The following is a 91702-nucleotide window of genomic DNA, read 5'->3' on the forward strand; positions in this document are numbered from 1 at the left end:
GAACAAACCATGCGCGTAACAGTGACACTGCAGTGCACGGAGACGGGAGACCGCAACTACATCACGACGAAAAACAAGCGAAACACCCCGGAGCGGCTGGAGCTGATGAAGTATTCGCCGCGGCTGAAGCGGCGGACGGTGCATCGGGAAACGAAGTAGAACGAATCGCGTCATTGACCAAAAAAATTGGCCGGGACTGCTGTCCCGGCTTTCGGCGGCGGATTACGCTTCTCGTCTCAACACGGGGCGTTCCGCCGCCAGCTTTTGTTGGGTGAAAAACAGCTTCATCAGCGGCGGCGTCACCAATGTCGTCACGAGAACGACGACGATGACGGCGGCAAACATGTCTTCGGCCAGCAACCCGGTTTCCAGTCCGATGGAGGCGATGATCAGCGCCACTTCCCCGCGGGACACCATCGCCGCGCCGATGCCCAGGGAGCTGCCCCAGGTAAAACCGGACAGCTTCGCGCCGAGCGCGCCGCCGACCAGTTTGGTCAGGATTGCAAGGATGCTGAGGCCGGCAATCAGGCCGAGATGTTCGCCAATGCCCGCAAATGACGCCGTGACCCCGATGGAGGTGAAGAACACCGGGACAAACACCGAATAGCTGAGCGTTTCCACTTTTTCACACATCTTCTGCTTGTACGGGGTCATGCTGATGGCCACGCCGGCGATATAGGAGCCGATGATGGCGGCGACTCCCGCATAGTCGGCCAGGAAGGCGAACGTGAAGCAAATGATCAGTCCGGCGGATACGACAGACTCGGTTACCTGCAGCGGAGCAAACCGCTTCAGCACCCAAGGCACCACTTTCCAGGAGAGCAGCAGGGCGACGGCAAAAAACACCGCTTTTTTCACAACCACCATGCCGAGATTGACATCGCCGCCGGTAAAGCTCATCACAAACGCCAGGGCGAGAATGACCAGTACGTCGTCAATGACTGCGGCACCCAGGATGGTTGCTCCTTCTCTTGACTTCAGCCTGCCCAGCTCTTTAAGCGCCTGCACGGAAATGCTGACGCTGGTGGCGGAAAGCAGCAGGCCGAGGAAGACCGCTTCCAGCGGAGACATGCCGACGGCGGTGCCCGCCAGATACCCCATTGTCAACGGCGCCAGGATGCCGGCCACGCCGACGAATGTGGAGGCTTTTCCCGTCCGCTTGAACTCGTCGAGATCGGTTTCCAGCCCCGCGATGAACATCAGCAGAATGACACCAATCTGGCTGATTTCCTTGAGAATTTCCGAATCGTTGACCACCCCGAGCACCGTAGGCCCGAGCACGATGCCAATCAGCAGCTTGCCCAGTACGGAGGGCTGCCCCAAGCGGACGCTAATGTCCCCCGCAATCTTGGAAGCAAGCAGAATCATCGCCAGTTCAAAGACAATCATGGACACTCCCCCTTTGATGTGTTGCAACGGATGCGAATGAAAAAAGAGCCTGCCACCTCGATTTCCCCGCCTTTTTCGTAAAAAAGGCAATAGGAAACCCAGGTGACAGGCTCCTCCATTCAAATCGCATATTCACGTTTACGCATATCCATCATAACCGTTAATTCCTGAAAAGTCAATAAAGAATGACTCCGGCCTGTTCTGACTCGGCAGCCGGACGGGCAGCCTGTGCCGCAGGGGAAGAACCGGGGGGCGTTTGAGAGGTTTGTCTTTTTCCGGGATTTTCCGGATAATGGATTCGGAATGGTTTTTCCTTTTTGGGAAAATGGCGGAAATGATCACACAGTCCGGGAGGTTGGTGGCATGCACGCCAAAACAGTCCCCCGTTGATGCCGCGGCCCTCCTGTCTGTTTGTGTACGGCTTTTTCGAAACGCTTCGTACCAAACAAAAGGAGTGAACCCACATGAATGGACCAATGCCAATGACGAGAGAAGAGCGTGCGCGCCTGGCGCACGAGATCGCCGAACGGGCGCTGTCCGTCCACGGAGAGAACATCAAGGCGATCGGCATCTACGGCTCAGCGGCACGGGAAACGGACGGCCCGTTTTCCGATCTGGAGATGTTCTGCGTTCTGCGCTCTTCGGGTCAGGACGATGACTGCGAATGGGCCGTCGGGGCGTGGAAAGCGGAGGTGAACTTTCTGAGCGAGGACGTGATGCTGCGGGATGCGGCGTCCGTCGATGGCCTGTGGCCGCTCACGCACGGAAAGTATTTCGCTGTGCGGAGCCTTTATGATCCGGAAGCGTTTTTCGCCGAACTGCGCAGCGTGGCGGAATCGCCTGACAGGGATGATTTTCGCCGTGCGGTTTGCGGCGTGATCACAGGCGAACTGTACTAATTGGCCGGCAAGTGGAGAAATGTCAGGGTCCAGGGGCCCTGCACGTTTTTGCCGACGCTGGCAATCGAAACGGCCACGTACGGCGCCATGCTTGTCGGCCTGCATCATCGCCGGTGCTTTTCCACCAGGGCGCTCGTCCTGACCGAAGCGCTGGGGATGTCTGACCGCCCTGCCGGTTTCGACGCGCTGTGCCGGTTGGTGATGGCCGGGGATTTATCGAAGCCCGACGCGATCCTGAGCACCTGCGAAAGCTTCTGGGACGGGGTCATTGAGTGGGCCGTCCGAAACGGGTATGACTGCATGGAGAACAGGCGGATTCCCTTCTGAATCGCGGGAAAGATCGAAACATTTTTTTCCTCCTGGCGTATAACAGGGTAGCGTGATGGACAGGAGGGTGGAGCGTGTTTTTCGATGCGAGTTTTTCCATGCCGGGAGAACCCTTGTGGTTTACGCTGGCGCCCGGTTTGATCTTTGGGGTAATCATCGTGCTGATCGGGACGGCTCTGGTCAGAGGCGTGGTCACGTGGATGTCCAACAACACCGCGCCGGTCCGCAGCGTTCCGGCCAGGGTGTTGGGGAAGCGGACAAATACGTGGGGAGGAGCCGGCGATTCAAGCGTTCATACGTCGTATTACGTGGCGTTTGAGCTGGACAGCGGGGAACGGCTGGAGTTTCGCGTAAACGGGCCGGAGTACGGGCTGATAGCCGATAACGAAGAAGGCATTCTCACGTATCAGGGCACGCGGTTCAAAGGGTTTCAACCCCAGCCCCGTGCGAAGTCGACCCCTCGCCAATCCGGGCAGTCAGGCGGTATGCCATTGAAAAAAATATCCAAGAGGAGCGCGGAGCACTACGTCTGGGGGGAGCGCTGTGACGGCTGGCATCTGGTCAAGGGGAGCGACCTGAGTGTCATCCACGAGCGGATGCCGGCGGGAACGGCGGAAGTCCGTCATTACCATGAGCGGTCGCGGCAGTTTTTCTTTGTGCTGTCCGGGACAGCGGTGCTGGAAGTGGACGGCGTCTCGTGGGAGCTGCATCCCCACGAAGGCATGGAAGTGCCGCCGGGCGTGCCGCACCAGATGAAAAATGAAAGCGGGGCGGAGACGGAATTTCTCGTCATCTCCCAGCCGACGTCGCGGGGAGATCGCGTGCCGGCGGATTGACGGCGAGGGGGAACAAGGGAACCGGCCGGCATTGATCACACGCGCCGCCAGCGCACGGGAGACCTGCGCCCGGCTGTCGCGACAGTTAGAAAAACCCTGGCCGTTTGCCGTTCGGCCAGGGTTTTGTCATACATGCTGCGGTTGTCATTTCCACGGCAGGTACTCGGACATCTGCGCAAACGCGTCCGCCAGCGCGTGGAGGCTCTCCGCGGTCTGATAGGCTAACAGCGGCAGACTGAAGCAAACCAACAGAGCTTCTCCGATGTACTTGGCGATCATGCACCGTCACGCTCCTTTTTCGATTCTGATTCTTCTGATCAGAGCGAAAAGCGGAGTGCGGATGCATCCGAGTCGCCGTCTTCGCACCGTACGCGCCGATGCAGCCGGATGCGCTGCGTCTGCCTTACCGCCATCGGATACGTCTCGACCAAGCAAAGATTAATGGAAGGTTCGTAGCTGTCGTTTTTACGCCAGCCAATGGTCACGCTCTGCGAGCGCTGCAACCGCCGTATGTATATTACGGACGGGAAGCAGCCCGCAAACAGGGCAAGCAAGGCGAAGAAATCATCCAGCGAAAGCAGCAAAAGCGCTTCTTCCATCGGCGATTTCCCCCCTTTCTTGACGTCTGCAAGAACCTGGGTTCCTGGCATCCCTCATTGTAAACCCGTTGGGCGGAAGCGGGCAACCGGAAAAAATTCTCGAAGTGCAATTCCGGTACAAAGCTGGAGGAGAGGCTCAGGCCGAACCGGATCGATGGCGCCATCGCCATAAGGATGATCGGTCAGTTCAGAAATGGTCGGATGATGGGCGGGACGTGCCTATTTCAGCCGGCCGATCGACAGACTCAGCCGGTAGTTGCCGTACGCCAGGATGTCGTCCAACAGCGCGTTGAGGGCCGTCTGATCGGGGACGCGGACGAGCAGCGAATAACAGCCTTCCCCGCTGACGCGATGAGCTTCGACGATCTCGGGGCGGCCCCTGACGAAGCGTTCGAACTGTCCGTGATCCGTCGTTTTCATCAGGATCGTGACGATCGCGGTGAGGGAGGGGCCCAGTTTGGCAGGATCGACAACGGCCGTATATCCGCGGATGACGCCCATGTCCTCCATCCGCCGAATGCGGTTGCCCACGGCTTGGCCGGTCAGATGCACCTGTTCGCCGATTTCTTTCCACGACAAGCGGGCGTTTTCGCGCAGCAGGGCGAGGATGTGCAAGTCGGTTTGATCGAGCATGAGGCAGTCTCCTTTCAACCTGAAAGCGCAGAAGGATGAATCTTTTCACAGCGTTAACGATAACCCGATTATAATGGACTCACCTGTATCCATTATAATGGTAAAGGAGCGAACCTGTATGGAAATCCAGCTTGTCCGACACGCCACGCTGCGCGTGACATACGCCAACCGGACGCTGCTTGTCGATCCGATGCTGAGCCGGGCGGGCGAACTCGCGGCCACTCCCAACACGCCCAACCAGCGGCCCAATCCGCTTGTAGAGCTGCCCGTACCGGCGGAAAGCGTGATTGCCGGGATTGATGCCGTCCTGGTGACACACATCCATCGCGATCATTTTGACCAAGCGGCTGCCGACTTGCTGCCCAAGGAGATTCCGGTTTTTTGCCAGCCGCAGGATCGGGAGCGGCTGACGGAGTGCGGATTTTTAAATGTTACGCCGGTGGCGGATGAGATCGTCTGGGAAGGAATCCGCCTCGGGCGGACGGGCGGCCGGCACGGCACCGGGGACATCGGTGAGAAGATGGGGCCTGTCTCCGGATTTGTGCTGCGTGCGGAGGGGGAACCGTGCCTCTACCTGGCCGGCGACACGATCTGGTGTGAAGAGGTGGAGCGGGCCGCCGCCGACCATCGGCCGGAAGTGGCGGTGGTCTTTGCCGGAGCTGCCCAATTCGTAACCGGCGGTCCCATCACGATGACCGCTGAGGACGTCGTTTGCCTGGCCGGCGCCTGCCCGTCCGCTCGGATCGTCGTCGCCCATATGGAAGCGTGGAATCACTGTCTGCTGAGCCGCTCCGAACTGCGCGCTCACCTGCGGGAGCGAGAGCTGGACGGCCGGGTGCTGGTGCCGGAAGACGGCGAAGTGATGCGGTTTGACAAAACACTCCCTTGAAGAGGGGAGTGTCAGCGTGTAGACAAAGTCCGTGGCGCATGGGTGATCGGGCCCGCTCGCTCTCTTGACGACCAGCAAAGTAGTGGATATTGTTCGCTACAAAACGCGACGCGGGCAGGGGACAAACATCTGGGCATTTCGACGAAGTGAGACTTGTGTCCCCTGTATTCCCCGCGTCTAGCGTTTTTCCGCTGTGCAGGTCGTCAAAGGAGCTCGCTTGGCCCATCACTCCATGCCGTGTACTTTTTCTCCACCTTCGGTTTGATTAATCTGCAGGCCTTTCGGCCTGACAACGATGAAAGATGGTTTTACATTCGGAACTTCGATCAAAAAAATACAGTTTGTCATCAGTCTGACACTCCCTTGAAGAGGGGAGTGTTTTTGTTTTTGGATGACGGTTTTTCGAGGGGGAGAAAATTTAGAAGAAATTGCAAAAATAACTAAAATTGGTAATTGATATAAATTTCGGAATTATGTATAATTGAGCCACAGATACCAATTATAACCAAATTTAGGAGGGCGATTGTATGAGGAGGCAAAGGAAAAAGCTGTTGGGAGGCATGGTGTTGTCAGCAGCATTGGTACTGTCCGCGTTTTCAGGAGGTGCAGGGGCTGTTGATGAAAGCACAAACACAAGTTCAAGTTCGGACAAGCTTCGGGTGCTGATTCAGCCGGATAAAAGCGTGAGGTCGCTGAAGGCAAGCCTGAAGAGACAGCTTGGAGAGCGGCACGACTTTGACGACCTGGGCTTTACCACCGAAGTGACGGAAGAAGAACTGAAGAAATTGACGTCGGACAAGTCCTTGAAAGTTACGCTGGTCAACACGCTGTCGATTGCCGAGTTCCAGGAGGAGGGGCGCGTCGAGGCAATGGCGACTCCTTCCGACCGAACGCCTTGGGGGATCGAAGCAATTTATCGGAATTCGTCGATCCAATCCACCAGCGGCGGCAAAGGGATTCGCGTAGCCGTCCTGGATACCGGCGCCTATACCGCGCATCCTGACCTGTCGGCCAATGTGGAGCAGTGCTACAACTTCACTACGAGTTCGCCTGTCGTGAATGGTTGCGCAGATGGCAACGGACATGGGACCCACGTTGCGGGTACCATCCTCGCCAACGGAGGAGGAGGCAGCGGCATTTACGGCGTCGCTCCGGAGGCCAAGCTGTGGGCGTATAAAGTGCTGAGTGACGGGGGCAGCGGGTATGCGGATGATATCGCCTACGCGATCCGCTACGCCGCTGATCAAGGCGTCAGCAAAGGGGTAAAAGTGGTGATTTCCATGTCGCTTGGCTCCTCCGCGAAGGATTCGTTGATTGCCAATGCCGTGACCTATGCCCAGCAGCGAGGAGCGCTGGTGGTAGCGGCAGCCGGTAATTCCGGTCCTTCCGCCAATACGATCGGCTATCCGGGAGGGTTGAAGGATGCCGTAGCAGTAGCCGCTCTGGAAAATGTACAGCAAAACGGCACGTATCGTGTGGCTGACTTCTCTTCCCGGGGTAATCCGTCAACGGCCGGCGATTACGTGATTCAGGAGCGGGATGTGGAAGTATCCGCGCCGGGACGGTCGGTCGAATCGACGTGGCCCAATGGCGGATACAACACCATCAGCGGTACGTCCATGGCAACGCCGCATATCTCCGGATTGGCAGCCAAAATCTGGGCGTCGAATCCGACATGGAGCAATAACGATGTCCGTGCGGAGCTGCAAAAACGCGCGAAAGCAAATGACATCAAGGGAGGCATCAGCGCGGGGACAGGCGATGACATTGCTTCCGGCTTCGGATTCCCGACCGTCCAGGCTGGTGATCAATAAGCAAAGAAAATCAGCTGCCTGATCTGATGCGAAAAAAAGCCTGCACAACATGGGTCAACAGGCAGGACTCCCCGGCACAGTATAAGTCTGTGCCGGGGTTTTTTGTTCAGCAGCCGATGTCTTCCGAGTTCCGATACAGCTGATGCCGCACGCTGCAGCGCCCGACAACGGGCTTTTTTGTTTGGGTGCAATTCCACCATTTGACAATGGGGCGCTTACGTAATAAAATGTTTTTACGTGAATGAATCCTTTTCTGAGGTGTTCAATGTGGAACAGGAAGTGTTGGAAACATACGTGGTCGAGACGCCGGAGCAGGCGATGGCCCTGCTCAACCCGCTTCGCGCAGAAATCCTGAGCCGGCTTGTCGAGCCTGCCTCCGCCGCCGAGGTGGCCCGCGGCATCAACGAAATCCCGCAGCGGGTCAACTACCATCTCAAGGCGCTGGAAAAAGTGGGCCTGGTGCGCCGGGTCGGCACCCGGAATGTCCGCAATCTGGTCGAAGTCCTGTACCAGGCGATCGCGCGGACGTACGTCCTGTCAGAGACGCTGAACTGGCCGAAGGAAACCGTTCAGCGCATCAAAGACCAAGGCTCCTTGTCGCACCTGGTCACCATGGCGGAGCGGATCAAGCGGGACTCGCTGCTCTTGATGGAGCGGTCCGACCGGGATGACGAGATTCCCAGCGCCACGCTGGACACCAGTATCCGGCTGGCCGGCCCGGAACAGCGAAGCGCCTTTGTCCGTGAATACGTGGAACTGGTCAACCGACTGGTGGAGAAGTACCAGTCAGCAGACGGGGAGGACAGCTATAAGGTGGTGCTGGCCGTCTACCCGCAGCTTTCACAAGGAGGAGAAGAATGATGAGACCGCAGGCAAAACCGCAATCTGTCGTCGTGTGGGAAACGGGCGCCGAACGGAACGGCAGTGTCGTTTCCCTGCCCGCGCACAAAGTCGGGGAGACAGGCAGGACACAGGAGGCCACGGTCACCCGATGGACGGTGGGGCCGGAAGAACGGCCGGCCACCGTGACCGTTGTCTCATCCGGCTTTGGCGAGGAAAAAGCAGCCGCGCCGCAAGCTGTGCTCATGCGTTTGGCGGCATAGCGGAGGCTTGCCCGGGCCGGCTGGGGAAAGTGCATCTGCCGTCTGTCGCCGCAGCCCATCGCCATCCATTCAAGTCCGTAAAGGGGGCATTCTGATGAATCTCGTACCGGTTGTCGTGGAACAGACGAATTACGGAGAGAGATCGTATGACATTTACTCCCGCCTGTTGAAAGACCGGATTGTTTTTCTCGGCAGCGCCATTGACGATCAAGTGGCGAACACCGTCGTCGCCCAGTTGCTGTTTCTCGCAGCGGAGGACCCGGACAAGGACATCCACCTCTACATCAACTCTCCGGGCGGTTCGGTCACGGCCGGGATGGCCATCTTCGACACGATGCAGTTCATCAAGCCGGACGTTTCCACCATCTGCGTCGGTCTGGCCGCGTCCATGGGCGCTGTGCTGCTGGTGGCCGGTGCCCCGGGCAAACGCTACGCCCTGCCCAACGCGGAGATGATGATTCACCAGCCGTGGGGCGGCAGCCAGGGGCAGGCGAGCGACATCAAGATCCAGGCGGAGCGCATTTTGCAGCAGCGCCGCATGCTGTACCGCATCATTTCCGAACGCACCGGACAGCCGCTGGAAAAGATCGAGCGCGACGCAGACCGCGACTTTTTCCTGTCTGCCGAAGAGGCCAAGGCGTACGGCCTGATCGACAAGGTCATCGAACGGCTGTAACGGAGGGGGAACCGGAATAAACCTGCTGGTGTTGGGCGGAACGCTGGAGGGAATGGGAGCACTGCGGCCCGGATCAGAGGGGTGTCGCGAGAGGGCGATCCAGCTGCACTTTCACGTTGCTTCCGTTCACTTCCACGTATCCGTTCGGGAGGGGAATCCGGCGGTTTACCTTTTGCCGGATCAGCTCCTGGATGGCCGAGACCGCTTGGGCGGACGGGGCGAATGCATTCACGGCCTCGCAGACGGTCTGCACGCTTTGGGGATAGCTGATCTCGGCGGTCAAAAACACGGTGGCGCGCTGCTCTTCAAACTGAACATACCCCGAGATCGCCTTGTCTTTGGAAAAGAGAATGCGGTTATCCTTTACGTCCAGGTCAAAATCGGAAGCGAGCATGAATTGCTGGAAGGGAGACGGGGTGTGACGCAGCAGGGTCTGCACGTCATCTCCGCCCCCGAGCAAGAGCGTCCCGATCAGCAGCGCTTTTCCGCTGATCAGGCCGGCGAAATACCGTTTTGAGAGCGCCCGTTTCGCCTTTTTGTACATGGCGCGCAGCATGGCGCGGACGGAGAAGACGATCAAGCCGAGTGCGATCAACAGCAGGATCATGGATGTAGTGTCTTGCGGCAGCAGAAACATGAACGACCTCTCCCTGTTGATGGATTCAGCGAAACATACGTTCCTATTGTACCGGGTTTGCCCTGTCATGGGAATACAATCAAGCGCGGCATGTGAAAATGAAAACAGGGACCGCCTCTTCCTCCCGTGGGAGAAAGGGCTGTCCCTGTTTGCTTATGGACGTGGAAGGCAGGGGATTACTCCTGCCCCTTCAATGTGACTTTGACCTTCACCGTTTCCTGCTCGTCCGGATTTTCTTTGGAGGAAATGGTGATGTAGAGCGTGACCGTTTCGCTGTCCGTTTCCGGAAGGGCCACGAGAATGCCATCGTTATCAATCAGCTCTGGCTTGGAGCTTTTGGTGACTGCGTAGGTGACGTCCTCGGATTCAGTCGGCAGCGCCAGGACTGCTTCCCCGATCGTCTCCGTGTTGACGATGTCCGCCTGGAACGCAGCTGCGGTCTCTTTCAGGCTGCTGCGCGCCTCTGACGCTGCAAACTCGTCGAACACCGGCTCTTTTACCCGCAGGGCTTTCCACAGCTCGTAGATGTCCAGCACTTGTCCGGTTTCCGGATCGATGACGTAGGCGACGAGGCGCAGCTTGTACTTGCCAGGCGGCAGCATCCTCGGCACCAGCGAACCGGTGACGTACGTGCCGTCAATGTTGGAGATGGTAAACGGCCCCGGTTCAAATGGTTCGAAGTCGTTGAAGCGGACAGCCATCGTACCGATGTACGTGTCGTCCAGGCTCCACGCCTCCAGTTCGATCAGGTTGACTCCGGTCGCCTGGAGCTCTGCCTCTACGGTAATGGTGTCATCCTTGCCGTCCCCGTCGGGAGAGAGGATGGAGCTGGAGAGTTTCATGTCGGCCAGACCGAAGTGGGTGTCCTCCGGTTTTTCGCCGACGTGGACGACGAACGGCACATGCAGGTCCGGGTACCTCTCGTCCCTGCTCCTCAGCACCACTTCCCCTTCGTACACGCCTTCCTCGGCGTCTTTGTCGGGTGCGAGGCTGAGCGTAAACTTGGTCCGTTTCTTCGCTTTGGCGGAAATCGTATCGCTCGACAGCTTCACCTTGATGTCGCGGACGTCAGGTGTTTCTTTCGGATGCCACGGGTCGGTGGTAACGGCGGTGTGCATGATCACTTCGGCATCGTAGGTGACGTCCACTCTTGACGTGTTTTTCAGCTGCAGGGTCTTGGTGACCGGTGCGCTGCCCGGTTTCATCAGGCCAAAGCTGGTATTGGCGGTGTAATTGTTGATCGTCTCCGGCTCATAGTCTTCGTTGAGGATGGTCACCGGCTCCACGACTTGCAGCACGGCCGGGGTCTTCATTGCAGCCAGACCGTTAACGCGCCCGGCTCCCTGGGAGTAAACATCATACAGGGTGCCCTCCTCGTCGTAGAGGCGTTCCGCCGTATTGGCGAGCGCTGCTTTGACCTCAAACGGGGTCCACTCCGGATGGGCCTGCTTCAACAGCAGCGCCAGGCCGGCCACGTGCGGCGTCGCCATGCTGGTGCCGTTGAAGCGGGCGTACGCCTTGTCGTACTGGGCGCCTTCAATCAGCTTGCCCCAGGCGGGTACGCTGGAGAGGATGGAGACGCCAGGAGCGGTGACGTCCGGCTTGATGGCGTAGTTGTCGCCCATGACCGGACCGCGCGAACTGAATCCGGCCACCTTGTCGCCGGGATCGTTGGTGGTCGGGTAGTCGCCGGAGAAGGTAAACGTCAGGGTCTGGGCCTTTTCCGGATCGCTCAGCAGTTCCTTGGCCAGCGCTCGGCCTTCCACCCCTCTCATGTCAAAGGTGGGAATCCCCTCTATTTGATCGCCCAGGATGGTGTCGATGTAATCCCCGCGTTCCTGGGGCGGGAGATCCAGGTCGGCCAGTCCGTCGCCGTCCTTGTCGTTGCCGTTGAAGATGACGATGGCGGCTGCGCCGGCTTTCTTGGCGTTGAGAATCTTGTCCGTAAACGCAAGCGTGCCGCGGGAGACAAGCGCTACCTTGCCCTTTACGTCTACATTGGCAAAGTCCTGAGCGGAACCCAGGTTGGCGTACACGACCGGCAGCGGATCGGTGCCGATCAGATCACGGAAGTTGTTTTGATTAATCTGCCATGCCATCACGTGGAAGTTGTAGGTGTCGCCAAAAGACGACGTGGCAGAGGCGTCGTACAGCACGCTTGGCGGTGTCACTGCGCCTACCGTGATGGGCAGTTTGGCTCCGGCCGGCGAACCAGCCGTATAGTAGTAGCGGCCCGGCTCGTCTTGTGCCGAGTTGCCGTTGGCGATGACGGTGATCACGCCTGCCCGCATGGCGTTGTTCACCGCGATCGAATCGGGGGAGTCGGCGTTCTTTTCCATGGCGGCGCCGAGCGACAGGTTGATGACGTCCATGCCGTCTCTCACTGCTTTTTCGATGCCGTCGATTACCTGCGCGGAACTGCCGCCGTCACGGCCCAATACGCGGTACACATAGAGGTCGGCTGCGTAGGCAACCCCTTTTACCTGTACGTCGGAATCCTTGTTTTTGGCCCGGCCGACGATGGTGCCGGCGACGTGCGTGCCGTGGGAAGAGCCTTCGTATCCCGTTCCCCTGCGGTCGTCATCCGGGGAGATGGGCGCTTCCTCGTAGGGGTCCTTGTCGTTGTCAAACGAATCGTAGCCGCCTTTGTAGGCATCCTTCAGGTCTGGATGCAGGTAGTCGACACCGGTGTCGATCACCCCGACCTTCAATCCTCTGCCGTCCAGCCCCTCTTTCCACATGTCGAGGACACCGATCTGCTTCAGCGGAGCGATGTCGTATTTGTACGAACCGCTATCGGCCGTTTCCACATCGGGGACGGAGTAGGTGGTGTTTTCATAGACAGCCTGGACCTGGGGCAGTTCAGCCAGCTTGGGAATCTGGTTGGCCGGCAGGGTCAGCTCCATGCCGTTGAATACGAGGGAAAACTGGCGCTCTACATCAAGGTCGATGTTCTTTTTTCGCGCTTCTTTCAGGAAAGAAGACTGTTCCCGTGCGACCCGGCTCTCCTGTGAACTGGTCGAGCGGGAGCCGCGGCGGTATTCCTGCGATACGGCCGCCGGTTCCGATTTGAACTGGACGATGACGCTCACCTTTTTGTCGGATTTCGTGTTGAGACGGGGAGAGATTTTGGCTGTCCGGGTCCCTTCGGTGACGACTGCGTTGGTGACGCTGTTCAGCTTGGACAGTTCCTGTCTGCTCAGCTTCTCTGAGGCGTACACGTTGTACGGCAGGGACGTGAGCAGCAGGACAGCTGCGAGAGAGAGCGAGGCAACGGTTTTGCTCGTTTTTTTCACACTTTCTCCTCCTACCAAAAAATAAAAATTCATAAAGTCGCTATTGGTTTTCGGTATTGTGGAAGAGATTTCCTTGTTAAAAAAATTCTTTTTTTTCGCCATATTTCGATAAAAATTTTCCTATTTTTACAGGGGGACAGAGACAAAAAAACATCCCCCTTCCGCGGGGAAAGGGGGACTCGCATCCAAGCGTCATGGCATCAGCATGGCCGGCATCAATTCCTGGAACAAATCCTGGTGCTTCATCATGAGGGACTGCGCGGCCGTGCCCGCTTCCTGCTGGATGGACATGATTTCTTCGTCGGTCACTGTTGCGATGTTGACGGCATTTTCCGGGGTCATGGCCGGAATGTTGAGCGGCTTTCCAAACGCTTCCTTCACTTTTACGTTCAGGCTGATGCCCTTCGGCATGTCGGGCGCTGCATTGTCGAAATTCAGCTTGATCGTGCCTTCGGAATCGCGTCCGCTGTCGGTTTTTGTCGTCGAGAAGCGGCCGGAGAGGGCAATGTCTTCCGGATGATCCTCGCTCTTCAGGTTCAGCGTGAAGTCGTAGGTGCCCGTCTCTTTTTTGTCCTGCTTGCTGATTTCGAACGTGGTGGACAGATCCAGTTTCGCTTCCCGTTCGACGTTTACCAGGACGCCGATGGTGCCGGTCGTTTTGTCGCTGTGCGTGGTGCCTTTGTAGCGGAACGTCATCTCGCCTTTTTCGCCGTGGTCGTCGACATACAGGGAGTAGCGGCGGTACTTGTCGGCTCCGTTGGCAAAGGCGACGCTTTGCCAGAGGTTTTGCTCTTCCTTGCCCTGTTTGCCGGTGATCATCAGCTTGCGGGAGAGGATTTCATCGTCGCTGTTGATGAGCATCACCATTTTGAGCTGGTCGTTCGTGCCAGTGGTCCTTTTCAAATCGGCCAACATGTCGTCAAACACCTTGACGTATTCTTTCTTGAACTCCTCTTTGGACAGTTCCTCCACGTCCTGATACCCGCTGTCTTTCAGCAGCGAGGCGACGTTGTGGTAGCGGCCATAGACCAGGTCGAACAGCTTGTCGTCGGATTTGGCCTTTTCCGCTATTTTCGTCATAAGTGCTTTTGCTTCCTCGTCGGTGAAGGTGACGGTCACCTCGCGGACGCTCGTCTGGTAGCCTTCCTCGGAGAAGGAGGCGTTCTTGTTCATCGTCACCTGGCTGTCTTTCAGGCTTTCCGCGTACAGGAGCGCATACGGCTTGATCACGTCGGCCACTTCATCGCGGGGGACTTTCACTGCCTCGTACAGGTCGCGGGGCGTGATCAGGCGCTTGGGCAGCTCTTCGCCAAATCGCTCCTTGATCGTGTCGCGGTCTTTCAGGTCCACGTAACCGTATTTGGGGTAAAAGTCCGGGAGCCGGAAGCCTATTTTGGTGTCATCGATGAAATAGTCCAGCGTAAGGAGCTTGCGGTCTTTCAGATGCACCTCCACACCGCCGGACTGCTGCCGCTTGGACTCGTCCACGTTGGACTGGATTACCAGTTTGGCGCTTTTCAAGAGGTCCAGGATTTTTTCGGCCTGCGGGTTGGGAGGAGTGCCGTCGACGGTGATTTGACTCAGTTCGGTCGTGGAGTGAACCGGTTTTTCCAGGTACGGCTTGATGTACTCTTCGTATTCGTTAAAAGATTGGGAAATATCGTCGGACAACTGGGCAAAGTTGTTTGCCTCCGCCTCCAGATAGACCGTTTTGGCGCTTTTGAACAAATCCAGCTTGGCGTACGCTGTGCCCAGTCCGCCCAGCACCGCGATCCCGGCCGCCCCGATCACGAGCAGAGTCTTCTTGAAGCGTTTGCGCGGCGGAATCACGTTTGTAGTGGTTTCCATAATGTTCCTCCTTGTATGGTTTCTCTTCACTATATGGGGCGCTGTGGATAGGATTTTTCCCCCGACACCGTATTGTACCACAAGCAAGTGGAAATAATGCCCATATTTTTGAAAAAATTTATTAATAAAAGGAAAATCATACAGGGAATATGAGGAGGAACAACCATGTTTCGGATTGGGCAGCTGGCGTACCTGCAGCGGGAAAACAGGACGTACTGCCGATTGGGCAGAATGATATAACGCATGGTTATCATGAAGGAGGGAGCGCCGTGGATATTCGGGTGCTGCAAACATTTGTCATGGCGGCTGCCACGGAGAATTTTCACCAGGCGGCTGAAGCGTTGTATATCGCCCAGCCGACAGTCAGTCAGCACATCCGGACGTTGGAGCGGGAATTGGGAATCAATCTGTTTGAGCGGGTGGGCAAACGCGTCCGGCTGACACCGGCCGGGAAGCGGTTTCTGCCGCATGCCAAAGCGCTTCTGGAACAATGGCACCACGGCCTGGAGGACCTTCTGGCGTGGCGGCAGGGGTACCGGGAGAAGCTGCAGATTGCGGTTTCTCCGATTATTGCCCGCACGCGGTTGTCCCATTTGATTCACCGCTATACCAAGCTGTATCCGGACGTGGACCTCTCCATTAAAATCGCTGACTCCGTGGAGATCGGTCCCATGGTGCAGAGCGGGCAGGCCGATCTCGGGCTGACGCGAATGGTCCCGGGCGAACTTACGCTGCATACATACAGGCTGTACGAAGATCCGGTCGTGTTTGCCGTTCCCCACAGCGGCGGAGATATGGAGGCCCCGCTGCCCGACTGGGAGCAGGAACTGCAAACCAAACGGCTGCTGACGCACAATCACCCCGGCTACTGGGACGATCTGCTGCTGTTGCTGAGGCAGCGCGGACTGTCGCTGAGGACGATGGCTGTTTCCCAGGTGGACATTACCAAGGCGTTTATTGAGGAAGGGTTGGGCGTCTCTTTTCTGCCCCGCTCGGCCATCAGCAGGGAGTTGTTTGAAAACCGTTTTATGGAACTGCCCACGCCAGGCCTGACCATTCCGAAGGTGGCGACCTACCTGGTGCTGCCGAAGAGAAAAGGAAGCGAACCGGTCCAGCGCTTTGTCGACATCCTGGCCGCCTTGTATCCGCCGCTGCCAGAGGTGCACGGGGCGGGCCGGGCGTGAAGGGACAAATCAACGACCTGCCGGGGAGTGAAATTGATTACGGTTTTTAATTGATATACCTGGATTATTCTATTTCCCTTATCGTTTTTGTATCGATATACTGATTACAAAGAGAATGGACACGAACAGACTGGAGAAGAAGGAGTGGTGTGGATGAGTCAACAGCATACATTAGCCATTGGGTTGGAAGGCATTGCGGTCGCTGAAACCGACCTCAGCCTGGTGGACGGCCTTAATGGCCTGCTCGTCTACCGCGGCCATTGGGCGCGCGACCTGGCGATCACCCATACGTTTGAGGAAGTGGCCCATCTGCTGTGGTACGGCCATCTGCCCAACGAACAGGAGTTGGCCGAGCTGAAGGGCAAACTGAAGGAAAACCGGGAACTGCCGGACCACGTCAAGCGCATTCTCGACCTGATCCCGGCCGAGGTGGACATGATGAGCGTGCTGCGCACCGGCGTATCCGCACTGGGCAGCGCCGATTACAGCTGGCCGCCGACGCTGGACCAGGTCATTTCCCTGACGGCGAAGATGCCGACAATCGTGGCGTACCGCTACGCCCGCCTCAACGGCCGCGAGCCGCTGGAACCCAATCCCGCTCTGGATCACACGGCCAACTACCTGTACATGCTGAAAGGACAGGAGCCCAACCCGGCTCATGTGCGAGCACTGGACGCCTACCTGATTCTGACGCAGGAGCACGGCATGAACGCCTCCACGTTCTCGGGACGCGTTGTCAGCTCCACCCAGTCCGACCTGATTTCGTCGATCACGGCCGCCATCGGCGCGCTGAAAGGACCGCTGCACGGCGGCGCACCGTCCGAAGTGACCGAGATGATCGAAGCGATCGGCACCAAGGAAAACGCCGAACCGTGGATGCGCGCCAAGCTGGAAAAGGGAGAACGCCTGATGGGCTTCGGCCACCGCGTGTACAAGACCGTCGATCCGCGCGCGACCGCGCTGCGCGTCGTGGCGTCGCAGCTCTCTGGCGACGACCCGTGGTTTGACCTGGCGACGCACGTGGAACAGGTAGGGTTGAAGCTGCTGGAGGAATACAAGCCGGGCCGCAAGCTGAACACCAACGTGGAGTTTTTCGCCGCTGCAGTCATGCGGGCAGTGGGCCTGGACGATACCCTGTTCACGCCGACCTTTGCCGTCAGCCGTGTCGTCGGCTGGAGCGCTCACATTCTGGAGCAGGCCAAAAACAATCGAATCATTCGTCCGCAGTCGAATTACACCGGTCCGATGCCGAAATAACATCGGGCCCGGCTGTTGATACAGTTTGCGCTTTTGACGGGAGCAGCCCTGTGGGGGGCTGCTCCTTTCATTTTGGGCAGCCGCTCAATGTTTCGATTGATCGTTTTTGAACGAAAAATGATTGTTAATGATCGTTTGTGGTTGTTTATGACGGAAAAGTGGGGTATAATGACGGTACGATTCAACATGTATTTTTCCCGTTCCGGAAAGGAGGGTGCAATTGCTAACGCCTGAACGTCATCACATCATCTTGTCCCTGCTCAAAGAAAAGGATGTTGTCCGCATCCACGAGCTGGTGGAAGCGACAGGGGCATCCGAGTCGACCATCCGGCGCGACCTGAGCGAATTGGAAGAACAGCGGCTGCTCAAGCGCGTTCACGGCGGGGCGTCTTCCTTGCAGAACAAGATTGAAGAGCCTACGGTTTTGGAAAAAGCGGTCAAACGCGAGAAGGAGAAAACGGCAATCGCCCGGTATGCTGCCAGTCTGGTGCAGGAACGGGACTCGATTTTCATCGATGCCGGCACGACCACGTACCAGATGCTGCCGTTCCTTCCCTACGACAACATCGTCGTGGTGACCAACAGTCCCGACATGGCCCTGCAGCTCAGCAAGCGGAACATCAAGACAATTTTAATTGGCGGTGAATTGAAAGCGGCAACATTGTCGCTGGTGGGACGCGATGCCCTCAAAACCATCAGCCAGTACCGCTTCGACAAATGCTTCCTGGGCATGAACGGGGTCGACAAGCACCACGGCTTGACCACGCCGGACCCTGACGAAGCGTACGTGAAGCAGTTGGCCCTGCAATTTTCCGACGAGCGGTTCGTGCTGTGCGACTCCGACAAGTTCTCCCGCGTCACGTTTGCCAAAGTGGCCGACTTGCGCGAGGTGACGGTGATTACCGACGACGGCTTGTCGCAAGAAGAGCAGCAGGCGTACAGTCGATTAACAAATCTCAAAGTGGTGAAAGCATGATTTACACAGTAACCTTGAATCCTTCTATTGACTACCATGTATGGGTTCCTGCCTTGGACAAAGGGACCATACACGAAGCGCACAAAGAGTGGAAGGATGCGGGGGGAAAAGGCATCAACGTCTCCAAAGTCCTGCGGCTGTTGGGAGTGGACAGCACGGCCCTGGGATTTGTCGGCGGATTTACGGGCGCGTTTATCCGGCAGCAAGTCGAGCGGGCCGGCATTGCGCATCAGTTTCTTTCCATCGAACAGGATTCTCGAATCAACATCAAGATCAAGGCCGACACCGAGACTGACATCAGCGGCGTCTCCCCGGAAATCCCGGCGGAAGCGCTTCAGCAGCTGTTTGCGCAGATCGACCTGTTGGGGCCGGACGACTACCTGGTGCTGGCGGGAAGCGTGCCGAAGAGCTTGCCGCTCGACATCTATCCGACGATCATGAAACGGCTTCAGGGCAAAGGTGTCCGCGTGTTTTTGGACGCGAAGGGAGAAGCGCTGAAAAGCGGATTGTCGGAACAACCGTTTTTGATCAAGCCCAACCATCACGAGTTGGGGGAACTGTTCGGGGTGGAGATCACCACGCACGACGAGGCGATCGCCTGCGGGCGAAAGGCGCTGGAACTGGGTGCGCAAAACGTGATTGTCTCCATGGCCGAGCAGGGTGCCGTATTCGTCAACCGTGAAGTGGCATTCGCCGCGCGGATTCCCAAGCGAAAACCGGTCAATTCGATCGGGGCGGGAGACTCCATGGTTGCCGGTTTCCTGTATGCGCATACAAAAGGGTGGCGTGCGGAAGAGGCGTTTCGCTTCGCTGTTGCGGCGGGGACCACGACCGCACTGTCGGAAGGGTTTTGTACGCATGAAACAATCCGCACGTATTTACCCGAGATCAGCGTGATCACAGTGGAATAAACACAGGGCAATAAAAAAAGGGGGCAATACCATGCAGCATCACATTCGCATTGCCGATTTGCTGAAGGCCGACACGATTGTGCTTCACCTGGCAGCGAAGACAAAAGAGGAAGTGCTGGACGAACTGATCGCCACGCTGGATGAAGCCGGTCGTCTGCACAGTCGGGAAGAGATGAAACAGGCGATTCTGGCCCGCGAGGCACTGGGTTCGACCGGGATCGGGGACGGGATCGCCATCCCGCACGCCAAAACGGCAGCGGTCAAAACGCCCAGCATCGCTTTTGGATTGTCCAAAGAAGGGATCGATTTTGACTCGCTCGACAAGCAAAAAGCGCATCTGTTCTTCATGATCGCGGCGACGGAGGATGCCAACCAGGCGCATTTGGAGACGCTGGCGCTGCTCTCCCAGATGCTGATGGACGAATCGTTCCGGCAGCAGTTGATGCAGGCGGAAACCAAACAGCAGGTCGTGGACATCATCTGCCGGAAAGAGCAGGACATTCACGGTGAAAGTGAAAGCGTTTCCGACGCACAATCCGGCGGCGGAGTGAAAATTGTCGCCGTAACCGCGTGCCCAACCGGAATCGCCCACACCTACATGGCCGCCGATGCGTTGAAGAAGAAAGCCGACGAGCTGGGCATTTCCCTCAAGGTGGAGACAAACGGCTCCGGCGGCGTGAAAAACAGGCTGACGGAGGAAGACATCGCCGAAGCGGCAGCCGTCATTGTGGCCGCTGACAAACAGGTGGACATGGAGCGCTTTGCCGGCAAAGTGGTGATCGAGGTGCCGGTGGCGGAAGGCATTCGCAATGCGGAAACGCTGTTGAAACGCGCGGTGAACCGGGACGGGTACGTTTACAGCGGCGAAGCGAAGGTCGGTTACAAGGAAAAGATTGATCAGGCGAAGGCCGAAAACAAACAGAAGCAGCCCGCTGTGTACAAGCATCTGATGAACGGGGTATCCAACATGCTGCCGTTTGTCGTGGGCGGCGGCATTATCATCGCGCTTAGCTTCATGTTCGGGATTAAGGCGTCCGATCCAAACGACCCGTCTTTCCACCCGCTGGCCAAGGCGCTGATGGATATCGGCGGTGGCACAGCCTTTGGCCTGATGATCCCCGTGCTGGCCGGGTTTATTGCCAAGAGCATTGCCGACCGCCCGGCTTTTGCGCCCGGCATGGTCGGCGGGATGCTGGCGGCTTCGTCCGGCGCCGGATTCCTGGGCGGGCTCATTGCCGGGTTTCTGGCTGGCTACACGGTAGCCGGATTGAAAAAGCTGTTTGCCGGACTGCCGCAGTCCCTGGAAGGCATCAAGCCGATGCTGCTCTACCCGCTGTTCGGGATTTTGATTACCGGATTTGTTATGATGTACGTGGTGTCAGAGCCGGTAGCGGCCGCCAACGCGGCGCTGGGTGACTGGCTGAAAAACATGAACCAGGGCAACGCCGTACTCCTGGGCATGGTGCTTGGGGCCATGATGGCGTTCGATATGGGCGGTCCGGTGAACAAAGCGGCCTTTACGTTCGGGATCGCGATGATTGCCGAAGGAAACTACGCTCCTCACGCGGCGATCATGGCGGCAGGGATGACCCCGCCGTTGGGCCTGGCGCTGGCAACGCTGCTGTTCAAGAAGAAGTTTACGGATGAGGAACGGCAGGCAGGCAAAACCGCCTGGGTACTGGGTGCGTCATTTATTACCGAAGGGGCCATTCCGTTTGCCGCGGCTGATCCGACGCGCGTCATTCCTTCGATCATGGTGGGCTCCGCAGTTGCGGGCGGTCTGTCGATGCTCTTTGGTTGTACGCTGCCTGCGCCGCACGGAGGGGTGTTTGTTCTGCCGGTCGTGGGCAACGCTGTCCTGTACCTGGTTTCGATTCTGGCCGGTACGGTCGTGACGGCACTGATGATCAATCTGCTCAAGCGAGCAGCAAAAGAAGGAACAGAGTAAACACAGAAAAAACAAGGAGTGGATGAAACATGCTGACCAAAACATTCGTCATTCAAAACCCGACAGGGATGCACGCACGTCCCGCTTCGCTGTTTGTGCAAAAGGCGACATCGTTTAACTGCGAGATCAACCTCATCAAAGGCACGAAAAAAGTGAACGGCAAAAGCATTATGGGAGTGATGACCCTGGGCTTGGCCAAAGGCGACGAAATCACGCTGGAAGTAAGCGGCGAACAGGAACAGGCGGCCATGGAGGAACTGGGCAAAATCCTCAAAATGGTGCACGAATAGAAAACGCACATGGGACTCTCCGGATGGGGAGGGTTCCTCAGACCGCCAAAAAACTCCCTCTTCTGCAAGCGCAAAGAGGGAGTTTTGACGTATATGCGCAATAAAAGAAGCGGCTTGTAACAGCACGAAGCCCTTTTCCCCCTCGTTTCTCCACAGCCGGTTCGCTAGTTTTTGAGGCTTACGCAGGCATAAACAAGCATCGCTTGCATTGTAACTTCCCCAATCCTTTTAATGAACCCCATTTCAGTTATATAATTTCCAATATGGAGTAAAAATGGAAATTTTATTGAGAGGACAAGGTGATGTCATTGCGTAGAATGTATCGCACGCTTTTTTGTGTGGGGCTTCTTTGTTCAATGGTGTTAATCGGGTGTTCGACAAGTTCTGAAACAGCAGACGGGGGCCCCGTTCATTCTGAAAAATCTGACACTGCAAAGAAGCTGGATTCTGAAACAGTGGCGGGCCATTCAACGAATCCTGTTACATCTGACGTGTTAGAGAAGGCGAAAAATGGACAATTACATGGTGTGTCAATTGGACTCGGAGCAACGAAAAAGGAAGTAATCGAGAAGTTGGGAAAACCGGCTCGCACTGGAAATGATGAATTTGGGTTTGCCATGTATTACGATGGTTTTAGTCTGGGATTTGAGGATTATGCCAATTCCATTGATGAGCTCAGCGAGAATAGCAAAGTTATCGTTATATTTGCTGACCCCAAAATCGTGAATCTTACCGGCAAACCTTTTGATATTAAGGAAAAGCTGGGAACCCCTTCTCGTGAGGTGCTGAATGATTCGGGTGATGACACATTCATTCTGGAGTATGCAGGAAATGACCATTTGCTAAAAGTCGTTTTTGATACCAATCCGGTCAAATATATAACGCTTCAGGAAAAATAAACAGACTGTACGACTGTCTTGCTCAGCGTGCAGACAAGGTCCGTGGCGCATGGGTGATAGTGTCCGCTCGCGCTCGTGACGACCAGCAAACTGGAACTCTCCCGTATAGGGAGAGTTCCTTGCTTTTTTGGGGATGTTGTTGGGCAAAAGGTGCTCGTTTGGCGTCCAGGGGGGCAAAGTGTAGCAAAGTGCAGCCAGATGTTGCAAAATGAGGCGGTCTTTTGCGAAGATGAAAAAAAAGGAAGGAGTGGTAGTCATGGCTCTCTTGTCTGCCCCTTTTCAATGGAAAGGGCTCGCATTGAAAAACCGGGTGGTTATGCCGCCCATGTGTCAATACTCGGTTGAGGCCAAGGATGGGAAACCAAACGACTGGCACTTTGTCCACTACGTCTCGCGTGCTGTCGGTGGAGCTGGCTTGATCATCATGGAGATGACCGACGTCGAACCGGACGGCCGCATCTCCGACTACGACCTGGGATTGTGGTCGGATGAACAGATCCCGGCGTTTGCTCGGATCGTGTCGAAGGTGCACGAGTACGGAGCGAAAATCGGTGTGCAGATCGCGCATGCCGGTCGCAAGGCGGAGGATGCCGAGGTGCCGGTCGCGCCGTCTGCGATCGCCTTCAGCGAAAAATACAAGACGCCCCGCGCTCTCACCACGGAAGAAGTGCAGGCGATGGTCGTCAAGTTCCGGGAAGCGGCCAGACGGGCGGTCGAAGCCGGTATGGACACCATCGAAATCCACGGCGCCCACGGCTATTTGATTCACCAGTTCCACTCGCCGCTCACCAACAAGCGTGACGACCAATACGGCAAGGACCTCGCGCTGTTTGGCGTGGAGGTGATCAAAGCAGTCAAGAGCGTAATGCCGGAGGATATGCCGCTGATCATGAGGATCTCTGCGGTGGAATACGTGGAAGGCGGCTACGGCCTGGAGTACAGCACGGAATTGTGCCGCCGCTACAAGGAAGCGGGCGTTGACATCTTCCACATCTCCAGCGGAGGCGAAGGTCCGATCGGTTCAGGGGGACGGCCTGGCATCCACCCCGGTTATCAGGTGCCGATGGCTCGGGCGATCAAGCAAGCGCTGGATGTGCCGGTGATCGCCGTGGGCAATCTGGACAATCCTCATTTGGCCGAGGCGACACTGGGCAACGGCGACGCCGACCTGGTGGCGGTGGGCCGGGGTATGCTGCGCGACCCGTACTGGGCGCTGCACGCGATCCGTACCGTCTCCGGCGAGGTTGTTCCGCCCAAACAGTACGAACGTGCTTTTTAAACGGGCAGTTCTGCCGGGCGGGAAATGGTAATGGACAGATGACAAGCGCGGTTTCGCGGCCGTGATAAGATGGAAGCGGTTGACAACCGAGAAGTTGGCACCGTATAATTATCAAAAACCGATATGTTTAATCGGAATTTAACGGCCGCGGTAAAACCGACTAGACCACTAGAGGTTTTTCCCCAAAGGGAGAAATCTCTTTTTTTTCAGCCGGGCTTATACCGGTTAGCATCAGTAGAAGGGAGGAAAACAATGTCTGCAGTGCTGGTCATCGGAGGAGACCGCTTGGGGAATATTACCGAGCTGCTTCACGGCAGGGGATACCGGCAGATTTATCACGTAACGGGTCGAAAACACTCCCAATACAAGGTACATATTCCTGTCGACACCAAACTGATCGTCGTGTTTACCGACTTTGTGAATCACAATCTGTCGTGGCACGTAAAACATCAGGCAAAGGCGAAAAACGTCCCCATCCTGTTTTGCAAGCGCTCGTGTTCGTCCATCGGAAAGCGGCTGTAACCTTTATGTTCACCTAATTCCGACTTGACACATAAGATTAATAAGAATTATGCTTTCTTCAAACCACTCCCGCTTCCGGCAAATCAACCGTGCCCTGCATCGCTGGAGTGACAGGCAGCGGTTGAACGGACCGGGAAGGAAAAACGGCTGGACAGGAGTGAATCACATGGCGAACCGGAATCGCGAAGAGCTCGCCGATTTTCGCATCGAGATGATCCTGCGCGCACTGGAAGGTCTGGAGTACGGTACCCTGCACATCGTCGTGCACGAGTCGCAAATTACGCAAATCGAACGAACCGAAAAGACGCGTTTTCCCCTGGAACGCGCAGCCGCCCTCAAATCCAGCACGAGGCAGGCAGGGCGGGGCAGTTAGACGTCAGGATGACGCATGGGTGAGCGAATCTTCATGGGGCACGGGACAGAAACCCGTGTCTTTTTTCATTTTCTTGGTGTACATAGAGGATTTGCGCTGTTTTGACAGGGGGCTCACTCCGATTTATAATGTTTTGGAAATTTATTCATTTTGTTCAAGGCGACCAAACACCTGAGGTGACAAGATTGAAGCACATGGTGCTGCTTTTTCTCTTCATGTGCCTGTTAGCTGCAGGTTGTTCCCCTGCCCAGACGTACGGAGACGATACCTCTGCCGCATCCACAAACGCAGAACAAGAAACGACCATCCCCCTTTCATTTGAAGAAGTAAAGGTGGAACAACAGGTGACGTTACTGGATAGGGGGAAAATCAAGCAGATCGTAAAGGAGGAACAGCTTGATACCGTCAAACTGTTTTCGTTCTTGAAGGTTGATGAGGATGATCCACTCCGTTTGATTGGAGGCATTCAAATTGGAGATGACTTGTATGAATTTGGAGATGTAGGTGCATTACATTATGTTGACAGGCTGGATATTCAGACATCGTCCCTGTTCCATAAATCTGTAATTAAAGTGGAAGGGTTATGCGGAGCAAACTGTCCGTTCCGCTATTATATAACCATCGAGGAAGAGAAGCCGTCCATTTTTCTGGTTTTATCTGAACCTGTTGCAGATATAGCAGATCTGGATGAGGATGGCGTGGAGGAAATTGTAACATCCTACGGGAGCCCTGATGTGTTTCATACCCGGATTTACACATGGAGGGACAATCGGATTGTCAGTGCAGATGTAAACAAGCTGACAAAGGCATGGAGTGTCTTGTATACTCGTCCATTCTTTCACGTTCAAGAACAGTCAGGGATTGATTCTGCAAGAAAAACATACAGATATACCGCAAAGGGATTGGCGTTGGTTACAGAAAAATAGGCGCACACCCAACCTTTTTCGCTTGTTTTGGCTAAAAACAACCGAAATGTTTCAGGAAAAATAGAAAAGCACGGCAAAATGCCGTGCCAGACTGAAGACAAACGGTTCATTGAGTTAGCGTCCACAAAAAATGATTTCCAGGCCGAAAGGCCTGCCCATTCATCAACCGAAGCAAAAGACAATGGGCATCGCATGGAGGGATGGGCCAAGCGAGCTCCTTTGACGACCGACTCAGCGGAAAAACGCTAGACGCGGGAATCAACAGGGGACACAAGTCTCACTTCCTCGAAATACCCAGATGTTTGTCCCCTGCCCGCGTCTCGTTTTGGAGCGGACATCATTCGCTTCTGTGCTGGGCGTCAAGCGAGCGAGCCCGCTCTCCCATGCGCCGCGGACCTTGTCTACACGCTGGCACGGCAAAATGCCGTGCAGAAAGCGAAACGGTATGGCAGGAAGGTACATGATCGTGATCGCCTACCACCACCACCGCGACTGCGGGAGCAGCGTCACATTTACGGAAAAGCGCTCTTCCAGCCAGGGTTTCACCTGGGTTTTCATCACGAGGTATTCCGAGGCGGCGTGTGAAACGCCAATCAGCGACATGGACGTTTCGGCGGCGTACGCCATGACTGCGGCGTAATTGGTGCGCCCGTATTCGTTGTCGATGTGGCAGTGGATCTCTCCCGTCACGTACGCGTCGGCTCCGCCGGCTTCCGCCTCCCGCATCATCGCGGCCACGTCACCGCAGCCGGGGAGGATGGCGATCCGTTCGATGCGCGCCCGTTCCTTCCCCTCAAAATCGACGTAGGGAATGTCAAACAAGGTGATTAAACGATCGATTAAGGAGCGGGTATCCGTCGCCGTTACCCGGCAAATCATGCCGACATGTCCGTTTCCTGCCGGACAAAACGGCTTGATCGGTTCGGCCTGCAGCGCTTCCATGATGGCGCCGCCAGTGCCGAGCGGCCAACTGGTGTCCATCGGGAGGTGACAGGTGAAGACGGAGAGCTCTTTCTCCTTTAGCGCCAGCAGCAAGTCCTGCCCGATCGGCACGAACCCCCTGCCCCAGCGGCCGCGCGGGTCGCCGCATTCCATCAGCAGCGGGTGGTGCATGAACAACAGGTCGCCCGGCGCTGACTCGTCCAGGAAGCGCTTCAGCACCTCTTCGGTCGGGAAGACGGCCAAAAAGACGGTGTGTACCTGTTCGCGTCCTTTGAGCATCAGGCCGTTGAAGCGGCGGACGAACTCCGCCTCGAAAAACCGCCGCCAGTCAAACCCGATCGGATCGTACACCATGGGAATGAAACGGCTGAAGCCGGGATCGGATTCCCACTCGTCCATGCGAAACAGTCGGGTAAACGCTTGCTCAAGATGCATCAGGCTTTCCATGGAATCCCTCCTTGTACGGGTATTTAATGCCGGATTTGCCGGACGGCCGCTAGCGGGGAGTTTCAATCCCGCTGTTTTTCCGGGAAAACGCTCGAATGAACGGCAGCTTTCCTCTATTTCAACACCATGCTGCCCGTCTGATCATATGCCGTTTCCACAAAAAAGACGGAGGTGCTCACGGTACAAGCAGCACGCCGGGGAAGGGCGCGGTTGTGCCAATCCATCATTTGCATTTGCGCTTGGTTGCGTCCCGCAGCTTGCGCACGCACTGCTCCAGATGGTTCCGTTCTTCCAGCGAAAGAGGCAGTTGGCGGTAGCGGTACCGTTCGTAGTAACTGGTGATCTGTTCGGCCAGTTCTACTGCGTCGGCGTTGGCCCACTGCGAGCGGATGCGCCGCAAGTATTCGTGGCTGGTCTCGTGCCGTTCGATCCGCAGCCCCGCTTTGGCCATGTGCTGAAGAAACCGGTAGTACGCGTACCGCACCGGATCGTCGATGGGACCGGCCGGGCTGCGCACCAACGCATCCTGCTCCCAGAGGGGATCGTCGTCACTTGATGCGTCTTCGTCGACCGGACGCAAGATGGTATCAGCCGAAGCAGGGGAGACAGCCGTGCCGCCGACGTGCCGGTAGCGCCGTTCCCAGATGTACTGTGCCAGCTTGGCGAGGGCCAGCGCCGAGCCGAATGCAATCAGGTAAGGCGCCACCTGCGAAAACAGCGTCTCGTCACCGGTCGGAGCAAACTCCTCCTGAGGCAGTTCGGGGACATCCATTTCGTTGTTGAACGGCTCGTTGACGCGGCCGTTTCCATTCAGGACGTCCGCCAGCTTGCCAAACAGCGCAGCCGTTCCCTGCAGGAGCGGACTGGTCAACTGGTACAGACCGTCTCCCAGCGGTCCTTTGACCAGCCCCCAGAGCCATGCCAGGAGCCAGAGCAGGCCGCTGCCTGCGAGGATGTATCCCGCCACCAGCAGCAGCCGAGTTGCCAGCAGTTGACCGCCTATGGCGGCCGCCAGGGAGATTGGCGCGGCACTGCCGCCTGGCTGTTCACGGGTCAGGTGCTCTCCCCAGCAGGTGAAGAGGTAGCTGGCGAGCACGAAGGCCAGGATTGCGTAATACGCCCGAACGTCATACGTCTGCGGGGCGGTCAGAGCGCCGAACAGACCGGCCACTACCAGCTGGAACAAGCAGATGATCAGCGCCAGCACAAAGTGGTTGCGCAGGTGGACAGGCGTACACGGATTTGATGCTGCTGTATGGATGCGCGAGTAAAAGAGGGCGGCCAAAAGCAGGGCGAGCAGCCAGGAGCCGAACGCGGCAAAACACAAACCGCCGACGGAAGCCACCAGCGGATACAGCAGCAGGTGGAGCAGGAGATGGCGTCCTCCTCCCTGGTGCAGCCAGCTTCCCAGAGAGAGCAGGAGCACGGCGGCCAGGACAAAGCCGATCATGCTTTCCGGCTGGGCCGGCAGCCACTGGAACAGCATCAGCACGGAGGCCGTCAGCAGCGCTTCCATCCAGAACACCAGCATCCTGCGTCCCAACATGGACCACGTCATGAAAAGACCTCCTTCCTCGCCTGGGCGCGGGCGGACTCGTGCCGGCGCAGGACCGGCTGCTCCTGCGACACGTCCAGCACCATGACGTTGTGACCGCGCCGCACCAGCCGTTTGACTGCTTCTACTGCTGGCTCGTCCAGACGCGGGGTGACGATCAGGATCGTGTCACGGGTGACGCCGTGTTCCAACCGCGCAATGCGGCCGCCAGCGAAGTCGGCAGGTACTGATGCAGGCGGGCGAGTTGGGTCATGACCTGGATGTGGTGCGCCTTGCCGCTGCCGGGAGGGAGGTGGAACTGCTCCCGGCCGCGCTGTTTCACGGTCAGGAACATGTCGCAGGACAGCGATTGGCGGCGGCAGAGAACCGAGAGCGCGGCAAGAGCGGAGATGACCCGCTCGTTCGCCGGTTCATTGTTCCGCTGCAGCAGCGGTTCGTAGGACGGCAGAATGTGTCCCACCACCTTCCAGCTGGGGCGGGCGGTCGGCTCAAACAGCCGCGTCTGCAGCGCACCGGTTTTCGCGCTGGCTTTCCAGTGGATGTGCTTTAACCGGTCTCCCGGCACATAACCGCGCACGCCGCGAAAAAACGTGACATCCTCCTCCCGGCGTCTGCGCGTGAGCTTGCCGCCGTCAGGCTCGATTGCCGCCGCCAACAGCGGAGGCAGCGCCAAGGGCAGCGGATAGACCAGGAGGGAAAACGACAGCGGGAGCGAAATCGGGTCCTGTTCCTCGCCAAACACAGAGAGCGTGTCCGCCTGGGCTTCCGTCAGCCACACCAGGCCGCGCTTGTGCGGGGTGATCGTAAACGTGCGTTCCGCGCTTGTCCTCAGCGGCAGGTCCAAACGGAAGCGAGCTGTACAGCGCTGTCTGTTTGCTGTCACCTCGTCCGCTCCCTCGACTGTCACGTGTTCGGGAAAGGACAGAGAGATCACCGTGCCGGGCAGCGGCAGCCAGGAGCGGTTGTGCAGCGTGAAACGGATGGTGACGGGCATCCCCTGCATCACCCGGCGCAGGTCAGCATTCCACTCCAGCCGAACCCAGCGCGGCAGATTGGCCCGCCACCAGCGGTGAACCAGCGTCATGAAAAAGTAGAAGCCGCCAAACAGCCAGAGAAAGCGGCTGCCCGAAAACAGGGCAAACAGCAGGCAGAGAAACCCCAAGACGTGATACACCTGTCTCGTGCTCATGTGTGGATCACACGCCTTCTTCGACCGGAGCCGCCACGCTTTTGAGGATGTCGTCGATCACTTCCTGCTCCGTCACGTGCAGTTCCGCTTCCATTGACAGGCGGATGCGGTGGACGGCCAAAGCGGGAAACACGGCTTTGACATCGTCAGGCAGGACGTAGGTGCGCCCGTCCAGGTAAGCGGACGCCTGCGCCGAGCGCAGCAGGGCGATCATGGCGCGGGGGCTGAGACCCGTTTCCACGGAGCGGTGGTGACGGGTGGCTGCCGTCAGATCGATGATGTACTCCTCCACGGCGGGGCTGACGTGCACCGCTGTCACGTCCCGCTGCATGGCAGCGATCTCGTCGACGGTGATCACCGGCTTCACCTGCTCCAGCGGTGAGCCTGTCCGGAACCGCCGCAGGATCTCCCGGGCGTCTTCCCTGCTGCCGTAGCCAAGCGACAGGCGGAACAAGAAGCGGTCCAGCTGCGCTTCCGGAAGCGGATAGGTTCCCTCTGATTCGATCGGGTTTTGCGTGGCGATCACCAACAGCGTCGGCGGCAGGGGGAGTGTCACCCCTTCGATGGTTACCTGCCGTTCTTCCATGCATTCCAACAGGCCGGATTGCGTTCGCGGCGTGGCCCGGTTGATCTCGTCAGCCAGAAGCACGTCGGCGAATACCGGTCCCCGACGCAGCTCGAACTAGCCGGTCCGCTGGTTGAACACGTGCAGCCCGACCACGTCTGAAGGCAGCAGGTCAGCGGTAAACTGCACCCGGTTGTAGGTACCGCCGATCGCCTGGGCGAGCGTTTTGGCCAACACGGTCTTGCCCATGCCGGGCAGGTCCTCCAGGAGCACGTGGCCGCGGGCCAATAGAGCCGTCACAAGCAGCCGGATTTGCGGCGCCTTGCCGACAATGACGCGGTTGATGCTTTCCAGCAATGTGTCCAAAGGACGATGGATCATGCGGACGTCTCCTTTATCGGAAAATAGGGCACCGGTAGTTCCAGTATGGAAGGTATTATACAGCGCGACACCTTATTTTGCCAAATCTTCATAAAATTTTTGGGGTTTGATAAAATCGCAGGGAAACGAGCGAGCCGCAAATCCCGACAAAACGTAATTCAATAAATAATAGGTAAAGGGGCTGGTGCTTTGCGGATAAAGAAAGTGCTTTTCGTGGCTTTGGGTGTCCTGATTTTGATTGCTGCTCTTGTTGGCATCGTCGTGTACCATTTCTTTTTCTCGATGTCCAATCTTCCAGAAGGGACATTCATCAAGGAATCGGCTTCGCCTTCAAATGAATACGTCATCAAACTATACCTTGTTGACGGCGGCGCTACTTTTTCTACAGCGATCAGGGGTGAACTGGTAACAAGTACAGGGGAAAAACGCAATATCTATTGGGAGTATCGCGTTGATACAGCATCTATTGAATGGAAGGACGATCACACTGTTGTTATTAACGGTCATTCGTTAAATCTTTTAAACAATGACGTGTATGACTGGCGAAGGCAATAGAGAGAAGGAGAATCCCGATATCACCATGATGTAATCTTGCGCCCGAATGTGGAAAATCCGGCGTCCTGCAATAGAAAAACAGCGAAGGGGAACTCCCTTCGCTGTTTGATGCAAACGAACGCGGACGCTCGCCATCCTTGGACGCTTTGCGCGCGACGGGCGCCCGTGCGTTGACCTGTCTCGTACCTTAGCCAACCTGCTGGGGTACCGCCTGCTTCAGCGCCTGCTCCAGATCGGCGATGATGTCGTCGATCGCCTCCGTCCCGATGGAGAGGCGAATCAGGCCTGGGGTGACGCCGGCGGCGAGCTGTTCCGCTTCCGTCAACTGCTGGTGGGTGGTGCTGGCCGGATGGATGATGAGCGACTTGGAATCGCCGACGTTGGCCAGATGGGAGAACAGCTTGACCGACTCGATCAGCTTTTTCCCTTCGGCGACGCCGCCGCGCACGCCAAACGTGAGGATGGCTCCGGCACCTTTTGGCAGGTACTTTTGCGCCAGGCGGTAGTGCGGATCGCTCTCCAATCCCGGATAGCTGACCCACTCCACGGCGGGATGTGCCTGCAGATAACGGGCGACGGCCAGAGCGTTTTCACTGTGCCGCTCCATGCGCAGATGCAGCGTTTCCAGCCCCTGCAGGAACAAAAAGGCGTTGAACGGCGCGACAGCTGCCCCGATATCCCGCTGCAGTTGAACCCGGGCCTTGACGATGTACGCCAGCGGGCCGAACGCTTCCGTGTAGACGATGCCGTGGTAGCTCGGGTCGGGCGTGGTCAGGCCGGGAAACTTGCCGCTGCTCCAGTCGAACTTGCCGGAGTCAACGATGATGCCGCCGATGGCCGTGCCGTGTCCGCCAATGAACTTGGTGGTGGAGTGCACGACGATATCGGCCCCGTGGTCAAACGGACGGCAGAGGATCGGGGTGGCAAAGGTGTTGTCTACGATCAGCGGAATTCCGTATTCGTGAGCGACCGCGGCAATCGCCTCGATGTCGGCTACGTCTATGCGCGGGTTGCCGATCGTTTCGACGAACAGCGCTTTTGTCTTTTCGTTGATTTTGGATCGGAAATTGTCCGGATTGGACTGGTCCACGAAGTGAACGGTGACGCCGAACCGCGGCAGCGTGTGGTAGAACAGGTTGTAGGTGCCGCCGTACAGGCTGGTGGAGGCGACGATTTCGTCTCCGGCCTGGGCGATGTTGAGGATGGCAAAGGTAATCGCCGCCTGCCCGGAGGAAGTGGCCAGCGCCCCGACACCGCCTTCCAGCAGGGCGACCCGCTGTTCAAACACGTCCTGGGTCGGGTTCATGATACGCGTGTAGATGTTGCCCGCCTCTTTCAACCCGAACAGGTTGGCGGCGTGCTCCGTATCGCGAAACACGTACGAGGTCGTCTGATAAATCGGCACCGCGCGCGAGCCCGTCACCGGGTCAGGCGACTGTCCACCGTGCAGCGCAATGGTTTCCGGCTTCCACTGACGTTGATCCGACATGGTCATCTCTCCTTTTTCCTGCATGAAAATGAATGGATAAAAAGCGAAGCCTTCTTCCGGAGAGAAAGAAGGCTTCGGTCATTCCGAATCAAGCGGCCGTTTCATCTCTCAGAATCCGGGATTCTGCAGGAATTGGCACCATGCAAGCAGGATGCTTGCCGGTTGCCGGGCTTCATTGGGCCTGTCCCTCCGCCGCTCTTGATGAAATCGAAAGATTTTGCAAATTGTGCTTACTTGGTATTATAGGGGGGCCGCCGGGTTTGGTCAATAAGAATTTCCGGGTAAGTCAAGGGGATTTGTTGTGATTGCGTTTCGTGTGATGGTGCCCGCCCAAAAAATTCCTTCTATATTTTTCCTGATTCTGACGAATTATTGAACACACGTCCGTGCAGGGAGGGTCATATACGAAAACAGCCGCCGGTATGGTATGATGGGTGACGGTATGGAATCCATATTTATGAAGATACAGGAGGCTTGTACATATGGCGGAACAAGGGGTAAAGGAAATCACGCCGCAGGAGCTGATGGAGAAGCTGGCTGCGGGAGAGAAGGTGCAGGTTATCGATGTGCGCGAGTTGGAGGAGTGGAATGCGGGCCACATCAAGCAAGCCAAACTGATTCCGCTTGGCTTTTTGCCGCATCGCGTCGATGAGCTGGACAAGGAGACACCGGTCGTGCTGGTCTGCCGAAGCGGCGCCCGCAGTCACATGGCCACCCAGTATTTGCAGGAATTGGGCTTCGATGCGGCCAACATGGTGGGCGGTATGCTCGCTTGGCCGGGGGAAACGGAAGCGTAACGTATCGGTGCAGAGATAAACGCGCGTGATCGCCGTTTGGCAACAGCGCGATCAGGAAGAGGAGGCACGTGATATGAGCGAAGGCAAAGTGTCGTTCTGGCAGCGCTACTGGTTTGCCGTGCTGGCCGCCGTGCTGGGAATGCTCGTCGTCGGTGTATTCGGCTACCAGTACTGGCAAAAAAGTCAGATCCCCGTCATGAAGCAGATAAACGACTTTGCGCTGGATAACATCGACGGGTCCACATTTACCCTGTCCGGAACCAACGGCAAGGTTCGGCTGGTGGAGTTCATCTTTACCCACTGTCCGGATATCTGCCCGGCCACGACGTTTAACATGGCCAAGATGCAGGAACAGCTGAAGGCCAAAGGGCTGTTCAAAGACAAGGTGGCGTTTGTGACGATCACCTTTGACCCGGAGCGGGATACGCCGGACGTGCTCAAGGAGTACGCCGACAAGTTTGGTGCCGATCTGAGCGGCTGGTACTTCCTGCGCGGCGATCAAGCCACCGTGGAAAAAGTGACCAAGGACTTTGGCATCGCCGTGCTGAAACAGCCAGACGGTTCGTTTGCGCACACCGCCGTCATGTTCCTCGTCGACAAGGACGGCAACATGCGCCGCGTGTACGGGATGGCGTCCAAAATGGATATGGACAGCATGTTGAAAGACATTGAGCTGTTGGCTGATTAGTCAGCCTTTCGGGAGTACTTCTGCCGGAAATCAATATTCGACAAAACCCGCCCAAGCCGGACCTGACGTGTTCAGTCCCGGGGCGGGTTCATCTGTTTCATGGACGGTTCCATTCAAACATCACGGGTCTCTTCGTCACATTGGCTGTTCAGCCGGTCTCTTCCAAACGGATGGCGATGACCTTCTCCGTCTGCTTGTCAAACTCGATCCGCACGATAACGGCCCACATGCGTCTGCCCTCCCGGAGCAGCAGCTTGAACGTTTCTTCCCACGTAGCAGGCGTTTTGCTCGTCCGCCCGACATGCAGGTAGTCGACAATTTCCGCTTGCGGGTACGTTTTCATCGTGTGTTCGATCGCGAGCCGCCCCCATTTGGCGTAGGGAGGCTGCGCAGAGGCCGGCAGGGCGTGGAGGAGCAGCAGCACCGCCGCACATGCAGCTATCCAGCCCCGTCGGTGCAATCGGTCACGCATCAGGGCGCACCTGCCTCTCCGTAGTAAATGTCCGCAGAAAATATCGCTTGAGCGGTAGTGTGCCCGATTACCGGCATCATACTCGCTGCAGCCAGGACCACCAAAGATAATAGATAGACCCTGCGCCCTTCCGGCAGATGGCGGTTCATGAGGGCTCTTTTTTTGCTGCCGGATTCTTTTCATGATCCGGTTGCAGAATGCGGGAAAATGGCAAGACTGGATGAAACGAAGGCGATCCGATGTGATACAATAAAAGGTGGCATGCATTGGTCGGGTTTCCAATAACACATGCACGAAATCTATTGGGAGGAACGAGTATTGAGCGACGTAAAGATTTTCGCGATGGGCGGTCTCGGCGAAATCGGCAAAAACATGTACTGTGTCGAGTACGAAGACGAGATCATCATCATCGACTGCGGGGTCAAATTTCCCGAGAACGAGATGTTCGGCATTGACCTGGTCATCCCGGACATCACCTATCTGATCGAGAATCAGCATAAGATCAAGGCGCTGCTGTTGACGCACGGACACGAGGACCATATCGGTGCCATTCCGTATGTGTTGAAGCAGATCAAGGTGCCGATCTACGGCGGCCGCCTCACCCTGGGCCTGGTCAAGGCCAAGCTGGAAGAACACCGGATGCAGAACGAGGTAAAGCTGATCCCGATTTCGGAGGACACGGAGATTCCGTTCAAAAAGCTGAAAGCCACCTTTTTCCGCACCAACCACAGCATTCCCGATTCGTTCGGTATCGTTATCCACACGCCGGAGGGCATGGTTATTCACACGGGCGACTTCAAGTTTGACCTGACGCCCGTCGGCCCCACTACGGAGTTCGGCAAAATCGCACGGATCGGCAGCAGCGGCGACGTGCTGGCACTGCTGTCGGACAGCACCAACAGCGAACGGTACGGATTTACCATGTCGGAGCGCACGGTGGGCGAAGGCATTCTCGACGTGGTGAAAAAGGCGCGCGGCCGGATTATCCTGGCCACATTCGCGTCAAACGTGCACCGTCTGCAGCAGGTGGTGGACGCGGCCATGGAGTGCGACCGGAAAGTGGCGGTCATCGGCCGCAGCATGGAAAAAGTGTTTCAGATCGGACAAGAACTGGGTTACATCCAGATGCCGGAGGGCATGCTGATTGACGTCAAGCACATCGACAACTACGCGGACAACCAGGTGTTGATCATCTGCACGGGCAGCCAGGGCGAGCCGATGGCAGCACTGACCCGCATCGCCTCCGGGTCCCACCGCTCGGTGCAGATTTATCCCGAGGACACGGTGATCATCTCCGCTTCGCCGATCCCGGGCAACACGGTAAACGTCAGCCGGACGATTGACAAGCTGTACCGGGCGGGAGCCAACGTGGTGCTGAGCCACGTATTTGACATCCACGCGTCCGGCCACGGCAGCAGCGAGGAACTGAAGCTGATGCTTAACTTTATCCGCCCCCGCTACTTTGTGCCGATCCACGGCGAGTACCGCATGCTGAAAATGCACGCCAGACTGGCGCAGCAGGTGGGCATCGAGGAGAGCAACATCTTCATCATGGACAACGGCGACGTGCTCAACTGCACGCGGGAAAAAGCGTGGCTGAGCAAAGTGCCCGCCGGAATTGTCCTGATCGACGGCAGCGGCGTGGGCGACGTCGGCAACATCGTGCTGCGCGACCGCAAGCACCTGGCGGAAGACGGCCTGATGGTGGTCGTGGTAAGCCTGGACATGAAAAACTTCAAGATCCTGACCGGCCCGGACATCGTCAGCCGCGGCTTTGTCTACGTGCGCGGATCGGAATCGCTGATCCAGGAGGCCACTGTGCTCGTCCGCCAGAAGCTGCAGGAGGCGCTGGACAAGAAGATCAAGGAATGGTCCGAGCTGAAGTCGCAGATCAACGAAGTGATCAAGCCGTTCATTTATGAAAAAACCGGCCGCAATCCGATGATTTTGACCATCCTGATGGAAGTGTAGGCGCGGCCAAACCGGTGAAAGTGTCGGAACCCATTCTCCAATGGGCTTTCACGGGATATAATTGATAACGAGCAAATGTACCGGAAAAAAGGAGAGAATGCCCCATGATGTCCTACGAGGCATACATGAATCAAGTGATTCAACCGATGCGCGACGAGCTGACCCGCGTCGGCTTTACCGAGCTGCGCACGGCGGAGGAAGTGGAAAAAACGCTGCCGAACCTGAAAGGCACCGCACTGATTGTGGTCAACTCCGTCTGCGGCTGCGCGGCCGGTCTGGCCCGTCCGGCCGTGGCTCACTCGCTCAACCATCCGAAAAAGCCGGATCACCTCTACACCGTCTTCGCCGGTCAGGACAAAGAGGCGACCGCCAAGGCGCGTGAGTACTTTGAAGGCTATCCGCCGTCGTCGCCGTCGTTTGCCCTGATGAAGGACGGCAAACTGGTGACGATGATCGAGCGCCATCAGATCGAAAACAACGACCTGGTGACCATTTCCAAGCTGTTGACCGACGCGTACGATAAATATTGCGACTAACATCGAACATGAGGCAAGACGCTCCGCTGCGGGCGTCTTGTTCTGCGTGGTTGTAAAAACGAATTGCCACAGCCCGGCACCCCCATGGACCCGCCGCCAGGCTGCTTGCAAGCCGCTGCGGTGGGATGCGGTTCGCGGGGGAACACCCGGGCGCATGTTGCGAAAGGATGACCAAGCATGATTACCCGTTCATTTGGACGAGACCCTCATCAGGTCTCCCTGCTGGGCTTTGGCGCCCAGCGCATTGTGGATGAACACGGCTGCAGCGAGGAAAATGCGATTGCCATTGTCCGCCGCGCCGTGGAATTAGGCGTCAACTACTTTGATACGGCGCCCAGTTACAGCGACGGCCAGTCGGAGACGCGGCTGGGCAAGGGACTGAAAGGGCTGCGCGACAAGGTGTGGATCGCCACCAAAACCGGCGGTCGGACGCGTGATTTGGCCTGGCGCGATCTGGAAGCCAGCTTGAAGCGGCTCCAGACCGATTACGTCGACGAGTGGCGGGTGCACAACGTCATGCAGCCGCACGACTTTGAAGCCATTTTTGCCAAGGGCGGCGCCCTGGAAGCACTCGTCGAGGCTCGGGAACAGGGGCTGGTGCGCAAGCTGAGCATCAGCGGCCATACCGATCCCCGTTTGCTGGCGGAAGCCATTCGCCGCTTCCCGTTTGACAGCGCACTGGTCGCCCTGTCGGCGCTGGATCACTTTATCTACAGCTTTGCCCACGAATTCGTTCCGCTGGCGGTGGAAAAAGGCGTGGCTGTCATCGGGATGAAGGTGATGGCGCTGGGCCAACTGGCGCCGTGGACGGAACAGGCTCTGCGCTACACCTGGAGTCTGCCCGTGTCCACCGCGATCCTCGGGGTCAGCAAGATGAGCGAACTGGAGGCGGATGTGGAGGCGGCAAACCGCTTTGTCCCAATGACCGACATCGAGCGGGTCGCCTTTTTCCAGGAGATCATTTCGCTCGTCCGTCCCGACGTGCTGCGCTGGAAGGCAAGCGAATGGATGTCCGGCGAGTGGTACCAGCTGCCGGAGCTGAAGTTTTAACTGTGGAGATAACCGCGGAGACAAACGCTCTTTTCCAAAATGGAAAAGAGCGTTATTATTTGAATGAACTGGAATTTTATTGTACGTGCCTGAATACCCTTGGCAGTGAGACAAAATCCATAGAGCGGGGGAGACAGGATGCAAAACGAGAAGAAGTCACAGTTACAACAGGCGTTAGCCGATCGGGTCATGGAATGGATCACCGGGGGATGGGTGCAGCAGGCCATCTATGTTGCCGCCAAGCTGGGAATTGCTGATCTGCTGGCGGATGGGCCGAAGAACGTCGGCGAGCTTGCCGAGGCGACCGAGACGCATGCCCCGTCGCTCCATCGCATTTTGAGGGCGCTGTGCGGCATCGGGCTGTTTCGGGAGGAAGGTGAGCAGCGGTTTGCACTGGGGCCGCTCGGTTCGTATCTGCAGTCAGGAGCGAACAGCCTGCGCGGCATGGCGATCATGATGGGGGAAAAATGGCATCGGGACGCGTGGAGCAACATCATGTATACGGTGAAAACGGGCAAATCGGCATTTCAGGACGTGCACGGCATGGGCGTTTTTGCGTACCTGGAGCGTCATCCCGATGCGGGTGAGCAGTTCAACCAGGCCATGTCGGACATGTCCAACCGGATGGCGTCGGCGCTGGTGCGGGCGTACGACTTTTCCCCATATGACAAGGTGATCGACGTGGGAGGCGGTCACGGCCGATTAATGACCGCCATCCTGAATGCTTATCCGGGGCTGAAAGGGGCGATCTATGACGTTCCCGCCGTAATTGAGGGCACCCGGCGGCACATTGCCGAGGCCGGGCTTGCGGATCGGTGCGCGTGTATCGGCGGCAGCTTTTTTGAATCGGTTCCGGCAGGCGGCGATCTGTACATGATGAAGAACATTATCCACGACTGGAACGACGAGGAAGCCGTTGCCATTTTCCGCAACTGCCGACGGGCCATCCGGGAAGACGGAAAGCTCCTGGTGATCGAGATGGTCGTTCCGGCCAATAATCAACCGCATCCGTCCATGTTGATTGATCTGGAAATGATGATCATGGCTACGGGAAAGGAACGGACCGAGGCGGAGTTCCGGACGCTTTTCCGGAAAGCGGGCTTTGAACTGCAGCGGATCATTCCGACGTCTGCAGCCGTCTCAATGCTGGAGGCTGTCCCTGTGTGACAGGATGGCCCAGTCAATCTGTTTAACAATAGCATAGCCCAATGTTTGTGATGACACCTCATCCGCGTGTAGCAGGGAGGTGTCATTTTTTATTCAAGCATCGCCAGGTCACATGCGCACCTACATAACAAGATTCCAGCCAAATATAGGGTGCCCGCCTTCGACCGGATTCGAGTATACTAGACAAAGTGGGGAGTATATTATCTGAAAGAGACAAAGGTGGCGTTTTCCATATGCGCTTTTTGAAACGAATGCTGCTCCTCCTGATCGTGGCAGTCGCTGCGGCAGGGGGGTACTACGGATATTCGCTGTATCAATTTGCCGAGGACATTCAACAGCCAAACGTAATCGACCATCCCGCCGGCGGCGCGACCAAGGCGGCGGAGATTCCCACGTGGGACGGCAAGGAGCGCGTCAACATCCTGTTGATGGGCGTTGACCGGCGCGGCATGCGCAGCAACGCGCTGCCCCGTTCCGATTCGATGATGCTGCTCAGCATTGATCCGGTTGCGAAACGATATGACTTGTTTTCGATTTTGCGCGATACCTACGTAGAGATTCCCGACCACGGACATGCGCGAATCAATGCGGCAATTGTCGAAGGCGGGCCGGAATTGGCGATGGAAACCGTGAGCCAGTTTACCGGGCTGCCGGTGAACCGGTATGTGATCACCGACTTCGAGGGCTTCAAGCATCTGATTGACGCTGTCGGCGGCGTGGAGCTGTACGTGGAGAAAAACATGCGGTACCGCGACCCTACGGACAAGGGCATGTACGATATTGATCTGAAAAAAGGGCTGCAGCGGCTTGACGGCTCCAAGGCGCTGCAATACGTCCGCTTCCGTCACGACGCGACGTCCGACTACACGCGGACGGAGCGGCAGCGGAAGCTGATGGCCGCGCTGGCCGACCAGATGAAGAGCGGCACCACGCTGATCCAACTGCCGTCCATTTTGAAAGAAATTACCCCGTACGTGCAGACCAACATCAGCTCTCTGGACATGTTGAAGCTGGCCTCGCTCGGATTGACGCTGAACACCGAACAGCCCGGTCAGTATCAGCTTCCGCCAATGGGGATGTTCAGCGAATCCAATCGCGCCGGTGCTGTCCTTATTCCTGATGTGGAACGTGTTCAGGCTTTTGTTCAGGAAAAACTGCAAGCCCAACCGGAAGCCAATTCCGCGGGGGAAACGGACGGGAAGCAGAGCTGAGGCTCTCTTCAAGCGGGCAGATCGCCCTGCACTTTTCCTTTAATTTTCCATTGACATCGTTTTTTTAAATGGAATATAATCCGATTTGTATCAACGAAAATACAAACAAACAGCATATACGGAGAAATTCTTCTTATCAAGAGAGGCGGAGGGACAGGCCCAATGAAGCCCGGCAACCGGCTCATCGCACAGATGGGTGTCGCGGTGCCAATTCCTACAAGATCGGAGAATCTTGAGAGATGAGAAGGGTGGATGTGATCGGATATCGATGCAAACCCCTTTTTCATGCCGAAAAAGGGGTTTGTTCCGTATAGGGAGGTGAACCGGATGATTCGCTTGCAAAACTTGCGCAAAAACTACACGGTACAGGGCAAGACGGTCCCCGCACTGCTGGGGATTGACCTGACCATAGAAAAAGGAGAAATCTTCGGCATCATCGGACATTCCGGTGCCGGGAAAAGTACACTGATTCGCTGCATCAACATGCTGGAGCGTCCGACATCCGGTCACGTAATCGTAGACGGCGTCGACCTGACTACACTGGATGACCGCAAGCTGCAGGAGCAGCGGCGCCAAATCGGCATGATCTTTCAGCACTTCAATCTGCTCTCTTCGGCCACGGTGGCGGAGAACGTGGCCTTTCCGCTGAAGCTGGCCAAGCGGCCCAAGGCGGAGATTGACAAAAAGGTAAACGAACTGCTCACACTGGTCGGCCTGGAAGCACACCGCGACAAGTATCCGAGCCAGCTCTCCGGCGGGCAGAAGCAGCGTGTCGGGATCGCCCGCGCGTTGGCCAGCGATCCGAAAGTATTGCTGTGTGACGAGGCGACGTCCGCGCTCGACCCGCAGACGACCAATTCGATCCTCGCCCTGCTGCTCGACATCAATCGCAAGCTGGGCCTGACCATCGTCCTGATTACGCACGAGATGCACGTCATCCGCTCCATCTGCGACCGTGTCGGCGTTATCGACGGAGGTGTCATCGTCGAGGAAGGCAAGGTGCTGGACGTGTTCCTCAAACCGCAGCATCCGACGACGCGGGAGTTCGTGGAGCAGGTGGCCGATTCCGCCGAGCTGCGGGAAGTGGTGGCTCACGAAAAGGCGGCCGGCGACCAGACGATTGTGCGCATCACGTTCCTGGGCGAAAAGACGTACCAGCCGATCCTGTTCCAGACCATGCAGGAGACCGGCACGATGTTCAGCATCCTGCAGGGTACGATTTCGCGGATGAAAGATACACCTTACGGCCAGCTGGTCGTCGAATTGAGCGGCAATCCGGAGCAGAACAGCCGCGCGATCGAAACCCTGCGCCAGCGCGGTCTTGAAGTGGAGGTGATGTAACATGGGACTGACGTTTGAAAACGTCGATGTGGCGGAAATCGGCAAGGCCACATTGGATACACTGACGATGCTGGGCTTTTCGACGCTGTTTACCGTCCTGATCGGACTGCCGCTGGGCGTCCTGCTGTTTCTCACCTCCAAGGGACAGCTTTTGGAAAACCGCGTCTTTTACACGATTGCTTCCTTTGTCGTAAACGTGCTGCGTTCGGTGCCGTTTATCATCCTGATGATCATGTTGATTCCGCTGACGAAAATCCTGGTCGGCACCTCGCTGGGGGTCAAGGGAGCGATTCCGCCGTTGGTGATCGGGGCGGCTCCGTTTTTCGCCAGACTGGTGGAGACGTCGCTTCGGGAAGTGGACCGCGGTGTGATCGAAGCGGCCCAGTCGATGGGAGCGTCCAAGTGGCAGATTATTTGGAACGTGCTGCTGCCTGAATCCCGTCCGGGGTTGATTGCCGGCATTACGATTACCACCGTGGCGCTTGTTTCCTACACGGCGATGTCTGGCGTGATCGGCGGCGGCGGACTGGGCGACCTGGCCATCCGCTACGGTTACCAGCGGTTCCAGACCGATGTGATGATTGTTACTGTCGTGATTTTGCTGGTGTTGGTTCAGATCTTGCAAACGCTGGGAGACAAATTGGTAATCCGTTTCAGCCGCAAGTAAGATCTTTACCATAAAGACAACAATATGAAAGAGAAAGGGGTAATCATCTGTGAAAAAATGGGCTGTTTCCATTCTGTCGACTGTACTGGCACTGTCTCTGGCGGCATGCGGCACGAAAACCGAAACCGCTCCGAATGCGTCTGGCGGTTCGGACGGGGGCGAACAAAAAGAAATCACCCTGAAAGTGGGCGCTACGCCTGTACCTCATGCTGAAATTCTGAAATTCATCCAGCCGAAACTGAAAGAACAGGGCATTAACCTGGAAGTTAAGGAATTTACCGACTATGTACAGCCAAACGTGCAGTTGAACGAACAACAGTTGGACGCCAACTTCTACCAGCACATTCCGTACCTGGAGCAGTTCAATAAAGACCAAAACATGAACCTGGTGCCGGTGGTGGCAGTGCACATCGAGCCGTTTGGTGCTTACTCCAAGAAAATCAAAAAGATTGACGAACTGGCCGACGGTGCAACCATCGCTCTGCCGAACGACCCGACCAACAACGGCCGTGCGCTGGCCCTGCTGGAGAAAAACGGCCTGATCAAGCTGAAAGACGGTGTTGGCATCAAAGGCACCGTAAAAGATATCGTCGAAAACAAGAAAAACCTGCAGTTCAAAGAAGTAGAAGCAGCCATGCTGCCGCGCGTTCTGGAAGAAGTGGATCTGGCGATGATCAATACCAACTACGCGCTGGAAGCCAAACTGGTGCCGACCGAAGACGCACTGATCATTGAAGACAAGGACTCTCCGTACGCCAACTATCTGGTAGCACGTCTGGATAACAAGGACTCCGAGGCCATCCAAAAGCTGGCGAAAGAGCTGAACTCGCCGGATGTGAAAAAGTTCATCGAGGATACGTATAAAGGAGCGGTTGTGCCGGCATTCTAAGGCCGTCCCTCCTCTGACGCCCGAATCGGCTGATTCGGGCGTTTTTTATGTTTGCCGTCCACTTTTGCATGAATGTTTATCATTCCAACGAATTTTTTTATAAATAAATAAAATTTTATTAAATCAACGTAAAACTTGTTTAAAAACAACATATATAGAGGTATATTTGAGGAAAGATTTAGACAAGGGGGATAAGTGGCATGAAAAAGAATATTTTCATTGCAATGAGTTCACTCCTCGTGCTCGGTGCCGCTCTTGCAGGGTGTGGAGGCAATTCCGACAACCCAAGCCAGGGGTCCCAGGCAGAGGAAGCGAAGAAAACCGGCTCGCAGGTGCTGAGGTTGAACCTGCACTCCGAACCGCCTACGGCTGACCCGGGTCTTTCCGAAGATACAACCTCTTCGGCCATTATTCGGGCAACATTTGACGGGCTTACCCGGATCGGCGCGGACGGTCAGCCGCACGAGTCCGTGGCGGAAAAAATCGACGTATCCGCTGACGGCCTCACGTACACCTTCCATCTGCGCGACTCCAAGTGGAGCAACGGCGACCCGGTGACCGCGCACGACTTCGAGTTTGCCTGGAAGCGCGCGCTCGACCCGAAGACCGGAGCAGCCTACGCGTATCAGCTGTACTACATCAAGAACGGAGAGGCGTACAACAAGAACAAGGCGAAAGCGGAGGACGTCGGCGTCAAGGCGCTGGACGAAAAGACGCTGGAAGTAAAGCTGGAAAGGCCGACGCCTTTCTTCAAGGAACTGACGGCGTTCCCGACCTATTTCCCGGTCAACAAGAAGCTGGTTGAATCCAACCCGAACTGGGCGATGCAGGCGAGCACCCACGTGGGGAACGGTCCGTTCAAGATGGCGGAATGGGAGCACAAGAACAAGCTGGTGCTCGTGAAAAATGAAAATTACTGGGATAAAGACGTGGTAAAAATGGACAAAATCGAGTTCTCCATGGTAGATGACGAGAACACCGAACTGTCCATGTTTGAACGCGACGAGCTCGACTGGGCCGGCGCGCCGATAAGTGCACTGCCGACGGACGCCATCCCGATGTTGAAAGAATCCGGGAAGATGCACAACAAGACCATCGCAGGTGTCTACTGGTATAAGTTCAATACAGAGCAACCTCCGTTTAATAATGCAAAAATCCGTAAAGCATTTGCTTACGCGATTGACCGTCAATCCCTGATCGACAACGTATTGCAGGCCGGTCAACTTCCGGCGATGGGGGCTGTACCGCCGACCATGGCGCTGAACAAGGACGGCTACTTCAAGGACAACGACGTGGAGACTGCCAAGAAGCTGCTGGCAGAAGGCATGAAGGAGCTGGGCATCACCAAGCTGCCGACGGTCACCCTCTCCTACAACACGACAGAAGGGCACCAAAAAATCGCCCAGGCGATCCAGGATCAATGGAAAAAAGCGTTGGGCGTCGATGTAAGGTTGGAAAACAAGGAGTGGAAGGTGTACATCGAAGACCTGCACCAAGGCAAATTCCAAATCGGCCGCCAGGGCTGGCTGGGTGATTTCAACGACCCGATCAACTTCCTGGAGTTGTTTAAGGAAAAAATGGGCGGCAACAACGACACCCGTTGGGAACATCCCAAGTTCAAGGAGCTGCTGGATCAGGCCAGCATGGAAAATGATACGGAGAAGCGCAAGCAGATTCTGGCCGAGGCCGAGTCCATCTTCATGGACGAAATGCCCGTCATCCCGATCTACTACTACACCCACTCCTGGGTGCAAAAGGAGAACCTCAAAGGGGTTGTCATCAGCGATCTTGGCAACGTCGACTGGAAATGGGCTTCCTTTGAATAAGGGCAAAACCGAGAAGCACATGCGTGTGCTTCTCTTCTTTTTTTCATCCGACAGGGACAATCGACCAATCCCCCGAGCCTCTTTGGTCATAGAGTAACAAGGAATAAACCGTACCAAGGGGGAGAAGCCGTGGATCTTGGAAAGCTGCTGAACCTGGTCAGGTCCATACCGAAAGATAAGCTGAAGACAGACGCAGGGCTGAAGGAAGTGATGCGCGATCTGGGCAGAAAGTTCGGGAAGTCGTTTACCGAGCAGGAATTGGATCAGTACGTGGCACAGTTTCGGCGGATGGCTCGAACGGAGGACGTCAACAGCCTGATGAACAAGCTGGCCCAAAAGGGTGTAAAGCTGGGCGATTTAAACAACATCAAGAAGCGAATGAAATAGCGGGGGAGGTGAGACTATCGCTCAGAAGACGAAAGGCAAGAAAAAAACCACCGTCTCCCTCGCGCAATTGCTTGAGAAAATGAACCAGTTGGCCGATGCTCAATACACCAGCAAAGAACAGATCATCAGCGAAATGGACCAGGTGCGGAGTGAACTGCAGGAGATGAAGGAGACGCTCAACCGCTTGAAGGTACAGCCGGTCCCTCGCAGGCGGGGGTCGATTTTTGGCCGGCGGCGGAGGGCTCCGGTCCAAGTGGAGCCGGAGAAACCCAAGCTCTCCTTGGAAGACCTGCTGCCCTTGCTTCCTCATTTGAGCAGTGCGTTTCCCCAATTGAAAAATCCCAAGGTGGCGGAGTCGATCAAGGTGCTTTCCAACCCGGCCGTGATCGCCATGATTCAGCAGTTCCTGGCAAACTCAGGTTTGACAGGCAAATCCGTCACCCAGGCCAGCCGGAAGGAAAGACGTTTTCTGGGCTGGGGCAAACGTTGAGGCGTTCTCTTCCAAGGAAGCGCCTCTTTTTTGTCAACTAATAATTACTGGAAAATACGTGACATAATTCGACGTATTTTATCTTTTTTCGACTGAATTTGGTCCAAAACTCCTACAAACTTTGCCGCCTTTGTTGCGTCTAATACTATGGCGCATCCCGCTCGGTAGTTTATGCCAAAACAAGAAATACCAACGGAGGAGGTCAGGATGAAGAGACGATCGTTACTATTTTTTGTTCTGCTGGTCCTGCTGCTCATCCCCGGGTGGGCTGCGGCAGCTGGCAGCGCCAAGGAAGAACCGGTGAACCTGATGATCGATGGACAAGCTGTCAAGCCTGACGTGCCGCCGCTTATCCAAAACGGCCGCACGCTGGTGCCGATCCGTGTGATCGCCGAAGGCTTGGGCGCCGATGTGAAGTGGGATGAGGCCGCGCGGACAGCCACCATCAAGCGCGGCGTACATAATCTGGTGCTCACGCTTGATTCCACGGCAGCCAAGGTCAACGGGAAACAGGTGAAGCTGGACACTCCGCCGGTCGTGCGCCAGCAGCGGATGCTTTTGCCGATCCGGTTTGTCGCTGAATCGCTCGGTGTCACGGTGGGATGGAACGCGTCCACCCGCACGGTAATCGCCAACGAGACGCCAGCCGTGCTGATCAACGGCAAAAGTCCGTCCAAGTCGCTGGACTTCTACCGGATGGGCGACTCGCTGTACGTCTCCGCACAGGCGGTGGCCGAACAAGTGGGATGGAAGGATTTCGCCTGGAAGCACCCGGCCGAGGCCATCACCATCGACGATCAGCAGGTCGTGCCCCTGGATCGGTTGGAAGAGGAATTGGGCGGCCGCATGACGTGGGACAAACGGGACAACCGCGTCGAGATTAAACGGCTCAGCCGCTTTACCGGTGTTGCTGCAGAAGGGGACAGCGTCTGGATCGACACCACGCTGCCAGTAACCCCTGAAACGTTCGTCCTGGAGGGACCGCACCGCATCGTGCTGGATCTGCCGCAGACCGAGCTGGACGACGACCTGGTGGCCAAACTGGGCAGCCAGAAGGCCGACGAGGTCGAAGAGACAGATGGGCAGAATCAGCCGGATCAAACGGAAGAGGCGAATCAGATGTCGCCGTCGGACAAGCCTGAAGACGACACGTTGATTGCCAATATCCGCTACAGCCAGTACAGTTCTTCGCCAAAGACGGTTCGGGTCGTCATTGAGCTGAACCAGAAGAGTCAGTATAATTTGGAGTATACTAACGACGGGATTGCCGTCAAACTGGCGCCTGCTGCGACTGCTCCCGGCAAGACAGGCTTTTTGATTGTCGTCGACGCGGGGCACGGGGGCCACGACAATGGGGCCAGCGGCACAGCCGGAAATGTGGAAAAAGACTTTACCCTGGCCGTGTCAAAAAAACTGGCGGCAGAGTTGAAGCAGTACCCCGAGTTTCAGGTGGAGATGACGCGCACCACAGACGTCTATCTGACCCTGGCAGAGCGCGTGGAGTTCGCCAACAGCCGCAATGCGGATTTGTTCATCTCGATTCACGCCAACTCGTTCACGAAGCCGACCGCAGGGGGAACCGAGACGTTCTACTACAACGCCAACAGCGAGGCCCTTGCCCGGATTGTGCACCGCCACCTGCAGGGGGCGACGAAATTTGCCGACCGTGGCGTGAAGCAAACGGCGTTTTACGTCATTAAAAACACGAAAATGCCGGCCGTGCTGACGGAGACGGGCTTCCTCTCCAATCCGACGGAAAACGCCCAACTCACGTCGCCGGCGTTTCAGGACAAAGTAGCCAAAGCGCTTGCCGCCGCCATTCGCGAGTACTATCTCACGTACCGGTAAGCGGCAAGTCAGGCGACATGACCAGAAGGGGGGTTCCCGATGAAACGACGCAGTTTGATCGGACTCGCTGCTGCTCTCGTGCTGCTTATGGCAGGATGCGGACAGGGGGCGAAGCCCGAGCCGCAGCCATCCGGCCAGCAGACGGGCGCACCTGCGCAGCAACAGCAGGCTGAACAGCCGGGGCAACCTCAGGCTGAACAGCCGGAGCAGCCGCAGCTCACCAAGCAGACAATCGCCGTATACTACACGGACGACAACCTGACGGACCTGAAAAAGGAAGAGCAGGAGATCGCGTATGCCGATGACCTCGACAAGTACAAAAAAGCGATCGCCCTGTTGGAAAAACCGAAGCAGGCGGGACACAGCCCGCTGTGGAAGGATTTCCGTTATCACTCTGTCACGTTTGACAAGGGCACACTGACCATTGACGCTGACAGCAAGAATGTGTACAACCTCGGTTCCAGCGGCGAAGCCTTGGCCATTGATGCGTTGAAGCAGACGCTCTTCCAGTTCGACGAAGTGAAGCAAATCGTGATTCTGGAAGACGGCAAGCCGACCGAGTCCCTGATGGGGCACGTTGACATCACGGAACCGTTGACAAGAGACAGCCAATAATGAAAAACGACATGTCCAATATCGGACATGTCGTTTTTTTGTTATGGAAGGGGCATGGGCGAATCGGCAAACTTTATGAAAGCTTTACAATGGCACCACAATTCAGCAACATTCGAGCGATATAGTTTGTTCATGGAAAGAGAAACAATCCAAACCGATGATTAAGGAGGATTTTCATCAGATGAAAAAGCTCGGCAAATTGCTTATGGTGCTGACCGTGGCAGGGGCGCTTCTGGCGGGATGCGGAAGCAACAACGCGGCTCCGGCACAACCGGAACAACAAGGCAAAACGCAAAACAACGGATCTTCCGTATCCGGCGAGCCGGTAACCGCAGTAGGTTCCACCGCGCTGCAGCCGCTCGTCGAACAAGCTGCCAAAGACTTCACGGCCAAGAATCCGGGCGTGCAAATTCAGGTGCAGGGCGGCGGCAGCGGCACCGGTTTGAGCCAGGTTGCCAGCGGGGCAGCCACCATCGGCAACTCCGACATCTTCGCCGAGGAGAAACAAGGCATTCCGGCCAACGAACTGGTTGACCATAAAGTGGCGGTAGTCGGGATGGCAGCGGTGGTAAGCCCGAAAGTCACGGTTGACAATCTGACCAAGCAGCAGTTGATTGACATTTTCACCGGCAAAATCACCAACTGGAAGGAAGTAGGCGGCCCAGATCTGAAAGTAACGCTGGTCAACCGTCCGAAGAGCTCCGGCACTCGCGCCACCTTCCACAAATTCGCGCTGGACGGCCATGACGAAGCAGAAGGCATCACCGAGGACTCCTCCGGCACTGTCCGCAAAATCGTAGCCGAAACTCCGGGTGCCATCGGCTACCTGGCGCTTTCCTACATCGACGATTCGCTAAAAGCGCTGAAACTGGACGGCGTGGAAGCCTCTGCGGAAAACATCGCCGCGAACAAGTATCCGGTATGGGCGTATGAACACATGTACACCAAAGGGGAACCGACCGGCACGGCAAAAGCGTTTCTCGACTTCATTCTGAGCGATGAGGTACAGAAGAAAACCGTCACGGACCTGGGCTTCCTGCCCATCACCGACATGAAGGTGGAGCGCGACGCCCAAGGCAATGTAACCCAAAAATAATGGACAGACAATCGGCAGCAGAATGAGGGGTGGGGGGGCACTTGCCCCTCATTTTGCGTGTGTCGCTGATTTATATGTTCGTTGATTCATATGGAGGGAGAGTATGAGCCATCGTTCGGAAGGGTCAATCATCGTAAACAACCGCATCAGCGCAGACCGCACGTCGGAAGTCGGGGAACGGACGTCCGCGATCGATCGCAAGCTGCTTACGTACAACAAGCGTCAGTTTACAGAGAACGTTACTGGCCGTTTTATCGCCATGGCGTGCGCCGGTGTGCTGGTGGTTGTCGTGCTGTCCATCACGTATTTTATCGCCTCCAAAGGGTTGTCGACGTTCCTGGTCAACGGGGTGAGCCTGGGCGAGTTTTTGATCGGGGTAAAATGGGACCCGGAAGGTGAACCGGCTGTATACGGCGTGCTGCCGTTTATTCTCGGCTCGTCTCTCGTCACCCTGCTGGCTGCTCTCATTGCGGCCCCGTTGGGCATTGGCGCAGCCATTTTCATGACGGAAATGTTCCCGGGGTTCGGAAAAAAAGTGCTCAAGCCGGTCATCGAACTGCTGGTGGGCATTCCGTCGGTCGTGTACGGCTACGTTGGTCTTACCTTGCTGGTGCCGTTTATCCGCGAGCAGTTTGACGTTTTGGGGTTCAGCCTGTTGGCTGGGGGGCTCGTGTTGGCCCTGATGATTCTGCCGACGATTACCAGTGTGGCGATGGACGCCATTGAGGCTGTGCCGCAGGATTTGCGCAACGCCTCGCTCGCGCTGGGAGCGACCCGTTGGCAGACGATTTGGAATGTGGTGCTTCATTCTGCGCTGCCGGGGTGCCTGACCGCTGTCGTGTTGGGGATGGCCCGTGCGTTCGGGGAGGCGCTGGCTGTGCAGATGGTGATTGGCAACACCACCAGGCTGCCGGGCGGCCTGCTCGATCCGATCAGCACCCTGACCAGCGCGATTACGCTGAATATGGGTAACACGATCCAGGGGACGCCCTACAACAACGCCCTGTGGTCCATGGCGCTCCTGCTTCTGCTGATGTCGTTTGTCTTCATCATGGTCTTGCGCATTCTCGGCAGAAGGAAGATGGTGACCAAATGAGAGCAAAAGTTATTGATCGCGCGGCCACGGTTGTTCTTACACTGATTGCGCTGTTGATCATCGGCACACTGATGGGGCTGCTTGGCTTCATCCTCTCGCAGGGATGGCACAAGCTAACGTTCGACTTTCTCACCTCTCCGCCCGACATTGTCAATGCAGGCGGGGGAGTAGGGCCGCAGTTGTTCAACTCCATCTACCTGCTGGTGCTGACCATGCTGATTGCCCTGCCGCTGGGAATCGGGGCCGGCATCTACATGGCTGAATACGCTCCCGATAATCGGTTTACCCAGTTTATCCGGTTGAGCATCGAAGTGTTGTCTTCCCTTCCATCCATCATCGTCGGCCTGTTTGGGCTGCTGGTGTTCGTCAACATGACTGGATGGGGATATTCCCTGCTGTCCGGCGCCTTGGCCCTGACCGTGTTTAACCTCCCCCTGCTGGTGCGGATTACCGAGGATGCCCTGCGAAACGTCCCCCGCAGCCAAAAGGAGGCCAGTCTGGCGCTGGGGATTACCAAGTGGCGGACGATTGTTTCCGTCATTCTGCCGGCGGCGCTGCCGGGCATAATTACCGGCGCGATTCTGGCTTCCGGCAGGGTTTTCGGGGAAGCGGCGGCGCTGCTGTTTACCGCCGGAATGTCGTCTCCCACCTTGAATTTCACCGATTTTTCCCTGTTCAGCCCGACGTCTCCGCTCAATCCGTTCCGCCCGGCTGAAACACTTGCCGTGCACATTTGGAAAGTAAACAGCGAAGGGCTGACCCCCGATGCCCGGGACGTCGCCGACGGGGCGGCTGCCATTCTCGTCCTGGCTGTGCTCGTGTTCAATCTCGGTGCCCGTTGGTTTGGCAGCTGGCTGTACAAGAAAATGACTTCGGGAACGAATTAGGGGAGGGATAAACGCCATGCAAACAGGTACAGCGGTTGATACGATCATTCAAATGCGCAACGTCTCTGTGTACTACGGCGAAAAACGCGCCGTTTCCAATATCAACATGGACATTGAACGCAATGCGGTCACGGCGTTTATCGGACCATCAGGCTGCGGAAAATCAACGCTCCTGCGCAGCCTGAACAGGATGAACGACCTCGTTGACAGCTGCCGCGTCACCGGTTCGATCGTGGTGGACGGGATTGAGGTGAACAGCGAGAAGATCACCATCGAAGGACTGCGCCAGGTGGTCGGCATGGTGTTTCAGCGGGCCAATCCGTTTTTCAAATCGATTTACGAAAATATTGCGTTCGCTCCCCGTTTTCACGGCGTGCATGACAAGCGGGATCTGGACGAGCTGGTGGAGAAAAGCCTGCGCAAGGCAGCGCTCTGGGATGAAGTGAAAGACCGGCTGCACGAGTCTGCGCTCTCCCTTTCCGGAGGCCAGCAGCAGCGGCTGTGCATCGCCCGGGCGATCGCCATGCAGCCGACGATTCTGCTGCTGGACGAACCGGCTTCCGCGCTGGACCCGATTTCCACGATGAAAATTGAAGAACTGGTGCTGGATTTGAAGGAAGAGTACACTATTGTGATCGTGACGCACAATTTGCACCAGGCTGCCCGCATCTCCGACAAGACGGCGTTTTTCCTGATGGGAGAACTGGTGGAAATGAACGACACGTCGAAAATCTTCACCGCGCCGCAAAACAAGAAAACGGAAGATTATATCAGCGGCCGTTTCGGCTGAATCTCCCTCTGTCGAATGGCCCGCATGTTGAATGCGACTAGCTCTTCGCCGCGCAGGTTGACTGCATGGTGGAGGGCCTCGTGGTCCACCGCGACGCGATCGAGAAGACGAGAAACGAAGGAGCGATTACCGCATGAGCGTCATTTCGGTTCGTGAGTTGAATCTCTACTACGGCAAACAGCAAGCTCTTCATCATATCCATCTCGATGTGGAACCCCACTCGATCACGGCCCTGATCGGCCCGTCGGGATGCGGAAAATCCACGTTTTTGCGGACGCTGAACCGCATGAACGACTACGTTCCGCACACGCGCATCACGGGAACGGTCAAGGTGTTTGGCGAAGACATCTATGGCCCCAACGTGGACGTGGAGCGTCTGCGCAAAAACATCGGGATGGTGTTTCAGCAGCCCAACCCGTTTCCGAAAAGCATTTACGACAACATCGCCTACGGTCCGCGTCTGCACGGCATAACGGACCGCGTCACGCTGGACGAGATCGTGGAAAACAGCCTGAGGGCAGCCGCGCTCTGGGACGAGGTAAAAGACGTGCTGAAAAAGCCGGCGTACGGTCTCTCTGGCGGTCAGCAGCAGCGGCTGTGCATCGCCCGCGCGCTGGCGGTCCAACCGCAGATTTTGCTGATGGACGAACCGACGTCGGCGCTCGATCCGATCTCCACGGCGAAGATCGAGGAGCTCCTGCTCACGCTGAAGGGTACCTACACGATCGTCATCGTCACCCACAACATGCAGCAGGCGGCCCGCATCTCCGACAAGACGGCGTTTTTCCTCAACGGAGAACTGGTGGAATACGACGCCACTCCGGTCATCTTCCAACATCCGAACGACAAGCGGACAGAAGATTACATCACGGGGCGTTTCGGATAACTCCACAGTATCGTAATATAAGAAGAGCGGCCTTTTTGAGGTTCGCTCTTTTTCATGTATGTGTCCCGCCGCGCGTACACAACAGACACAGCGGGGGATGAGCGAGAGGAGAAACAACAGTGGTCTGGCTTGCATTCATCATTTTTGCAGTTACCTTGACTCTAGTCATCTGGCAGCCGCGCGGACTGTCGATCGGGTATCCGGCTGTCGGCGGCGCGCTGCTGGCACTGGCCTGCGGGGTGGTCACGCTGGCAGACGTCGGAGAAGTGACGGGCATCGTGTGGAACGCCACCATCAGCCTGGTCGGCATCATCGTCATATCCTTGATCCTGGATGAAATCGGCTTTTTTGAGTGGGCGGCGCTGCACATGGTCCGATTGGCCAAAGGCAGCGGCCGGAAGATGTTTGTCTATGTGATTCTGTTGGGCACGGTCGTTTCCGCCTTGTTTACCAACGACGGGACGGCCCTGATCCTGACGCCGATCGTTCTTGCGCAGGTGCGCGCCCTGCAGCTGGACGGGCGGGTGGTGCTCGCTTTTGTGATGGCCAGCGGTTTTATCGCTGACACCAGCTCCTTGCCGTTTGTGGTCAGCAACCTGGTCAACATCGTATCGGCCGACTATTTCGGCATCGGCTTTGCCGCATACGCGGGCAGGATGCTGCTGCCCACGCTGGTATCGGTGGGGGCCAGCCTGCTGGTGCTGTTTTGGTATTTTCGCCGCAGCATCCCCCGAAGCTGCGACCTGACCCACCTGAAAGAGCCGCGTGAGGCCATTCGGGATCAGGAGCTGTTTCGCCTGTCATGGCCGATTCTGGCCGTTCTCTTGGCCGGTTTTTTCGCTAGTGAATGGCTGCACCTTCCCGTGTCGCTGCTGATTGCCGGGGCGGCTGCAGCGTTTTACCTGGCAGCGAGAAAGAGCGCGGCGATTCAACCGCGCCGGATTGTGAAAGAGGCGCCGTGGGTGGTCGTGATTTTTTCCATCGGGATGTACGTGGTCGTCTGGGGGCTGCACAACGCCCGCTTGACCGACTGGGTGAGAGACTGGCTGGATGTGCTGTCCGTCCACGGGCTGTTTGACGCGACCGTTGGGACGGGCTTTACTGCAGCAGTGCTGTCCTCGGTGATGAACAATTTGCCGACGGTGATGTTTGACGCGTTGGCAGTCCAGGGCACGGCGACTGCGGGGGTGGTTCGCGAAGCGCTCGTCTACGCCAACGTCATCGGTTGTGATCTGGGGCCCAAAATTACGCCAATCGGTTCGCTGGCGACACTGCTTTGGCTGCACGTACTGGGGCGCAAGGGTGTGACGATTACCTGGGGCCAGTATTTCCGCACCGGGATCGTCCTTACCGTGCCCACATTGTTTTTCACGTTGACTGGCCTGTATCTCACGCTGCTTATTTCGGGATAAACGGGTCGCTCATGGTCAGCCTGTGGACAGGCTGGCCTTTTTTTGTTGTGCTGGGTTCGGGTCTTTGGGGCAGTGAGCCGCGATTGGGAGAATAGCCGCTGGAAATCGAGGAAAAAATAGGGACAGTACTGGTGATGAACATGTGATTCCTAGGAGGAGATGACCAATGTGGCAAGGCTGGCCCCTTGAGCGGGTGCTGCTCTTGTTTGTGGGACTTGCGTTTGCGATGCTGTCTGTTCAGGTGACACTGTTCCACGCCCGGCAAAACTTTCGCCGCTGGGAGATGTGGGTGCCGGTGATCGAAGGGCCTTTGTTTGCCGTGACCGCCATCGTCCTGGCTTTTTACAATGCGGGGTGGCTGCGCGTGCTGTTTGCCCTGTTTATGTGGATTGGCTTGGTTGGCAGTCTGTACGGAGCCTATCTGCATACTGCGGGAGTGGGACAGCGCGTAGGCGGGTATTCCCAGAGCCAAAACTTTTTGGTTGGCCCGCCCATTATGCTGCCGCTGCTGATGACAGCGATCTCGGCCCTGGGGCTGCTGGCCCTGTACTGGGGGTGAGGCGGCATGGCGAAAACGAGCCGTTACCCATCGTATGACGTGTGGGAGGAACACGAGGCCTGGGACCCTCACACCCGGAACATCGTGGCCAAGCGGCGCACTCCGCAAGTGGCCTGTCGTTTTTTTACCAAAACGGAAGCGATACTGCTGCAGTCCATCGTCAGCGTGCTGGTGGATGACCACCGGCTGGAGGTGCTGACGTACGTGGTCCAGCATCTGGACGAAACGGCCGCCAGTCCGATCGGTGAATCGCAGCGGAAAGTGGGGGTGCCGCCCAAACAGCAGTTGTACCTTCTGGGCTTGGCCGGAGTCAACGAGGCCAGCCGCGAGATGTACGGCGAGGAATTTCCCGGCTTGAAGCGGGAAGAGCAGCAGGCTGTGCTGGAAGCGGTGGCTGCCGGGCAGGTTCCCGCTACGACCGCCTGGGCGCAGCTGAACCCCGTCGACTTTTTCACCAAGCTGCTCCGCGACACGGTGGAGGCGTATTACTCTCACCCCCTGGTCTGGTCGGACATCGGCTACGGAGGACCGGCGTATCCGCGCGGCTATGTGCGCGTGGAAAAAGGACTGGTGGATCCCTGGGAGGCGAAAGCGGATGGAGAATAAGGACCGGGTTACGCATCACATCGACCATTATGAAGGGCATCGTTCCAAGCGGCTGGATCAGCGCCGGTACGCGGACGGGGCGGATGTCTGTATCGTCGGGGCGGGGGCGGCAGGCGGCGTGCTGGCATACGAACTGGCCAAGGCCGGGCTGCGCGTCGTCGTGATCGAAGCCGGCCCCTTCTGGAATCCGCAGACCGATTTTGCCAGTGACGAATTGGCGATGAAAAACCTCGGCTGGCAGGAGACCCGCCTGGTCGACGGGAACAATCCGCTGCGGCTGGGGCACAACAACTCGGGAAGGGGCGTAGGGGGCGGCACGGTTCATTTTACCGGGGTTTTCCTGCGGTTTCACGAGAGCGACTTCATGACCAAGACAGTGGATGGTGTAGGCGAAGACTGGCCGATCCGCTATCAGGACCTGGCTCCCTACTACGACAAGATCGAGCGGGAAATTGCCGTGTCCGGTCCCGATTACTTCCCCTGGGGGCCGTTCAACGGGCCGTATCCGTTTCCGGTGCGGGAGCCGATCAGCGCCAACTCCCAGTTGTTTCGCGAAGCGTGCGCAAAATTGGGCTTCGACAGCGTCGTCGCGCCGCTGGCCATTTTGTCCGCGCCGTTTGACGGCCGGCCTCCCTGCATCAACCGTGGATTTTGCAACCAGGGCTGCATGCCCAACGCCAAGTACAGCGGCTTGATTCACCACATCCCGAAAGCGATCCAGGCGGGAGCGGAAGTGCTGTCCGACTGCATGGTGACGCAGATTCTCACCGATGGGACGCGCGTTACCGGCGTTCTCTTTCAACACGGCAACGACACCTACAAGCAGACAGCCCGGGTGGTGATTCTCGCCGGCTATGTCGTGGAGACGCCGCGCCTGCTGCTCAATTCTGCCACGCCCCATTTTCCCGACGGACTGGCCAATTCCAGCGGGTGGGTGGGCAAGGCGATCATGACCCACTCCAGTCAGGACGTGTACGGACTGCTTCCGGAAGAAGTGCGCCTGTACAAAGGGACGCCTGTGCTTGCGTTGACCCAGCATTTTTACGAGACGGACCGGAACCGGGGATTTGCCCGGGGGTACACGCTCAGCGCCCATGGAGCCAGACCGGTGGCGATGGCCGGTGGGGTTGCGGCGGAACGGATGGACGGCACCTTATTGTGGGGAAAAGCCTTGCGGGAGACGATGCTGGATTACAACTACTACGCCCGGATCACGCTCGTCGGAGAGGTGCTTCCCAATCCCGACAACGCCGTCACGTTGAGCGACGAGAAGGACGAGTACGGTCTGCCGATTCCTAAAGTGACCTTTTCCTACGGTGAAAACGACAAAAAGCTGATCGCGCACGCCATCGAGCAGATGAAACGGCTGATTGAAGCGATGGGCGGCACACCGCAGCACGTCGTCGACGACACGGCCCACCTGATGGGCGGCTGCCGGATGGGCAAGGACCCGTCGACGTCGGTAGTCAATGAATTCGGGCAAACCCACGACATTCCCAACTTGTTCATCGCGGGTGCTTCCACGTTTGTCACCTCAGGCGGCGCCAATCCGACCAACACGGTGATGGCGCTGGCCGCCCGGACAGCGGACCGCCTGGTGGAAGCAATGAAGACAAGAGACGTCTGATTGGTGTTCACGGAACTGTCGACATCATATCTTCCCTGCCTTATGTGTGTATTGTATACTGATAAACAGATATGCAAGGCAAAGGTGGGGTATTATGGATGTGGATTTGACTCAGGTGCTGTATTTGTCTGAGATCTACAAGCTTCTCGGCGACAAAACACGCTTGACGATCATGGCTCTCCTGCAGGTACAGTCTTTCTGTGTACGCGATCTCGTGGAGATTTTGCAAACATCCCAACCATCTGTTTCCCAGCACTTGGCCAAATTGAAAACACACGGGTTGGTGAAGGAGAAGCGCATGGGTCCCTGGGTGTTTTACTCCCTGAACACGGAGTGCCCACCTGCCGTAAAGCAGATTCTTTCGCACTTGCCGGACCTGTCGCCTCTCATCAAGGAGAAAAAACAAGCGAGTGTGCAATCGCTCGCATAATAAACGACTGTGCGCCAAAGTATTTGGCGAAGCCGCTTCTGCATTGGAAGCGGCTTTATAATGTTTACGCATAAAATTTCTTTAATCAGGAAAAAAGCGTTGAATCAAGAGAGATTCACGCTTCAGCGTGTAGACAAAGTCTGCGGCGCATGGGAGATCGGGCCCGCTCGCTCGCTTGACGCCCAGCACAGAAGCGAATGATGTCCGCTCCAAAACGAGACGCGGGCAGGGGACAAACATCTGGGTATTTCGATGAAGTGAGACTTGTGTCCCCTGTTGATTCCCGCGTCTTCGTTTTTCCGCTAAGTCGGTCGTCAAAGGAGCTCGCTTGGCCCATCACTCCATGCCCGTACTTTATCTCCACCTTCGGTTGATCAATGTGCAGGCCTTTCGGCCTGACAACGATGGAAAGATTGTTTCCTTGCGGAACCTCAATGAAAAAGTACAGTTTGTCTTCAGTCTGAAGCGTTGAATCAAGAGAGATTCAACGCTTTTTTTAACTGCTCCTTGTCAAAGCCGTGAACGACGATTTGCTCGCCGTCTTCGTTTACGATCAAGGTAACAGGCGTCATGCTCGCTCCCAGTTGGATCGCTTCCTGGAAATAGGCGTCATTTTTGCGGATATCGCGGTCCTCAAACGGGATGTTTTGCTGCGTCAGCCATAATTTTTCCTCCTGGCAGGGGCCGCAGGTAGGCTGTGTGTAGACAATGACCGTACGAGCCATGTGGGTTTGCTCCTTTCGTACTCAAATGAAAGGGAATACTTCGCGGCGGGACAGGGGAACTCCTGCCGCCATCGGCACTTAGAATGCCCAAAAACCACAGCGAACCGACACCGCCCCTTGAGCCGTCCCCGTGTGGTTTCGCTGCATGATGAGGAAAAATCAGGTGGAATAGATACATAGCTAGCGGTGCACATTATATTCAGTGACATGGAGGAGGTGAATGGACGATGCCGAAACAAAACAAACAAGCAGGTGCCAACCAAGCGCAACAACAAGCTGCGCAAAACACCGCTACCGAATTTGCAAGCGAAACCAACGTATCGGAAGTACGCCGTCAAAACCAGCAATCCGCTGCGAAATCTGCTCAGCAAGCGCAGCAACCTACCGAATAACAGGAACAATCACCCCCGCTTTTTTGCGGGGGTTTGTTTTTTGATTTGATGCAGCACTTGCCAATAATAGAATGGGGTGATATCGTCACTGCATAATCAAAGAATGGGGAGCGGGATTGTGTATGATCGTGGGAATTGGCACGGACATTGTGGAAATCGGACGCGTACAGGCGCTGATCGAACGGCGTACGAAAGCGCTTGACCGCCTGTTTACGGACGCGGAAAAAGCACTGCTGGACGGGAAGGAGAAGGCGCGGCGGGCGGAATATCTGGCCGGCCGGTTTGCTGCCAAGGAAGCGGCGGCAAAGGCGCTCGGCACCGGGATTGGCAGCCAGGTAGGCTTTCACGATCTGGAAATCTTCTCTTCAGACACAGGCAAGCCGGACCTGCGCATCAGCAGGGAGGCGCTGGAGCGGGTCGGACTCACACCGGAGCGGGTACGGGTTCACCTCAGCATTTCCCACAGCCGGGATTATGCCGTGGCGCAGGTTGTAGTGGAAGAACTGTAAAACTTGTCTGCATATCGGGACGAGGATGGACATAGATTTATATCGCGTAGATCAGGAGGGACTACCTGCTCTAACAGATAGGGTAAGTCTTCAGCCGATCAAGGCGATGTCGCGTCCCCGATACCCGAACGGATTATTGACACGATGTGCGCGGAAGAGGCGAAAGACTGACAGATTTCCCAGGAAATAGACAGGGGTGCCCTTCTTTGTCGAAATTAGCAGACAAGGAGGAGTTCTTTGAATGAAACGGGCAGCTTTTCCACTGGTTTTCTTGTTGGTCTTTTCCCTGCTGCTCGGCGGCTGCTTCGGTCAGAAAACACCGGACGATGTGGTGGATGACCTGAGCAGCACGCTGGACAAGATGGCCGGCTACAAATCTCAGGCCGTACTGACGATGCAGACTGGCTCCACGGCGATGGAGTACGACGTGTCGGTGTGGTACGAAAAACCGACCAACTACCGTGTCGCGCTCACGTCCAAACAGCGAGGCATTACGCAGATCATCCTGCGCAACAATGAAGGGGTGTTTGTCCTGACGCCGCATCTCAACAAGAGCTTCCGCTTCCAGAGCGGCTGGCCGGAAAACAACGGTCCGCTCTATCTGTACGAGACGCTGGCCCGCAGCATCATTGACGACACGGAACGCAAGATGGAAATGGACGACAAGCAGTACGTATTTGAAGTCAAGGCCAATTACTCCGGCAATCGCTCCCTGACCAGGCAGAAGATCTGGCTGACGGAGGAGCTGAAGCCGACGCGTGCGGAAATCATGGATTCCAATATGAATACACTGGTTACGATCAACTTTACCGACTTTGTGTTCAACCCGCAATTTGACAAGGATGCGTTTGACAAAGACCGCAACATGAGCACCAGTTCGCTGCCGGTGGTGCCGACGCTGTCGCAGGCAAACGACACAAGCAAACCGCCATCCAGCCAGTTCGGCGTCATTGTGCCCACCTACATCCCCGAAGGCGTGAAGCAGGGCGACATCGAGCCGGTTACCCGGGACGGTGAACGGACGGTCGTATTGGAGTACAAGGGTTTGTACAACTACAAGTTGATTGAAGCGCGCCCCACGGCGACATCGGTGTCCTCGGAGCAGGGGGTTCCGGTCGATCTGGGCTTCACCATCGGGGTGCTGATCCAAAATGCTGACAATCAGCGCTACCTGAGCTGGGAACTGGACGGCGTGGAGTTTACGCTGACCGGCGACCTGCCGGAAGAGGAAATGGTCAAGGTGGCCCAATCCACGTACGGCGTGAGCGGTAAATAATCAATCGGGACGGCATTCGCCGTCCTTTTTTGTCGTGTATGGGGCTGTCTCTTTCGCATCGACTGCAGTGCCGGGAACTTCAGCGGGTTGCCGGGAATAGCAGCGGGGTGGACGAAAAGTACATACTGCCCGCGACAAGCGAATTGACATACAGCGTCAGAAAGCGATAAAGTCGAAGTAACTACGCGATGAGGTGAAGCATCATCCATGAAAAAAACGTCCGATGAGATTTTGTACCAGGAAGAGTCCGGCTACAAAGACCTGCTGCTGCGAAAAAACATGAAAATGCGCATTATGGAGACGCTATTCTTTGTGGTCGGGATGCTCTTGTTGTCTCAATTTTTCAACACACAATCACCGGCTTTCAAAGTGCTTGCCTTTGCCATCGCGATCGCGGTCGTCTGCCTTGCGCCATTTGTGTACAAGTATACGCTGCGGCCGTCGTACAAGCTGACCAAGACGCATCTGATCGTTTCCATGGGCGGTCGGGAGACGAGATATCCGCTGTCGGAAGTGGAGCCGATTTTTGAAGGCCGCCATTTGTACAAGTTGGGCGGCAAGCGGCATTCGTTGATGGTGTCTCGGCAGTTCCTCAACCACCTCAACGAACGGCTGTTTGTCTATCAAAAGCTGCAAAAGAGGAGATAACGAACGACATGAAACCGTACTGCCGCGATACCTGGGTTGAAGTGGATCTGGATGCGATTCGGGCCAATGTGCAGGCGTTCCGCCGCCACATACCGGCTTCCACCGGCATCATGGCCGTGGTCAAGGCGGACGGCTACGGACACGGCGCCTTTCACGTCGGCAGGGAAGCGCTGGACAGCGGGGCGAACTCGCTCGCCGTAGCAATGCTGGACGAAGCGATCGTGCTGAGGAAGGCGGGGATCACCGCGCCCATCCTGGTGCTCGGCTATACGCCGACGGATTCAGTGGTGACCGCCAGCCGTTGGGAGGTGGAGCTGACCGCCTACCATGCCGATTGGATGACGGAGGCGAATCGCTTGCTGCAGGAGGCGTCGGCCAAGCCTGTCGGTATTCACATCAAGGTGGATACGGGCATGGGCAGGCTTGGCGTGCGCTCCAAAGACGAGCTGTTTGCCGTGGTGGAAGCGCTCGAAAACAGTCCCCTGCTCCGCTGGGCGGGCATTTTTACGCATTTTGCTACTGCCGACGAACCGGATGTCACGCTTGTCTGCGAGCAGCACGAGCGGTTCCAGTCGTATTTGCGTGCCTTGCGGGAGACGGGCAGGCGTTTGCCGCGCGTTCACTGCGCCAATACCGCTGCCTCCATCGCCTTTCCCGAATGGGGGTATGATACGATCCGTTTAGGCATAGGTTTATACGGACTATACCCATCCGCCTACATGAAGCAGCAGGCTCGCGTGCAGCTGGTCCCTGCGCTTTCCCTGAAGACCCGGATTGCCCATCTCAAGCACATGACCGAACCGCCCTATACGATCAGCTATGGGGCGACGTACACTGCGCAGCCGGGCGAGCAGATTGCCTCGCTGCCGATCGGGTATGCCGACGGGTTTTCGCGGCTGCTGTCCAATCGCGGATCGGTTTTGGTAAATGGCTGTCGGGCGCCGGTGGTCGGCAGGGTCTGCATGGACCAGATCATGGTCAGGATCGATCACGGAACGGCACGGGTAGGTGATGAGGTGGTGCTGTACGGCAGACAGGGGGACGAGGAAATCTCGCTGGATGAAGTGGCCGATTGTTTGGGGACGATTAATTACGAGGTCGCGTGCATGCTTGATCACCGCATCCCGCGCGTCTATCTGCGGGACGGCAAAGTGGTGGACGTGTACCATTTACTGACGGGTCAGCGTGCCCTGTCACAAAGTGTAAATAACTAGCACTCGACATCAGGCAGGAATTTGCGGATGGAACGCGAATACAACTAGAGCGCAAAACAGGCTTTTTTTTGCCTAACAGCGATCGGACAGGTATATTTTTGAAAATGGTTCGACATAATGGTATTGTTCCTACTGGATCGCGGTGGAACGAGTCTGCGGGATGTTACGGTCATGGTTGGAGGTGGATTTGTCTTGTCTAAGTCTAACACGAAACGCATCATGATCAGCTTGCCACATCACCTGCTTCAGGAAGTGGATGGCGTTATTCAGAAAGAAAAATCCAATCGCAGCGAGTTTATTCGCCAGGCGATGCACCTTTACTTGAAAGAGCGCAAAAAGCGTGTCATTCGCGAAACCATGCAAAAAGGTTACATGGAAATGGCGAAAATCAATCTGAAAATGGCATCGGAGGCATTTGGCGCAGAGGAAGAGGCTGACCATACTCTTATCCGCTTAGTTAGCGGGGTGTGACTTGTGATTGTCAAACGTGGCGATGTGTTTTTCGCTGACCTGTCACCGGTCGTTGGCTCTGAACAGGGAGGCGTACGGCCTGTTTTAGTGATTCAAAACGATATTGGCAATCGCTTTAGTCCAACGGTCATCGTCGCCGCCATTACGGCGCAGATTCAGAAGGCTAAACTGCCGACGCATGTAGAGATTGACGCAAAAACGTACGGATTTGACCGTGACTCCGTAATTCTGCTGGAACAGATTCGAACCATTGACAAACAACGGCTGACCGATAAGATAACGCATCTGGACGACGAGATGATGGATCGCGTCAATGAATCCCTGCAGATCAGCCTGGGACTCATTGACTTTTAATCGTTTGCCTGATGCTCAGACAGCAAAAACCACTTGTGCAGCAAGTGGTTTTTTTGCTGTCGGGGCAGGGATTCAAAACAGCGGCAGCGAAATGATTTCGTAGACAAAAATTGACACGTTTTGCTAAATCGGATCGGTGACAAGTGCAGATGGAAGGAGTTTCCGGTTGTGACAGAGCCTTTTTCAGAACAAGTCAACATCGCTACAGAGGCGGACATTGTCACGGCCAGGCAGATCGGCCGCAACATGGCGAGACAATTGGGCTTTGGCACCATCATGCAGTCCCGCATCGCCACCACCATTTCCGAATTGGCCCGCAACATCTACCTGTACGCGGGCAGCGGCACGATTTTCATCGAACAGGTGGAGCGGGACAGCCGTATCGGGTTGCGGATCACGGCTGCCGACACCGGTCCGGGCATCGCCGATATGCGCAAGGCGATGGAGGACGGGTATTCCACCTCAGGCGGTTTGGGAGCCGGACTGCCGGGTGTGAAGCGGATGATGGACGAGTTTTTTCTGGAGAGCGTTCCCGGAAAAGGAACGCGTGTCATCGTCGTCAAGTGGCGGAACGAAGCGGGGGGAGGTGACCCCGATTGACGTATGACGACCTGGAAGAACAGTATGCACGGTTGTTGAGAGATTACCGGGAGGGCAAAGGAGAAGCCCCTTTGTACGGCGCCCAGCAGTTGGGCAAGCAGCTCTTGGCCCGCAACGTCTCCCCGGAAGAGCTCGCCGACCTGCACGGACGGGCGCTGGAGCGTTTGGGGCCGGTTCCCGAGTTCGTCCGGGAGTCGTTTCAGATTTTGACGGAAATCATGATCGAGTATGGGAACGCGTACCGCTCGATTCACAGTTGGCGGAGCCGGCACCAGCAGTTGGAGTCGGAAATCGCCGTAGCTTCCGCGATGCAGCAGGCACTGCTGCCGCAGCGGCTGCCCTCCTGCCCCGGTGTGGATGTAGGGTTGGTCAGTGTGCCGGCCAAACAGATGAGCGGCGACTACTACGATTTTGTCTGCCACGACAGTCACAGGTTCAGCCTCGCGATCGCCGACATAACGGGGAAGGGTATCCCCGCCGCCATGTGCATGTCGATGCTCAAATACGCGATCGACGGCCTGGGCGAGATGGAGCTGGGGCCGGCAGGCATCCTGCGTCATTTGAACAATGTCGTGGAGCGGAACCTCGATCCGAGCATGTTTGTCACGATGGTGTACGGCCGTTACGACGCGGATGTTCACCGCTTTTGCTACGCGACGGCGGGACATGAACCGGGCTTTTTGTACCGGCGGGCCGAGGACCGCTTTTACGATCTCGAAGGCAGGGGCGCGGCTCTGGGGATTGCGCCGGGAAGCACGTACGAGGAGCGGGAAGTCGAGCTCGAACCGGGAGATTGCCTCATCCTGTTGACGGACGGCGTGACGGAACGCAAGGTAGGACGGGCGTACTTCCAACGGGAGGAGCTGGTTTCCTATCTGCAGGGGGAAGTGGGAGTGCCGGCCCAGGAGATGGCCAACCGTCTCTACCACAGGCTGCTGCTCCTCTCCCAGTTTGAACTGCCGGATGATTACACCATGATCGTACTTCGACGGACGTGAGCACAGCATACGGGAGGGAGTTCGGATGGACCTGACGATTACGCACACGAGCAACGGCGGTGAACACGTGCTGGTACTCGCAGGGGAAATTGACGCCTATACGGGGCCGCAGCTAAAGGAGCGCCTGCTGCCGCTGGTCAACCAGCCGGACGTAAGGAGCGTCGCTGTGGATCTGACAGCCGTTGAATACATGGACAGCACGGGGATCGGGATTTTTGTCGCGGCGATGAAAGTGTGCAGGCAGACGGGCTGCCGGCTCCTTGTGGAACGCCTGTCGCCGCGGGTGGAGCGGCTGTTTCGGCTCACCGGATTGTATGAACGAATTGTTCCCCGCAAAGGAGAGAGCGACGAATGGCGCAACGACCTGAGGCCGATGTGATCCGACTGACGCTGCCAGCCCAGGCGGAGTATGTGGGCGTTGTCCGCCTGACTGTTTCGGGCATTGCCAACCGGATGGGATTTGCCTACGAGGAGATCGAAGACATCAAGCTGGCGGTGGCCGAGGCCTGTACCAATGCGGTGAATCACGCTTACGACCGCGCCGCCGAGGAGATGGAGCTGAGCGTCACCTGCCGTGTCTTCCCGGATCGCCTGGTCATCGAAGTGGCCGATCAGGGGAAAGGGTTTTGGTTTGACAGAGAGCCGGCAGATTTGCGGCCAATCCACCCCGATGCCGACCTCGATGACGTGGCCGAAGGAGGACTGGGGCTGTTCCTGATCCATGCGCTGATGGACGAGGTGGACGTTCAGGTGAGCGAGGGAGTGACGGTCACCATGACCAAGTACCTGCGGGGGGATGGGGTGGCTTGTGATGACCGGGCGGATTCCGAAGCGGAAGCCTAGCCGCGAAGAACTGATACGGCTGGTCGGCGCGTTTCGTGAGACAGGGGACCCCGGTCTGCAGGAGACACTGGTGCGCGCCTATACCCCACTCGTCGAGACGCTTGCGAGAAAATTCGTGCGCGGCCGGATTTCCTACGAGGACGTGTTTCAGGTGGGCATGCTCGGGCTGCTTGCCTCCTTACGCCGGTTTGACCCTGCGCTGGGCCGCACGTTTGAGAGTTTTGCCGTGCCGACCATTGTCGGGGAGATCAAACGCTACATCCGCGACAAGACCTGGAGCGTCCACGTCCCCCGGCGGATCAAGGAGCTGAGCCCGAAGATCAAGCGTATCGCGGACGAACTGACTGCCCGCCTGCAGCGCTCCCCGCAGATTGCGGAAATCGCGGAAGCGCTCGGCATCAGTGAGGAGGACGTGCTGGAGACGCTGGAGATGGGACGGAGCTACTATTCCCTGTCGATCGACAGCGAGCTGGAGTCGGACAGCGACGGCAACGCCGTCTCGCTTCTGGACATGGTCGGGGTAGAAGAGGAAGGGTATGACCGGATCGACCGGCAATTGATGCTGGACCGCGCCCTGCATGCTTTGGACCAACGGGAACAGGCCATCATTCATCTTACGTTTTTTCGGAATTTGAGCCAAAAGCAGGCAGGGGATCTGCTGGGCATGTCCCAGATGCACGTTTCGCGGCTGCAGCGCAGGGCTCTCGGCAAACTGCGCGCGGCGCTGCAAGCTGACAACCCGACATCATAACGCAAACGACGGCGGAGGTGGAGATCACCTCCGTTTTTTGGTCCGATGCGCGCTGGGGGCGATTTGACGGTTGTGATACAATAACCGCGTAGGATGAGAGCAGGAGGTACGGAATGGACCAAACGTTGATGATCCAGACGATCGCGCAGGAGACGGGCGTCAAGCCGCATCAGGTGGAGCGCACGATCGCCTTGCTGGACGAAGGCAATACGGTGCCCTTCATCGCCCGGTACCGCAAGGAAATGACCGGGCAGCTGGACGAAACACAGATTCGCGCCATTGACGAGCGCGTTCGCTATTTGCGCAACCTGTCCGTGCGCAAGGAAGAGGTTATCCGGCTGATCGAGGAGCAGGGCAAACTGACCGACGAGCTGAAGGCGGCCATCGAACGCGCCGTCAAGCTGCAGGAAGTGGAGGATTTGTACCGGCCGTACCGGCAGAAGCGGCGGACCCGGGCCACGATGGCTAAGGAAAAGGGCTTGGAGCCATTGGCCATGTACCTGTTGGGGTTGCCTGCGGCGGGTGACCCGGCAGCTGAGGCGGCCGCGTACCTCAACCCAGAAAAAGGCGTGGAGTCAGCGGAGCAGGCGCTGCAGGGAGCAATGGACATCGTGGCTGAACAACTCTCGGACGATGCAGAGATTCGGCAGTGGGTCCGGCAGCGGACGTTCCAGAAAGGGGTGCTGGTGTCGGAGCAAAAGGCGGAAGAAGCGGACGGGAAAAACGTCTACCAGATGTACTACGCATTCAGCGAGCCGCTGAAAAAGGTGGTTCCCCACCGCGTGCTGGCGATCAACCGGGGCGAGAACGAAGGCATCCTCAAGGTTGCGGTCGAGGCGCCAGTGGAGGAGATTCTCGCCTATCTGAAAAAACGCGTCATCACCCGGGAGACGGTGGCCCGCCCCTGGCTGGAAGCGGCTGTGGAAGACAGCTACAAGCGCCTGATCGCCCCGTCGATCGAGCGGGAAGTGCGGTCAGAGCTGACGGAGAAGGCAGAAGAGAGGGCGATTCACATTTTCGCGGAAAACCTCCGCAATCTCTTGCTGCAGCCTCCGCTGAAGGGCAAAGTGGTGCTGGGCGTTGACCCGGCCTACCGGACCGGCTGCAAGCTGGCCGTCGTGGACGAGACCGGCAAACTGCTGGAGGTGGCCGTCATCTACCCGACGCCGCCTGCCAACAAGGTGGCGGAAGCGAAAGCCAAGGTTGTGGAGCTGATCGAAACATACGGCGTGCACGTCGTCGCCATCGGCAACGGAACGGCCTCGCGGGAGACGGAACAATTCATCGCCGGGGTCTTGAAGGAGCTAAAGCAGAGCGTGTTTTACATCATCGTCAACGAGGCGGGCGCCTCTGTCTACTCCGCTTCGGAACTGGCCAAGGAGGAATTTCCCGATCTGGACGTGGCCGAGCGCAGCGCCGTATCGATCGCCCGCCGTTTGCAGGACCCGCTGGCTGAGCTGGTCAAGATCGACCCCAAATCAATTGGCGTCGGCCAATACCAGCACGACGTCTCCCAGTCCCGCCTGGCGGAAAGCCTGCAGTTCGTCGTGGAGTCGGCGGTCAACCACGTCGGGGTGGACGTCAATACCGCTTCCCCCTCCCTCTTGCAGTACGTTTCCGGCATTACCCGCCAAGTGGCGAGCAACATCGTGAAGAAGCGGGAGGAGATCGGAAAGTTCACCGATCGCTCGCAGTTGAAAGACGTGCCTCGCCTCGGGGCCAAAACGTATGAACAGTGCATCGGCTTTTTGCGGATCATGGACGGCGTCAATCCGCTGGACAAAACGCCGATCCACCCCGAATCCTACGCGGCGGTGCACAAACTGCTGGCGATCATCGGCATCACTCCCGATGAGATCGGCAGCCAGACCTGCCGCGAACGGCTGCAGGCGCTGGATCTGGCGGAAACGGCGCGGCAATTGGAGATTGGCGAACCGACGCTTGCCGATATTGTCGACAGCCTGCTGCGCCCCGGACGTGACCCGCGGGACGAACTGCCCAAGCCCCTGCTGCGCAGCGACGTCCTCCAGCTCTCCGACTTGTCCGTGGGAATGAAGCTGCAGGGCACGGTCCGCAACGTGGTGGATTTCGGGGCGTTTGTGGACATCGGGCTGAAAAACGACGGTCTTGTCCACATCTCCCGGATGCGCAAAGGCTTTGTCAAGCACCCGCTGGACGTGGTGACGGTGGGCGACATCGTCGACGTCTGGGTGGTGGAGATTGATGAACAGCGGCAGCGCGTCGGCTTGACGATGATTGCCCCAGAGGAGTAAGTGCCCGGACGTCCTTCCGTCTCGGCCGAGGGAGGCCGCCTGCACGCAAAAAAAAGCGGCCTCTGCTTACTCCAAGCGGCCGCCGTGCTTTTCCAAATATAAAAACCAGCAACTGTTCAACAGGCGAATCTGCCGCACGTCCTTTCCGAAGAAGGCACGCTGCAGTTGCCTGCGCATCCACTGTGGCATGAGAGTACCTCCTGGCGTCAATCATCTATAGGCAATGTATGCCGAAGACGCGCCGGAGGTACCTGTTTCTTTGCGATGCTTATTCCTCTTCGTTCAAAAACTCAAGCTGCGCCTGCAGGGCGCGGATTTCCGTGAGCAGGGAAATGAGCGGATACTCGCTCTCCTGAAGCGCGGCAAAACAGCGCTCCAGACGGCTGACGTAAGCGAGGCCCTCTTCGATTGGGCAGGCGTCGCTCAGCAGTTCCAGTCCGGTGCACTCGGCGATGATGACGGGCAATTCCGGACGGTCGGCGATCGTCAGCTTGCCGATCTCCTTGTGCAGCCGTTTGAGCAATGCGACCAGTTGGTACATATGGGATTCGGGCATGGCGACAAAGCGCAGCCCGGTCTGTTCCTGCAAGATCAGATAACGCATAAGTCCTCCACCATTCTACGTGTCTTTCCCAACAAGTGTAGCTCATTCATCCGTTACTTTTCAATACGTGCGGGAGAGGTCGAGGGGACAGGCGGAGGACGGGGAGGAACCCATGACGGATCAGGAATTGCAGACGCTGGTGGAAACCATCTCGGAGGCGTTTTTTGGCAAGTCGTTTCGCCATCGCGCCCGCTTTAACCGGCGGTTGCGCACGACAGGCGGGCGGTACTTGCTTCATTCACACGATATCGAATTAAATCCCCGCCATCTGCAAGAGCACGGGGAAGCGGAACTGATCGGCATCATCAAACACGAGCTGTGCCACTACCACCTGCACCTGGAAAAACGGGGGTATCGGCACCGCGACCGGGAGTTTCGCGAGTTGTTGAAACAGGTGGGCGGCAGCCGGTACTGCCAGCAGGTAAGCGGCGGACGGACGCGGCTGCCCTACCGGTACGAACTGGTCTGCCGGGAGTGCGGCATGCGCTACAAGCGCAAGCGAAAGATGAACCCGGCTCGGTACCGCTGCGGCCGCTGCCGGGGCAAGCTGTCGCTCAGGGAGCTGGCGCGGGCGGACGGCAGCTGACTGTCGGCGGGGAGCGCGCGGGAGACAACAGGGCTTGTCAGGGAAAGCCCGCTTCCTTGCGTGCTTTTGGACGACAACGGTATAATGAATGCACTATGTGGAAAAAGGAGCGTTCGCGGTGGCGCACGACGAATTTTCGCTCATCCGCCAGTGGACGAGCCGTTCGGCCGGCCAGGAAGGAAACGGGCTTTCCGTGGGAATTGGCGACGATGCCGCCGTCTTTTCCCCCTCCCCGGGCATGGAGGTAGTCGCTTGCTGTGACGCCATGGCGGAAACCGTCCATTTTCTGCGGGAGACAATGAAGCCGAGCGATATCGGTTACAAGGCGGTTATCAGCAACATCAGCGACGTGGCGGCAATGGGCGGGATCGCCCGCTTTGCCCTGGTCAGCATCGCCGTACCCCCGCACTGGACAGCGGCGGAATGCCGGGAAATCTACGACGGGATTTACGAGGCGTGCGCTGCGTATGGCGTCCGGGTGATCGGCGGGGATACGGTGGCGGCGCCGGACGCCCTGCACCTGTCCGTGACTGTATTGGGGGAAGTGGAAAAGGGGCGGGCGCTTCGCCGCTCGGGTGCACGGCCGGGGCAACTCGTGTTTGTGACCGGTCACCTGGGAGGATCGGCCGCAGGACTTCATCTGCTGCTGCAGACCAGAGACGCGGGAGCGCGCGTGCCGTCTGAGTGGTCGGAGCTGGTCGCCTGCCACCAGCGGCCCGCGGCGCAGATTGAGGCAGGACGCCTGCTGCTTGCGTCCGGATCGGCGGGGGCGCTGAACGACATCAGCGACGGGCTTGCCTCCGAGCTGTGGGAGATCGCAGAAGCGAGCGGCGTGAGCCTGGTGGTGGACGCCGCGCAGGTGCCGATGCACGAAGCGACCCGTGCGTACGCCGCACAGGCGGGCAGGGACCCGCTGGACTGGGCGCTGTACGGAGGCGAAGACTATCAGTTGGCAGGCACGGTGGACCCGGCGGGCGCGGAGACACTTGCGCGGCAATGTGCCCAATCGGGCATATCCTTCAGCATTATCGGCCGCGTGGAAAAGGGCGGACCGTCCGTCACGCTGTGCCGCGACGGCGTATGCGGTCCGATGGCAAAAGCGGGCTACAATCATTTTGCACAAGCCGACTGACAAGAGAGGATGACAGGGATGACATACAGGTGGACGCTGTCCGGAGTCGCGGAGACCCAGCAGTTTGCCGAACGTCTGGCGGAACGGTTGCGGCCAGGCGACTTTCTGGCGCTGGAGGGTGACCTGGGCGCCGGCAAGACGACTTTCACCCAGGGGCTGGCCCGCGGTCTGGGCGTGAAGCAGGTGGTGAACAGTCCGACGTTTACCATCATAAAAGAGTATCAGGGACGGCTGCCGCTTTATCACATGGACGTCTACCGGGTGGGGGACGATGTGGAGTCGCTCGGCCTGGACGAGTATTTTTTCGGTGATGGAGTCTGCGTGGTCGAATGGGCTTCCCTGATCGAGGATGTGCTGCCGCAGGAGCGGCTGACGATCATCTTGCGAAACGAGGGGGCGGACACCCGCCGCATCGAATTCGTGCCGCAGGGAGAGCGGTATGTGACTTTGTGCGAGGAGTTTGATAGTGATGCGCGTACTGGCGATTGACACGTCCAACCTGGTATTGAGCGTAGCCGTGGTGGAGGAGGGACGTGTGCTGGCGGAAGTGACCACCAACCAGCAAAAAAACCACTCCGTTCGCCTGATGGACTGCGTCTCCCGGCTGTTGGACGAGACGGACACGCGGCCGGAACAGCTTGCCGGCATCGGCGTGGCAAAAGGACCCGGATCGTATACAGGTGTCCGCATCGGCGTCGCCACGGCCAAAAGCATCGCTTGGGCGCTGAACCTGCCCGTCGTCGGCGTCTCCAGCCTGCAGGCGGTGGCGCAAAACGCGCTGGGCTTTCCGGGACTGATCGTTCCCTTGTTCGACGCGCGGCGGGGACAAGTTTACAGCGGAGCGTACCGGACAGCAGGAATGGAGGCGGTCGAGGTCCAGTTGGCCGAACGCATCATCCTGCTCTCCGACTGGCTGCCGCTGCTGTGCAAAGAAGCCGCAGGAGAACCGATCCTGTTCCTGGGCGAAGACGTCCGATTGCATCGGGAGACGATTGCGGCGGCGCTGGGAGATCAAGCCCGGTTTGCTCCGGCTTCGCACAACCATCCGCGGGCGGCCCATATCGGCCTTTTGGCACTGGGCGAGATCGAGCACGCCGGATCGGCGCATGCCCTGGTGCCCGAGTATCTGCAACTGGCAGAAGCAGAAGCAAAGTGGCTGGCCCAAAATCAGGAGGGTTCCCAAAAGGAGTAGAGGCATGGAGCAACAAGAACCGGTAGGATTTCGCTTTATGACACTGGCCGACGTACAAGCGGTTGCGGAACTGGAGCGGCTGTCGTTTACCACACCCTGGCCGCCCGATGCGTTTGTCAACGAGCTGACAAGAAACCCCAACGCACGCTACGTCGTTGTCGTGAACCGGGAAAACAAGGTAATTGCCTACTGCGGGATGTGGGTTGTGCTGGACGAGGCGCACATTACCAACGTGGCCGTGCACCCCGCCTGGCGGGGGAAAAAGATCGGGGAGCGGCTGATGCGTAAAATGATGGAAGTGGCCGTGGCGTATGGAGCAAGGAGCATGACGCTGGAAGTGCGCCCGTCCAACACCGTGGCCCGACGCTTGTACGCCAAACTGGGCTTTGAGGAGCGGGGGCTGCGCAAACACTACTATTCGGACAATAACGAAGACGCGATCATAATGTGGGTGACACTGCAATGAACAGAAGAGAACCTTCCCGCTACGAGGAACGCGTGCGGCAGGCATACCAGGCGCACAAGGACTCGGGGGAACCAACGTACATTTTGGGGATCGAGACGAGCTGCGATGAGACGTCGGCTGCGGTGGTGCAGGACGGCCGCATCGTGCTGTCAAACGTGATCGCCTCACAGGCGGACATACACAAACGCTTCGGCGGGGTGGTCCCGGAGGTGGCCTCCCGTCGTCATGTGGAAAACATCACGCTGACGATCGAGGAGGCCTTGAGCCAGGCAGGCCGGTCACTGGAGGACATCCATGCCATCGCGGTCACGTACGGCCCCGGTCTGGTAGGCGCGCTGCTGGTGGGTGTGGCGGCGGCCAAGGCCATATCCTTTGCCCGCGGCATCCCCTTGATCGGTGTTCATCACATCGCCGGTCACATCTACGCCAACCGGCTGGTGGAAGAGATGCAGTTTCCACTGGTGGCGCTGGTTGTCTCGGGCGGCCACACCGAGCTGGTGCTGATGAGAGCGCACGGCGAGTACGAGATTCTGGGAGAAACCCGGGACGACGCCGCCGGTGAAGCGTACGACAAAGTGGCCCGGGCGCTGAAACTGCCTTATCCGGGCGGACCGCACATCGACCGGCTGGCCCGTGAAGGAGAGCCGCGTGTGCCGCTGCCGCGCGCCTGGCTGGAACCCGACTCCTATGATTTTAGCTTCAGCGGGCTGAAGTCGGCGGTGCTCAATACGCTGCACAACGCTTCGCAGCGGGGAGAGACGATCGATCCCGCCGACCTGGCGGCCAGTTTTCAGGATTCAGTGACCGAGGTGCTGGTGGAAAAAACGATCCGGGCGGCGAAGGAATACAAGGCCCGGCAGGTGCTGCTGGCCGGTGGCGTGGCCGCAAACCGCGGGCTGCGTGAACGGCTGCAGCAGCGCTGTGAGGCGGAGGGCATTGCCCTGGTCATCCCGCCGCTGTCGCTCTGTACCGACAATGCCGCGATGATCGCAGCCGCCGGGTACATCCAGTACCAAAAAGGCCAGTTTGCCGACCTTGACTTGAACGGCGTGCCCGGTCTTTCCCTATCGTGATAAAAGAGGGCTTGCGGAAGTGATTCCGCAGGCTCTCTTTTTTTCATAGGGACTCCATCTCGGTGTGGGGAAGAAAATTATATCAGCGTGTAGACAAAGTTCGCGGCGCATGGGAGATCGGGCCCGCTCGCTCGCTTGACGCCCAGCACAGAAGCAGATGAAGTCCGCTCCAAAACGAGACGCGGGCAGGGGACAAACATCTGGGTGTTTCGATGAAGTGAGACTTGTGTCCCCTGTTGGTCCCCGCGTCTTCGTTTTTCCGCTGAGCCGGTCGTCAAAGGAGCTCGCTTGGACCATCCCCTATGTCATATTTTCTAACATTTATTTGCGGATTTTTCCGAAAAATGGTTGACTTCATGAATTTTCATGTTAGAATTTATTACATAACATTCATCTTCTTCTCTCCATTCTCTCTCCATCTCCTCAATGGTGACCCAGGTATGGGTCTCTTTTTTTCGCACAAATTGCTGAAAATGCCGCGATTTTTTTCGGCAGCCGGCTGAGCGGAAGAGAGCGAGCTGACACGTCACATCTTTATCCACAGGCTCTGGATAATTTTCGGCGGATGCGTTCACCTGCTCCTGTGAATACTGGTGATAACACGAAGAATTGCCGGGAAAATCGACATTTTCCTGTGGATTTTTTTGTGGAATTTGTGGATAAAAGTATCGGTGTTATCAACAGAGGAGGGTGCCTGGTGAGAACAAAAGGGCTGCAGGTACTGGCTCTATGCCTGCTGTTGGCGGCTGTTGCAAATCCGGAAGCGTCGGCTGCCGCAGTCGCTGTTGGTGCTGCTGTGACAGCGGAAAAACCGGTGCATGCAACCGGAGCAGACCATCCGGCAGGCAGGCAGGTGGTGGCGTTGTTCGTGGAAGGGATGTCGTTTCGGGAGCTGGACCGCCTGCGCAGCTATCCACATGTGGATACATGGCTGGAGCAGGCGGAAGCGGGCGCGCTCTCCATCCGTACACCGGGGGCGCGTACGGCTGCCAATGGCTACCTGCTGCTCGGCAGCGGCGGACCGGCCGTGTACACGGAGCGCAGCGGTACGGCGTATCACCCGGAGGAGCTGCTCTCTTCCGGGGTGACGGCAGGTGAGCGTGCCCGGCAGCTAAGTCCAGCCGACGGGGCAGACGCGGCTCGTTTCCGGGTCGTGTTTCCCGGCATATATCGCCTGCACGCGGAAAACCGGTCCAAGCCGTACTCCACCCGGATCGGTTTGCTGGGCGAAACGCTTGCCCGCCATGGCATTCCCGCTGCCAGTTACGGCAACGGCGATTACGACGACGTGCGACAGCGGCACGCCGTACTTTTTGCCATGGATGAGCAGGGGCGCGTTCCCCGGGGAGATCTCTCCGCTACAGTCCTGGAGCGGCGGGACGACTACCCGTACGGCGTGCGGACTCGCTACGACTACCTTGCCGACCGGATTCGCGAAGACCGCACTTCCGGGTTGATTACCGTGCAGCTGTCTGACCTGGCTCGCCTCTATCAAGCGGCGGACGACATGGCCCCGGACCGGTTCGCCCGTCAGTACGATCAGGTACTGTCTGACCTTGGTGCATTTTTGGACCGGGTGCTGAGGGAACGCAGGCCGGACCAGTTGGTGATGCTGCTGTCGCCTGCGCCGCATGTTCAGGCCCAAAAGGAGAAAGCGCTGCTGACGCCGCTCCTGTTGTGGCGGGGAGGAGCGGCGGGGGTGCTCACTTCGGCGACGACCAGACAGACGGGGGTGGTCAGCGGTCTGGATGTACTGCCTACCGTCCTGTCATGGCTGCGCGTGCCTCCGCCGGAGCGGCTGACCGGCCACCTGCTGCGTCTGTCGAAGGAAATGAACGTGTCCGATCTGCTGCGTGAAGTGGAGCGGATTCACCACATTTACGCCAACCGTTCTTCCGTGTTGTACACGTACGTCATGCTGCAGATCGCGATCCTGGGAGCGGCTTCGTTCCTCTGGCTGTGGGGAAGGCGAACAGACGGCGGGAGGCTGAACCTGGCGCGGCGCGTTGTCCGTCTGGCGCTGCTGTCGATGCTCTGGTTTCCCCTGCTGTTTCTGGTGGAGGGGCTGGTCGGCTGGAAGGTGCCGTCAGCGGTTGTCCTGTCGGTGGTCATCACAGCTGCGCTGGCGGGGGGCATGCTGCTGGAACAGGCGCGTTCGCTTCCGGCCGGATTGTCTGCCGTGGCGGGATTGACCACGCTGGCGCTGCTGTTGGACGGCATGTTCGGCAATCCGGCGATGCGCCGTTCCTATCTGGGGTACGATCCGGTGATTGGCGCCCGTTTTTACGGGTTGGGCAACGAATACGAAGGGGTGCTGATCGGCAGCGCCATCCTGTTTGCTGCAGCGCTCGCTCAGTGGCGGCGGGACAGGCGGGAGGACGCGGAGAGAGGGACCGATCCGCTGTCCGTGGTCGTCGGCAGCGGCCTGTTTGGCTTCACCCTGTATTACATGGCATCTCCCGGGCTGGGGGCTGACGCCGGCGGGTTTCTCGCCGGTCTGGTCGGGTTCTCCGTGGCGTTTGTGCGGATGCAGGGGTGGCGAATGGGAAAAAAAGGCCTCCTGCTGTTGGCAGGAGGTGTCCTGGCAGGGATGGTCGCGTTGACGGTGGCCAGTCTGCTGTCCGGTCAGCCGCCCACTCACATTGGCCGGGTGGCGCAGCAGATCGCCTCAGGGGAGTGGACGGACGTGGCTCAGATCGTGCAGCGCAAACTGGAGATGAACCTGCGGCTGATCCGCGTGTCAGTGTGGAGCAAGGTGTTTGCCGTCTCGCTGGTCGTCCTCGGCCTGCTGGCTCTCTGCAACGATCGCTACCTGCGCCATCTGGCCCGCGATTATCCGTTTTTGGTCAAGGGGTTTTCAGGCGTGATCGCCGGGGCATTGGCCGGGCTTTTGCTCAACGATTCCGGGATCATCACCGCTGCGACCTGCATCGTGTTTCTTGTTGTGCCAGCCTTGTACGCAGCGTTGGGAAAGACGGAGGAGCAGCGCTGCTCCACATCCTGACCTTGCTGGCGTCATCGCAGCCGGACGGTTGGCCCCGGCGGCACAGACGGGTTTAAAGTCCATTTACTGTCGCCTTGCACCGGTGCCGCCTGTTTACCGCCCGAAGGAAGTCGGCTATAGGAAACATCGTCGGGGCATCACCCTTCGGAGAGTTCGCTCCATTCCTCGTAGAGCCGCTCCAGCTCCGCTTTCGCCTGCTCGATCAAGTCGTTTCGCTCTTTGGCTTGCACGTGGTCGCTGTACACCTCGGGCAGGCACAGCTCTTCCTCCCATTTGCGGATATCGGCTTCCCGCTGCTGAATGATTGCCTCGATCTCCTCCAGCCGGCGCTGACGCTGACGTTCGCGCCGTTTTGCCTCTTTGTCCAGCTCGTACGAGGATTTTTCCGTCTGGGGGGATGAGGCTGTTCCCTGCTTCTTGCCGAAGGGTGCCTGTTGTTCGGCTGCCAGCTGGGCCAACTCCTGTTTTTTCTCCACGTAATAGTCGTAGTTGCCGAGGTAGCTGGTCACTCCATCAGGGGTGAGCTCCAGCACGCGGGTGGCGATCTTGTTCAGGAAGTAGCGGTCGTGGGAGACGAACAGGATCGTGCCCGGGTAATCGTACAGCGCGTTTTCCAGCACTTCCTTGCTGTAGATGTCCAGGTGGTTGGTCGGCTCGTCGAAAATCAGGAAGTTGGCCTGCTTCAGCATCAGCTTGGCCAGCGAGACCCGCGCCCGTTCGCCGCCGGACAGCTCACAGATGCGCTTCTGCACGTCGTCACCGCTGAACAGAAAGTTGCCCAGGAGGGTGCGGACATCCTTTTCCAGCATCTGCGGGTACTCGTCCCAGATCTCGTTCAACACGGTATTTTGCTCGTTGAGATCGCGATGCTCCTGGTCGTAGTAGCCGATCGTCACGTTGCTGCCCAACTGGATGCTGCCAGAGAGCGCAGGGAGTTTTTGCACGATCGTCTTCAGCAGCGTCGATTTGCCGATGCCGTTGGGGCCGACCAGGGCGACGCGTTCTTCCCGCTCGATCTCAAACGTCAGGTTGCGGGAGAGGGCGGCATTCGGATAGCCGATGCTCAGGTCGGCCGCTTTGATCACGATGTTGCCGCTCATCTTGGCGATATCAAAAGAAAAATGTACCGATTTGTTCTGCATGATGGGCTTCTCCAGCCGCTCCATCTTTTCCAGCATCTTGCGCCGGCTCTGGGCCCGTTTGGTCGTGGTCGCCCGGGCGATGTTGCGGGCGATGAAGTCCTCCAGCCGGGCAATCTCCTCCTGCTGCTTTTCGTAGCGTTTCAATTCCTGCTCCAGCCGCGCCGCCTTTTGTTCCAGGAAACGGCTGTAGTTGCCCACGTACCGGGTGGCGCGGGTTCGCTCGATTTCGTAGACGACGGTCACCAGCTTGTCCAGAAAATAGCGGTCGTGGGAGACGACGAGGATGGCTCCCTGGTAGTTTTGCAGGTAGGTTTCCAGCCAGGTGAGCGTCTCGATATCCAGGTAGTTGGTCGGCTCGTCCAAAAGCAGGACGCTGGGGGCCTGAAGCAGCAGCTTGGCCAGCGCCAGGCGGGTTTTCTGCCCGCCGCTCAGCGTCTTGATCGGGGTCTGGCTGTCCATGTCGGCAAACCGCAGCCCGTGCAGGACGCCGCGAATGGCCGCTTCGTAGGCGTAACCGCCCCGCTCCTTGAACGCCTCGGAACGACGGGCGTAATCCTCGAGAATCTGCTGATAGCGTTTCTCGTCAGCCAGCACGTCAGGGTTGCCCATCAGCGCTTCCAGTTTTCGCAGCTCACGCTCTTCCTCCTGCAGATCACTGAACACGGTGAGCATCTCGTCCCAGATGGTTCGCTCCGATTCCAATCCGCTGTCCTGAGCCAGGTAGCCGACAGTGACATCCTTTGGAATCCGGACGGTTCCGCTGTCATAGCTGAGCTGACCGGCGAGGATTTTCATCAATGTCGACTTGCCGGCGCCGTTTACGCCGACCAGTCCGATCCGTTCTCCGGTTTGTATTTGCAGGGAGATGTCCTGTAAAATAGTCTCAACCCCGTACGTTTTGTGTATATGTTCAGCCTGAAGCAATATCATTGCATGTCACCTCTTTAATACATACCTGCACCGCAAGCGGGCGGGCGGCGCTTTTTTGTGCTTGCGGTCGCCGTCGCAATTTATCCTATCAGACAAGTGTAGCGTAGAGAGCGCGCCGGGGACAACCCTTGCGCCTCCCGTCGCAGGCACCGAAAACAGGGAGGGGATCGTTGGGAATGGAACGGGCCAAGTTGAAGCAGGAGTTGCGCAGGCAGATGCTGGCCGAGCGGGCAGCGCTGCCTGCCGGGGAAAGGGCCAATCGCTCCCGGGAGGCGTGCCGTCATTTGCTGTCCTTTGCCAAACTGGCAGCGTGCCGGACCGTGATGGCCTTTCATCCGATACGAGAGGAGCTGGACATCGTCCCGTTTCTGGACAGCGCTCGTCAAAGGGGACAGGAGGTATGGCTTCCGCTGACCCTCGTGGCGGAGCGCCGGCTGATACCCTACCGCTATACCGGACCGGACATGCTGCGGCCCGGGGCATACGGGATCATGGAGCCGGACCCGGAAAAAGCGGAGGAGGCCGATCTGGCTGCGCTGGACGCGGTGCTGGTGCCGGGTGTGGCATTTGACCGGCAGGGGGGTCGGATGGGCTATGGCGGCGGATTCTACGACCGGTTTCTCGCTTCGCTGGACCAAAAGCCGATGCTGATCGGCTGCGGCTACCATTTTCAGGTGGTGCCATCCGTGCCGGTAGAGCCGCATGACGTCCGTCTCGATTACCTCGTGACGGAAGCGGGCGTGCTTGAGACCAGGGCAGCCGATCCGCGCTGAGTGGATGCCGGTCTGCGGCAATTTTGTGTCAGGTTTGCATATTTTCCAACTGCACTATCTACAGCGGGATCAAAACGGTGTACAATACAACTGCAAGGACAATTGGAGGAATGGACTGTGGGCAACTGGAAAATTGGCGTCATTTCGGCAAGTGATTCCATTGCAAGAGGAGACCGGGTGGACGATCGAATCCCGATCATCCGCAAGCTGACCCGTGAGTGGCTGCAGGTGGATGTGGCCATTTACCGCGCCGTCTCGGACGACATGGAGGAACTGAAAGAGAACATGATCGAGCTGGTGGACCGGGAGAAGTGCGATTTGTTGATTGTCACCGGCGGTACCGGGTTGAGTCCGCGCGACGTCACCCCGGAAGTGACAACGTGGGTCATGGACAGGCCCGTTCCGGGTCTGGCCGAGGAAATGCGTCGGGCCGGATTGCAGCAGTCCCGCCGCGCGATGCTGACTCGCGCTGTCGCAGGTACGCGCGGTAACGCCTTGATCATCAACCTCCCCGGCAATCCCAGCGGCGTGGAAATCTGCTTCAACGCCATTGGAGACATGCTGTCCGATGCCTTGCACATTTTGCAGGGAACGGGAGAGGCCAATGAAGATTGGGGAGGATTGGGTTGGTAGAAAAACCAAAGCTGAAGGAAGTGCCTGTGAGGGAAGCGGTAGGCATGATGCTTCCCCACGATATGACGCAGATTTTGCCCGGCGAATTTAAAGGACGCCTGTTCAAAAAAGGGCATGTCATCACGGAAGCGGACATCGAACCGCTGCTCTCCATCGGCAAGGAGCACATCTACGTGCTGGAGATGCCGGAGGGGTACATTCATGAGGACGACGCGGGCACGCGGATTGCCCGGGCGGTGTCCGGGGACGGACTGACGCTGACCGAGCCTTATGAGGGCAAGGTGTCATTGAAGGCGACCCGGCTGGGGCTGGCGAAGATTAACGAAGAAGCCGTCCACGCGATCAACGCGCTGGAAGGCATCGCCCTGTCCACCATCTACAGCGACCAGGTGGTGCAGCCCGGTCAGACGGTGGCCGCCACGCGGATCATTCCGTTGATCATGGAGGAAGCGCGAATCGTCCGCCTGGAAGAGCTGGCGCAGGGCTTCAGCGGTCCGATCGTACAGGTGAAGCCGTTTTACGAAAAGAAAGTGGGAGTGGTCACCACTGGCGGTGAAGTGTATTCAGGCCGGATTGCCGACAAGTTCGGCCCCGTGATTCGGGCCAAGGTGGAGGCGCTCGGTTCCCGTGTGACGGAGCAGCGCTTTGCTCCCGACGACAAGGAAGCGATCGAACGGGAGATTATCCGTTTTCTGGAGGAGGGCGTCGATCTGGTGCTGGTGACCGGCGGGATGTCGGTTGACCCCGACGACCGCACGCCGGGAGCGATTGCCGGTGTTGGAGCGGAAGTGGTCCGTTACGGCACGCCGATGCTGCCCGGTTCCATGCTGATGGTAGCCTACAAGGGCGACGTGCCGATACTGGGTCTGCCCGGAGCGGTGATGCACGAGCCGTTTACCTCGTTTGACGTGTTTTTGCCCCGGATCCTGGCCGGCGAGCGAATCGTCGAGTCGGACATGACCCGGTTGGGATACGGCGGATTGCGCACATGCTAGCTGGCAACACTGTTGGCTGATGGAGAAAAGGAGTGAATGTGAATGGGTTCTACGATTGGGATTCCAGGGTTGATCTTGATTCTTGTGCTTGCTCTGGTGCTGTTTGGCCCCAAGAAACTGCCGGAACTGGGGCGCGCGGTGGGTCACACGTTGAAGGAGTTTAAGAACGCCACCCGCGGCCTGACCAAGGACGACGATGACGAAGCCGAATCCAAGGTGAAGGAACAGCCCGCCAAGGCTGTGATTACCGAAAAGGACGCGCTTGACCGCGAGAAGCTGGAGCGGGAAATTCGCGAACGGCTGGAACGCGAACGCCTGGAAAAGGAGATTCGGGAAAAGCTGGAACAGGAGCGGCTGCAGGCCGAAAGCGGACAGCCCAAGGCGTAACCGGGTGGTGGACATGTCGGACGATCGTGAAATGACCGTTGTGGAGCACCTGACTGAGCTGCGCAGACGGATTATCTGGGTGCTGGTTGTATTTGTTGCTGCATTGATTGTTGGTTTTTTTGCTGCCGGCCCAATTGTCGAATATCTGAAGGAAAAGCCGATCACCGAGGGAGTTCCGCTCATCTCCCTGCACCCGTCTGACGCGCTTAGGGTGTACATGCAGTTTGCCTTTTTGATCGGGGTGGTGGTGACGCTGCCGTTTGCCCTGTATCAGACCTGGCTGTTTGTCTCGCCGGGTCTTCGCGACAACGAGCGGCGCGTGACGCTGATGTTCATTCCGGCTGCGTGCGTGCTGTTCGTCGTCGGCCTCCTGTTTGGCTACTATGTGGTGTTCCCGATGGTGATGCAGTTCGTGAGCGGCATCTCGCTGGGGATGGACATCAAGCCGAACTACGGGATCGCCGAGTACTTCGGGTTTCTGATGAACATGGTGATTCCGTTCGGGTTTTTGTTTGAACTGCCCATTGTCGTCATGTTTCTGACCCGGCTGCGCATCCTCAACCCGGTGCGGCTGGCGAAGGTTCGCCGCATTGCCTACTTCGGTCTGGCGGTGGTGGGAGTTACGCTGACGCCGCCGGATATTGTCAGCGACATCCTGGTGATTATCCCGTTGCTGCTCCTCTACGAGTTGAGCGTCTGGCTGTCGCGGATCGTCTACCGCAAACAGCTGAAAGAGGATGAGACCTGGGAAAAAGAATACGGATGGGAAGCGGACGAAGCAGTTCGCTGATGCGTGCAAAGGCCCCTGCCGAAATGCGGCGGGGGCTTTTTTGGTGCGTCCGGCATGGGCAGTCTGTCGGTAAAGGTCCCGACCAGGGAGCGGCGGTACCAACCGTAAGCACGAGGTACGCCGGCCCGTTGTGAGGCGGAATGCAGATGACGTCGGCGGCATATGCCGTCCTTTCTACTTTTGCAGGCGGCCGGGCATACTACTACGGGAAAACAGGAGGTGTGTACATCCATGTGGCTGATTCTCTGTCTGGCACTGCTGGCCTCTCCGCTGCAGACGGGAGCGGTCAAAGCAGAAGCGGCCGAACAAGTAGAACTGTTTGACACGGACGAAGAGCGGGTGGTGAATACCTTTGACAACACAGAGGCATTTCAGACGGAAGCCCAGGTTCTCCTGAACAGTGTCAGCGGGCGGGTGCAGGAGCTGAATCCGCCGCTTTCACATGCGCTGATCGTCAAAATCCCGCTGGTGCCGCCAAGGCAGTTGGTTCACCGGCCAGCAAAGATCGACGCCGCCATTGCCGAAATGTTTGTCGTCATGCCCAAGGCGGGCAGCCGTCGCCCCTGGATGATTTTGCACACCAAGCAGTACGAGACCCTGGTCGTCGAGTTTGCCGGCGAGGTGGACGGATTAAAAAAGCTCGTCCGCCTGCAGGATTGAAGGTGCGGCGTACCCGCAGCGGCAGGACTGGGCTTAAAAAAGGGCAAACGGGACGGGAGAACTCCCGTCCTTATTGCTTGAGCGTGAGAAACGTCTGGGTGTAGTAGTCGGTCGCCACGCCCGCCCCCAGTTGGGCGAATCCTTTTTCCAGCACGTTTTTGCGGTGACCGGGGCTGTTCATCCAGCTCTCGTGGGCTTCGATGGCATCCGGGTAGCCGGCGGCGATGTTTTCTCCCGCCATGCTGTAGGCGATCCCTGCTTTTTGCAGCCGCTGGAATGGATTTAAGCCGGTGGTGGCGGAGACGTGGTCGAAAAAGCCGTGGGACTCCATGTCCCGGCTGTGCTGGCGGGCGACGCGGGCGGCCTGGTCGCTCCAGGTAAGCAGGGGCAGTTTGTAGCGGTAGCGGACGACGTTGACCAGGTCGAGCAGTTGACGTTCCATCGCGGTGTTCACCTGCTCCCGCTCCTTTACGCTCAGCGGAGGGGGATCGAAATTGGGAGCCTCGCCTTGATACGTCCACTTCGTTTCGTAAAAGCTGCCGCGCAAGAGCATCAGCGTGTCAATCAGGCGGATGGCGGTCACCTTGTCGCCGTTCTGCTTGTCCAGGTAAAAGATGTGGGGGATACCGTCGACGATGACCAGCGGCCGCTGGTATTTTTGGTTGGTGATCTCCACGTGGGCGTTCATGTAGGAAAACGAGACGGTATGGGCGATGTCGTAGTGGCGGACAAGAGCCGGCAGGCTGGTACCGATGGAGGCATTGCCGGTCTTGGCTTGGGGCGCGTTGGAGTAGATGTCCACCACCTTGCCGTCACTGATGCCCACCTGGAGGTAACGGGCCGGATCGCGGTTGTAGATCCACCACTGGTACCCCAGACCGCTCGGCTCCTGGCGAGCCGGCTTGCCGAGCACTTTGACCACCTGCTCGGCCGGCATGCCGAGAGAAATGCCGAACAGGCTGGCGGAAGTGTTCGGAGCGGGACGTTTGGTCTCGGTAGGCGCGGTCGCTGACTGAGCAGGCGGAAGTTTGACTGCGGCAGGGCCTGTCTGCTGGGGCGAAGGGCGTTTTGCCGCCCCCGGTGCTTGTCCCAGCCAGGCGGAATGGCTGGCCTCGTCCCTGCCTGTCGGTTTGTTCAGATGGCGGCCGATCAAAGACAGGGGAACATACGTGACCCCCTTGTATTCAAGTGCGGCGGGAAGGTAACGGGTACCGTCGTGAAAATACCCGGACGAATCAACGCCGGTTACGGCTTTGCCGTCCCAATACAGCGTGGTCGGCTGGACGTTGGCGAGGATGGCGGACGAATTGCCCGCGATGAGGAAATGGCCGATGCCCGCGACCAAGAGGGCGAACACGCCGATCCAGATCCATTTGCGCATGCAGGTTCCCTCCTTGGATGGCTTGTCTGATCTCATGGTTTATCTATATGAACAAGCTGGTCTGGTAGAACCGAAAATCTAGCAAATGCCAAAGAAAAGACTGTCAAAATGAGAGGGAACGAGAACAGGCCGGATGGAAAAAAGTGAGGGAAACTACTTGCAAAGTACATAGGGATTCATTATTATAGGTAATGGGTGTTAGCACTCCCCTCGATCGAGTGCTAACAACAATCATCTTCATGAACCTAGACTTTAAGGAGGGTGTTTTTTGTGCTGAAGCCATTGGGTGACCGTGTGGTAATCGAACCAATCTCCAAAGAAGAAACGACTGCAAGCGGTATCGTTCTGCCTGACACTGCGAAGGAGAAACCGCAAGAAGGACGCGTAATCGCAGTCGGTTCCGGCCGCGTTGCCGACAACGGCGAGCGCATCGCGCTGGAAGTGAAAGAAGGCGACAAGGTAATCTTCTCCAAATACGCCGGCACCGAAGTAAAAGTGGACAACAAAGAATACCTCGTGCTCCGCGAATCCGATATCCTCGCGATCATCGGCTAAGGCTTTTCACATAAGGAACGTACGGAAAACACATAACGCAGGAGGTTGAGTTTGAGATGGCAAAACAAATCAAGTTCTCTGAAGACGCACGCCGCGCGATGCTTCGCGGGGTGGAAACACTGGCTAACGCCGTGAAAGTAACCCTCGGTCCGAAAGGCCGCAACGTGGTTCTGGAGAAAAAATTCGGCTCTCCGCTGATCACCAACGACGGTGTGACCATCGCGAAAGAGATCGAGCTGGAAGACGCTTATGAAAATATGGGTGCGCAGCTCGTGAAAGAAGTTGCGACCAAAACCAACGACATCGCTGGTGACGGTACGACCACCGCTACTGTTCTGGCTTATGCGATGATTCGCGAAGGTCTGAAAAACGTAACCGCCGGCGCCAACCCGATGGTTGTTCGTCGCGGTATGGAAAAAGCGGTACGCGCTGCCGTTGAAGAAATCAAGTCCATCGCGAAACCGGTGGAAAGCAAAGCGGCTATCGCGCAAGTTGCGTCCATTTCCGCTGACAGCACTGAAGTGGGCGAACTGATCGCTGAAGCTATGGAAAAAGTGGGCAAAGACGGCGTTATCACCGTTGAAGAGTCCAAAGGCTTCACGACTGAGCTGGAAGTTGTAGAAGGTATGCAATTTGACCGCGGCTACGCTTCCCCGTACATGATCACCGACACCGACAAAATGGAAGCGGTTCTGAAAGATCCGTACATCCTGATCACCGACAAGAAGATCTCCAACATCCAAGAGATCCTGCCGGTGCTGGAGCAAGTGGTACAAAGCGGCAAACCGCTCCTGATCATCGCAGAAGATGTAGAAGGCGAAGCGCTGGCTACCCTGGTAGTAAACAAACTGCGCGGTACCTTCACTGCAGTAGCCGTTAAGGCGCCTGGCTTCGGCGACCGCCGCAAAGCTATGCTGCAAGACATCGCAATCCTGACCGGCGGTGAAGTGATCACCGAAGAACTGGGTCTGGAACTGAAATCCACCAAGCTGCAACAACTGGGCCGCGCTGGTAAAGTTGTTGTTACCAAAGAAACCACCACGATCGTGGAAGGTGCAGGCGACAAGGCTGCAATCGAAAGCCGCGTTGCTCAAATCCGTCAACAAATCGAAGACACCACCTCCGACTTCGACCGTGAAAAACTGCAAGAACGCCTGGCAAAACTGGCTGGCGGCGTAGCAGTGATCAAAGTCGGTGCAGCTACCGAAACCGAACTGAAAGAGAAAAAACTGCGCATCGAGGACGCACTCAACTCCACTCGCGCTGCAGTGGAAGAGGGTATCGTGCCTGGCGGTGGTACCACGCTCGTCAACGCGATCAAAGCTGTTGAGAAAGTGGTTGCCGAGGGCGAAGAAGCAGTGGGTGTGCAAATCGTGCTGCGCGCACTGGAAGAGCCGGTTCGTCAAATCGCTGCGAACGCAGGTCTGGAAGGCTCCGTCATCGTGGAGCGCCTGAAAAACGAACCGGTTGGCATCGGCTTCAACGCTGCTACCGAAGAATGGGTAAACATGATCGATGCAGGTATCGTAGACGCTGCAAAAGTTACCCGTTCCGCACTGTCCAACGCTGCATCCGTGGCAGCTATGTTCCTGACCACGGAAGCCGTTGTGGCTGACAAACCGGAAGAGACCAAAGCAGGCAACGGCATGCCGGACATGGGCGGCATGGGCATGATGTAATGAATCGGGATACCGATTCAACACGAGAGGCAGACAGCAGTCTGTCTCTCTTTTTTTATTTGTATTTGGAAGGCAAGCCTGAGGTGCTTGCGTTTTCTGGTTATTTTTCTGAATAGTACAAATGTTTACCGAAAAAATGTTTCGTATTTTATAAATAAAATGTAAAATAATACTTCAGAGATATGTTGACAGCGAGCCAAGCGAAAAAAGGGTAAGGAGGCGATTCACAATGAAACGAGCAGGGGTCTGGCTGTTATGTGCATGTCTGGTGTTCGTCCTGGCTGCTTGCAGCAGCAGTCCGTCGTCGTCTGCGGGTGATCAGCCGGGCGGGGGTGAACCGGCCAAAGGGGAGCCGGTGGAACTGGTCATGTACAGTTGGCGGCCGGAAGACAAGGATGCGTACGCTGTGTTTATTGCCGAGTTTGAAAGGCAGCATCCCGGGATCAAGGTGAAGTTCAAACCGTTCAAATCGACTGAGTACAACACCATTCTGACCAACTCCCTCACCTCCGGAACCGGGCCGGACATCGTGCAGCTTCGTCCGTATGCGGGCACCCGTGCGATGGCCGACGCCGGGTATCTGCTGCCGCTGGACGATCTCAAAGGGCTCCAGGAGATTCCGCAGTCGTATTTGGACGCAGCCAGGGGCAGTGACCACAAGGTGTACGGCGTCCCGTTGTCGATCAACTCCGCCGTGATCTTTTACAACAAAAAGCTGTTTGCCGACAACGGCCTGCAGCCTCCGCAAACCTGGGACGAATTTCTCCAGGTGTGCCGTGCACTCCAGCAAAAGGGAATCATTCCCATCGCGCAGTCCGGCAAAGCGGCCTATCTGCTCTCCCTCACGCACAGCGTCATTGGCATCAGTGCATACGGCGGCAACGACTTCGTGGACAAATTGATGAAGGGCGAGGCCACCTTCAACGATCCGGCGTTTCTCGATTCGATCAAAAAGATGCGGGAGTTGGCACCATTTTTCCCGCCCGATTTTGTGGGAATCGACGACAATGACGCGCAGGCGCTGTTCTATACCGGCAAGGCTGCCATGTACATCAACGGCAGCTACCGGCTGGAAACGTTTGAAAAGCACAACCCCGACATGCCTCTTGACGTGATCCCGTCGCTGGCCAAAGAGAAAGGCGGCGACACGCCGATCGTCAACTGGGTGGACGGCTCCTACGGTATAGTGAAGGCGTCCAAGCATCCGGAAGAGGCGAAGCTGTTCATGGAGTTCCTCGCCTCAAAGGAGTTTGGCCAACTGTTCAGCGACGAACTAAACCGCGTCAGCCCCATTCCCGGCGTGACCCCCAAGCATCCGCTGGTGCAAAAAATGACGCAGCTGAGCGAAGCAAGCATGGTCCCGTACCTGATGCTCGTTCATTTTGGGGAGGGAACGCCGACCACGAAAACCACGTTTGAGGATTCGTTGCAGGGCATGTACATCAACAAGCTCACCGTCGAGCAGGTGGCGGAAGCGACCCAGGCGTCCGTCGACAAGTGGTTCAAGCCGAACAAGTAGCGGCGCGCCGGATAAAAACAATTCAAGCAGAGGTACAGTCAGGCCGGAGCGCTTGGCTGTACCCTGTTTTTCGGGAGGGGTTCACCCATGGCCGTGTTGGAAAAATCGACCGAAGTAAAGCGGCAGGCCGCTCCGCGTCGGGGGCTGAACCTGAGCAAGCATTTGGTTCACCTGTTCCTGCTGCCGGCCTTGGTCATTTACGTGTGGTTTCAGGTCTATCCCATCTTCAGTGCGTTTTTGAACAGCTTTTACGAGTGGAACGGATTGAAGCGGGGCGCGTTTATTGGTCTGGAGAATTTCGTGCGCCTGTTTACCGAATCGCCGTTTAAAGAGATGTTTTTCCGCGGGTTCGGTCACAACGTCATCTTTTTCGTGGGGACGATCGTCGCCAAGCTGGTGGTTGCGTTCCTGCTCGCCCTGATCATCAACAGCAGGATTCGCGGCAAGGAGTTTTTTAAAACGGTCTTGTTTCTGCCCAAGCTGCTGTCAGTGATCGTCGTCGGCTTCCTGTTCAGCCTGATTTTGAACCCGACGTACGGGGCGCTGAACACCCTGCTGAAGCATGTCGGACTGGAAGAGTGGGCCCGCCCCTGGCTGGGCGACCCGGATACGGCCCTCTACGCAATCATCCTCGTCAACAGTTGGTACGGCCTCGGCTTTGCCGTGCTGATCTTCCTGGCCGGGCTGCAGGCCATCCCGGCGGAAATATACGATGCCGCCAAGATTGACGGGGCCTCCGGACTGACCATGCTGCTGCGCATAACCCTGCCGCTGGCGATGCCGTCGATCATGGTGATGACGATTTTGACGTTCATTGGCTCGTTTGAAACGTTTGAACTGATTTTTGCCATGCAGGGGTCGCAAGGGGGCCCTTACTATTCCACGGATGTACTGGCCACGTACTTCTACCGGTTGGCCTTCGGGTCAGTGGAGGGGGGCGAGTCCATCGGGCTGGGCTCGGCGTTGGCAGTCGTGCTGTTCCTGATGATTTCCAGCGCGACGGCGGTGCTGCTCTTTTTCTTTAAACGCAAGGAATACGAACTGTAGGAGGTTCGACCATGACAGCAAGGCTCGGACAGTTTGCAAAGTATCTGGTGCTGCTGGTTTTTTCCGTTTTGATGCTGTATCCCGTTTTTCTGATGATCGCGTCGTCGTTTAAATCCAATCTGGAGATCCTCACGTCGCCGCTCGGTCTGCCCGCTTCGCTGTCATTGGAAAACTACAAGCTGGTGTGGGAGAAGGTGAACTTTGGCGCGTATGTGTGGAACAGCGTCTACGTGAGCGGGCTGTCTGTCTTGTTGATCCTGTTTCTCTCGTCACTTGCCGCTTTCTACCTGTCCCGCTATCCGTTTCGCTGGAATCCGTACGTGTTGTTTTTCTTCATGCTGGGCTTGATGCTGCCGATGAAGCTGGCGATTCTGCCGCTGTATATGATCATGCTGCAGTTGAAGCTGTTGGATACGCTGACGTCCCTGGTGATTCTGTACGTGGCCGGCGGAATCCCCTTTGCCGTGTTTGTCTTTTACGGGTTTTTCAAGACGCTCCCGACGGAATTGGACCAGTCGGCACGGCTGGACGGCTGCAATGGTTTTCAGGTGTACTGGAAGATCATTCTGCCGCTGATGAAGCCGCCGCTGGCAACAGTGGGCATCGTCCATTTGATCGGCGTCTGGAACGATTTTTTCTATCCGCTGATCTTTCTCAAAAGCGAGGAGCTGAGCACAATTCCGCTGGGGGTATTGACCCTGTTCGGGGAATACGATACGGAGTGGAATCTGCTGTTTGCCAGCCTGACTATTTCGTCTCTGCCGATGATCGTGGCGTTTTTGTTCGCGTCCAAACAATTTATTGAAGGCCTGACTTCGGGGGCGATCAAATGAGAAAGAGACGCTGGATTACGTTTGACCTCGACGGTACGCTGATGCAAAATCCGTTTGGCGGATGGGTGTTCCCGGAAATTGCGGCTGCCGTCGCCGGTTGGCTGGGCCGGCCCCATGACGTCGTTGCGGAGTTGGTGGGGGAGCATGAAAGGCGGCTGAGGCAGGGACGATATGTAGAAGCGTACGATTGGGACGGCATGCTGTCGGAACTGCTCGAGCGCTTGGGGGTCAGGGAAAGCGTGGAGATTGCCAGTATCGTGCAAAAGCATGCCGTACCGCCCAAAATTCGGCTGCTGGAAGCGGAGGTGCCGGCCGTGCTGGCCGCCCTGCAGGCGAAAGGCTATGCGCTTGCAGCTGTCACCAACGGGTATTACAAGTATCAGGAGCCTGTCATGAAGGCGCTCGGACTGGCGGAGTATTTTGCGGCTGTGGTGACGCCGGAGCGGGCGGGCGCGGGCAAGCCTGACCCGGCCATTCTCCGTTCGTTCGGAGGAGAGGTGGTGGCCCATGTCGGAGACCGCCTCGACCATGACGTGCAGTTGGCCAATCGCTGCGGTGTATTCTCCGTCTTTGTCTGCCGCGACCTTCCCGAAGAGTTGCGTGCCGTCGATCCCCGTCTCAGGAGCAGGCACGACTTGATGAACCAGCTCTGCCTGGAGAAATGGAAAAGGGAAAGCGGGGGACAGACGGAAGGGCAGGGGGCTGCCCTGCTTCCCGCGGAATTGTCGCCGCAGGCGGTGATTGGCACGATCGGCGAACTGCCGCCGCTTGTGGACGGGTTGTGCCGGTAGGAAGGCTTCGCTCTCTTGCAGGCCTTCCATTTTTTTCACTTGCTTTTTTGGCGGTCACGTTGGTATGATGAATCTTGCGCTTCTCAACTGGGGAATTTCAAAGAGAATGAAAAAAGATAACTTCTTAGAAATTTCCTCTTGATTTTGAGTAGAGAGCGTGATATAGTATGAAGGGTCGGTGCCGCTGTGCGGCAGCTGATCGAAAAAAGTGAGATGCTCCTTGAAAACTGAACAGCGAACGCGTTGAACGAGCCTAGCAATTCTTTTCTTTGAAAGCTAACGATTCAACTCAACTTTATTGGAGAGTTTGATCCTGGCTCAGGACGAACGCTGGCGGCGTGCCTAATACATGCAAGTCGAGCGGACCTGAATGGAGCTTGCTCCAGACAGGTTAGCGGCGGACGGGTGAGTAACACGTAGGCAACCTGCCCGCAAGACCGGGATAACGTAGGGAAACTTACGCTAATACCGGATAGGGCACTCTCTCGCATGAGAGAG

General features: G+C 57.4%; 94 protein-coding genes, 1 rRNA gene, 3 pseudogenes and 2 riboswitches. Of the genes and pseudogenes, 79 read left to right on the forward strand and 19 right to left on the reverse strand.

Annotated features, from left to right (window positions below):
• The first annotated feature begins 9 nt into the window (after nt 1–9).
• Nucleotides 10–159 carry a 50S ribosomal protein L33 gene (gene rpmG, locus ETC00_RS11075; RefSeq protein WP_171566106.1) on the forward strand — a complete coding sequence of 50 codons (150 nt, stop codon included), beginning with the start codon at nt 10–12 and terminating at the stop codon, nt 157–159.
• Between the two features lie 63 nt (nt 160–222).
• Here the strand turns inward: rpmG and ETC00_RS11080 are convergent, their stop codons facing one another.
• Nucleotides 223–1389 (reverse strand): cation:proton antiporter, encoded by a 1167-nt coding sequence (locus ETC00_RS11080; RefSeq protein ID WP_171566108.1) that lies wholly within the window; start codon nt 1387–1389, stop codon nt 223–225.
• 464 nt (nt 1390–1853) lie between these two features.
• Between ETC00_RS11080 and ETC00_RS11085 the strand changes: the two are divergent.
• From ETC00_RS11085 to ETC00_RS11095, 3 genes and pseudogenes are all read left to right on the forward strand, one after another.
• Nucleotides 1854–2615, forward strand: a pseudogene (locus ETC00_RS11085) (ANT(4')-I family aminoglycoside nucleotidyltransferase).
• Between the two features lie 98 nt (nt 2616–2713).
• Nucleotides 2714–3037: pseudogene (locus ETC00_RS11090) on the forward strand (DUF2500 domain-containing protein); the annotation flags it as partial.
• Between the two features lie 63 nt (nt 3038–3100).
• Entirely contained in the window at nt 3101–3451 is a 351-nt protein-coding gene (locus ETC00_RS11095; RefSeq protein ID WP_171566219.1) for a cupin domain-containing protein, read from the forward strand.
• Nucleotides 3452–3595: 144 nt separating this feature from the next.
• Here the strand turns inward: ETC00_RS11095 and ETC00_RS20865 are convergent, their stop codons facing one another.
• From ETC00_RS20865 to ETC00_RS11105, 3 genes are all read right to left on the reverse strand, one after another.
• Nucleotides 3596–3730 carry a hypothetical protein gene (locus ETC00_RS20865; RefSeq protein ID WP_256379888.1) on the reverse strand — a complete coding sequence of 45 codons (135 nt, stop codon included), beginning with the start codon at nt 3728–3730 and terminating at the stop codon, nt 3596–3598.
• A gap of 38 nt (nt 3731–3768) precedes the next feature.
• Nucleotides 3769–4050 carry a hypothetical protein gene (locus ETC00_RS11100; RefSeq protein WP_171566109.1) on the reverse strand — a complete coding sequence of 94 codons (282 nt, stop codon included), beginning with the start codon at nt 4048–4050 and terminating at the stop codon, nt 3769–3771.
• 219 nt (nt 4051–4269) lie between these two features.
• Complete coding sequence (locus tag ETC00_RS11105) at nt 4270–4683, reverse strand: Lrp/AsnC family transcriptional regulator (protein WP_171566111.1); 414 nt, start codon at nt 4681–4683, stop codon at nt 4270–4272.
• Between the two features lie 118 nt (nt 4684–4801).
• On the opposite strand from ETC00_RS11105, the gene ETC00_RS11110 reads away from it, so the two are divergent.
• From ETC00_RS11110 to clpP, 5 genes are all read left to right on the forward strand, one after another.
• Entirely contained in the window at nt 4802–5572 is a 771-nt protein-coding gene (locus tag ETC00_RS11110; RefSeq protein WP_171566112.1) for an MBL fold metallo-hydrolase, read from the forward strand.
• Between the two features lie 527 nt (nt 5573–6099).
• Nucleotides 6100–7386, forward strand: a complete 1287-nt coding sequence (locus tag ETC00_RS11115; protein ID WP_171566113.1) for a S8 family peptidase — start codon at nt 6100–6102, stop codon at nt 7384–7386.
• 267 nt (nt 7387–7653) lie between these two features.
• Entirely contained in the window at nt 7654–8247 is a 594-nt protein-coding gene (locus ETC00_RS11120) for a winged helix-turn-helix domain-containing protein (RefSeq protein ID WP_171566115.1), read from the forward strand.
• Complete coding sequence (locus ETC00_RS11125; protein ID WP_230077667.1) at nt 8244–8489, forward strand: hypothetical protein; 246 nt, start codon at nt 8244–8246, stop codon at nt 8487–8489. Before ETC00_RS11120 ends, ETC00_RS11125 begins: the two co-directional genes overlap by 4 nt.
• 94 nt (nt 8490–8583) lie before the next feature.
• Entirely contained in the window at nt 8584–9165 is a 582-nt protein-coding gene (gene clpP, locus ETC00_RS11130) for an ATP-dependent Clp endopeptidase proteolytic subunit ClpP (RefSeq protein WP_171566116.1), read from the forward strand.
• 73 nt (nt 9166–9238) lie between these two features.
• Here clpP and ETC00_RS11135 read toward each other — a convergent pair whose 3' ends face one another.
• The 3 genes from ETC00_RS11135 to ETC00_RS11145 form a co-directional block, all read right to left on the reverse strand.
• Nucleotides 9239–9802, reverse strand: coding sequence for a hypothetical protein (locus ETC00_RS11135; RefSeq protein ID WP_171566118.1), 564 nt, complete (start codon nt 9800–9802; stop codon nt 9239–9241).
• A gap of 176 nt (nt 9803–9978) precedes the next feature.
• Nucleotides 9979–13098: a S8 family serine peptidase gene (locus ETC00_RS20895; protein ID WP_326838943.1), complete on the reverse strand. Its 3120-nt coding sequence runs from the start codon at nt 13096–13098 to the stop codon at nt 9979–9981.
• Between the two features lie 192 nt (nt 13099–13290).
• On the reverse strand, nt 13291–14946 hold the full coding sequence (locus ETC00_RS11145) for a DUF6583 family protein (RefSeq protein WP_171566121.1): 1656 nt from the start codon (nt 14944–14946) through the stop codon (nt 13291–13293).
• A 269-nt stretch (nt 14947–15215) separates the two neighbouring features.
• Here ETC00_RS11145 and ETC00_RS11150 point away from each other — a divergent pair, with 269 nt between their 5' ends.
• The 11 genes from ETC00_RS11150 (at nt 15216) to ETC00_RS11200 (ending at nt 25511) form a co-directional block, all read left to right on the forward strand.
• Complete coding sequence (locus tag ETC00_RS11150) at nt 15216–16130, forward strand: LysR family transcriptional regulator (protein WP_171566122.1); 915 nt, start codon at nt 15216–15218, stop codon at nt 16128–16130.
• A 153-nt stretch (nt 16131–16283) separates the two neighbouring features.
• Complete coding sequence (locus tag ETC00_RS11155; protein ID WP_171566123.1) at nt 16284–17387, forward strand: citrate synthase/methylcitrate synthase; 1104 nt, start codon at nt 16284–16286, stop codon at nt 17385–17387.
• Between the two features lie 220 nt (nt 17388–17607).
• On the forward strand, nt 17608–18363 hold the full coding sequence (locus tag ETC00_RS11160) for a DeoR/GlpR family DNA-binding transcription regulator (protein ID WP_171566125.1): 756 nt from the start codon (nt 17608–17610) through the stop codon (nt 18361–18363).
• Nucleotides 18360–19274, forward strand: a complete 915-nt coding sequence (gene pfkB / locus ETC00_RS11165) for a 1-phosphofructokinase (RefSeq protein ID WP_171566127.1) — start codon at nt 18360–18362, stop codon at nt 19272–19274. Before ETC00_RS11160 ends, pfkB begins: the two co-directional genes overlap by 4 nt.
• 31 nt (nt 19275–19305) lie before the next feature.
• Nucleotides 19306–21222: a PTS fructose transporter subunit IIABC gene (locus ETC00_RS11170; protein WP_171566128.1), complete on the forward strand. Its 1917-nt coding sequence runs from the start codon at nt 19306–19308 to the stop codon at nt 21220–21222.
• A gap of 29 nt (nt 21223–21251) precedes the next feature.
• Complete coding sequence (locus ETC00_RS11175) at nt 21252–21512, forward strand: HPr family phosphocarrier protein (protein WP_171566129.1); 261 nt, start codon at nt 21252–21254, stop codon at nt 21510–21512.
• Between the two features lie 302 nt (nt 21513–21814).
• The gene (locus tag ETC00_RS11180; protein ID WP_171566131.1) at nt 21815–22411 is read left to right on the forward strand and encodes a DUF4309 domain-containing protein; all 597 of its coding nucleotides are present in this window, start codon (nt 21815–21817) and stop codon (nt 22409–22411) included.
• 256 nt (nt 22412–22667) lie between these two features.
• A complete protein-coding gene (locus tag ETC00_RS11185; RefSeq protein WP_171566223.1) occupies nt 22668–23690 on the forward strand; it encodes an NADH:flavin oxidoreductase/NADH oxidase in 1023 nt (340 codons plus the stop codon).
• Nucleotides 23691–23942: 252 nt separating this feature from the next.
• Entirely contained in the window at nt 23943–24212 is a 270-nt protein-coding gene (locus ETC00_RS11190; RefSeq protein ID WP_171566132.1) for a DUF2325 domain-containing protein, read from the forward strand.
• A gap of 166 nt (nt 24213–24378) precedes the next feature.
• A complete protein-coding gene (locus ETC00_RS11195; RefSeq protein ID WP_171566133.1) occupies nt 24379–24585 on the forward strand; it encodes a YezD family protein in 207 nt (68 codons plus the stop codon).
• Nucleotides 24586–24770: 185 nt separating this feature from the next.
• Nucleotides 24771–25511, forward strand: a complete 741-nt coding sequence (locus ETC00_RS11200) for a hypothetical protein (RefSeq protein WP_171566134.1) — start codon at nt 24771–24773, stop codon at nt 25509–25511.
• Nucleotides 25512–25985: 474 nt separating this feature from the next.
• On the opposite strand, the gene ETC00_RS11205 is transcribed toward ETC00_RS11200, so the two are convergent.
• From ETC00_RS11205 to ETC00_RS11220, 5 genes and pseudogenes are all read right to left on the reverse strand, one after another.
• Nucleotides 25986–26900 (reverse strand): Nif3-like dinuclear metal center hexameric protein, encoded by a 915-nt coding sequence (locus ETC00_RS11205; protein ID WP_171566135.1) that lies wholly within the window; start codon nt 26898–26900, stop codon nt 25986–25988.
• A 223-nt stretch (nt 26901–27123) separates the two neighbouring features.
• Nucleotides 27124–28458, reverse strand: coding sequence for a DUF4129 domain-containing protein (locus ETC00_RS11210; RefSeq protein ID WP_171566136.1), 1335 nt, complete (start codon nt 28456–28458; stop codon nt 27124–27126).
• Complete coding sequence (locus ETC00_RS20685; protein ID WP_253264287.1) at nt 28455–28646, reverse strand: hypothetical protein; 192 nt, start codon at nt 28644–28646, stop codon at nt 28455–28457. The genes ETC00_RS11210 and ETC00_RS20685 overlap by 4 nt, the downstream gene beginning before the upstream one ends.
• Entirely contained in the window at nt 28613–29644 is a 1032-nt protein-coding gene (locus ETC00_RS11215; RefSeq protein ID WP_253264288.1) for a DUF58 domain-containing protein, read from the reverse strand. Before ETC00_RS11215 ends, ETC00_RS20685 begins: the two co-directional genes overlap by 34 nt.
• Before the next feature lie 7 nt (nt 29645–29651).
• Nucleotides 29652–30590 (reverse strand): annotated as a pseudogene (locus tag ETC00_RS11220) (AAA family ATPase).
• Between the two features lie 213 nt (nt 30591–30803).
• Here ETC00_RS11220 and ETC00_RS11225 point away from each other — a divergent pair.
• A complete protein-coding gene (locus tag ETC00_RS11225) occupies nt 30804–31145 on the forward strand; it encodes a DUF5412 domain-containing protein (protein ID WP_371808901.1) in 342 nt (113 codons plus the stop codon).
• Nucleotides 31146–31332: 187 nt separating this feature from the next.
• Here ETC00_RS11225 and ETC00_RS11230 read toward each other — a convergent pair whose 3' ends face one another.
• Entirely contained in the window at nt 31333–32634 is a 1302-nt protein-coding gene (locus ETC00_RS11230; RefSeq protein ID WP_171566137.1) for a homocysteine synthase, read from the reverse strand.
• A 98-nt stretch (nt 32635–32732) separates the two neighbouring features.
• A riboswitch (SAM riboswitch) is annotated at nt 32733–32842 on the reverse strand.
• Between the two features lie 274 nt (nt 32843–33116).
• Here ETC00_RS11230 and ETC00_RS11235 point away from each other — a divergent pair.
• Nucleotides 33117–33431, forward strand: a complete 315-nt coding sequence (locus ETC00_RS11235) for a rhodanese-like domain-containing protein (RefSeq protein WP_171566138.1) — start codon at nt 33117–33119, stop codon at nt 33429–33431.
• A gap of 73 nt (nt 33432–33504) precedes the next feature.
• A complete protein-coding gene (locus ETC00_RS11240) occupies nt 33505–34119 on the forward strand; it encodes an SCO family protein (RefSeq protein ID WP_171566139.1) in 615 nt (204 codons plus the stop codon).
• Nucleotides 34120–34267: 148 nt separating this feature from the next.
• Here the strand turns inward: ETC00_RS11240 and ETC00_RS11245 are convergent, their stop codons facing one another.
• Complete coding sequence (locus tag ETC00_RS11245; protein WP_171566140.1) at nt 34268–34591, reverse strand: DUF3889 domain-containing protein; 324 nt, start codon at nt 34589–34591, stop codon at nt 34268–34270.
• A 288-nt stretch (nt 34592–34879) separates the two neighbouring features.
• Between ETC00_RS11245 and rnjA the strand changes: the two genes are divergently transcribed.
• The 23 genes from rnjA (at nt 34880) to ETC00_RS11360 (ending at nt 57978) form a co-directional block, all read left to right on the forward strand.
• A complete protein-coding gene (gene rnjA, locus ETC00_RS11250; protein WP_171566141.1) occupies nt 34880–36562 on the forward strand; it encodes a ribonuclease J1 in 1683 nt (560 codons plus the stop codon).
• A 104-nt stretch (nt 36563–36666) separates the two neighbouring features.
• Nucleotides 36667–37098 (forward strand): BrxA/BrxB family bacilliredoxin, encoded by a 432-nt coding sequence (locus ETC00_RS11255; protein ID WP_171566143.1) that lies wholly within the window; start codon nt 36667–36669, stop codon nt 37096–37098.
• A gap of 177 nt (nt 37099–37275) precedes the next feature.
• Nucleotides 37276–38148, forward strand: a complete 873-nt coding sequence (locus ETC00_RS11260; RefSeq protein ID WP_171566144.1) for an aldo/keto reductase — start codon at nt 37276–37278, stop codon at nt 38146–38148.
• A 138-nt stretch (nt 38149–38286) separates the two neighbouring features.
• Nucleotides 38287–39315 carry a methyltransferase gene (locus ETC00_RS11265; protein WP_171566145.1) on the forward strand — a complete coding sequence of 343 codons (1029 nt, stop codon included), beginning with the start codon at nt 38287–38289 and terminating at the stop codon, nt 39313–39315.
• Nucleotides 39316–39548: 233 nt separating this feature from the next.
• Entirely contained in the window at nt 39549–40526 is a 978-nt protein-coding gene (locus ETC00_RS11270; RefSeq protein WP_171566146.1) for an LCP family protein, read from the forward strand.
• A gap of 130 nt (nt 40527–40656) precedes the next feature.
• Nucleotides 40657–40772: riboswitch (SAM riboswitch) on the forward strand.
• Between the two features lie 81 nt (nt 40773–40853).
• Nucleotides 40854–41867, forward strand: a complete 1014-nt coding sequence (locus ETC00_RS11275; protein WP_171566147.1) for a methionine ABC transporter ATP-binding protein — start codon at nt 40854–40856, stop codon at nt 41865–41867.
• A 1-nt stretch (nt 41868) separates the two neighbouring features.
• Complete coding sequence (locus ETC00_RS11280; protein ID WP_171566148.1) at nt 41869–42534, forward strand: methionine ABC transporter permease; 666 nt, start codon at nt 41869–41871, stop codon at nt 42532–42534.
• A gap of 49 nt (nt 42535–42583) precedes the next feature.
• Nucleotides 42584–43423 (forward strand): MetQ/NlpA family ABC transporter substrate-binding protein, encoded by an 840-nt coding sequence (locus ETC00_RS11285; protein ID WP_171566149.1) that lies wholly within the window; start codon nt 42584–42586, stop codon nt 43421–43423.
• Nucleotides 43424–43623: 200 nt separating this feature from the next.
• Nucleotides 43624–45249: a peptide ABC transporter substrate-binding protein gene (locus tag ETC00_RS11290; RefSeq protein WP_171566150.1), complete on the forward strand. Its 1626-nt coding sequence runs from the start codon at nt 43624–43626 to the stop codon at nt 45247–45249.
• A 129-nt stretch (nt 45250–45378) separates the two neighbouring features.
• Entirely contained in the window at nt 45379–45636 is a 258-nt protein-coding gene (locus tag ETC00_RS11295; RefSeq protein ID WP_171566151.1) for a hypothetical protein, read from the forward strand.
• 79 nt (nt 45637–45715) lie between these two features.
• The gene (locus ETC00_RS11300) at nt 45716–46126 is read left to right on the forward strand and encodes a hypothetical protein (protein WP_171566152.1); all 411 of its coding nucleotides are present in this window, start codon (nt 45716–45718) and stop codon (nt 46124–46126) included.
• A 207-nt stretch (nt 46127–46333) separates the two neighbouring features.
• On the forward strand, nt 46334–47974 hold the full coding sequence (locus ETC00_RS11305; protein ID WP_171566153.1) for an N-acetylmuramoyl-L-alanine amidase family protein: 1641 nt from the start codon (nt 46334–46336) through the stop codon (nt 47972–47974).
• A gap of 39 nt (nt 47975–48013) precedes the next feature.
• Entirely contained in the window at nt 48014–48589 is a 576-nt protein-coding gene (locus ETC00_RS11310; protein WP_171566155.1) for a GerMN domain-containing protein, read from the forward strand.
• Nucleotides 48590–48770: 181 nt separating this feature from the next.
• Entirely contained in the window at nt 48771–49685 is a 915-nt protein-coding gene (locus tag ETC00_RS11315) for a phosphate ABC transporter substrate-binding protein PstS family protein (RefSeq protein ID WP_171566156.1), read from the forward strand.
• 103 nt (nt 49686–49788) lie between these two features.
• A complete protein-coding gene (gene pstC / locus ETC00_RS11320; RefSeq protein ID WP_249179188.1) occupies nt 49789–50781 on the forward strand; it encodes a phosphate ABC transporter permease subunit PstC in 993 nt (330 codons plus the stop codon).
• A complete protein-coding gene (gene pstA / locus ETC00_RS11325; protein WP_171566158.1) occupies nt 50778–51668 on the forward strand; it encodes a phosphate ABC transporter permease PstA in 891 nt (296 codons plus the stop codon). The genes pstC and pstA overlap by 4 nt, the downstream gene beginning before the upstream one ends.
• A gap of 16 nt (nt 51669–51684) precedes the next feature.
• Nucleotides 51685–52458: a phosphate ABC transporter ATP-binding protein PstB gene (pstB, locus tag ETC00_RS11330; RefSeq protein WP_171566159.1), complete on the forward strand. Its 774-nt coding sequence runs from the start codon at nt 51685–51687 to the stop codon at nt 52456–52458.
• Nucleotides 52459–52591: 133 nt separating this feature from the next.
• Nucleotides 52592–53344: a phosphate ABC transporter ATP-binding protein PstB gene (gene pstB / locus ETC00_RS11335; RefSeq protein WP_171566160.1), complete on the forward strand. Its 753-nt coding sequence runs from the start codon at nt 52592–52594 to the stop codon at nt 53342–53344.
• Nucleotides 53345–53463: 119 nt separating this feature from the next.
• On the forward strand, nt 53464–54756 hold the full coding sequence (locus ETC00_RS11340) for an arsenic transporter (protein ID WP_171566162.1): 1293 nt from the start codon (nt 53464–53466) through the stop codon (nt 54754–54756).
• Nucleotides 54757–54922: 166 nt separating this feature from the next.
• A complete protein-coding gene (locus ETC00_RS11345; RefSeq protein ID WP_171566163.1) occupies nt 54923–55315 on the forward strand; it encodes a hypothetical protein in 393 nt (130 codons plus the stop codon).
• A 6-nt stretch (nt 55316–55321) separates the two neighbouring features.
• Nucleotides 55322–55921, forward strand: a complete 600-nt coding sequence (locus ETC00_RS11350) for a gluconate 2-dehydrogenase subunit 3 family protein (protein ID WP_171566164.1) — start codon at nt 55322–55324, stop codon at nt 55919–55921.
• Nucleotides 55911–57548: a GMC family oxidoreductase gene (locus ETC00_RS11355; protein ID WP_171566166.1), complete on the forward strand. Its 1638-nt coding sequence runs from the start codon at nt 55911–55913 to the stop codon at nt 57546–57548. The genes ETC00_RS11350 and ETC00_RS11355 overlap by 11 nt, the downstream gene beginning before the upstream one ends.
• A 94-nt stretch (nt 57549–57642) precedes the next feature.
• Complete coding sequence (locus ETC00_RS11360) at nt 57643–57978, forward strand: ArsR/SmtB family transcription factor (RefSeq protein ID WP_171566167.1); 336 nt, start codon at nt 57643–57645, stop codon at nt 57976–57978.
• 473 nt (nt 57979–58451) lie between these two features.
• Here ETC00_RS11360 and ETC00_RS11365 read toward each other — a convergent pair whose 3' ends face one another.
• On the reverse strand, nt 58452–58703 hold the full coding sequence (locus tag ETC00_RS11365) for a glutaredoxin family protein (protein ID WP_171566169.1): 252 nt from the start codon (nt 58701–58703) through the stop codon (nt 58452–58454).
• Between the two features lie 227 nt (nt 58704–58930).
• On the opposite strand from ETC00_RS11365, the gene ETC00_RS11370 reads away from it, so the two are divergent.
• From ETC00_RS11370 to ETC00_RS11430, 13 genes are all read left to right on the forward strand, one after another.
• Complete coding sequence (locus ETC00_RS11370; RefSeq protein WP_171566170.1) at nt 58931–59095, forward strand: gamma-type small acid-soluble spore protein; 165 nt, start codon at nt 58931–58933, stop codon at nt 59093–59095.
• Nucleotides 59096–59217: 122 nt separating this feature from the next.
• Entirely contained in the window at nt 59218–59604 is a 387-nt protein-coding gene (gene acpS / locus ETC00_RS11375; RefSeq protein ID WP_171566171.1) for a holo-ACP synthase, read from the forward strand.
• A gap of 241 nt (nt 59605–59845) precedes the next feature.
• Nucleotides 59846–60880 carry a DUF4367 domain-containing protein gene (locus ETC00_RS11380; protein WP_171566173.1) on the forward strand — a complete coding sequence of 345 codons (1035 nt, stop codon included), beginning with the start codon at nt 59846–59848 and terminating at the stop codon, nt 60878–60880.
• Between the two features lie 207 nt (nt 60881–61087).
• On the forward strand, nt 61088–61528 hold the full coding sequence (locus tag ETC00_RS11385; RefSeq protein WP_171566174.1) for a hypothetical protein: 441 nt from the start codon (nt 61088–61090) through the stop codon (nt 61526–61528).
• 8 nt (nt 61529–61536) lie between these two features.
• Nucleotides 61537–62742, forward strand: coding sequence for an alanine racemase (alr, locus tag ETC00_RS11390; RefSeq protein WP_171566176.1), 1206 nt, complete (start codon nt 61537–61539; stop codon nt 62740–62742).
• A 171-nt stretch (nt 62743–62913) separates the two neighbouring features.
• On the forward strand, nt 62914–63213 hold the full coding sequence (locus ETC00_RS11395) for a CopG family ribbon-helix-helix protein (protein WP_171566177.1): 300 nt from the start codon (nt 62914–62916) through the stop codon (nt 63211–63213).
• Nucleotides 63214–63216: 3 nt separating this feature from the next.
• Nucleotides 63217–63567, forward strand: a complete 351-nt coding sequence (locus ETC00_RS11400; RefSeq protein WP_005830205.1) for a type II toxin-antitoxin system PemK/MazF family toxin — start codon at nt 63217–63219, stop codon at nt 63565–63567.
• Between the two features lie 168 nt (nt 63568–63735).
• Nucleotides 63736–64167: an anti-sigma regulatory factor gene (locus tag ETC00_RS11405; RefSeq protein WP_230077681.1), complete on the forward strand. Its 432-nt coding sequence runs from the start codon at nt 63736–63738 to the stop codon at nt 64165–64167.
• Nucleotides 64164–65165, forward strand: a complete 1002-nt coding sequence (locus tag ETC00_RS11410; protein WP_171566178.1) for a PP2C family protein-serine/threonine phosphatase — start codon at nt 64164–64166, stop codon at nt 65163–65165. Before ETC00_RS11405 ends, ETC00_RS11410 begins: the two co-directional genes overlap by 4 nt.
• 25 nt (nt 65166–65190) lie before the next feature.
• Entirely contained in the window at nt 65191–65544 is a 354-nt protein-coding gene (locus tag ETC00_RS11415) for an anti-sigma factor antagonist (RefSeq protein WP_171566180.1), read from the forward strand.
• On the forward strand, nt 65517–66008 hold the full coding sequence (rsbW, locus tag ETC00_RS11420) for an anti-sigma B factor RsbW (RefSeq protein ID WP_171566182.1): 492 nt from the start codon (nt 65517–65519) through the stop codon (nt 66006–66008). The genes ETC00_RS11415 and rsbW overlap by 28 nt, the downstream gene beginning before the upstream one ends.
• Nucleotides 65977–66759 (forward strand): RNA polymerase sigma factor SigB, encoded by a 783-nt coding sequence (gene sigB, locus ETC00_RS11425; protein WP_171566184.1) that lies wholly within the window; start codon nt 65977–65979, stop codon nt 66757–66759. The genes rsbW and sigB overlap by 32 nt, the downstream gene beginning before the upstream one ends.
• A gap of 113 nt (nt 66760–66872) precedes the next feature.
• On the forward strand, nt 66873–69032 hold the full coding sequence (locus ETC00_RS11430) for a Tex family protein (protein WP_171566185.1): 2160 nt from the start codon (nt 66873–66875) through the stop codon (nt 69030–69032).
• 66 nt (nt 69033–69098) lie between these two features.
• On the opposite strand, the gene cmpA is transcribed toward ETC00_RS11430, so the two are convergent.
• Entirely contained in the window at nt 69099–69221 is a 123-nt protein-coding gene (cmpA, locus tag ETC00_RS11435; protein WP_171566187.1) for a cortex morphogenetic protein CmpA, read from the reverse strand.
• Between the two features lie 79 nt (nt 69222–69300).
• Nucleotides 69301–69636, reverse strand: a complete 336-nt coding sequence (locus ETC00_RS11440; protein ID WP_171566189.1) for a hydrolase/acyltransferase — start codon at nt 69634–69636, stop codon at nt 69301–69303.
• A 112-nt stretch (nt 69637–69748) separates the two neighbouring features.
• Between ETC00_RS11440 and ETC00_RS11445 the strand changes: the two genes are divergently transcribed.
• From ETC00_RS11445 to ETC00_RS11475, 7 genes are all read left to right on the forward strand, one after another.
• Nucleotides 69749–70222: a SprT family protein gene (locus ETC00_RS11445; RefSeq protein ID WP_171566190.1), complete on the forward strand. Its 474-nt coding sequence runs from the start codon at nt 69749–69751 to the stop codon at nt 70220–70222.
• A 118-nt stretch (nt 70223–70340) separates the two neighbouring features.
• Entirely contained in the window at nt 70341–71354 is a 1014-nt protein-coding gene (thiL, locus tag ETC00_RS11450; RefSeq protein WP_171566191.1) for a thiamine-phosphate kinase, read from the forward strand.
• An 18-nt stretch (nt 71355–71372) separates the two neighbouring features.
• Nucleotides 71373–71843, forward strand: coding sequence for a tRNA (adenosine(37)-N6)-threonylcarbamoyltransferase complex ATPase subunit type 1 TsaE (tsaE, locus tag ETC00_RS11455; RefSeq protein ID WP_171566192.1), 471 nt, complete (start codon nt 71373–71375; stop codon nt 71841–71843).
• A complete protein-coding gene (gene tsaB, locus ETC00_RS11460; protein ID WP_171566193.1) occupies nt 71824–72546 on the forward strand; it encodes a tRNA (adenosine(37)-N6)-threonylcarbamoyltransferase complex dimerization subunit type 1 TsaB in 723 nt (240 codons plus the stop codon). Before tsaE ends, tsaB begins: the two co-directional genes overlap by 20 nt.
• A 4-nt stretch (nt 72547–72550) precedes the next feature.
• A complete protein-coding gene (gene rimI / locus ETC00_RS11465) occupies nt 72551–73012 on the forward strand; it encodes a ribosomal protein S18-alanine N-acetyltransferase (RefSeq protein WP_171566195.1) in 462 nt (153 codons plus the stop codon).
• The gene (tsaD, locus tag ETC00_RS11470) at nt 73009–74085 is read left to right on the forward strand and encodes a tRNA (adenosine(37)-N6)-threonylcarbamoyltransferase complex transferase subunit TsaD (protein ID WP_171566196.1); all 1077 of its coding nucleotides are present in this window, start codon (nt 73009–73011) and stop codon (nt 74083–74085) included. Before rimI ends, tsaD begins: the two co-directional genes overlap by 4 nt.
• 697 nt (nt 74086–74782) lie before the next feature.
• Nucleotides 74783–77089 (forward strand): hypothetical protein, encoded by a 2307-nt coding sequence (locus ETC00_RS11475; RefSeq protein WP_171566197.1) that lies wholly within the window; start codon nt 74783–74785, stop codon nt 77087–77089.
• A gap of 137 nt (nt 77090–77226) precedes the next feature.
• On the opposite strand, the gene abc-f is transcribed toward ETC00_RS11475, so the two are convergent.
• Nucleotides 77227–79161, reverse strand: coding sequence for a ribosomal protection-like ABC-F family protein (gene abc-f / locus ETC00_RS11480; protein WP_171566199.1), 1935 nt, complete (start codon nt 79159–79161; stop codon nt 77227–77229).
• A gap of 176 nt (nt 79162–79337) precedes the next feature.
• On the opposite strand from abc-f, the gene ETC00_RS11485 reads away from it, so the two are divergent.
• From ETC00_RS11485 to ETC00_RS11510, 6 genes are all read left to right on the forward strand, one after another.
• Entirely contained in the window at nt 79338–79934 is a 597-nt protein-coding gene (locus tag ETC00_RS11485) for a 5-formyltetrahydrofolate cyclo-ligase (protein ID WP_171566231.1), read from the forward strand.
• Nucleotides 79935–80051: 117 nt separating this feature from the next.
• Nucleotides 80052–80567 (forward strand): MogA/MoaB family molybdenum cofactor biosynthesis protein, encoded by a 516-nt coding sequence (locus ETC00_RS11490; RefSeq protein WP_171566200.1) that lies wholly within the window; start codon nt 80052–80054, stop codon nt 80565–80567.
• The gene (locus ETC00_RS11495) at nt 80561–81562 is read left to right on the forward strand and encodes a molybdopterin-binding protein (RefSeq protein WP_171566201.1); all 1002 of its coding nucleotides are present in this window, start codon (nt 80561–80563) and stop codon (nt 81560–81562) included. The genes ETC00_RS11490 and ETC00_RS11495 overlap by 7 nt, the downstream gene beginning before the upstream one ends.
• 42 nt (nt 81563–81604) lie before the next feature.
• Complete coding sequence (gene tatA / locus ETC00_RS20900) at nt 81605–81949, forward strand: twin-arginine translocase TatA/TatE family subunit (protein ID WP_171566202.1); 345 nt, start codon at nt 81605–81607, stop codon at nt 81947–81949.
• Nucleotides 81950–81962: 13 nt separating this feature from the next.
• Entirely contained in the window at nt 81963–82739 is a 777-nt protein-coding gene (gene tatC / locus ETC00_RS11505; RefSeq protein WP_171566203.1) for a twin-arginine translocase subunit TatC, read from the forward strand.
• A gap of 231 nt (nt 82740–82970) precedes the next feature.
• Nucleotides 82971–83399 (forward strand): hypothetical protein, encoded by a 429-nt coding sequence (locus ETC00_RS11510; RefSeq protein ID WP_171566204.1) that lies wholly within the window; start codon nt 82971–82973, stop codon nt 83397–83399.
• A 70-nt stretch (nt 83400–83469) separates the two neighbouring features.
• Here ETC00_RS11510 and ETC00_RS11515 read toward each other — a convergent pair whose 3' ends face one another.
• On the reverse strand, nt 83470–84780 hold the full coding sequence (locus ETC00_RS11515) for a CAP domain-containing protein (RefSeq protein WP_171566205.1): 1311 nt from the start codon (nt 84778–84780) through the stop codon (nt 83470–83472).
• A 270-nt stretch (nt 84781–85050) separates the two neighbouring features.
• On the opposite strand from ETC00_RS11515, the gene groES reads away from it, so the two are divergent.
• From groES to ETC00_RS11550, 7 genes are all read left to right on the forward strand, one after another.
• Nucleotides 85051–85335, forward strand: coding sequence for a co-chaperone GroES (groES, locus tag ETC00_RS11520; RefSeq protein WP_171566206.1), 285 nt, complete (start codon nt 85051–85053; stop codon nt 85333–85335).
• A gap of 56 nt (nt 85336–85391) precedes the next feature.
• Nucleotides 85392–87014, forward strand: coding sequence for a chaperonin GroEL (gene groL, locus ETC00_RS11525; RefSeq protein ID WP_171566207.1), 1623 nt, complete (start codon nt 85392–85394; stop codon nt 87012–87014).
• Between the two features lie 229 nt (nt 87015–87243).
• Nucleotides 87244–88533 carry an ABC transporter substrate-binding protein gene (locus tag ETC00_RS11530; protein ID WP_171566208.1) on the forward strand — a complete coding sequence of 430 codons (1290 nt, stop codon included), beginning with the start codon at nt 87244–87246 and terminating at the stop codon, nt 88531–88533.
• An 87-nt stretch (nt 88534–88620) separates the two neighbouring features.
• Nucleotides 88621–89580, forward strand: a complete 960-nt coding sequence (locus ETC00_RS11535) for a carbohydrate ABC transporter permease (protein WP_171566209.1) — start codon at nt 88621–88623, stop codon at nt 89578–89580.
• A gap of 11 nt (nt 89581–89591) precedes the next feature.
• Complete coding sequence (locus tag ETC00_RS11540; RefSeq protein ID WP_171566210.1) at nt 89592–90413, forward strand: carbohydrate ABC transporter permease; 822 nt, start codon at nt 89592–89594, stop codon at nt 90411–90413.
• Nucleotides 90410–91204: an HAD family hydrolase gene (locus ETC00_RS11545; protein WP_171566211.1), complete on the forward strand. Its 795-nt coding sequence runs from the start codon at nt 90410–90412 to the stop codon at nt 91202–91204. Before ETC00_RS11540 ends, ETC00_RS11545 begins: the two co-directional genes overlap by 4 nt.
• A gap of 295 nt (nt 91205–91499) precedes the next feature.
• A 16S ribosomal RNA gene (locus tag ETC00_RS11550) occupies nt 91500–91702 on the forward strand; the annotation flags it as partial.

The organism is Brevibacillus sp. MCWH (assembly GCF_013096935.1).
Lineage (GTDB): Bacteria > Bacillota > Bacilli > Brevibacillales > Brevibacillaceae > Brevibacillus > Brevibacillus aydinogluensis.

What these genes read in the sequence shown, in the direction of transcription:
- rpmG (WP_171566106.1), top strand. Translation starts at nt 10, where the DNA reads ATGCGCGTAACAGTGACACTGCAGTGCACGGAGACGGGAGACCGCAAC.
- ETC00_RS11080 (WP_171566108.1), bottom strand. Translation starts at nt 1,389, where the DNA reads ATGATTGTCTTTGAACTGGCGATGATTCTGCTTGCTTCCAAGATTGCG.
- ETC00_RS11095 (WP_171566219.1), top strand. Translation starts at nt 3,101, where the DNA reads ATGCCATTGAAAAAAATATCCAAGAGGAGCGCGGAGCACTACGTCTGG.
- ETC00_RS20865 (WP_256379888.1), bottom strand. Translation starts at nt 3,730, where the DNA reads ATGATCGCCAAGTACATCGGAGAAGCTCTGTTGGTTTGCTTCAGTCTG.
- ETC00_RS11100 (WP_171566109.1), bottom strand. Translation starts at nt 4,050, where the DNA reads ATGGAAGAAGCGCTTTTGCTGCTTTCGCTGGATGATTTCTTCGCCTTG.
- ETC00_RS11105 (WP_171566111.1), bottom strand. Translation starts at nt 4,683, where the DNA reads ATGCTCGATCAAACCGACTTGCACATCCTCGCCCTGCTGCGCGAAAAC.
- ETC00_RS11110 (WP_171566112.1), top strand. Translation starts at nt 4,802, where the DNA reads ATGGAAATCCAGCTTGTCCGACACGCCACGCTGCGCGTGACATACGCC.
- ETC00_RS11115 (WP_171566113.1), top strand. Translation starts at nt 6,100, where the DNA reads ATGAGGAGGCAAAGGAAAAAGCTGTTGGGAGGCATGGTGTTGTCAGCA.
- ETC00_RS11125 (WP_230077667.1), top strand. Translation starts at nt 8,244, where the DNA reads ATGATGAGACCGCAGGCAAAACCGCAATCTGTCGTCGTGTGGGAAACG.
- clpP (WP_171566116.1), top strand. Translation starts at nt 8,584, where the DNA reads ATGAATCTCGTACCGGTTGTCGTGGAACAGACGAATTACGGAGAGAGA.
- ETC00_RS11135 (WP_171566118.1), bottom strand. Translation starts at nt 9,802, where the DNA reads ATGTTTCTGCTGCCGCAAGACACTACATCCATGATCCTGCTGTTGATC.
- ETC00_RS11145 (WP_171566121.1), bottom strand. Translation starts at nt 14,946, where the DNA reads ATGGAAACCACTACAAACGTGATTCCGCCGCGCAAACGCTTCAAGAAG.
- ETC00_RS11155 (WP_171566123.1), top strand. Translation starts at nt 16,284, where the DNA reads ATGAGTCAACAGCATACATTAGCCATTGGGTTGGAAGGCATTGCGGTC.
- pfkB (WP_171566127.1), top strand. Translation starts at nt 18,360, where the DNA reads ATGATTTACACAGTAACCTTGAATCCTTCTATTGACTACCATGTATGG.
- ETC00_RS11170 (WP_171566128.1), top strand. Translation starts at nt 19,306, where the DNA reads ATGCAGCATCACATTCGCATTGCCGATTTGCTGAAGGCCGACACGATT.
- ETC00_RS11175 (WP_171566129.1), top strand. Translation starts at nt 21,252, where the DNA reads ATGCTGACCAAAACATTCGTCATTCAAAACCCGACAGGGATGCACGCA.
- ETC00_RS11180 (WP_171566131.1), top strand. Translation starts at nt 21,815, where the DNA reads ATGTCATTGCGTAGAATGTATCGCACGCTTTTTTGTGTGGGGCTTCTT.
- ETC00_RS11185 (WP_171566223.1), top strand. Translation starts at nt 22,668, where the DNA reads ATGGCTCTCTTGTCTGCCCCTTTTCAATGGAAAGGGCTCGCATTGAAA.
- ETC00_RS11190 (WP_171566132.1), top strand. Translation starts at nt 23,943, where the DNA reads ATGTCTGCAGTGCTGGTCATCGGAGGAGACCGCTTGGGGAATATTACC.
- ETC00_RS11195 (WP_171566133.1), top strand. Translation starts at nt 24,379, where the DNA reads ATGGCGAACCGGAATCGCGAAGAGCTCGCCGATTTTCGCATCGAGATG.
- ETC00_RS11205 (WP_171566135.1), bottom strand. Translation starts at nt 26,900, where the DNA reads ATGGAAAGCCTGATGCATCTTGAGCAAGCGTTTACCCGACTGTTTCGC.
- ETC00_RS11210 (WP_171566136.1), bottom strand. Translation starts at nt 28,458, where the DNA reads ATGACGTGGTCCATGTTGGGACGCAGGATGCTGGTGTTCTGGATGGAA.
- ETC00_RS11215 (WP_253264288.1), bottom strand. Translation starts at nt 29,644, where the DNA reads ATGAGCACGAGACAGGTGTATCACGTCTTGGGGTTTCTCTGCCTGCTG.
- ETC00_RS11230 (WP_171566137.1), bottom strand. Translation starts at nt 32,634, where the DNA reads ATGTCGGATCAACGTCAGTGGAAGCCGGAAACCATTGCGCTGCACGGT.
- ETC00_RS11235 (WP_171566138.1), top strand. Translation starts at nt 33,117, where the DNA reads ATGGCGGAACAAGGGGTAAAGGAAATCACGCCGCAGGAGCTGATGGAG.
- ETC00_RS11240 (WP_171566139.1), top strand. Translation starts at nt 33,505, where the DNA reads ATGAGCGAAGGCAAAGTGTCGTTCTGGCAGCGCTACTGGTTTGCCGTG.
- ETC00_RS11245 (WP_171566140.1), bottom strand. Translation starts at nt 34,591, where the DNA reads ATGCGTGACCGATTGCACCGACGGGGCTGGATAGCTGCATGTGCGGCG.
- rnjA (WP_171566141.1), top strand. Translation starts at nt 34,880, where the DNA reads ATGCACGAAATCTATTGGGAGGAACGAGTATTGAGCGACGTAAAGATT.
- ETC00_RS11255 (WP_171566143.1), top strand. Translation starts at nt 36,667, where the DNA reads ATGATGTCCTACGAGGCATACATGAATCAAGTGATTCAACCGATGCGC.
- ETC00_RS11260 (WP_171566144.1), top strand. Translation starts at nt 37,276, where the DNA reads ATGATTACCCGTTCATTTGGACGAGACCCTCATCAGGTCTCCCTGCTG.
- ETC00_RS11265 (WP_171566145.1), top strand. Translation starts at nt 38,287, where the DNA reads ATGCAAAACGAGAAGAAGTCACAGTTACAACAGGCGTTAGCCGATCGG.
- ETC00_RS11270 (WP_171566146.1), top strand. Translation starts at nt 39,549, where the DNA reads ATGCGCTTTTTGAAACGAATGCTGCTCCTCCTGATCGTGGCAGTCGCT.
- ETC00_RS11275 (WP_171566147.1), top strand. Translation starts at nt 40,854, where the DNA reads ATGATTCGCTTGCAAAACTTGCGCAAAAACTACACGGTACAGGGCAAG.
- ETC00_RS11280 (WP_171566148.1), top strand. Translation starts at nt 41,869, where the DNA reads ATGGGACTGACGTTTGAAAACGTCGATGTGGCGGAAATCGGCAAGGCC.
- ETC00_RS11290 (WP_171566150.1), top strand. Translation starts at nt 43,624, where the DNA reads ATGAAAAAGAATATTTTCATTGCAATGAGTTCACTCCTCGTGCTCGGT.
- ETC00_RS11300 (WP_171566152.1), top strand. Translation starts at nt 45,716, where the DNA reads ATGAACCAGTTGGCCGATGCTCAATACACCAGCAAAGAACAGATCATC.
- ETC00_RS11305 (WP_171566153.1), top strand. Translation starts at nt 46,334, where the DNA reads ATGAAGAGACGATCGTTACTATTTTTTGTTCTGCTGGTCCTGCTGCTC.
- ETC00_RS11310 (WP_171566155.1), top strand. Translation starts at nt 48,014, where the DNA reads ATGAAACGACGCAGTTTGATCGGACTCGCTGCTGCTCTCGTGCTGCTT.
- ETC00_RS11315 (WP_171566156.1), top strand. Translation starts at nt 48,771, where the DNA reads ATGAAAAAGCTCGGCAAATTGCTTATGGTGCTGACCGTGGCAGGGGCG.
- pstC (WP_249179188.1), top strand. Translation starts at nt 49,789, where the DNA reads ATGAGCCATCGTTCGGAAGGGTCAATCATCGTAAACAACCGCATCAGC.
- pstA (WP_171566158.1), top strand. Translation starts at nt 50,778, where the DNA reads ATGAGAGCAAAAGTTATTGATCGCGCGGCCACGGTTGTTCTTACACTG.
- pstB (WP_171566159.1), top strand. Translation starts at nt 51,685, where the DNA reads ATGCAAACAGGTACAGCGGTTGATACGATCATTCAAATGCGCAACGTC.
- pstB (WP_171566160.1), top strand. Translation starts at nt 52,592, where the DNA reads ATGAGCGTCATTTCGGTTCGTGAGTTGAATCTCTACTACGGCAAACAG.
- ETC00_RS11345 (WP_171566163.1), top strand. Translation starts at nt 54,923, where the DNA reads ATGTGGCAAGGCTGGCCCCTTGAGCGGGTGCTGCTCTTGTTTGTGGGA.
- ETC00_RS11350 (WP_171566164.1), top strand. Translation starts at nt 55,322, where the DNA reads ATGGCGAAAACGAGCCGTTACCCATCGTATGACGTGTGGGAGGAACAC.
- ETC00_RS11355 (WP_171566166.1), top strand. Translation starts at nt 55,911, where the DNA reads ATGGAGAATAAGGACCGGGTTACGCATCACATCGACCATTATGAAGGG.
- ETC00_RS11360 (WP_171566167.1), top strand. Translation starts at nt 57,643, where the DNA reads ATGGATGTGGATTTGACTCAGGTGCTGTATTTGTCTGAGATCTACAAG.
- ETC00_RS11365 (WP_171566169.1), bottom strand. Translation starts at nt 58,703, where the DNA reads ATGGCTCGTACGGTCATTGTCTACACACAGCCTACCTGCGGCCCCTGC.
- ETC00_RS11370 (WP_171566170.1), top strand. Translation starts at nt 58,931, where the DNA reads ATGCCGAAACAAAACAAACAAGCAGGTGCCAACCAAGCGCAACAACAA.
- acpS (WP_171566171.1), top strand. Translation starts at nt 59,218, where the DNA reads ATGATCGTGGGAATTGGCACGGACATTGTGGAAATCGGACGCGTACAG.
- ETC00_RS11380 (WP_171566173.1), top strand. Translation starts at nt 59,846, where the DNA reads ATGAAACGGGCAGCTTTTCCACTGGTTTTCTTGTTGGTCTTTTCCCTG.
- ETC00_RS11385 (WP_171566174.1), top strand. Translation starts at nt 61,088, where the DNA reads ATGAAAAAAACGTCCGATGAGATTTTGTACCAGGAAGAGTCCGGCTAC.
- alr (WP_171566176.1), top strand. Translation starts at nt 61,537, where the DNA reads ATGAAACCGTACTGCCGCGATACCTGGGTTGAAGTGGATCTGGATGCG.
- ETC00_RS11395 (WP_171566177.1), top strand. Translation starts at nt 62,914, where the DNA reads ATGGTTGGAGGTGGATTTGTCTTGTCTAAGTCTAACACGAAACGCATC.
- ETC00_RS11415 (WP_171566180.1), top strand. Translation starts at nt 65,191, where the DNA reads ATGGACCTGACGATTACGCACACGAGCAACGGCGGTGAACACGTGCTG.
- rsbW (WP_171566182.1), top strand. Translation starts at nt 65,517, where the DNA reads ATGGCGCAACGACCTGAGGCCGATGTGATCCGACTGACGCTGCCAGCC.
- sigB (WP_171566184.1), top strand. Translation starts at nt 65,977, where the DNA reads ATGACCGGGCGGATTCCGAAGCGGAAGCCTAGCCGCGAAGAACTGATA.
- ETC00_RS11430 (WP_171566185.1), top strand. Translation starts at nt 66,873, where the DNA reads ATGGACCAAACGTTGATGATCCAGACGATCGCGCAGGAGACGGGCGTC.
- cmpA (WP_171566187.1), bottom strand. Translation starts at nt 69,221, where the DNA reads ATGCCACAGTGGATGCGCAGGCAACTGCAGCGTGCCTTCTTCGGAAAG.
- ETC00_RS11440 (WP_171566189.1), bottom strand. Translation starts at nt 69,636, where the DNA reads ATGCGTTATCTGATCTTGCAGGAACAGACCGGGCTGCGCTTTGTCGCC.
- ETC00_RS11445 (WP_171566190.1), top strand. Translation starts at nt 69,749, where the DNA reads ATGACGGATCAGGAATTGCAGACGCTGGTGGAAACCATCTCGGAGGCG.
- tsaE (WP_171566192.1), top strand. Translation starts at nt 71,373, where the DNA reads ATGACATACAGGTGGACGCTGTCCGGAGTCGCGGAGACCCAGCAGTTT.
- tsaB (WP_171566193.1), top strand. Translation starts at nt 71,824, where the DNA reads ATGCGCGTACTGGCGATTGACACGTCCAACCTGGTATTGAGCGTAGCC.
- rimI (WP_171566195.1), top strand. Translation starts at nt 72,551, where the DNA reads ATGGAGCAACAAGAACCGGTAGGATTTCGCTTTATGACACTGGCCGAC.
- tsaD (WP_171566196.1), top strand. Translation starts at nt 73,009, where the DNA reads ATGAACAGAAGAGAACCTTCCCGCTACGAGGAACGCGTGCGGCAGGCA.
- abc-f (WP_171566199.1), bottom strand. Translation starts at nt 79,161, where the DNA reads ATGATATTGCTTCAGGCTGAACATATACACAAAACGTACGGGGTTGAG.
- ETC00_RS11485 (WP_171566231.1), top strand. Translation starts at nt 79,338, where the DNA reads ATGGAACGGGCCAAGTTGAAGCAGGAGTTGCGCAGGCAGATGCTGGCC.
- tatA (WP_171566202.1), top strand. Translation starts at nt 81,605, where the DNA reads ATGGGTTCTACGATTGGGATTCCAGGGTTGATCTTGATTCTTGTGCTT.
- tatC (WP_171566203.1), top strand. Translation starts at nt 81,963, where the DNA reads ATGTCGGACGATCGTGAAATGACCGTTGTGGAGCACCTGACTGAGCTG.
- ETC00_RS11510 (WP_171566204.1), top strand. Translation starts at nt 82,971, where the DNA reads ATGTGGCTGATTCTCTGTCTGGCACTGCTGGCCTCTCCGCTGCAGACG.
- ETC00_RS11515 (WP_171566205.1), bottom strand. Translation starts at nt 84,780, where the DNA reads ATGCGCAAATGGATCTGGATCGGCGTGTTCGCCCTCTTGGTCGCGGGC.
- groL (WP_171566207.1), top strand. Translation starts at nt 85,392, where the DNA reads ATGGCAAAACAAATCAAGTTCTCTGAAGACGCACGCCGCGCGATGCTT.
- ETC00_RS11530 (WP_171566208.1), top strand. Translation starts at nt 87,244, where the DNA reads ATGAAACGAGCAGGGGTCTGGCTGTTATGTGCATGTCTGGTGTTCGTC.
- ETC00_RS11535 (WP_171566209.1), top strand. Translation starts at nt 88,621, where the DNA reads ATGGCCGTGTTGGAAAAATCGACCGAAGTAAAGCGGCAGGCCGCTCCG.
- ETC00_RS11540 (WP_171566210.1), top strand. Translation starts at nt 89,592, where the DNA reads ATGACAGCAAGGCTCGGACAGTTTGCAAAGTATCTGGTGCTGCTGGTT.
- ETC00_RS11545 (WP_171566211.1), top strand. Translation starts at nt 90,410, where the DNA reads ATGAGAAAGAGACGCTGGATTACGTTTGACCTCGACGGTACGCTGATG.